117 protein-coding genes, 2 tRNA genes and 1 pseudogene (2 of these 120 cut by a window edge) are annotated in these 109,030 nt (G+C 65.7%); 51 read left to right on the top strand and 69 right to left on the bottom strand.

What is annotated here, in order from left to right:
• Together NJQ98_RS05500 and NJQ98_RS05505 are read right to left on the bottom strand one after the other, a co-directional pair.
• Positions 1-28 carry the 5' end (the start) of a redox-regulated ATPase YchF gene (locus tag NJQ98_RS05500; RefSeq protein WP_262176673.1) on the bottom strand. It extends 1,151 nt beyond the left edge of the window, so the window shows 28 of its 1,179 coding nt (coding positions 1-28); it begins with the start codon at positions 26-28; the stop codon falls past the left edge of the window.
• Positions 29-67: 39 nt separating this feature from the next.
• Positions 68-1,117, bottom strand: a complete 1,050-nt coding sequence (locus NJQ98_RS05505; protein ID WP_262176676.1) for a polymer-forming cytoskeletal protein — start codon at positions 1,115-1,117, stop codon at positions 68-70.
• A 174-nt stretch (positions 1,118-1,291) separates the two neighbouring features.
• Between NJQ98_RS05505 and NJQ98_RS05510 the strand changes: the two genes are divergently transcribed.
• The 3 genes from NJQ98_RS05510 to NJQ98_RS05520 all read left to right on the top strand — a co-directional run bounded on the left by NJQ98_RS05510 (position 1,292) and on the right by NJQ98_RS05520 (position 3,191).
• Positions 1,292-1,489, top strand: a complete 198-nt coding sequence (locus NJQ98_RS05510) for a DUF5800 family protein (RefSeq protein WP_262176680.1) — start codon at positions 1,292-1,294, stop codon at positions 1,487-1,489.
• Positions 1,490-1,641: 152 nt separating this feature from the next.
• Complete coding sequence (locus NJQ98_RS05515) at positions 1,642-2,808, top strand: thiolase domain-containing protein (protein ID WP_262176683.1); 1,167 nt, start codon at positions 1,642-1,644, stop codon at positions 2,806-2,808.
• On the top strand, positions 2,805-3,191 hold the full coding sequence (locus tag NJQ98_RS05520) for a Zn-ribbon domain-containing OB-fold protein (protein WP_262176687.1): 387 nt from the start codon (positions 2,805-2,807) through the stop codon (positions 3,189-3,191). Before NJQ98_RS05515 ends, NJQ98_RS05520 begins: the two co-directional genes overlap by 4 nt.
• A gap of 75 nt (positions 3,192-3,266) precedes the next feature.
• Here NJQ98_RS05520 and NJQ98_RS05525 read toward each other — a convergent pair whose 3' ends face one another.
• From NJQ98_RS05525 to NJQ98_RS05545, 5 genes are all read right to left on the bottom strand, one after another.
• On the bottom strand, positions 3,267-4,208 hold the full coding sequence (locus NJQ98_RS05525) for an alpha/beta fold hydrolase (RefSeq protein ID WP_262176691.1): 942 nt from the start codon (positions 4,206-4,208) through the stop codon (positions 3,267-3,269).
• Between the two features lie 72 nt (positions 4,209-4,280).
• Positions 4,281-4,760, bottom strand: coding sequence for a hypothetical protein (locus NJQ98_RS05530; protein ID WP_262176694.1), 480 nt, complete (start codon positions 4,758-4,760; stop codon positions 4,281-4,283).
• A gap of 33 nt (positions 4,761-4,793) precedes the next feature.
• Entirely contained in the window at positions 4,794-5,816 is a 1,023-nt protein-coding gene (gene meaB, locus NJQ98_RS05535; protein WP_262176698.1) for a methylmalonyl Co-A mutase-associated GTPase MeaB, read from the bottom strand.
• A complete protein-coding gene (locus NJQ98_RS05540) occupies positions 5,813-6,235 on the bottom strand; it encodes a cobalamin B12-binding domain-containing protein (protein WP_262176703.1) in 423 nt (140 codons plus the stop codon). Before NJQ98_RS05540 ends, meaB begins: the two co-directional genes overlap by 4 nt.
• A gap of 67 nt (positions 6,236-6,302) precedes the next feature.
• Positions 6,303-6,575 carry a DUF7111 family protein gene (locus tag NJQ98_RS05545; RefSeq protein WP_262176705.1) on the bottom strand — a complete coding sequence of 91 codons (273 nt, stop codon included), beginning with the start codon at positions 6,573-6,575 and terminating at the stop codon, positions 6,303-6,305.
• 84 nt (positions 6,576-6,659) lie between these two features.
• Between NJQ98_RS05545 and NJQ98_RS05550 the strand changes: the two genes are divergently transcribed.
• The 3 genes from NJQ98_RS05550 to NJQ98_RS05560 all read left to right on the top strand — a co-directional run bounded on the left by NJQ98_RS05550 (position 6,660) and on the right by NJQ98_RS05560 (position 9,480).
• Positions 6,660-8,069, top strand: a complete 1,410-nt coding sequence (locus NJQ98_RS05550) for an HTTM domain-containing protein (protein ID WP_262176708.1) — start codon at positions 6,660-6,662, stop codon at positions 8,067-8,069.
• Positions 8,070-8,107: 38 nt separating this feature from the next.
• Entirely contained in the window at positions 8,108-8,395 is a 288-nt protein-coding gene (locus NJQ98_RS05555; RefSeq protein ID WP_262176712.1) for a PadR family transcriptional regulator, read from the top strand.
• A gap of 206 nt (positions 8,396-8,601) precedes the next feature.
• The gene (locus NJQ98_RS05560; protein ID WP_262176716.1) at positions 8,602-9,480 is read left to right on the top strand and encodes a class 1 fructose-bisphosphatase; all 879 of its coding nucleotides are present in this window, start codon (positions 8,602-8,604) and stop codon (positions 9,478-9,480) included.
• 127 nt (positions 9,481-9,607) lie between these two features.
• Here NJQ98_RS05560 and NJQ98_RS05565 read toward each other — a convergent pair whose 3' ends face one another.
• Positions 9,608-9,760, bottom strand: a complete 153-nt coding sequence (locus NJQ98_RS05565) for a hypothetical protein (RefSeq protein WP_262176721.1) — start codon at positions 9,758-9,760, stop codon at positions 9,608-9,610.
• Between the two features lie 189 nt (positions 9,761-9,949).
• Between NJQ98_RS05565 and NJQ98_RS05570 the strand changes: the two genes are divergently transcribed.
• The 5 genes from NJQ98_RS05570 to NJQ98_RS05590 all read left to right on the top strand — a co-directional run bounded on the left by NJQ98_RS05570 (position 9,950) and on the right by NJQ98_RS05590 (position 13,274).
• Positions 9,950-10,153: a hypothetical protein gene (locus tag NJQ98_RS05570; RefSeq protein WP_262176724.1), complete on the top strand. Its 204-nt coding sequence runs from the start codon at positions 9,950-9,952 to the stop codon at positions 10,151-10,153.
• A gap of 113 nt (positions 10,154-10,266) precedes the next feature.
• Positions 10,267-10,665 (top strand): PPOX class F420-dependent oxidoreductase, encoded by a 399-nt coding sequence (locus NJQ98_RS05575; protein ID WP_262176726.1) that lies wholly within the window; start codon positions 10,267-10,269, stop codon positions 10,663-10,665.
• Positions 10,666-10,739: 74 nt separating this feature from the next.
• Positions 10,740-11,996 carry a Glu/Leu/Phe/Val family dehydrogenase gene (locus NJQ98_RS05580; RefSeq protein WP_262176731.1) on the top strand — a complete coding sequence of 419 codons (1,257 nt, stop codon included), beginning with the start codon at positions 10,740-10,742 and terminating at the stop codon, positions 11,994-11,996.
• Positions 11,997-12,159: 163 nt separating this feature from the next.
• On the top strand, positions 12,160-12,645 hold the full coding sequence (locus tag NJQ98_RS05585; protein ID WP_262176734.1) for an SRPBCC family protein: 486 nt from the start codon (positions 12,160-12,162) through the stop codon (positions 12,643-12,645).
• A 77-nt stretch (positions 12,646-12,722) separates the two neighbouring features.
• Positions 12,723-13,274 carry an FAD-dependent oxidoreductase gene (locus tag NJQ98_RS05590; RefSeq protein WP_262176738.1) on the top strand — a complete coding sequence of 184 codons (552 nt, stop codon included), beginning with the start codon at positions 12,723-12,725 and terminating at the stop codon, positions 13,272-13,274.
• Positions 13,275-13,291: 17 nt separating this feature from the next.
• Here NJQ98_RS05590 and NJQ98_RS05595 read toward each other — a convergent pair whose 3' ends face one another.
• The 3 genes from NJQ98_RS05595 to NJQ98_RS05605 all read right to left on the bottom strand — a co-directional run bounded on the left by NJQ98_RS05595 (position 13,292) and on the right by NJQ98_RS05605 (position 16,196).
• The gene (locus NJQ98_RS05595; RefSeq protein WP_262176742.1) at positions 13,292-14,089 is read right to left on the bottom strand and encodes an RIO1 family regulatory kinase/ATPase domain-containing protein; all 798 of its coding nucleotides are present in this window, start codon (positions 14,087-14,089) and stop codon (positions 13,292-13,294) included.
• Positions 14,090-14,134: 45 nt separating this feature from the next.
• Positions 14,135-14,545: a universal stress protein gene (locus NJQ98_RS05600; protein WP_262176745.1), complete on the bottom strand. Its 411-nt coding sequence runs from the start codon at positions 14,543-14,545 to the stop codon at positions 14,135-14,137.
• A gap of 184 nt (positions 14,546-14,729) precedes the next feature.
• Positions 14,730-16,196: an RtcB family protein gene (locus NJQ98_RS05605; protein ID WP_262176749.1), complete on the bottom strand. Its 1,467-nt coding sequence runs from the start codon at positions 16,194-16,196 to the stop codon at positions 14,730-14,732.
• A 243-nt stretch (positions 16,197-16,439) separates the two neighbouring features.
• Here NJQ98_RS05605 and NJQ98_RS05610 point away from each other — a divergent pair, with 243 nt between their 5' ends.
• The 5 genes from NJQ98_RS05610 to NJQ98_RS05630 all read left to right on the top strand — a co-directional run bounded on the left by NJQ98_RS05610 (position 16,440) and on the right by NJQ98_RS05630 (position 18,731).
• Entirely contained in the window at positions 16,440-16,964 is a 525-nt protein-coding gene (locus NJQ98_RS05610) for a DoxX family protein (RefSeq protein WP_262176752.1), read from the top strand.
• 41 nt (positions 16,965-17,005) lie between these two features.
• Positions 17,006-17,266 carry a hypothetical protein gene (locus NJQ98_RS05615; protein ID WP_262176756.1) on the top strand — a complete coding sequence of 87 codons (261 nt, stop codon included), beginning with the start codon at positions 17,006-17,008 and terminating at the stop codon, positions 17,264-17,266.
• A 41-nt stretch (positions 17,267-17,307) separates the two neighbouring features.
• Positions 17,308-17,772 carry a redoxin domain-containing protein gene (locus tag NJQ98_RS05620; protein WP_262176759.1) on the top strand — a complete coding sequence of 155 codons (465 nt, stop codon included), beginning with the start codon at positions 17,308-17,310 and terminating at the stop codon, positions 17,770-17,772.
• Between the two features lie 41 nt (positions 17,773-17,813).
• Positions 17,814-18,467, top strand: coding sequence for a class I SAM-dependent methyltransferase (locus tag NJQ98_RS05625; RefSeq protein ID WP_262176761.1), 654 nt, complete (start codon positions 17,814-17,816; stop codon positions 18,465-18,467).
• A gap of 193 nt (positions 18,468-18,660) precedes the next feature.
• Positions 18,661-18,731: transfer RNA gene (locus NJQ98_RS05630), tRNA-Gly, on the top strand.
• Positions 18,732-18,934: 203 nt separating this feature from the next.
• Here the strand turns inward: NJQ98_RS05630 and NJQ98_RS05635 are convergent.
• From NJQ98_RS05635 to NJQ98_RS05645, 3 genes are read right to left on the bottom strand one after another with little or no spacing between them, the layout of a single operon-like run.
• Positions 18,935-19,291 carry a hypothetical protein gene (locus NJQ98_RS05635; protein WP_262176763.1) on the bottom strand — a complete coding sequence of 119 codons (357 nt, stop codon included), beginning with the start codon at positions 19,289-19,291 and terminating at the stop codon, positions 18,935-18,937.
• 57 nt (positions 19,292-19,348) lie between these two features.
• Positions 19,349-20,161, bottom strand: a complete 813-nt coding sequence (locus tag NJQ98_RS05640; protein ID WP_262176765.1) for an HD domain-containing protein — start codon at positions 20,159-20,161, stop codon at positions 19,349-19,351.
• A 39-nt stretch (positions 20,162-20,200) separates the two neighbouring features.
• Positions 20,201-20,674 (bottom strand): redoxin domain-containing protein, encoded by a 474-nt coding sequence (locus NJQ98_RS05645; RefSeq protein WP_262176768.1) that lies wholly within the window; start codon positions 20,672-20,674, stop codon positions 20,201-20,203.
• Positions 20,675-20,766: 92 nt separating this feature from the next.
• On the opposite strand from NJQ98_RS05645, the gene NJQ98_RS05650 reads away from it, so the two are divergent.
• The 3 genes from NJQ98_RS05650 to NJQ98_RS05660 all read left to right on the top strand — a co-directional run bounded on the left by NJQ98_RS05650 (position 20,767) and on the right by NJQ98_RS05660 (position 21,595).
• Complete coding sequence (locus NJQ98_RS05650; RefSeq protein ID WP_262176772.1) at positions 20,767-21,003, top strand: hypothetical protein; 237 nt, start codon at positions 20,767-20,769, stop codon at positions 21,001-21,003.
• A gap of 175 nt (positions 21,004-21,178) precedes the next feature.
• Positions 21,179-21,493, top strand: coding sequence for a twin-arginine translocase TatA/TatE family subunit (gene tatA / locus NJQ98_RS05655; protein ID WP_262176775.1), 315 nt, complete (start codon positions 21,179-21,181; stop codon positions 21,491-21,493).
• 28 nt (positions 21,494-21,521) lie between these two features.
• Positions 21,522-21,595: transfer RNA gene (locus NJQ98_RS05660), tRNA-Arg, on the top strand.
• Between the two features lie 240 nt (positions 21,596-21,835).
• Here NJQ98_RS05660 and NJQ98_RS05665 read toward each other — a convergent pair.
• The gene (locus tag NJQ98_RS05665) at positions 21,836-22,678 is read right to left on the bottom strand and encodes a halocyanin domain-containing protein (protein WP_262176779.1); all 843 of its coding nucleotides are present in this window, start codon (positions 22,676-22,678) and stop codon (positions 21,836-21,838) included.
• Positions 22,679-22,874: 196 nt separating this feature from the next.
• Between NJQ98_RS05665 and NJQ98_RS05670 the strand changes: the two genes are divergently transcribed.
• From NJQ98_RS05670 to NJQ98_RS05680, 3 genes are all read left to right on the top strand, one after another.
• Positions 22,875-23,234, top strand: a complete 360-nt coding sequence (locus tag NJQ98_RS05670) for an ArsR/SmtB family transcription factor (RefSeq protein ID WP_262176784.1) — start codon at positions 22,875-22,877, stop codon at positions 23,232-23,234.
• Entirely contained in the window at positions 23,231-23,533 is a 303-nt protein-coding gene (locus tag NJQ98_RS05675) for a DUF7521 family protein (protein WP_262176787.1), read from the top strand. Before NJQ98_RS05670 ends, NJQ98_RS05675 begins: the two co-directional genes overlap by 4 nt.
• A 217-nt stretch (positions 23,534-23,750) precedes the next feature.
• Complete coding sequence (locus NJQ98_RS05680; RefSeq protein WP_262176792.1) at positions 23,751-25,277, top strand: cryptochrome/photolyase family protein; 1,527 nt, start codon at positions 23,751-23,753, stop codon at positions 25,275-25,277.
• Between the two features lie 82 nt (positions 25,278-25,359).
• Here NJQ98_RS05680 and NJQ98_RS05685 read toward each other — a convergent pair whose 3' ends face one another.
• The 5 genes from NJQ98_RS05685 to NJQ98_RS05705 are packed head-to-tail and all read right to left on the bottom strand — an operon-like array spanning position 25,360 to position 28,646.
• Positions 25,360-26,088, bottom strand: a complete 729-nt coding sequence (locus NJQ98_RS05685; RefSeq protein WP_262176795.1) for a DUF2270 domain-containing protein — start codon at positions 26,086-26,088, stop codon at positions 25,360-25,362.
• On the bottom strand, positions 26,085-26,468 hold the full coding sequence (locus NJQ98_RS05690) for a helix-turn-helix domain-containing protein (RefSeq protein ID WP_262176798.1): 384 nt from the start codon (positions 26,466-26,468) through the stop codon (positions 26,085-26,087). The genes NJQ98_RS05685 and NJQ98_RS05690 overlap by 4 nt, the downstream gene beginning before the upstream one ends.
• A gap of 40 nt (positions 26,469-26,508) precedes the next feature.
• Entirely contained in the window at positions 26,509-26,982 is a 474-nt protein-coding gene (locus tag NJQ98_RS05695; RefSeq protein ID WP_262176800.1) for a DUF6691 family protein, read from the bottom strand.
• On the bottom strand, positions 26,982-27,455 hold the full coding sequence (locus NJQ98_RS05700; RefSeq protein WP_262176801.1) for a YeeE/YedE family protein: 474 nt from the start codon (positions 27,453-27,455) through the stop codon (positions 26,982-26,984). Before NJQ98_RS05700 ends, NJQ98_RS05695 begins: the two co-directional genes overlap by 1 nt.
• Positions 27,456-28,646, bottom strand: a complete 1,191-nt coding sequence (locus tag NJQ98_RS05705) for an MBL fold metallo-hydrolase (protein WP_262176805.1) — start codon at positions 28,644-28,646, stop codon at positions 27,456-27,458.
• 193 nt (positions 28,647-28,839) lie between these two features.
• On the opposite strand from NJQ98_RS05705, the gene NJQ98_RS05710 reads away from it, so the two are divergent.
• Positions 28,840-29,109, top strand: a complete 270-nt coding sequence (locus tag NJQ98_RS05710) for a sulfurtransferase TusA family protein (protein WP_262176810.1) — start codon at positions 28,840-28,842, stop codon at positions 29,107-29,109.
• Positions 29,106-29,684 carry a DsrE/DsrF/DrsH-like family protein gene (locus NJQ98_RS05715; protein WP_262176812.1) on the top strand — a complete coding sequence of 193 codons (579 nt, stop codon included), beginning with the start codon at positions 29,106-29,108 and terminating at the stop codon, positions 29,682-29,684. Before NJQ98_RS05710 ends, NJQ98_RS05715 begins: the two co-directional genes overlap by 4 nt.
• Here NJQ98_RS05715 and NJQ98_RS05720 read toward each other — a convergent pair whose 3' ends face one another.
• The 6 genes from NJQ98_RS05720 to NJQ98_RS05745 all read right to left on the bottom strand — a co-directional run bounded on the left by NJQ98_RS05720 (position 29,685) and on the right by NJQ98_RS05745 (position 37,184).
• On the bottom strand, positions 29,685-31,397 hold the full coding sequence (locus NJQ98_RS05720) for an ABC1 kinase family protein (RefSeq protein ID WP_262176814.1): 1,713 nt from the start codon (positions 31,395-31,397) through the stop codon (positions 29,685-29,687).
• 166 nt (positions 31,398-31,563) lie between these two features.
• Positions 31,564-32,505 carry a sensor histidine kinase gene (locus tag NJQ98_RS05725; protein WP_348533552.1) on the bottom strand — a complete coding sequence of 314 codons (942 nt, stop codon included), beginning with the start codon at positions 32,503-32,505 and terminating at the stop codon, positions 31,564-31,566.
• A gap of 343 nt (positions 32,506-32,848) precedes the next feature.
• Entirely contained in the window at positions 32,849-35,443 is a 2,595-nt protein-coding gene (locus NJQ98_RS05730; RefSeq protein ID WP_262176818.1) for a heavy metal translocating P-type ATPase, read from the bottom strand.
• Between the two features lie 117 nt (positions 35,444-35,560).
• A complete protein-coding gene (locus NJQ98_RS05735) occupies positions 35,561-36,268 on the bottom strand; it encodes a TMEM165/GDT1 family protein (RefSeq protein WP_262176821.1) in 708 nt (235 codons plus the stop codon).
• Positions 36,265-36,954 (bottom strand): metal-dependent transcriptional regulator, encoded by a 690-nt coding sequence (locus NJQ98_RS05740; protein ID WP_262176824.1) that lies wholly within the window; start codon positions 36,952-36,954, stop codon positions 36,265-36,267. The genes NJQ98_RS05735 and NJQ98_RS05740 overlap by 4 nt, the downstream gene beginning before the upstream one ends.
• Before the next feature lie 77 nt (positions 36,955-37,031).
• Positions 37,032-37,184: a hypothetical protein gene (locus tag NJQ98_RS05745; protein ID WP_262176827.1), complete on the bottom strand. Its 153-nt coding sequence runs from the start codon at positions 37,182-37,184 to the stop codon at positions 37,032-37,034.
• Between the two features lie 80 nt (positions 37,185-37,264).
• Here NJQ98_RS05745 and NJQ98_RS05750 point away from each other — a divergent pair, with 80 nt between their 5' ends.
• The gene (locus NJQ98_RS05750; RefSeq protein ID WP_262176830.1) at positions 37,265-37,747 is read left to right on the top strand and encodes a metal-dependent hydrolase; all 483 of its coding nucleotides are present in this window, start codon (positions 37,265-37,267) and stop codon (positions 37,745-37,747) included.
• Here the strand turns inward: NJQ98_RS05750 and NJQ98_RS05755 are convergent.
• Positions 37,740-37,988: an MTH865 family protein gene (locus NJQ98_RS05755; RefSeq protein ID WP_262176834.1), complete on the bottom strand. Its 249-nt coding sequence runs from the start codon at positions 37,986-37,988 to the stop codon at positions 37,740-37,742. The genes NJQ98_RS05750 and NJQ98_RS05755 overlap by 8 nt on opposite strands.
• A gap of 130 nt (positions 37,989-38,118) precedes the next feature.
• Here NJQ98_RS05755 and NJQ98_RS05760 point away from each other — a divergent pair, with 130 nt between their 5' ends.
• On the top strand, positions 38,119-39,399 hold the full coding sequence (locus NJQ98_RS05760) for a PQQ-dependent sugar dehydrogenase (RefSeq protein WP_262176838.1): 1,281 nt from the start codon (positions 38,119-38,121) through the stop codon (positions 39,397-39,399).
• On the opposite strand, the gene NJQ98_RS05765 is transcribed toward NJQ98_RS05760, so the two are convergent.
• From NJQ98_RS05765 to NJQ98_RS05795, 7 genes are all read right to left on the bottom strand, one after another.
• Entirely contained in the window at positions 39,386-40,168 is a 783-nt protein-coding gene (locus NJQ98_RS05765) for an HAD-IIA family hydrolase (protein ID WP_262176841.1), read from the bottom strand. The genes NJQ98_RS05760 and NJQ98_RS05765 overlap by 14 nt on opposite strands.
• A 29-nt stretch (positions 40,169-40,197) precedes the next feature.
• On the bottom strand, positions 40,198-41,559 hold the full coding sequence (locus NJQ98_RS05770; protein ID WP_262176845.1) for a response regulator: 1,362 nt from the start codon (positions 41,557-41,559) through the stop codon (positions 40,198-40,200).
• Between the two features lie 69 nt (positions 41,560-41,628).
• The gene (locus tag NJQ98_RS05775) at positions 41,629-43,026 is read right to left on the bottom strand and encodes a hypothetical protein (protein ID WP_262176848.1); all 1,398 of its coding nucleotides are present in this window, start codon (positions 43,024-43,026) and stop codon (positions 41,629-41,631) included.
• Entirely contained in the window at positions 43,023-43,766 is a 744-nt protein-coding gene (locus NJQ98_RS05780) for an ABC transporter ATP-binding protein (protein ID WP_262176852.1), read from the bottom strand. Before NJQ98_RS05780 ends, NJQ98_RS05775 begins: the two co-directional genes overlap by 4 nt.
• Positions 43,767-43,831: 65 nt before the next feature.
• Entirely contained in the window at positions 43,832-44,428 is a 597-nt protein-coding gene (locus tag NJQ98_RS05785; protein ID WP_262176856.1) for a DUF998 domain-containing protein, read from the bottom strand.
• A 42-nt stretch (positions 44,429-44,470) separates the two neighbouring features.
• Positions 44,471-45,160: a DUF2071 domain-containing protein gene (locus tag NJQ98_RS05790; RefSeq protein ID WP_262176860.1), complete on the bottom strand. Its 690-nt coding sequence runs from the start codon at positions 45,158-45,160 to the stop codon at positions 44,471-44,473.
• A 40-nt stretch (positions 45,161-45,200) separates the two neighbouring features.
• Positions 45,201-45,887: a YqjF family protein gene (locus NJQ98_RS05795; protein WP_262176862.1), complete on the bottom strand. Its 687-nt coding sequence runs from the start codon at positions 45,885-45,887 to the stop codon at positions 45,201-45,203.
• A gap of 94 nt (positions 45,888-45,981) precedes the next feature.
• Between NJQ98_RS05795 and NJQ98_RS05800 the strand changes: the two genes are divergently transcribed.
• Genes NJQ98_RS05800 through NJQ98_RS05810 form a run of 3 tightly spaced genes read left to right on the top strand, consistent with a single transcriptional unit; the run spans position 45,982 to position 47,056 of the window.
• The gene (locus NJQ98_RS05800; RefSeq protein WP_262176865.1) at positions 45,982-46,482 is read left to right on the top strand and encodes a macro domain-containing protein; all 501 of its coding nucleotides are present in this window, start codon (positions 45,982-45,984) and stop codon (positions 46,480-46,482) included.
• Positions 46,479-46,736, top strand: a complete 258-nt coding sequence (locus tag NJQ98_RS05805) for a DUF8145 family protein (RefSeq protein WP_262176868.1) — start codon at positions 46,479-46,481, stop codon at positions 46,734-46,736. Before NJQ98_RS05800 ends, NJQ98_RS05805 begins: the two co-directional genes overlap by 4 nt.
• A complete protein-coding gene (locus NJQ98_RS05810; RefSeq protein ID WP_262176871.1) occupies positions 46,733-47,056 on the top strand; it encodes a hypothetical protein in 324 nt (107 codons plus the stop codon). The genes NJQ98_RS05805 and NJQ98_RS05810 overlap by 4 nt, the downstream gene beginning before the upstream one ends.
• 204 nt (positions 47,057-47,260) lie before the next feature.
• On the opposite strand, the gene NJQ98_RS05815 is transcribed toward NJQ98_RS05810, so the two are convergent.
• The 4 genes from NJQ98_RS05815 to NJQ98_RS05830 form a co-directional block, all read right to left on the bottom strand.
• A complete protein-coding gene (locus tag NJQ98_RS05815; protein ID WP_262176874.1) occupies positions 47,261-48,238 on the bottom strand; it encodes an aldo/keto reductase in 978 nt (325 codons plus the stop codon).
• Between the two features lie 61 nt (positions 48,239-48,299).
• Positions 48,300-49,388 carry an ABC transporter permease gene (locus NJQ98_RS05820; protein ID WP_262176876.1) on the bottom strand — a complete coding sequence of 363 codons (1,089 nt, stop codon included), beginning with the start codon at positions 49,386-49,388 and terminating at the stop codon, positions 48,300-48,302.
• A complete protein-coding gene (locus NJQ98_RS05825) occupies positions 49,381-51,285 on the bottom strand; it encodes an ABC transporter permease (RefSeq protein ID WP_262176878.1) in 1,905 nt (634 codons plus the stop codon). Before NJQ98_RS05825 ends, NJQ98_RS05820 begins: the two co-directional genes overlap by 8 nt.
• Entirely contained in the window at positions 51,286-52,188 is a 903-nt protein-coding gene (locus tag NJQ98_RS05830) for an ABC transporter ATP-binding protein (RefSeq protein WP_262176879.1), read from the bottom strand.
• A gap of 60 nt (positions 52,189-52,248) precedes the next feature.
• Between NJQ98_RS05830 and NJQ98_RS05835 the strand changes: the two genes are divergently transcribed.
• Positions 52,249-52,674 (top strand): SRPBCC family protein, encoded by a 426-nt coding sequence (locus NJQ98_RS05835; RefSeq protein WP_262176881.1) that lies wholly within the window; start codon positions 52,249-52,251, stop codon positions 52,672-52,674.
• Between the two features lie 11 nt (positions 52,675-52,685).
• On the opposite strand, the gene NJQ98_RS05840 is transcribed toward NJQ98_RS05835, so the two are convergent.
• The 4 genes from NJQ98_RS05840 to sucC all read right to left on the bottom strand — a co-directional run bounded on the left by NJQ98_RS05840 (position 52,686) and on the right by sucC (position 56,305).
• The gene (locus NJQ98_RS05840; RefSeq protein ID WP_262176884.1) at positions 52,686-52,922 is read right to left on the bottom strand and encodes a transcriptional regulator; all 237 of its coding nucleotides are present in this window, start codon (positions 52,920-52,922) and stop codon (positions 52,686-52,688) included.
• Positions 52,923-53,063: 141 nt separating this feature from the next.
• Positions 53,064-54,059 (bottom strand): sensor histidine kinase, encoded by a 996-nt coding sequence (locus tag NJQ98_RS05845; RefSeq protein ID WP_262176887.1) that lies wholly within the window; start codon positions 54,057-54,059, stop codon positions 53,064-53,066.
• A gap of 222 nt (positions 54,060-54,281) precedes the next feature.
• A complete protein-coding gene (gene sucD / locus NJQ98_RS05850) occupies positions 54,282-55,154 on the bottom strand; it encodes a succinate--CoA ligase subunit alpha (RefSeq protein WP_262176889.1) in 873 nt (290 codons plus the stop codon).
• Complete coding sequence (gene sucC / locus NJQ98_RS05855; protein ID WP_262176890.1) at positions 55,154-56,305, bottom strand: ADP-forming succinate--CoA ligase subunit beta; 1,152 nt, start codon at positions 56,303-56,305, stop codon at positions 55,154-55,156. Before sucC ends, sucD begins: the two co-directional genes overlap by 1 nt.
• 196 nt (positions 56,306-56,501) lie before the next feature.
• On the opposite strand from sucC, the gene NJQ98_RS05860 reads away from it, so the two are divergent.
• Positions 56,502-57,275 (top strand): Sir2 family NAD-dependent protein deacetylase, encoded by a 774-nt coding sequence (locus NJQ98_RS05860; RefSeq protein WP_262176892.1) that lies wholly within the window; start codon positions 56,502-56,504, stop codon positions 57,273-57,275.
• Here the strand turns inward: NJQ98_RS05860 and NJQ98_RS05865 are convergent.
• Positions 57,272-57,703: a DUF5793 family protein gene (locus NJQ98_RS05865; RefSeq protein ID WP_262176894.1), complete on the bottom strand. Its 432-nt coding sequence runs from the start codon at positions 57,701-57,703 to the stop codon at positions 57,272-57,274. The genes NJQ98_RS05860 and NJQ98_RS05865 overlap by 4 nt on opposite strands.
• A 108-nt stretch (positions 57,704-57,811) precedes the next feature.
• On the opposite strand from NJQ98_RS05865, the gene NJQ98_RS05870 reads away from it, so the two are divergent.
• From NJQ98_RS05870 to NJQ98_RS05885, 4 genes are all read left to right on the top strand, one after another.
• Positions 57,812-58,363, top strand: coding sequence for a DUF7549 family protein (locus tag NJQ98_RS05870; protein WP_262176896.1), 552 nt, complete (start codon positions 57,812-57,814; stop codon positions 58,361-58,363).
• A 111-nt stretch (positions 58,364-58,474) separates the two neighbouring features.
• Entirely contained in the window at positions 58,475-60,091 is a 1,617-nt protein-coding gene (locus NJQ98_RS05875; protein ID WP_262176898.1) for a type II/IV secretion system ATPase subunit, read from the top strand.
• Between the two features lies 1 nt (position 60,092).
• Positions 60,093-62,543 carry a type II secretion system F family protein gene (locus NJQ98_RS05880; RefSeq protein ID WP_262176900.1) on the top strand — a complete coding sequence of 817 codons (2,451 nt, stop codon included), beginning with the start codon at positions 60,093-60,095 and terminating at the stop codon, positions 62,541-62,543.
• Between the two features lie 75 nt (positions 62,544-62,618).
• Positions 62,619-63,365 (top strand): MBL fold metallo-hydrolase, encoded by a 747-nt coding sequence (locus NJQ98_RS05885; RefSeq protein ID WP_262176902.1) that lies wholly within the window; start codon positions 62,619-62,621, stop codon positions 63,363-63,365.
• Here NJQ98_RS05885 and NJQ98_RS05890 read toward each other — a convergent pair.
• The 3 genes from NJQ98_RS05890 to NJQ98_RS05900 form a co-directional block, all read right to left on the bottom strand.
• Complete coding sequence (locus tag NJQ98_RS05890; protein ID WP_262176904.1) at positions 63,362-63,523, bottom strand: hypothetical protein; 162 nt, start codon at positions 63,521-63,523, stop codon at positions 63,362-63,364. The two genes, NJQ98_RS05885 and NJQ98_RS05890, sit on opposite strands and share 4 nt — an antisense overlap.
• 79 nt (positions 63,524-63,602) lie before the next feature.
• A complete protein-coding gene (locus NJQ98_RS05895; RefSeq protein ID WP_262176906.1) occupies positions 63,603-64,706 on the bottom strand; it encodes a DNA topoisomerase IV subunit A in 1,104 nt (367 codons plus the stop codon).
• A gap of 1 nt (position 64,707) precedes the next feature.
• Complete coding sequence (locus NJQ98_RS05900) at positions 64,708-67,119, bottom strand: DNA topoisomerase VI subunit B (protein ID WP_262176909.1); 2,412 nt, start codon at positions 67,117-67,119, stop codon at positions 64,708-64,710.
• 237 nt (positions 67,120-67,356) lie between these two features.
• Between NJQ98_RS05900 and gyrB the strand changes: the two genes are divergently transcribed.
• Together gyrB and gyrA are read left to right on the top strand one after the other, a co-directional pair.
• On the top strand, positions 67,357-69,285 hold the full coding sequence (gene gyrB / locus NJQ98_RS05905; protein WP_262176910.1) for a DNA topoisomerase (ATP-hydrolyzing) subunit B: 1,929 nt from the start codon (positions 67,357-67,359) through the stop codon (positions 69,283-69,285).
• Positions 69,282-71,729: a DNA gyrase subunit A gene (gene gyrA / locus NJQ98_RS05910; protein ID WP_262176911.1), complete on the top strand. Its 2,448-nt coding sequence runs from the start codon at positions 69,282-69,284 to the stop codon at positions 71,727-71,729. The genes gyrB and gyrA overlap by 4 nt, the downstream gene beginning before the upstream one ends.
• A gap of 106 nt (positions 71,730-71,835) precedes the next feature.
• Here gyrA and rocF read toward each other — a convergent pair whose 3' ends face one another.
• On the bottom strand, positions 71,836-72,744 hold the full coding sequence (gene rocF, locus NJQ98_RS05915) for an arginase (protein WP_262176914.1): 909 nt from the start codon (positions 72,742-72,744) through the stop codon (positions 71,836-71,838).
• A 39-nt stretch (positions 72,745-72,783) separates the two neighbouring features.
• Positions 72,784-73,704 carry an NAD-dependent epimerase/dehydratase family protein gene (locus NJQ98_RS05920; RefSeq protein WP_262176916.1) on the bottom strand — a complete coding sequence of 307 codons (921 nt, stop codon included), beginning with the start codon at positions 73,702-73,704 and terminating at the stop codon, positions 72,784-72,786.
• 125 nt (positions 73,705-73,829) lie between these two features.
• Here NJQ98_RS05920 and NJQ98_RS05925 point away from each other — a divergent pair, with 125 nt between their 5' ends.
• The gene (locus tag NJQ98_RS05925; protein ID WP_262176917.1) at positions 73,830-74,363 is read left to right on the top strand and encodes an HTH domain-containing protein; all 534 of its coding nucleotides are present in this window, start codon (positions 73,830-73,832) and stop codon (positions 74,361-74,363) included.
• Positions 74,364-74,463: 100 nt separating this feature from the next.
• A complete protein-coding gene (locus NJQ98_RS05930) occupies positions 74,464-75,627 on the top strand; it encodes an NAD(P)/FAD-dependent oxidoreductase (protein WP_262176919.1) in 1,164 nt (387 codons plus the stop codon).
• Between the two features lie 321 nt (positions 75,628-75,948).
• On the opposite strand, the gene NJQ98_RS05935 is transcribed toward NJQ98_RS05930, so the two are convergent.
• From NJQ98_RS05935 to NJQ98_RS05960, 6 genes are all read right to left on the bottom strand, one after another.
• A complete protein-coding gene (locus NJQ98_RS05935; RefSeq protein WP_262176921.1) occupies positions 75,949-76,137 on the bottom strand; it encodes a hypothetical protein in 189 nt (62 codons plus the stop codon).
• Between the two features lie 48 nt (positions 76,138-76,185).
• Positions 76,186-77,010, bottom strand: coding sequence for a nucleoside phosphorylase (locus NJQ98_RS05940; RefSeq protein WP_262176923.1), 825 nt, complete (start codon positions 77,008-77,010; stop codon positions 76,186-76,188).
• Complete coding sequence (gene cdd / locus NJQ98_RS05945) at positions 77,007-77,390, bottom strand: cytidine deaminase (RefSeq protein WP_262176926.1); 384 nt, start codon at positions 77,388-77,390, stop codon at positions 77,007-77,009. Before cdd ends, NJQ98_RS05940 begins: the two co-directional genes overlap by 4 nt.
• Before the next feature lie 72 nt (positions 77,391-77,462).
• Positions 77,463-78,821, bottom strand: coding sequence for a phosphohexomutase domain-containing protein (locus tag NJQ98_RS05950; protein WP_262176928.1), 1,359 nt, complete (start codon positions 78,819-78,821; stop codon positions 77,463-77,465).
• A gap of 291 nt (positions 78,822-79,112) precedes the next feature.
• On the bottom strand, positions 79,113-79,829 hold the full coding sequence (psmB, locus tag NJQ98_RS05955) for an archaeal proteasome endopeptidase complex subunit beta (RefSeq protein WP_262176930.1): 717 nt from the start codon (positions 79,827-79,829) through the stop codon (positions 79,113-79,115).
• Positions 79,830-79,879: 50 nt separating this feature from the next.
• Complete coding sequence (locus NJQ98_RS05960) at positions 79,880-80,050, bottom strand: hypothetical protein (protein ID WP_262176932.1); 171 nt, start codon at positions 80,048-80,050, stop codon at positions 79,880-79,882.
• Positions 80,051-80,315: 265 nt separating this feature from the next.
• Here NJQ98_RS05960 and NJQ98_RS05965 point away from each other — a divergent pair, with 265 nt between their 5' ends.
• The 3 genes from NJQ98_RS05965 (at position 80,316) to NJQ98_RS05975 (ending at position 81,589) form a co-directional block, all read left to right on the top strand.
• Positions 80,316-80,684, top strand: coding sequence for a DUF555 domain-containing protein (locus tag NJQ98_RS05965; protein ID WP_262176933.1), 369 nt, complete (start codon positions 80,316-80,318; stop codon positions 80,682-80,684).
• 77 nt (positions 80,685-80,761) lie between these two features.
• Entirely contained in the window at positions 80,762-81,304 is a 543-nt protein-coding gene (locus tag NJQ98_RS05970) for a CBS domain-containing protein (protein ID WP_262176934.1), read from the top strand.
• A 147-nt stretch (positions 81,305-81,451) separates the two neighbouring features.
• Positions 81,452-81,589 (top strand): hypothetical protein, encoded by a 138-nt coding sequence (locus NJQ98_RS05975; protein WP_262176935.1) that lies wholly within the window; start codon positions 81,452-81,454, stop codon positions 81,587-81,589.
• Between the two features lie 67 nt (positions 81,590-81,656).
• Here the strand turns inward: NJQ98_RS05975 and purM are convergent, their stop codons facing one another.
• From purM to NJQ98_RS05990, 3 genes are read right to left on the bottom strand one after another with little or no spacing between them, the layout of a single operon-like run.
• A complete protein-coding gene (gene purM, locus NJQ98_RS05980; RefSeq protein WP_262176937.1) occupies positions 81,657-82,664 on the bottom strand; it encodes a phosphoribosylformylglycinamidine cyclo-ligase in 1,008 nt (335 codons plus the stop codon).
• Between the two features lie 59 nt (positions 82,665-82,723).
• The gene (locus NJQ98_RS05985) at positions 82,724-83,362 is read right to left on the bottom strand and encodes a zinc metalloprotease (RefSeq protein ID WP_262176938.1); all 639 of its coding nucleotides are present in this window, start codon (positions 83,360-83,362) and stop codon (positions 82,724-82,726) included.
• Positions 83,362-84,885, bottom strand: coding sequence for a TraB/GumN family protein (locus NJQ98_RS05990; RefSeq protein ID WP_262176941.1), 1,524 nt, complete (start codon positions 84,883-84,885; stop codon positions 83,362-83,364). The genes NJQ98_RS05985 and NJQ98_RS05990 overlap by 1 nt, the downstream gene beginning before the upstream one ends.
• Positions 84,886-85,130: 245 nt before the next feature.
• On the opposite strand from NJQ98_RS05990, the gene NJQ98_RS05995 reads away from it, so the two are divergent.
• On the top strand, positions 85,131-85,406 hold the full coding sequence (locus tag NJQ98_RS05995) for a PadR family transcriptional regulator (protein ID WP_262176942.1): 276 nt from the start codon (positions 85,131-85,133) through the stop codon (positions 85,404-85,406).
• 75 nt (positions 85,407-85,481) lie between these two features.
• Positions 85,482-85,937 carry a DUF7992 family protein gene (locus tag NJQ98_RS06000; protein WP_262176945.1) on the top strand — a complete coding sequence of 152 codons (456 nt, stop codon included), beginning with the start codon at positions 85,482-85,484 and terminating at the stop codon, positions 85,935-85,937.
• Here the strand turns inward: NJQ98_RS06000 and NJQ98_RS06005 are convergent.
• Positions 85,934-86,482, bottom strand: a complete 549-nt coding sequence (locus tag NJQ98_RS06005; protein WP_262176948.1) for a class I SAM-dependent methyltransferase — start codon at positions 86,480-86,482, stop codon at positions 85,934-85,936. The genes NJQ98_RS06000 and NJQ98_RS06005 overlap by 4 nt on opposite strands.
• A gap of 78 nt (positions 86,483-86,560) precedes the next feature.
• Here NJQ98_RS06005 and NJQ98_RS06010 point away from each other — a divergent pair, with 78 nt between their 5' ends.
• Positions 86,561-86,740: an HEWD family protein gene (locus tag NJQ98_RS06010; RefSeq protein WP_262176951.1), complete on the top strand. Its 180-nt coding sequence runs from the start codon at positions 86,561-86,563 to the stop codon at positions 86,738-86,740.
• 65 nt (positions 86,741-86,805) lie between these two features.
• Here NJQ98_RS06010 and NJQ98_RS06015 read toward each other — a convergent pair whose 3' ends face one another.
• Positions 86,806-89,859 carry an oligosaccharyl transferase, archaeosortase A system-associated gene (locus NJQ98_RS06015; protein ID WP_262176955.1) on the bottom strand — a complete coding sequence of 1,018 codons (3,054 nt, stop codon included), beginning with the start codon at positions 89,857-89,859 and terminating at the stop codon, positions 86,806-86,808.
• A gap of 108 nt (positions 89,860-89,967) precedes the next feature.
• On the opposite strand from NJQ98_RS06015, the gene aglG reads away from it, so the two are divergent.
• Both aglG and NJQ98_RS06025 read left to right on the top strand, forming a co-directional pair.
• Positions 89,968-90,912 (top strand): glucosyl-dolichyl phosphate glucuronosyltransferase, encoded by a 945-nt coding sequence (gene aglG, locus NJQ98_RS06020; RefSeq protein WP_262176959.1) that lies wholly within the window; start codon positions 89,968-89,970, stop codon positions 90,910-90,912.
• The gene (locus NJQ98_RS06025) at positions 90,909-92,075 is read left to right on the top strand and encodes a glycosyltransferase family 4 protein (RefSeq protein ID WP_262176963.1); all 1,167 of its coding nucleotides are present in this window, start codon (positions 90,909-90,911) and stop codon (positions 92,073-92,075) included. The genes aglG and NJQ98_RS06025 overlap by 4 nt, the downstream gene beginning before the upstream one ends.
• Here NJQ98_RS06025 and NJQ98_RS06030 read toward each other — a convergent pair.
• The 3 genes from NJQ98_RS06030 to NJQ98_RS06040 all read right to left on the bottom strand — a co-directional run bounded on the left by NJQ98_RS06030 (position 92,061) and on the right by NJQ98_RS06040 (position 95,918).
• Positions 92,061-93,479: an oligosaccharide flippase family protein gene (locus NJQ98_RS06030; protein WP_262176965.1), complete on the bottom strand. Its 1,419-nt coding sequence runs from the start codon at positions 93,477-93,479 to the stop codon at positions 92,061-92,063. The genes NJQ98_RS06025 and NJQ98_RS06030 overlap by 15 nt on opposite strands.
• 120 nt (positions 93,480-93,599) lie before the next feature.
• Complete coding sequence (locus tag NJQ98_RS06035) at positions 93,600-94,625, bottom strand: glycosyltransferase family 4 protein (protein WP_262176966.1); 1,026 nt, start codon at positions 94,623-94,625, stop codon at positions 93,600-93,602.
• Positions 94,626-94,802: 177 nt separating this feature from the next.
• The gene (locus NJQ98_RS06040; RefSeq protein WP_262176967.1) at positions 94,803-95,918 is read right to left on the bottom strand and encodes a glycosyltransferase; all 1,116 of its coding nucleotides are present in this window, start codon (positions 95,916-95,918) and stop codon (positions 94,803-94,805) included.
• Positions 95,919-96,144: 226 nt separating this feature from the next.
• On the opposite strand from NJQ98_RS06040, the gene NJQ98_RS06045 reads away from it, so the two are divergent.
• A complete protein-coding gene (locus NJQ98_RS06045) occupies positions 96,145-97,596 on the top strand; it encodes a sulfatase family protein (protein WP_262176971.1) in 1,452 nt (483 codons plus the stop codon).
• A gap of 18 nt (positions 97,597-97,614) precedes the next feature.
• On the opposite strand, the gene NJQ98_RS06050 is transcribed toward NJQ98_RS06045, so the two are convergent.
• The 3 genes from NJQ98_RS06050 to NJQ98_RS06060 form a co-directional block, all read right to left on the bottom strand.
• A complete protein-coding gene (locus tag NJQ98_RS06050; RefSeq protein ID WP_262178765.1) occupies positions 97,615-98,889 on the bottom strand; it encodes an IS4 family transposase in 1,275 nt (424 codons plus the stop codon).
• A 179-nt stretch (positions 98,890-99,068) separates the two neighbouring features.
• Positions 99,069-99,830 carry a hypothetical protein gene (locus NJQ98_RS06055; protein ID WP_262176973.1) on the bottom strand — a complete coding sequence of 254 codons (762 nt, stop codon included), beginning with the start codon at positions 99,828-99,830 and terminating at the stop codon, positions 99,069-99,071.
• Between the two features lie 13 nt (positions 99,831-99,843).
• Positions 99,844-100,143, bottom strand: a complete 300-nt coding sequence (locus tag NJQ98_RS06060; RefSeq protein ID WP_489146072.1) for a transcriptional regulator — start codon at positions 100,141-100,143, stop codon at positions 99,844-99,846.
• Between the two features lie 405 nt (positions 100,144-100,548).
• On the opposite strand from NJQ98_RS06060, the gene NJQ98_RS06065 reads away from it, so the two are divergent.
• Both NJQ98_RS06065 and NJQ98_RS06070 read left to right on the top strand, forming a co-directional pair.
• Positions 100,549-100,809, top strand: coding sequence for a hypothetical protein (locus NJQ98_RS06065; protein WP_262176975.1), 261 nt, complete (start codon positions 100,549-100,551; stop codon positions 100,807-100,809).
• Positions 100,810-100,847: 38 nt separating this feature from the next.
• Positions 100,848-101,839 (top strand): annotated as a pseudogene (locus tag NJQ98_RS06070) (tyrosine-type recombinase/integrase).
• 132 nt (positions 101,840-101,971) lie between these two features.
• On the opposite strand, the gene NJQ98_RS06075 reads toward NJQ98_RS06070, so the two are convergent.
• Together NJQ98_RS06075 and NJQ98_RS06080 are read right to left on the bottom strand one after the other, a co-directional pair.
• Positions 101,972-102,325, bottom strand: coding sequence for a hypothetical protein (locus NJQ98_RS06075; RefSeq protein ID WP_262176980.1), 354 nt, complete (start codon positions 102,323-102,325; stop codon positions 101,972-101,974).
• 76 nt (positions 102,326-102,401) lie between these two features.
• Positions 102,402-103,565 carry a hypothetical protein gene (locus tag NJQ98_RS06080; protein WP_262176983.1) on the bottom strand — a complete coding sequence of 388 codons (1,164 nt, stop codon included), beginning with the start codon at positions 103,563-103,565 and terminating at the stop codon, positions 102,402-102,404.
• Between the two features lie 496 nt (positions 103,566-104,061).
• Between NJQ98_RS06080 and NJQ98_RS06085 the strand changes: the two genes are divergently transcribed.
• On the top strand, positions 104,062-104,421 hold the full coding sequence (locus NJQ98_RS06085; RefSeq protein WP_262176987.1) for a hypothetical protein: 360 nt from the start codon (positions 104,062-104,064) through the stop codon (positions 104,419-104,421).
• Positions 104,422-104,821: 400 nt separating this feature from the next.
• Here NJQ98_RS06085 and NJQ98_RS06090 read toward each other — a convergent pair whose 3' ends face one another.
• Together NJQ98_RS06090 and NJQ98_RS06095 are read right to left on the bottom strand one after the other, a co-directional pair.
• On the bottom strand, positions 104,822-107,743 hold the full coding sequence (locus tag NJQ98_RS06090) for a phospholipase D-like domain-containing protein (protein ID WP_262176991.1): 2,922 nt from the start codon (positions 107,741-107,743) through the stop codon (positions 104,822-104,824).
• Positions 107,736-109,030: the 3' portion of a hypothetical protein gene (locus NJQ98_RS06095; protein WP_262176993.1), read on the bottom strand. 154 nt of this gene lie beyond the right edge of the window; 1,295 of the gene's 1,449 nt are visible here — the last part of the coding sequence; the start codon falls outside the window, past its right edge — the gene reads right to left on this strand; the stop codon is at positions 107,736-107,738. Before NJQ98_RS06095 ends, NJQ98_RS06090 begins: the two co-directional genes overlap by 8 nt.

Consider the following 109,030-nt stretch of genomic DNA (forward strand, 5'->3'; position numbering starts at 1 on the left):
GCTTGCCGGCGAGCGCGATAGAGAGCATGCTACCTGCTACCGCACTCCGGGAAAAGGGGGTTTCGGTCTACTCCGCCGGGGCCTCTTCCTCGTCGTCGGTACCGTCCGTGACCGCCGCGTCGTCGCCGGCCCCACCGTCGTCGCGGTCTCCAGCCGCGTCGTCTGCGTGGTCCGCCTCCGTAGTGTCAGTGTCAGCTTGTTCCGTCGCGGTCCCGTCCCCGTCGTCCCCGAGCGCTTCGGCCATCTCGGCCATCGCCTCGGCGTCCTCGTCGGGGCGGGTGAGCACCTCGTCGGTGTGCATCCGCATCTCCTCGCTCGCGCGAATCTTCCCGTCGATGGTCGCGTTCTCGTGGAGGGAAACGGTGGCAGCAGAGATGTCGCCCCATACCTTCACGCCGGGGCCGATGCGGACGTCGCCGTCGCGGGTCGTCACGTCGCCCTTTATCTCGCTGCCCTTGCCCAGCACGATGTCCTCGCGGGCCCGCAGGCTGCCGAAGACGACGTTGTCGCGGCCGACCTCCAGGGACTGTGCGCGGATGTTGCCGTGCAGGCGGCAGTCGTCGCCGATGACGGCCGGCGTCGACACCCGCCAGGCGTCGTCGGAGACGCTGGCACCCCGGGGAATCAACAGCGGGTCGTGCTCGTCGTCGCCGAGCATCTCCGAGAGTACCTCTTCTGCGGCCTCGTCCTCGCCGATGCGGAGCAACTGCGAGAGGTAGACAAAGAGGAAGACGATGGTCGGCATCGGGTTGCGGATGACGATCCAGCCGTTCGCCTCGAACCCCTCCTCTATGTCCACGTCGTCGCCGATGTCGAGGTCGCCCGCGACGCGCAACTCGCCGCCGATGTGGACCCGCTCGCCGATGTAGGCGTCCTCGGCGACGAGGACGTTCTCCGCGACGTCACACCACATGTCGAGTCGGCAGTCGCCGTCGGCCTCGATGTGGCCGCCAAAGCGGACCCGCTCGTCCGCGATGACCGACCGGCCGCGGACGCCGAACTCGACCGTGCTCTGGCCGCCGACCACCACGTCTCCGTCCGTCACGAGGTCGTGTTCCTCGACAGTAGTGCCGTCGGGAATCGAGAGTTCGGAGAGCGGGTCGGTGCCGAATTGCACACGTCCTATAGGCGTTTCGACGGTCTTAAAGCCTGAGGGCGCGCACGACGGGCGTCTGACGAGCGTCTGACGCGCGCATGTGAGTCAGCATCAAACGGGGCCAGTATGTGTGGCCACGTAGCAAGTCCCCCCACAAGCGAGTACGTTTTTACCCGGACACCATCTAGTACGGCTATGACCGTTCTCTCGTTCGACGATCAGGGCGTCGATGTCGTCTACGACGGTACGGAGTTCAGACTGGAGAAGGCCCTCATCGAGGACGCCGTACAGAAGTCCTATCCCGACGTGACCGACCACGAGGTGCTCCAGATAGTCGAACCAGACCCGTCGCTGTCGGGCGAACCGCGCCGAATCGCGGAAATCGTCGAATAATTCGACTGTCCACAGCGGAAGCAAACCCGTCCTGAGAAACTGTAGAACAGCGAACTAGTCGCTCCCCGTCGTGCGATTTTTCCCACGAGGGCTCGTGGCAAAAACCCACCGCGGCGGCAGGCATTTAACTACTCGGGACGCACGCCGAGGTAATGACAGACCCACGCATCGCGGGGGCCGGTGTCACGAAGTTCGGGAAACATCCCGAGCGTACCGGTCGTGACCTGTTCGCCGAGGCCGGACTCGAAGCGCTCGACCAGTCGGGCGTCGACCCCGACGACGTCGACGCGCTGTACTACGGGAACTTCATGGGCGAACTCGCCGAACATCAGGGCCACCAGGGGCCGCTGATGGCCGAGGCCATCGGGGTCGACGCGCCCGCCACCCGGCTGGAGGCCGCCTGTGCCTCCGCTGGGGCCGCAGTGCGTGAAGCGGTCAAGACGCTGCGGAACGGCGAAGCGGAGGTCGTCGTCGTCGGCGGCGCCGAACGGATGACCAACATCGGTACCGCCGCGGCGACCGACGCCCTGGCCATCGCCGCCGACGACCTCTACGAGATACGCGCCGGGATGACCTTCCCCGGGGCGTACGCGTTGATGGCGCGGGTCTACTTCGAGGAGTTCGGCGGCTCCCACGAGGACCTGGCCCACGTCGCGGTGAAGAACCACGAGCACGCCGTGGTCAACGACCACGCCCAGATTCAAAAGGAGATAACCCTCGAAGACGCCCTGGAGGCCCCGACTATCGCCTCGCCGCTCGGGCTGTACGACTCCTGTCCCATCACCGACGGCGCCGCGGCGGCGGTGTTGACGACCGAGGAGTACGCCGACGAACACGACCTCGACGCCCCGGTCGCGATTTCGGGAACCGGCCAGGGCAGCGACAACCTCGCCCTGCAGGACCGGCCCCACCTCGCGCGGACCCCGGCGGCGGACAAGGCCACCGACGAGGCCTACAGCGACGCCGGCATCGGGCCCGACGACGTGGACGTCGCGGAGGTCCACGACTGCTTTACCATCGCGGAAGTGCTCGCCATCGAGTCGCTCGGGCTGTACGAGCCCGGCGAAGGCATCCACGCGGCGGCAGACGGCGAGACGACGCGCCACGGCGAGATGCCGGTCAACCTCTCGGGCGGCCTCAAGGCGAAGGGCCACCCCGTCGGCGCGACCGGCGTCGCCCAGCTCGCCACTATCGCGTGGGTGCTCGACGGAACCCACCCGCGGGCCGACGCCGTCCCCGACGGCACCGTGGGCGTGGCCCACAACGCCGGCGGCACGGTGGCCTCTACGACGGTCCACGTCCTGGAGGTGCAGGAATGACCGACCCAACGCGAAACGGCGAGTTCGACGACTGGCTCGACAGCCTGTCCGACGGCGACGGGTACTACGTCGAGTGCGACGAGGGCCACGGCTGGCTCCCGCCTCGCCGGGTCTGTCCCGACTGTGGCTCCCGCGAGCTCGCCGACGTGTCGCTGCCCGACACCGGCGAAATCGCGACCCACACCACCATCACCGTCCCGACGCCGCAGTTCGAGAACGACGCGCCCTACGTCACCGCCATCGCTGACTTCGGGCCCGTCTCGATAACCGGGCTGGTCCGCGGCGCCGACCCGGAGGACGTGGCAATCGGCGACGTGGTCGGCATCGGTGTCGGCGAGCGCGAGACGACCGGCGAGCGCGCCGTCGTCTTCCGACCGCGCTAGCCGGTTGTCGCCGCGCCGACGGCCGGTCACCGCTCCGATAGGCCGGAACTCGGTTCCGACACGGTAGCCGGTTCTTCAGTCCGTGACGTCGACCGTGGCCGCTTCCCCTCTGACAACTTCGACGAACTCCTCTGGGTGTTCGACGTGGGGCAACAGCAGGGAGTCGCCGAAGACCACGAGCGTCGCGTCGGCCTCGTCGGCCAGCACGCGGCCGTCGGCGAGCGGCGTGATGTCGGCGTCCTCGCCCCAGACCAGCGTAATCGGTACGTCGAGCCCGGCCAGCACGTCCCCCAGGTCCTCATCGGGGTCGAGAAAGCCCGAGATGAACGACGCCGGCGCGAACCGGGCGCCGGACTGGTGGGCGCTCTGCCACTCGTAGTCGACGACCTCGTCGGTGAGGTTGTCCATGTCGTAGTAGCCGTGGTCGGCGTGGAAGTGCCGAATCGAGGCCTTCGAACCGATGAGGTTGTAGATGGCCTGCCCGACGACGGGCGCCCGGACGAGCGACCGCCGCTGGACCGACCGGTCGCCCATCGAGGAGTCCGTCGGACAGACGAGAACCAGTTCCTCGACGTCGACCTCGCGGGCCGCCATCGCCGCGTAGGAGCCGGTCAGCGACGACGCGACGACCGTCGCGTTCTCGCTCTCGTCGTCGAGGAAGTCGCGGACGAACGTCGTCATGAGCGACGCCGAGTACAGCAGCGGCGGCCGGTCGCTGTGGCCGAAGCCGGGGAGGTCCGGCGCGATGACGTGGTACTCCTCGGCCAGCGTCTCGAAGACGGTGTGGAACTCGTGGCTGGAGGCGGCGGCGTTGATGCCGTGGAGCAACACGAGGTCCGGGTCGTCGGGGTCGCCGGCCTCGGTGTAGGCCACGTCGAACCCGCGCCAGCGGTAGGTCCGCTGGTCGCCGCGGAGGAACGGGGCGAAGTCATCGGCGCGCGACTGGAGGAGGCGGTTCGTCAGCGCCGTCGCACCGGCCGCGCCGACGGCGATACCGAGGGCCTTACGCAGTCTCATACCCGACTCTAGGGGTCGGCGCCTGTTTATACATGGGGGCACCGTCGGGACCGTGGCCGTCCCGCTCCCGGCTCAGGCTCGGAACGACGGGTCCCGCGTGCTCGCGGCGGCGTCGGTCCCGGCGGCGTGTGTCCGCCACCCGATGACGCCGGCGGCCACGAGCAGGAGGCCCCCGGCGGCCAACAGGAACGGCTCCGCACCGAGGACGTACTCGACGGTGTCGCCGCTGTAGGTCGTGACTTCGGTGTACAGCCCCGGGTCGAGAGCGTAGCGGAGGACGGCACGGACCGGATAGAAGAGCACGACCGCCCCGGTCGCGACCGACGCGAGCGCGGCGTACCGCCACCGGGACGCAACCACGGCACCGAGGAGGCCGAGCACACCGACCCGTGTCAGCAGCCGCTCCTGGTGGTTGCGGGGTCCGCCCCACCCGGTCTCGATAGTCCCCTCGTACGCGGGGGCGACGTGGAGCAGTTCTTGGTAGCTGCCGGCGACGATAGCACCGAGTCCGACGGAGGCGAGGGCGACGGCGAGGAGGGACCGACGGTTCATACCCGGCCGTTTCGTGACACTGCATCAAAAACCTTAGCGGTCGAGACACTCCCGCAACGGCTCCAGCACCTCGTCGACGACGGTGTAGGGGTCCGTCTCGCGGGCCATGACGGCGTCGACGTGCGCGTCGAGACCGCCTCGCCGGTCGAGTTCGTCGGCTATCAGGCCGTTGGCGTCCTCGCGAAGCAGCGTCCGTATCTCGGCCGCAAAGCGGTCCCGGGCCTGCCGCTCGCGCCCGCCGGTCCGGTCCAGGTAGTCGCCGTGGTCGTCGAGCACCGCGAGGAACTCGTCGACGCCCTCGCTCCTGTTCGCGACCGTCTCGACGATGGGCGGCTCCCAGTCGTCCGCCGTCTCCCCGCCGTCCCCGGTCCCGGCGGCTTCGACCATCTCGGTACCCGAGGCCCCGTGGTGGCCCGCGCTGGACCGGCCCTGTAGCATCTCGCGGAGCTGCTGGACGGTGCGGTCGGCCCCGTCCAGGTCGGCCTTGTTGACGACGAACACGTCGCCGATTTCGAGGATGCCCGCTTTCAGCATCTGCACGTCGTCGCCGCTGCCCGGCGGGACCAGGACGGCGACCGTGTCCGCGGTTCGGACGATGTCGACCTCGTTCTGTCCCGCCCCGACCGTCTCGACGATGACGTAGTCCTTGCCGAACGCGTCGAGCGCGGTGACGGCGTCCGTGGTGGCCGTCGACAGCCCGCCCAGCGAGCCCCGCGCGGACATCGAGCGGAAGAACACGTCCATGTCGCCCGCGTTCGAGGCCATCCGGATGCGGTCACCGAGCACCGCGCCGCCGGAATACGGCGAGGAGGGGTCGATTGCGATGACGCCGACGGTGTGGCCCTGCTCGCGCAGGCGGGCGGCCACCTTGTCCACGAGCGTCGATTTCCCCGCGCCGGGGCTGCCGGTGACGCCGATGACCTCGGCGTCACCGGTGTGGTCGTGGAGGCGGGAGACGACCTCGCGGTAGCCCGGCGCGCGGTTCTCTATCTTCGTGATGACGCGGGCCAGCGCACTGTGCCTGCCGGCGAGCAGGTCCTCGACCAGGTCGCTCATCGCTCGGGGGCCTGCTCGCGGATGTACCGTATCATCTCCTCCATCGACGCGCCCGGGCCGAATATCTCGTCGACGCCCAGCTCGCGCAACTCCCCCTGGTCGTCGTCGGGGACGATACCGCCCACCAGCACCAGCCGGTCGTCGAAGGCGTCGTACTCCCGGAGCCCGTCGAGAATCCGCGGTACCAGCGTCTTGTGGGCCCCCGAGAGGATGGAGATGCCGACCACGTCGACGTCCTCCTGGACGGCGGCCTGTACCACCTCGTCGGGCGACCGGTGGAGCCCGGAGTAGATTACCTCGAACCCCGCGTCCCGAAGTGCCCGGGCGATGACGTGAGCCCCCCGGTCGTGACCGTCCAGCCCCACTTTGGCGACCAGACAGCGGATGGTGCGTCCGTCCTGCTCCTGCTCGACGCTCATGGGGCACGCTACCACGGCATCCGATTTGATTCTTGTCCTGTCTCGGCCGTCGCGGCGCCCGGTCGGCCTACATCCCCATGTCGCTCGCGGCCTCGGGGACCGGAAGCGAGTTCGGCGACACACCGAGCAGTTCGGCGGCGTGGTCCAGCGCCATGTCGAAGCCGTAGTAGCGTTCGAGTTCGTCCCCGCCCGCGTCCCGGACCTTCAGCATCGCGTATCCCTCGACGTTCTGGGCGATTGCGGCGGTACCCGTCTCGCCCTCGAAGGTGAGTAGTCGCTCCGCCTCGGTCTCGGTGTAGCGGGCCGTGATGCCCTCGGCCGTCGCTTCGGTCGCTGTCATTGCCGGGTGTTGGGACTGAACCGGTTGAAAACTGTCGGTCGGCGGTGGAAGACTTATGTCCGCGACCGCTGTGGCTCCGACATCGTGACCGAGCGCGTCAATGCAGTGCGTGCAGCCCTCGCCCGCCGGCTGGCTATCGACCGCCGGGCGCTCGCGGCGTTCCGGGTCGCGCTGGCGCTCGTCGTGCTCGTCGACCTCGCGGGGCGCGTCTCGGACGCACGGGCCTTCTACACAGACGCCGGCGTGCTCCCGCGGTCGCTGCTCGCCGCCCTCTATCCGGGCTACGCGACCGTCTCGCTACACGCCGTCTCCGGTTCGCTCACCGTACAGCTCGGCCTGTTCGCGCTGGCCGCGGTCGCCGCGCTGGCGCTGCTGGTCGGCTACCGGACACGCCTGGCCGCGGTCGTCTCGCTGGTGCTGTTGGTCTCGCTCCAGCTCCGCAATCCGCTGGTGCTCAACAGCGGCGACGTGCTCCTCCGCCGCCTGCTGTTCTGGGGCTGCCTGCTCCCGCTGGGGAGCCGCTGGGCGGTCGATAGCGGGGGCGGCGAGACCGACAGCGTCGTCGGCCTCGCCACCGCCGGCCTGCTCGCACAGGTCGTCGCCGTCTACGCGACGAACGCCGTCGTGAAACTCCGCGCCGACGCCTGGCTCCGTGGCGACGCGGTCCGCTACGCCCTCCAGCTCGACCACTTCACCGTCGGCCTCGGGAATGTCGTCGCCGGCTGGACACCAGCTCTCCGGCTCGCGGCCTGGGGCTGGCTCGCCCTGCTGGTCCTGTCGCCGCTGCTGGTCTGTCTCACCGGGCGGGCGAGGGCGGCGCTCGTGGGCGCCTTCGCCGCGATGCACGCCGGTATGCTGGCGACGATGCAACTGGGCGTCTTCCCGCTGGTCTCGCTGGCGGCGCTGGTCCCGTTGCTCCCGGGGTGGACCTGGGACTGCGCCGAGGCGCGGGCGGCCGTCCCCTGGCGGCTGCCACGGCGCCCCCGGACCCCGCTCGCCGCTCGCGTCCCGCCGCTGTCGAGAGCGGCCCGCGGCCTCGCCGCCTGCTGTCTCGCGGCCCTGCTGGTCGTCAACGCCGTCGGGCTCGGGCTGGTCGGCGCGCCGGCCGGCACGCCCGACCAGGTGACAGAGCGGTCCTGGGACATGTTCGCGCCGTCGCCGCCGCTGTCGACGTGGTGGCTCCTCGCGCCGGCGAACCTCACGTCCAGCGAGCGCGTCGACGCCATCACCGGCGAGCCCTTCGACGCCTCGCGGCCATCTGAAGTCGCGTCCGTCCACGGCTCCGCCGACTGGCGCAAGTTCTACGCAGACGCCAAGCGGGAGCCGCGGTTGCGGGCGTCGCTGGCCCGGCACCTCTGTGCCCGCTGGAACCGGAGCCACGACACCGGGATGCGGACGGTCGAGCTGTGGCACGCGAGCGAGCGGACCGACCTCGACGGTCCGGAGTCGGTCGAGCGCGAGCGGCTGGGGACGTATCGCTGTGGGTCGCTCTGAGTCGAAAAGACCGAGACGGGGCCGGACCTGGAACCCGTATGGCGAAGTGGCTCCAGAGCGGCCGACGACGCGACATCTGTGTCCTGCTGGCGGCGGCCGAGGACGGCGAACTGACCGGCCAGCGGCTCAAGACGCGGCTCGAATCCCGCTACGACACGCGCATCGACCCCAAGAGCTTCTACGGCGCCCTGGGGGCGATGGAAGACGCGGGCTTTCTCACCCAGCGGACCGACGGCATCGCCGACAAATACTCCCTGACGGAGGCCGGCGAGGCCCGGCTGCGCGACCAGTTCGAGTGGATGCGCGAGAGCCTCGACGAGGCCTGACGACCGGCCGAGCGGGAAACATACGAAAGCTAACACTCTTGGAGTGCTGTGTCGTGTAAACTGGCCAATCACCGGACGGCGACGGGTTCAAGAAATTTACTCGCTTTGTAGTAATTGTCAGAGTAAAGATACTTATGCCGGGCGCTTGAACGATTGGATGACGAACCCCCACACCCCTGCCCACCAATCGGGGCCCATACTAACCAATGAGCGAATCACTCGACGCCTCGGCTACGCACGCCGACGCCACGGTCGCACAGGTCATCGACACCATCGCGGAAACCACGTCCGACGTCCGGACGGCAATCTTCACGGAGCGGGGCCACAGCGACAAGGTAAACCCGACCGGCGACGAGCAACTCGCCGCTGACCTGCGGGCGGACGAACTGTTCCAGCAGCGGCTGCTCGCCATCGACGGCGTGGCCAGCTACGCCAGCGAGGAGCGCGAGGGCGTCGTCGACTCGACCGGCCGGCTCCACCTCGCCGTCGACCCGCTCGATGGCTCGTCGAACCTCGAACCGAACAGCGGGATGGGGACCATCTTCTCGGTGTACTCGGAGCGGCCGCCCACGAGCGGTCGGAACCTCGTCGCGTCCGGCTTTGTCGTCTACGGCCCGGTTACGTCGATGCTGGTGGCCCGCGACGGACGCGTCCGGGAGTACCTCCTGGAGGACGGCGAGAAACAGCTCGTCGACAACGACGTCACCGTGCCGGAGGACCCGACTGTCTTCGGCTTCGGCGGCGGCGCCGACTCCTGGACCGACTCGTTCGAGCCGGTCGCCGAGGAGATTCGCGAGGAACTCAAACTCCGATACGGCGGCGCGATGGTCGCCGACATCAATCAGGTCCTGACCTACGGCGGCGTCTTCGCCTATCCCGCTCTGGCGTCCCGCCCGGAGGGGAAACTCCGACTCCAGTTCGAGGGCCACCCGATGGCCTACATCGTCGAGTCCGCCGGCGGCCGTTCCTCGAACGGCGATGGTTCCCTGCTGGACGCCGAACCCGAGGGCCTCCACGACCGGACGCCGCTGTATCTGGGTAACGACGCGCTCGTCGACCGCATCGAGGCCTCCGTCGCCCGGTAACGCCGCTTTTCAGGGGTGTGTTTTCAGGGCCGTCGGTGAGGTCCCGACGACCCGCCGAAGCCGTTCGGAACGTCCGTGTCTAGGAGCACCACCCCTCCTGCGGGACGCGGGCGGCAGCGGCCAGTCGTCACCGGTACCAGGGCTTCTCGGCCGGTTCGAACCGGTGGTCGCAGGCCGGACAGACGACGAGGCGGTCGCCCTCGACACGGACCGCTTCGAAGCGGGTCGTCCAGTCCCGGTGTCCACACCGCGGACAGCGACGGCGGAGCGGGGGAATCACGCCGTACCCTACGCGTCCGGCGTGGAAGCCACTGTCGGGCGCCGCCGCGAAGCGCTGACCTAACAGTCGTCGCCAACACGATGGTTCTATTCAGATTCAGGATTGTTTGCGCAGACCAGGGGACGAACATCGAATAATATAAGTGACATATGGTAGAACCCACAGACCAACCACCGGGAGGGCTCATGAATGAGCGAAAATAACGCGGGCTTTTCGATAAACACCGCCAGCGAAGTTTTTCTCATACTTGCGACCGGTGTCGCAGTGTTGTACGGCTTCGTTCTCGTCGTCGGTATCTTCTCTACGGGGCTAGGTAGCGGGGCAGTCGGACTCGGAATCGCGTTGATCCTGCTCGTTCAAGCCGCTCAATCGCTACACACGATTACAGAATAAGCGGAACGTGGCGGCGTCGGGCACTCGACCGTGCTCGGCCGCCGGACGGCGGGCCGACCCGGTGATGCCTGTAACGGGATACAACTAACTCCCTCCCTCACGACAGCTGACACATGGCGACGATACCCGAGCAGTACCACGACCTCTTCGAGAAGGCGACGTTCGCGCACGTGACGACGATGCTCCCCGACGGCCGGCCCCACACGACGCCGGTGTGGGTCGACTACGACCCGGACGGGGACCGGCTGCTCGTCAACACCGAGCGCCACCGTCGGAAGGCGAAAAACGTCGACCGTGACCCGACGGTGTCGGTCAGCATGACCGACCCCGACGACCCCTACCGGTTCCTCGCTGTCACCGGCGAGGTCGACGCGGTGACGACCGAAGGGGCTCGCGAGCACATCGACGAACTCGCGGCCCGGTACATGGGCGAGGACGAGTACCCCCAGCCCATCGAGAGCGAGCGGGTCGTCCTTCGGATTCGCGCCGACGACGTGTTCCACGGCGGGTGAGCGCCAGCCCCCGTGGGGCGGCCCTGTCCATGGCCGGCGGCATCCTTTTGTCCGCGCTCACTCAGGGCTAGGGTATGTCCGACGAGGTGAACCCGTTCGAGAGTCTGCAGGAGCAGATCGACGACGCCGCCGCCTACCTCGAATACCCCACCGACGTCCTGGAGCGACTGAAACACCCCGAGCGGGTGCTGGAGGCGAACCTCTCGGTGGAGCTCGACGACGGCTCCATCGAGGTCGTCCGGGCCTTTCGCTCGCAGTTCAACGGCGACCGCGGCCCCTACAAGGGCGGCATCCGCTACCACCCGGAGGTATCGCGCGACGAGGTCAAGGCCCTCTCGGGGTGGATGGTGTACAAGTGCGCCGCCGTCGGCATCCCCTACGGCGGCGGCAAGGGGGGTGTCCGCATCGACCCGCGTCAGTACTCCGCGAGCGAAATCGAGCGCATCACCCGGTCGTTCGCCAAGGAGTTGCGCCCCTTCATCGGCGAGGACAAGGACATCCCCGCCCCCGACGTCAACACCGGCCAGCGGGAGATGAACTGGATAAAGGACACCTACGAGACCCTGGAGAACACCACGGAGCCGGGCGTCATTACGGGGAAAGCGCCCGAGTCCGGCGGGAGCGCGGGGCGGGTCGAGGCGACGGGGCGTTCGGTGATGCTCACCGCCCGCGAGGCCTTCGACTATCTGGGGAAAGACATCGAGGACGCCACCGTCGCCGTCCAGGGGTACGGCAACGCGGGCTCCGTCGCCGCGACCCTCATCGACGACCTCGGCGCGAACGTCGTCGCCGCCTCGGACTCCTCTGGCGCCGTCTACAACCCAGACGGCTTCGACCCCAGGGCGGCGAAGGACCACAAGCGTGAGAGCGGCTCGCTCAGGGGCTTCGAGGGCGCGACCGACGCAATGTCCAACGAGGAACTGCTGACGATGGACGTGGACCTGCTGGTCCCCGCCGCACTGGAGAACGCTATCAACGCCGACATCGCCCGCGACGTCGAGGCCGACATCATCGTCGAGGCCGCCAACGGGCCGCTGACGCCCCGAGCCGACGACGTGCTGACCGACCGCGACGTGGCCGTGTTCCCCGACATCCTCGCCAACGCCGGCGGCGTCACCGTCTCCTACTTCGAATGGGTCCAGAACCGCCAGCGCTTCTACTGGTCCGAGGAGCGGGTCAACGACGAACTGGAGACCATCATCACGGACGCCTTCGACAACCTCGTCGATACCTACGAGCGCACCGACGCGCCGAACTTCCGGACCGCGATGTACGTCGTCGCCATCGAGCGCGTCGTCGACGCCGCCGAGGAGAGCGGTATCTGGCCATAACAGCTGCTGTCCCGGGTCCCGGTCCGACGGCCCACTGGCCCTCTCTGGCGATACACATCCGTCTCTACAGCTGTACTCCGGCCGCTACCGGTCGGCTGCCCGGTCACGCCACCGACCCTGACTGACCGCCGGAGTTTTGTTCCGCTCGCCCTAATATGATACCATGCCCGTTTTCGAGCGCGAGGTCCGCGTGTCGGCGCCCCTCGACGATGTCTGGGAGTTTCACGCGACGGCCGACGGCCTCGTGGCCCTGACGCCCGACTGGATGAACCTCCGCGTGGAGGAGAGCCGCGGGCCCGACGGCGAGCCCGACCCGGCGGAGCTGACCGCCGGCTCGGTCGTCGTCTCCTCGGTACGGCCCTTCGGCGTCGGGCCGCGCCAGCGGTGGGTCTCGGAAATCGTCGCCCGGGAGGAGCGCGACGGCGAGGCGATGTTCCGGGACGTGATGCGGGACGGGCCGTTCCCGGAGTGGGAGCACACCCACCAGTTCCGCGCGGTCGGGGACCTCGCGACCATCGTCCACGACCGGGTGGTGTACGAACTGCCCGGCGGGCGTCTCGGTGAGGCCGCCGGGCCGCTGGGGTTCATCGGGATGGAGCCGATGTTCCGCTTCCGCCACCGGAAGACCAGAGAGATTCTGGAAGCCTGAATCGCCGCCGGCGAAGCGGCCTCGTGATACTGCCGGCTCGGACAGGCCTTTCCGTGTCCGCCGAGTACACTGCCTGTATGACTGATGTAGTCGTCGTCGGCGGCGGTCCCGCCGGCCTCAGCGCGGCACTGTTCACGGAGAAAAACGGTCTCGACACGGTCGTCTACGACACCGACGAGACGTGGATGCACAAGGCCCACCTGTTCAACTACCTCGGCATCGACTCGATGGACGGGTCGGAGTTCGTCGAGGCCTCCCGCGAGCAGGTCGAGGGCTTCGGCGTCGACCTCGCGGAGAGCGAGGTCACGGGCGTCGAGCAGGGTGCGGACGGCTTCACCGTCACCACCGAGGACGACGAGGTGTCCGCGACGTATCTGGTGCTCGCGACCGGCGCCGACCGCTCGCTGGCCGAGGCGCTGGGCTGTGAGTTCGACGGCGACCTCGTCGACGTGAACCTCTCGATGGAGACCAGCGTCGAGGACGCCTACGCCACGGGCGCGATGGTCCGCGACCAGGAGTGGCAGGCCGTCATCTCCGCCGGCGACGGCGGCGCCGCGGCGCTCGACATCCTCTCGAAGGAAGAGGGCGAGCACTTCCACGACTTCGACGTGCCGGCCGACGCGGAGTAAGCCGCCACCGTCGCCGCTCACCCGGCCGCCTGTTCTATCGCGCCCCGGATCACCGCCGCCTCGAAGTCGTGGTCCGGGCGGATGTTGACGAAGTCCAGGAACTCCTCCGCGGCCAGTAGCTCTTCGGGGGTGTAGTACTTCCCGGCCGCGCCCACGGCGGCGTGGGCCCCGATGAGCGGCTCCAGCGCGCCCAGCGCACACGCCACGTCGTAGGCCCGGGCGTCGGCGATGGCCGCCGCCCGGACGCTGGTGGCGTCGATGAAGTAGAGCCGGTCGTCGGCCACCAGGACGTTCTCACACCGGAAATCGCCGTGAGCCAGCCCCGCCTCGTGCATCCGGTGGAGGAAGTCGAAGACGGTCTCGGCGTGCGGGGCGACCGCCTCCGGCGGGAGTTCGTCCAGGGTGTGGAACTCCTCTAAGTACTCAAGGACGATGACGCCCAGCCCCTCGTACTCGAAGGCCTCAATGGGCTCGGGGGCGTTGACGCCGAGTTCGCGCATCCGCTCTGTCGCCGCCAGTTCGTGCTCGGCCATCTGGTAGGGCGTCCCGAAGTGCTCGAAAAAACCGGCGGTGCCCGAGGAGAAGGCGCCGATGTTGCGCCCCGTCGTCAACAGCGCGTGGACCAGCGAGTTCTGCGGGGTGACGACCTTCACGAACCACCGGTCGTTGACGACCATCGGCGTCGAGAGCCAGTTGTCGGCCGACAGAAAGCGGACGCGGCCGCTTGGCTCGTCGTACCGGGACAGCACCGCCCGGCTGACACCCTCCAGTTGCGACCACGGGACCGTCCCGCGGAGCAGTCGTCTGAACGCCACGGAGAATAGAGGCGTGGCCGACGCATAGCTGTTGTGTCCCTCATTTCAGTCCGCAACGGGCGGGACGACGGTGACCGGGACCGCCGTTTCGTTGACTACGGCGAAGGCGGCGTCGCCGCTGCGCAGCCGCCCGCCCAGCCCCTTCGCCTCGTGGCCCATGACGATGTGGCTGATGTCGACGTCCTCGGCTATCTCGAGCAGTTCGCTGGCGATGCGGGTGCCGGGACGGCGGCCGTGCCGGCCCACGTACTCCAGGCTGACGGTGGCTTCGACCGGCTCGCCGGCCAGTCGCTCCGTGAGCTCGTCGCGCATCCGTTCGGCGGCCCGGTCCGCGTCGGCGTCGTCGACCAGGTGAACCACGTACAGCGGCACGTTTAGTCCCGAACCGAGCGCCACGGCCGTGTCGATGACGCGGGACGAGGCCTCGTCGTCGGCGACGGCGACCAGGATGGTCATATCGGCCCTACGGGGCGGGAACAAATATCGCTTGTCGCGCGCGTGGTCGAACAGCACCTCCCAATCCGAACATCGGCCGACGGTACGCCTGTCGGCCGGCGTGCCAATCCGGGGCCGTGGGGAAGCGTACAGCGCGTTCGTTACCCACCGGCCCACGAAACCGCGGCCGCGCCGCCGGACCCGCTCAGTCCGTCGACTTCAGGTTGTGGACCGGGTCGAGCCACTCGACGACCTCGGCGGTTGGGGCGAGTGCGTCGGCGATGCGCTCGGCGTCCTTGTAGGCCATCGGGGCCTCGTCGCGGACGCCCTCGACGACCGACTCCGAGTAGACGCCGTCCATGGCCGCCGCGAACTCGTCCATGTCGACGATGTCGTGGGCCCGCCGCCGGCTCATCACTCGACCGGCCCCGTGGGGGGCGGTCCGGTGCCACTCGTCGTTGCCCAGCCCGCGGGCGATGACCGACCCCTCCGCCATGTTGAACGGGACGACGAGCTGCTGGCCCTCGCGGGCCGGCGTCGCGCCTTTCCGGACGGTCAAATCCCTGAAGTCGATGTAGTTGTGGATGGACTGGAACCGCTCGACCGGCTCGACGCCCAGCGCGTCACAGATGGCGTCGCTCATCAGCTCGCGGTTCCAGCGGGCGTACTGCTGGGCGAAGAGCATGTCGACGTAGTAGCCGTGTGCCTCACGGCCTTCGAGCCAGTCGAGGTCCTCGTTCCGGTCGTCATCCCCGAGGTCGTCACGGACGGCCTCCTGGAGTCGCCCCAACTTGTCGAAGGCGTCCTCGATGTCACTCCCGTCGAGTTCCCGGCGCAGGCGCTCCTTGTCGATGTAGGACTCGCCCATCCCGCCGGTGACCCAGGTGTAGAGGTCGCGTGACTCGACGGTGTCGGGGTCGAACTTCAGGTACTCGGTGTACTCGTCGGGAATCTCCCCCCGGATATCGCCGACTGCTCGCCGGTCGGTCGCGGTCGACTGCCAGTATTGGGCGACGGACATACCAAGGTACCGGGAGCCGCTGTGGACGACGAGCCAGTAGTCGCCCGACTCCCGGCCCTGCGCGAACTCCACGAAGTGGTTCCCCCCGCCCAGCGTCCCGGCGCTCTTGATAACGTGGTCCATCCCCTGGCGCTGGTCGGCCAGGACGCGGTCACAGAGGGCCTCGAAGTAGTCTGCGTCGTAGCCGTCGAACTCGAACTCGATGGGGTCGATGTGCTCGCCGAAGCGGTCGGCGAAGGCCGCGTCGAACTGCTCGAACACCTCGTTGGCTCGCTCGAAGGGGAACTCGGAGACGAGGTGGGGCGCGTCGTCGTAGTCGTGGACCGACCGGCCCATGGGAACGGCCTCGCGTACGCGACGCTCGCGTTCGGCGTCGTCGAGCGGGAGCGTCTGCCCCAGGTTCGTCGCCGCCATCCCACAGCCCACGTCCACGCCGACGATGTTGGGGACGACGCGGTCGGCCAGCGGCATCGTGAAGCCGATTGGCGCGCCCGCCCCCCAGTGCGTGTCGGGCATGATGCGCACCGGCTCAGTGAAGGCGGGGTGGTCGATGAGGGTCTGTATCTGCTCCATACACCCCTCCTCGACCAGCGACTCGTCCTCGACCAACACGCGCGCCGTGGTGTGGGTACCCTCAAGCTCGATTGCCATTACCCGTGGTAGTTCCGAGGGGCGTTTGAACCTCACGGTGGTCCGGCCCCCGGAGACGTACGCTGATGGCTACCGCCCTCCCGATCGTAACTGCCTCCCGTAACGCCGCTCGAAGGTAGATGTCGGTCGTCGACGAACCCGGCGGTATGAGCGTTCTTACCTCCTCAAAATCGTTCTCACTCTCTGGGAACCTGCGGCCGCATATATACTGATGGGACGCACATGTTCATATGTGAGGCACCGATGTCCTACCAAGCAACCAACCCCCTGACTGAGGATTTCGAGCTCGCACTGGACGGTCCGTGGACGGCCTACTGGCTGGGCTTCCTTCGGCTTGTGACCGGGTGGTGGTTCTTCCACTCCGGCGTCACCAAGCTCCTCGAGGACGGGCTGGCCTACACCTACGGGCCGGCCTACCTCAAACAGATGACCGGAACGGCGCTGGGCCCGATCCCGGTGTGGATGGGGAACAACCTGGCGTGGCTCATCGAGCCCGGCGTCCCGCTGTTCGAGACGCTCATCGGGCTCGCGGTGATGGCCGGCGTGCTCACCCGACTGGCCGCGGCCGGCGGGGTCTTCTTCATGGCCCTGTTCTGGATCGGGAACGCCGAGTTCGGCCACGGACTGGTCAACGGGGACCTGATGGGGCTACTGCTGTTCGTGACGATCATCGTGGTCGGCGCGGGCCGGTACTACGGTCTCGACGCTATCATCGAGCGGTTCCAGTTCGTCAAGCAGCAACCGCGGCTCCGGTACCTACTGGGCTAACGAGGTGACAAAAAATGACTAACACTATCGACAAGGCGGCTATGGCATTGAGCAGCGGACTGATGTTGCTTGGCATCGCAGGGCTGGGCATCGTCGAGATACTCGCCGGACCGGCGTACGGCGCGGCACCGGTGACCAACGACGCCGGCGAAGTCGTTGCGACGCCGATGATCGACCCGGCGCTCCGGACCGGGCTGGTGCTGGCCGGGCTACTCGTGCTGGCGCTCTACGGCGGGTACAAGCTCGTGACGCCGGTCGAGCCCCACAAAGGGACGGCCGACCACGAGACGATGGCTGACTGAGACGGCGAACGGCTTTTTCCCCGGCGGCACCTTTCGACGGTATGCTCGAGACGGGTGAGCCGGCGCCGGATTTCGACCTCGACGGAACGGACGGAGCGACGACCGGCGCCTACCGGCTCTCGGCGGCCGCTCGGCAGGCGCCGGTGGTAGTCGCGTTCTACACCGCCGACTTCGAGCCGCGCTGTACCGCCTATTTGGAAGCGCTGCGGGACACGGAGTGGGGCGACCTGACCGACGCTATCGCCGTCCTCGGCGTCGCTCCCGGCACCGTCACGGACCACCGGCAGTTCGCCGCCGACCTCGACCTTCCGTTCCCGCTGTTGGTCGACCACCCCGGCGTCGACGACCAGTTCGGTGTCCAGCGACCCGACGGTTCGACGCGGCGGGCGGCCTTTCTCGTCGACACCCGGTGTCGCGTCGAGTTCGCGTGGGCGGACCCCGAGCCCGACCGCGACGCGGGGACGCCCGATATCGGGCCTATCCGGTCGGCGGTCGCGCGACGCTGACGGTCGAAAGCGGTAAGCGAGGGCCGTTCCCACCACTCCACATGGACCGCTCCCGGGCCGCCGTCCGCGAGACCTACGAGCGAATCGGCGCCCACTTCTCGAAGACCCGCGAGTACGCCTGGCCGGAGGTCGAGTCCTTCGTCGCGGACGCTCCGACCTGCGGGACGGCCCTCGATATCGGCTGCGGCAACGGCCGCCATTCCGCCCTGCTCGCCGACGTGGCCGACCGGGTCGTCGGGCTCGACGCGTCCCGGGCGCTGCTTTCGGCGGCCGCCGAGCGCGTCGGTGACCGTACCGCGCTCGCCCTCGGGGACGCCGCTCGCCTGCCCCTGGCCGACGACACCGTTGACTTGGCCGTCTACGTCGCGACCCTCCACCACCTCCCCTCGGCCGCCGACCGGGGCGCGAGCCTGGACGAACTCGCCCGGGTGCTCTCCCCCGGCGGTCGGGCGCTGGTCAGCGTCTGGAGCACGGCCCACGACCGCTTCGACACCTCCGAAGACGCCGAGACCGGCTTCGACACCACCGTCGACTGGACGCTTCCCGGCGGCGAGACGGTGCCCCGGTTCTACCACATCTACGCCCCGGCGGAGTTCCGGCGGGCACTGGACCGTAGCGGCCTGGCGACGGTGTCGTTCGAGATTTCCAGCGGCAACTGCTACGCCGTCGTCCGGTCCGAAGGGAAAGGTCCTTAATCACCTTGGGTCTATTCCGTAACACGCTCGCCTCACGGCCCGCTTTCCAGTAGCGACCGGCCGTGAGCAGACTACGCGGCGGTGGTGAGCGAGTCCGATGGATTCGCGAACCTCGGCGCATGCGAGCGACGCGAGCATGCGGCGGTGGTGAGCAGTCCCGCAGGAACTGCGAACGACGCCGCGAACGAAGTGAGCGGCGGTGGTCTAGTGGTAGGACCTGAGCCTTCCAAGCTCATGGCCCGGGTTCAAATCCCGGCCGCCGCATTTTGCTGCGAGCAAACCGCGAGCAGCAAATGCTGAACTGAGGGATTTGAATCGCACGAGACGAGCGAAGCGAGTTTCGGGTTTCAAATTCCGACCGGCTGCGCCAGTCGGTGTTCACGGGCGCTTCGTGTTTGCTCCCACCCGGCCGCCGCGTTCTACTGGGCGGAACTCGCGAAGAGGACACGTGCCGTGTGCAACGCCGGCTACCGCTCGATTGGTTCCCAGGTGTCCGAGCTGATGGTGGCGTCGGGGTTGTCGACAGCTTCGACGGTGAGCGTGTCGTCGGCCTCGGTACTGACTACTTCGACTTCGCTCCCGGCTCTCCCGGGGAGCGCGGCCGGCGCGTTCCGGTCGGGTGACGTGTCGCGGTCGGCGGCGTCGACCGCCGGGTCGGGCTGGTCACTGGCCGGCTCGCTCGCCAGCGTCGAGGCGCCGGGAAGCGCCAGTACCACGGCCCGCAGCCCGGACAGCAGCCGGGTGACGAGCGGCTCGTCGTCCGGACCGTCTCGCCCGTTCTCCGGCCCGTCACCCCGCGGCTCACCGAGGGGGATGAGACTCATGCACACGGGTAGGGTTCGCCGGTACTAAACAGTTATGTCGCTCACACGTTCCCGGGGTCAGAGTTCGATTCGCTCGACGATTCGGTCCCCGTTCTCGTGGCTGTTGAGCGCCACGATGCGGATGGTCTCCTCCAGCCCGGAACCGTGGAGTTTCGCCTTCAGGAGGTTGTCGACCTGGTAGACCCCGGCGGCGTTGTTCATCTCGATTTCGACCAGCACCGGGTAGTCGTCGCCGGGTTCGAGCGTCACCTTCTCGATGGCCTGGCTGGAGACGGTGTTGATACCCCGGCCGCCCTGCTCGTAGGGGATGCGCGAGCGCCCCCGCTCCATGTCCAGGGCGTCGGCGACGCGGACGACACCGGCCTCCAGCGTCAGCGGCTCCTCCTCGGTGTGGTGACAGAGGATGGCGTGGAGGACCTCGCCTTTCACCCGGACGCGCTCGTCGACGTCGTAGTACCCTTCGAGCAGTCGGTCGAGCAGGTCGGCGGCCAGCGGAATCGAGTAGTAGGGGTGGTCGTCGCGGTGGACGACGTGGCCGATGTCGTGCAGCGTCGCCGCCAGCGCGACGATGACGGCTTCGTCGGCCTCCGCAAGACCCTGCTGGGCCGCGCCGTTGAAGTCAACGCCGCCCCGCTTGAGCAGGTCGTAGAGACACAGCGCCCTGTTGCGGACGATGCTGATGTGTTTGGTCCCGTGGTCGTTGTAGCGCTTGCGGGCCACGGGGTTGACGTTCTGGGCTTCGAGATACGCCTGCACTTCCTCGTCGGCGGCCAGCATATCGAGCACGTCGTTGACGCGCTCGTCGGGGAACGCGTGGTCGGCCTCGGGGTCGTAGATACGGCCGCCCGCCTCCTCGTCAGTCTCGCTCATACGCACACCCAATACGGCCAGCGAGAAAAATCCGGGCTTTCAGGCGCCTTGTGCGGCTTCGATGACCTCGTCGTAGTCGGGTTCGACGCCGGGGTCGTCGGTGACCCAGGCGTAGGTGACGGTCGGGTCCTCGTCGACGACGAACACCGCCCGCTTGGCGAGGTTGTGGACGCCAAGTGCCGTGAAGTCCATCGCGATGTCGTAGGCGTCGACGATGTCGCGCTCGGTGTCACTGATGAGGTCGAACTCCAGTTCGAGCTCCTCGCGGAAGGCGTTCTGGGCGAACGGCGTGTCGATGCTCACCCCGTAGACGGTGACCCCCGCGTCCGCGAACTCGCCGAGCCGGTCGTCGAAGGACTCCATCTCGTGGCTGCAGACGCTCGTGAACGCGCCCGGGAAGAACGCCAGGACGACCGGCCCGTCCGCGACCGCCTCGGAGAGGGATACCTCGTCTACGTCGCCGTTCGCGAGCGGTGCTGTGAACTCCGGAGCTGTGTCGCCGACTGCAATCATACCGCGGGCTCCGGGCCCGAGACGGATGAGTCCGGTGGTCCGGGCAGCCCTCCCGGTGTCCTTTAAATAGTCGCCGGCGCATAGGACCAGCCATGCCCGATACGATGGAGGTCTACACCGGCATCGAGGTGACGGTCGAACACGTCTCCACGCTGGCGAACGGCGGCGCCCGGTTCAACATCACGGCCGAGGACGGCCGCAAGTGGCAGATAGATCTCACGCGCGACGGCGAGACGGAGGTGGTGACGACCTGGCGCGACGGCACGCTCGCCGACCTCGACGTGCCCGACTGGCTCGACGACGTCACCGCCAGGCTCGTCCAGCAGTAGTGGCTGGCCGTCCCTCGCGCCGGCAAACCAGAGGCGACAAAAGGTTGATATCGCGGGGTGTGGCTGCCTGCTCGAAACGCCGATATTGGCGATTTCATCCCCTGTAAAACACCGTTCCGAAATCGGGGTACCAGACAAAAAGACTATAATAGCGACCACGTAAGTACCCATCACAATGTCAGGGACCATCGTACCACTGTTCCCCGGAGTTCCCGGTGGGGTGGAGCTGCTAGTCATCCTCCTCATCGCCGTGCTCCTGTTTGGCGCCAACAAGATTCCGAAGCTCGCTCGCTCGACCGGCGAGGCGATGGGCGAGTTCCAGAAGGGGCGCGAGGAAGTAGAGCAGGAACTCGAGGAGATGCGCGAGGGCGCGAGTCCGAGCGAGTCGTCGAGCGCCGACGAGGCCGGAGCCACCTCGGAGACCGGGGCCGCCTCCGAGACCGACTCCGTCACGACCGACGAGACGACGACCGAATCCAGCAGCAACTAACCGGCTTTCTCAGTTTTCGTATCCAGGCGGGCGTGTGGCCTAGTGGACGAGGGTGAGGGGTTCCTAACCCCTAGAGCGCGGGTTCGAATCCCGCCACGCCCGTGCAGAGTGTCGACGAGCGCAGCGAGTCGGCCTCGAACCGGCATGGCGGGATTCTAATCAGCGGGGTCGCACGCAGCGTGGCGAGCACGTCCGACCGTGGTTCAAGTCCCGAGCGACGACTCCGTCGTCGTTCGACGTTCGCGAAACCGCCGGTTTCGCTCACTCCCGCCACGCTCGTTCTGTGAGGAGCGGACGCGAGGAACGAACGAGACGTGGTATGAACCGATACGAGGTGGCCGTCTACTCGACGATGACAGCGCCCTTCATCCCGACGCCCCGGTGGGGGAGACAGGAGTAGCGGTACTGGCCCGTCTCCTCGAAGGTGTGCTCGAAGGTGGTACCCGGTTCCGAGGTGACCTCGCCGGAGTCGATGTCGGCGTCTTCGAAGGTGACGTTGTGGCTGCTGCCCTCGCCGGTCCACTCCCACTGGACGGTCGTCCCGGTGGTGATGCGGAGCGCGGGCGGGTCGAAGGCGAACAGGCCGCCGTTGCCCTCGGTGCCGACGCGGACGGTGGCGGCGGCGCCGTCCGTTCGGTCGGCGACTGTCCCGTCGAAGTTGCTCGTCCCGGCCAGCCATTCGTCGACGGCATCGTACCCCGTCGACGGGGGTTCCGCGACGATGACGGCCCCGCGCATCCCGTCGTCGGGTTCGCTCACGAAGGCGTACTCGCCGGGTTCCTCGAAGAAGAACTCGTAGCTCGTGCCGGCCTGTGCGTTCGTGTTCCCGCTGTCGAAGGTCCCGTCGAGCGCGACGACGTTGTGCTGGCCGCCGTGGCCGGTCCAGTCCCACTGGACGGCGGTCATCGGTGGGACCTCGATGGCGACCGGCGAGAAGGCGTTCCCGTCCTCCCCGACGGCGACGGTCGCCCGCCCGTCCGGGCCGAACCGGCGCGTCTCACCGTCGTAGCCGTTGGCCTCTTCGAGCCACGCGTCGAGGTCGTCGGGCGGCGTTTGCTCCGGCGTTTCGGTCGATGTCGACTCGGAGCTGTCCGAGGAACCGCTAACCAGGCAGCCGGCGGTAGCGCCGACGCCGGCCACCGCTGTACTCAGGAGGAACTCGCGGCGACTGGAGGGTCGTTGCATCACGCCGACAGATAGGACTGAATACGGCCTAAAATATCCCCCCGCTTTCCACATTCTGGAAATCGGGACACGGTGCTTACTATCTCATCCAAGTATCACGAGCCGGGTAGTCGCTAGCCGTGACCGGTAGATTCACAGCCGTGCCGTCCGATACCACGCCGAGCGGACTGTCCCCCGCCGCCCGCAGGAGGCCCCCGTGAGTGGAGACGACATCGACGACCAAGCCCTGTTCGAGGCGTTAGCCGACCCCGACTGCCGCGACATCCTCGCGGCCGTCGAGGAGCCACTGCCCGCCAGCGCCGTCGCGGAGGCGTGTGACCTCCCCCAGACCAGCACGTACCGCAAACTCCAGCAACTGAGCGAGGCGGGCCTGGTGGCCGAGGAGACGGATCTGCGTCCGGACGGCCACCACACCACCACCTACGTCCGCGATACGACGGGCGTCTTCGTTCCGCTCGTCGGCGAGGACGCCTTCGACGTCGAGTGTGTCCGCCCGCGGAAATCCGCCGACGAGCGGTTGGCGCTCCTGTGGTCGCGTATCAGTGAGGAACTATGAACGGTCAAATCTCGCCCATCGTCGTCGGACTCAAGACTGTGACGCTACTGCTTGGCGGCCTCATCACGTACTTCGCCGCCAAGGCCGCATCGAAGACCGGGTCCCGGTCGCTGACGTACCTCGCCGTCGGCTTTGGTACGGTCACGTTCGGGTCACTACTGGCCGGCGTCGCGGACCAACTGTTCGGCTTCTCGGTGGGGACGGCGCTGCTCTTCGAGACCGCTGTCACCGCCGCAGGGTTCGCCGTCATCGCGTACTCGTTGTACGCCAGCGACCGCGCCGCCTCGCTCGACCGGTGACGACCGACCCGACGACGGCATCCGTCGGACGAAAGCACGGGCTGCCCGTTCGCGAAAGAAGCGTGGACGACGTAGTGACCGCTGTCGTTCTCCGTCCGGGTCCACGTGACAGGTCGTGCGGCGAACGGTGTGAAAACCTACTCCGGACAGTCCCTACCTAGTTCGGGTGTGTGTTCATGGTGTTCGCGCCGGAAGCCGACCCCATGCGAGGGCTGCGATGACGGTGTGGCTCCGGGGCGACCACCTCCTCAGACACCGCGGGCCGCTCTCCCGCCGACCCGACGAGCCGTTGCTCCTCGTCGAGGCCGAGTCGTTCGCCCGCAAGCTACCCTACCACCCGCACAAGCTGACGCTCGTGTTCGCGGCGATGCGGGAATTCAGGGACGCGGTCCGGGAGTCCGGCCGGACCGTCCACTACCGCCGGGCCGAGACGTTCGCGGACGGGCTCGCCGCCCACCTCGACGAGCATCCCGACGACGACCTGGTGACGACCGAGCCACAGACCGACGCTGCCCGCGAGCGTCTCCGCTCGCTCGTCGCCGACGCCGGCGGAACTGTCCAGTTCGTCCCCGACGAGCGGTTCCTCTGTTCGCCCGACCGGTTCGACGCGTGGGCGAGCGGGGGCCGCTATCGCCACGAGGACTTCTATCGGTTCATGCGGCGCGAGACGGGCTACCTGATGGACGGCGGCGACCCCGTCGGCGGGGAGTGGAACTACGACGACCGGAACCGGGAGACGCCGCCCGGGGAGTGGACGCCCGCCGACCCGCCCACGTTCGACCACGGCGAAACGGTCACCGAGACTGCCGAGTGGGTCGCGGAGACGTTCGCCGGCGGCTACGACGGGCCGCCATACGGCGGCGACTGGGCCGACCCCGAACCGTTCCGCTGGCCGGTGACCCGCCGGCAGGCGGTGCGGGCGCTCGACCACTTCGTCACCTATCGGCTGGCCGACTTCGGCCCGTATCAGGACGCCATGCGGGGCGAGGCGTGGGCGATGAGCCACAGCCTGCTGTCGACGTCGCTGAACCTCGGCCTGCTCGGCCCCGAGGAGGTCATCGAGCGCGCTATCGGGGCCTACGAGACCGGCGACGCGCCGCTCAACAGCGTCGAGGGGTTCGTCCGGCAGGTGCTCGGCTGGCGGGAGTTCCTGCGCCACGTCTACCGCCGCGAGATGCCCGAGCTGGCGGGGGCCAATCAGCTGGACGCCCAGGAGGCGCTGCCGGAGTTCTACTGGACCGGCGACACCGACATGGCCTGTCTCTCGGACGTGGTCGACGGCGTCCGCAAGCGGGGCTACTCCCACCACATCGAGCGCCTGATGCTACTGGCGAACTTCGGGCTCGTCTACGGCGTCGAGCCCGAGCGACTGAACCGGTGGTTCCACGCGGCCTACGTCGACGCCTTCCACTGGGTGACGACGCCGAACGTCGTCGAGATGGGGCTGTACGGCGCCGGCGTCTTCGCGACGAAACCGTACGCCGCCTCGGCCAACTACGTCGACAAGATGAGCGACTACTGCTCGGGCTGTCCCTACTACAAGACCAAGACCACCGGCGAGGGGGCCTGTCCGTTCAACGCGCTGTACTGGGAGTTCCTGGACCGCAACGAGGACGAACTCCGATCGAACCACCGGATGGGACTGATGTACAGCCACGTCGACAACAAGGGCGAGGAAGAGTGGGCCGGGATTCGCGAGCGGGCCGACGAGATTCGGACGATGGCTCGCGAGGGCGAGTTATAGCGAGGGACCGACTGAAAGGAGGTCCCTCGACGGAGCACAGCGGTGACCGGAGGGAGCCACGAGCCCTTCTAGAACAGGGCAACTACGGCTGCTGCCAGTCGTCTATCTGCTCCGTCCGCAGTTCCGACCGGGAGTGCCACTCCCGGGGTCGGACCGCGATGACGACACCGGCGAGGTAGACGAGCGCGACGGCGGCCGTGACGACGGCCCCCGGCACCATTCCGATGGCCGCGCTCGCCGGCCAGTCGGCCCCGCCGGCGAACGCGGTCACGCGGATGATCCACGCGGCGTTCACGACGGAAAAGAGCGCCAGATACACCCGCCGAAGCCGGTGGGCCAGGGCTTCCTCGAAGGGTATCTTCACCGTCGGCTGGCGGTAGTCGTCACTCAGCTTCCGTCGCCACTCCCGGTCGCTTACGTCGCGGCTCGGGTCCAGTCCGGGCGCCCAGACGTTCTCCTGGACGAGCCTGACCCGGGAGCGCCACACGTCGAACCCGCGGTACCGGTGGGCCTCGATGCCGAGGAAGACGCCGAGCGTGACCAGTCCCACGAGTACCAGGTAGTGTGGGTTAGCCGGGTCCGAGAAGGCCCACGTGAGGATAGCCGCGATGACCGTCACCGCCCAGTTGGTCGTCCGGTCGAGCCGTTCGCGCCAGCGGGTCATCCGGTGGACCTCGCCGCGGTAGAGATGAGCCAACGAGGAGCTTGGCCCCATCTCCCGCTCGAACAACCCCGCGCCGAGGCGCCGTTCGCGCTCGCCACTGGGGTCGAACTGCTCGGGCTGGTCTCGCTGGTCGTCGTAGTCGCTCATCCCGATTCCTCACCGAACTTATCCCTGAATTCGTGGATGAGCTGTCCCATCTTCGCGTAGTAGTCGTTGAGCTCCCGCTGCATCTGGTCGGCGATAGCGTCGGGGTCGCGGGGCTCGTAGACGTGGTGGTAGCTGCTGCCGTCGCCGCTGACCTGGCGTTGTTCGACGAGGTCAGCCTCCAACAGGCGCTGTACTGAACGGTAGGCCGTGGTCCGGTCGCGGTCGACACGCTCGGCGAGATCGTCGACCGTCAGCGCCTCGCTACTCGCGACCAGACGCTCGAAACAGGTGCGGTCGAGCTCCGTCAGACCGTGGAAACAGTCGAGCAGGTAGTCACACTGGACGTCCGCTTCGAGCTGGGTGCGGATGGCTTCGGGCATTAGCTCGTCCTCCGGCCGCTGCGGGGAAAAGTGGTGTCGCTCACGACGGCACCTCCGCGGCTCCGGTGTCGTCGGTCGACCGGACGTACCCCTGCAGGTAGGCCCCGGCGAACATCCCGACCAGCGCGTAGACGATGGTGACGTTACCGACCCCGAGGCTGGCGTAGGCCGCGCCGGGACAGATGCCCGAGACGCCCCAGCCGACCCCGAAGATGCCGCCGCCGAGCACGACGTTCCGGTCCAGCGACTTCACGCGCTTGCCGAACTGGGCGCCGGTGAGCGGTGCCGACCGCCCTGTCCTGGACAGCACGGCGAAGGCAATGCCCGCAACGGCACTGGCCCCGCCCATCACGAGCAGGAGTCCCATGTCCGAGAGCTGGAGAAATCGTAAGACGACCTCAGGGCGGTACATCCGACTCAGTCCGAGGCCGAACCCGAAGACGACCCCGCCCAGCAGGATGGCCGGCATGAACAGCGGGTGACGCTCGCCGTCCGATCGTGTCTCTTCCGCCATTACGGTGTCACCCCAAGCGCCATGACGACCTGTGCGGTCCCGATGGCAATGCCGACGAACGTGGCGACGTTCACCAGCGAGGTCTCCGAGAGCGAGCCCACGCCACAGACTCCGTGACCGGAGGTACAGCCCTTGCCGAGCCGCGTGCCGACGCCGACGAGGACGCCGCCGAACAGCAAGCGCCACCACTGGACCTCCGTGGTCCAGCCGAACTCGCCGACGGTGAGCCCGTAGATGGCGCCGCCGAGCACGATACCCAGCGTGAACACCACCCGCCAGTCACGGGTCGAAGTGAAGCGGAACTGCTGGAATCGCGACCGCTTCGAGACGTACGACAGCGTGGACTCCAGGAACGTGCTCGCGCCCGCAGTGATGCCGGTCGTCGCGTAGATGACGACGGTGCCGGCGCCGATGAACAGGCCGCCAAGCAGGTAGTGGAGCCAGCCGTTTGGCAGGAGCGTCTCGGCGAGCATCTACCGCCCCGTCATCGCGTCGGTGGTGGCAGCGCAGTTGTTCGGGCCCCGTTCCAGTTCGGCCGCGGTGTCGTCGTCCAGCGCCCGCTGGCCGAGGTTGGTCGCGATGATGTCCCTGTAGTTCTCGGGGCGGGGCGGCATATCGGCGAGGACGAACTCGACGAACGACTCCCTGTCGCGGTCGAGCGCGGGCATCGCCGCGGCGATACCACCGAGCGTGTCGGTGAAACTCCCGTCGTCGGCCTGCTCGGCCCCGTCGCTGACGTGGCCCGGCGCAACCAGCGTCTCGTCGGGGAGCGTGAGAATCCGTTCCTGGAGCGTGTCGTAGAGCTGTCCGGCGGCCGCTGGCGCACCCTCGGCGCCGTCTTCGAGGTCCGGCCGGGCGACGCTCTCGATGAACAGGCCGTCGCCGGTCAGTACGACGGCGTCGTCCACGAGATAGGCGGTCATTCCGCTCGTGTGGCCGGGAGCGTGGACGGCCTCGACCGAGATGTCGCCGAGAGCGACCGTCTCGCCGTCTGCGAGCGTGTCGTATGCGATGTCGTACTCGATACCGCGCGCGTCGGCCGCGTTCGGAACGACCGCCCGAACACCGTACTCGGTCGCCAGCGTTCGCACTCCGCTGACGTGGTCGGCGTGGACGTGCGTGTCGAGGGCAGCGACCAGTTCGGCGCCGTGGGCCTCGGCCGCGGCGACGTACTCGTCGGCGAAGGCGTGCAGCGGGTCCACGACGAGAGCCTCGCCGTCGTTGACTACGAGGTAGGAGAGACAGCCCGAGGACGGACGGTAGAACTGCACCACCGTCGCGTCCGTGTCGGCCGACAGCTCGTTACTCGCGAGAACCTGCTCCCAGCCCTCCATGCCGTCCTCGACCGCGACCACGTCGTCGACGTACGCTTCGTCGAGGACATCGGCGACGAATTTGCTCGATAGGCCCTTCGCACAGACGGTGTAGAGGGGTCGCGCCGCCGGTAGTTCTTCGAGTGCGCTCTCGGGGACGCCGTCGAGGAATTCGTAGTACGGCACGTTCGCGAAGGCGACGCCCTCGCCGTCGATGCGCCAGTCGTCGACATCGTCCGGGGTGCGCGTATCGAGCACGCCGACGGTCCCCCCGTCGTCCAGGCGGTCATAGAGGTCAGTCGGCTCGATGCTCGCGACGTCGTCGGGTATCGGGAACGGTTTATCGCTCATTCTGTATCGCACCTAGCTCGGTGGCACTGAAAAGTGTTGTGGGTGTATTGCACAACCTACGAAATAACGATTTATTGAGCATGCCCCGTTTTCTGATTGATGCACGAGATATGATTATCGACGCTTGGAACGGGTTCTTGGGTCCGGCAGGTTTATCGTGGCTGATAATGTATTGTAGACAGAGTACAATACAATGGCGGCCGATACGACACCAGACGACGTAGCCGAGACAATAGACGTGACCGGCGAGTCCTGCCCGATGCCGGTCGTGCGAACGAAACAGGCGGTCGATGACATCGATGTCGGGGACGTCCTGGAGGTGCTCGCGACCGACTCGGGGTCCGTCAGCGACATCGATGGCTGGGCGGACTCACTCGATACCGTCGAACTACTGGCCCAGTCCGAATCGACCGCGGACGGGCGGACCGTCTACCACCACTACGTCGAGCGGGTGGGCGAATGAGTAGCGAATCGGCGACCGCCGACGGCGTCGCGTCCGACCCGTCGGGCGAGGTCGCCGCGCTCGAAGCACGCATCGAGGACCTCGAAGCAGAGGTCGACACGCTCCGAGACGATGGCCCCAAATCGATGACCATCGTCGCGACCCAGGGTTCGCTCGATATGGCTTACCCGCCGCTCATACTCGCCAGCACCGCCGCGGCCTTCGGCTGGGACGTGACCGTCTTCCACACGTTCTGGGGGCTCGACATCCTCCACGAGGACCGCTCCCGGGACCTGCAGGTCAGCGCCGTCGGCAACCCGAACATGCCGATGCCGAACTTGCTAGGTGCGCTTCCGGGCGGCGACGCGCTGGCGACGTGGTACCTAAACCGCGAGATAGCCGACAACGGTACCGCGACTATCGAGGAGCTCGTCGAGACGAGTCTGGCGATGGGCGTGGACCTCCAGGCCTGCGAGATGACGACGGAACTGTTCGACTACGACCACGAGGCGTTCTACGACGGCGTGACGACCGACGTGGGCGCGGCGACGGCGCTCCGGCACATGGCCGACGCCGACGTGCAACTGCTGGTCTGATTACTCCCCGCCCTCCCGCCGCCCCATCTCGTGGCGCGTGAACTGCGGGGTGGCGAGACTGCTGCCGCGCGAGCGGCGGAACGACCAGGCCAGCACCGCCAGCGAGAGCCCGCTCACGCCAAGCGCCAGCGCCATCGGCGGGAGCGACGCGTCGACGTAGAAAAGCGCCGCCACGGGGATGCCGGCGGCCGCGACGAAACCCAACAGCAGCCGCCGGGCCATCTGCCGGGCGAGGCCCTCGCCGTCCCTGAGCACGGTCTCCAGCGTCAACTCCCCGCGCTGGGCGATGTCCAGGGCCCGCTCGGCACGGGGGGCCGTCGTCACGAGCGACCGGGCACCCCGGGTGACGGTCTCCTGAATCTCCTCGCGAATCGCATTGCCCGCGTCGGCCCCGCCCTGTTCCATCACGTAGTCGGTGATTATCTCGATGAAGTCGAAGTCGGGGTCGAGCGTGCGACAGACCCCCTCCAGTACCGTCGTCACCCGAACCACGAGCGCCAGGTCCTGCGGCAGGCGCATCGGGAACTCGTAGAGCTGGCTCTCGAACTGGCCGACGAGCTGTTCGACGCGGTACTCGCTGATGTCCTCGCCGCGGAACTGCTCGATGACTATCTCGAAGGCCTCGGCCATCACCTCGCGGTTCGCCGCCGGGTCCAGCGCTCCCATCGCGACGAATGCGTCCATCACCCGGTCCACGTCGTCGGTCGCCAGCCCGACGTAGAACTCCATCAGCTGCTCGCGGGTCCGCGGCCCCAGCCGACCGGTCATCCCGAAGTCGTAGAACACCAGGGTCCCGTCGTCCTGCACGGCGAGGTTTCCGGGGTGGGGGTCCGCGTGGAACCGGCCGTCCTCGACTATCATCTGGATGTACACCTCCTCCAGCCGCTGGACCAGCTCGCCGCGGTCGACGCCCCGCTCGTCGATGCGGGCCACGTCGTCTATCTTCACCCCGTCGAGATACGTCATCGTCACCACGCGGTCCGTCGAGTGGCTCGCGACGACCTCCGGGATGGCCACGTCGTCGCGGTCCGCAAAGCTCGCCCCTATCTCGCCGAGCATCCGGGCCTCGTGGGCGTAGTCCATCTCCTCGCGGATGGTGACTGCGAACTCCTCGCTCAGGTTCTCCAGCGTGTAGGCCTGTGCCGGCTCCGCCCCGCGGGCCAGGACCGGCGTCAGCGTCTCCAGCACCCTGAGGTCGGACTCGACGCGCTCGCGGATGCCGGGCCGGAGGACTTTCACCGCGACGCGCTCCGCGTCGACGGTCGCCTCGTACACCTGGCCAAGCGACGCGCCGCTGATGGGGTCGGTGTCGAAGCCCTCGAAGCGCTCGCCGACCGGCCCGCCCAGTTCCGCTTCGAGCACCGGCTCGATTTCCGCCCACGGCTCGGGCGGGACCTTGTCCTGTAGCTCCGAGAGGACCTCGATGTACTCGCCGGGGAGGGCGTCGGGTCGCGTCGACAGCATCTGCCCGAGCTTGATGAAGGCCGGTCCCAGGTCCAGAAACGTCGTCTTGAGCCGCCGCGCCCGCTTGACGCGCTGGTCGCTCGTCACCTCACGGGAGCGGCCGAAAAGCAGGAACCGCTTGCGGTCCCTGGCCCAGCCCCAGACGAACGGAACGAACTGCCAGGCGACGACGACGGCCCGCCACAGCGCCCGCAGGCGAACGCTGAGGCCGGACGGCTGGCGCCCCCGGGACGGCTGCGACTCGCTCACTGGCCGTGTCTGAGGGCTCTGTTCGTATGAACGTACTGGATGGGGCTGTACTGCGGTGTCCGACCAAATCAGAGCTAGCGGGAGAGGCGAACTACTGGCCTCAGCAGCGCCGGCCGCTCACAGCGGCAGCGAATCGGGTGATTGGCACAGGCCGGTCCTCGTCACCTCAGGCCGCCAAGGGCAACTTCATGGTCACTGTACTGCCCTGGCCGTCCGCGTCGTTTTGCAGTCTGAGTGCGCCGTCGTACGTCTCCAGGACCCACTTCGAGAGCCAGAGCCCGAGCCCGTTGCTGTGTTCCAGCTGTGTCTCGACGGCATCGTCGTTTATCAGGGACAGCTCTTCCTCGGGGAACCCGTCCCCGCTGTCGTCGATGGTCACTTCGAGCGTGCTCCCCGCCCGGTCGCTCGCAATCGTGATTTCGGGGGACTCGCCGCTGTAGACGAACGCGTTCTCCAACAGCTCCCGAACCGCTACCTCGACGTGAGAGCCGGCCAGCACAGTAGCCCCGGCCCCGACGTCGTTCTCGACAGTCGCGGCGGGATGGCTCTCCTGTAACGCGGCGACCCGCTCCTGAATCAGCGGCGCCAGGTCCACCGGCCGCAGTGTGCTCTCCGAGTCGAGTAGCTCGTCCACGACAGCTATCTGGGACTGGGTACTGCTCAGGCTGTCGGCCAACTCGATTATGCGGGTGCCGATATCCGTCTCGCCGGCCGTGTGTGTCGTCCCGGTGTCCGAGAGGTGTTCGCCGTAGCCGATCAACAGCTGTGCGGCGTGTTTGAGGTCGTGTCGCACGAACCGATTGATAACGGCCGCTTTCTGTCGCTGTCTGGCGACGGTCTGGGCACGAATCCGGCGGACGTCGTTGAAGCCGATGAGCACGTGGGCGAACGCGCTGACACCGACGATTATCGCACCGGACAGAAGGGGTGCCGACACCCGTCCGCCGGCGGCCGCCTGAAACGTAAACACCAGCGCGAGTACGGCTGTCGTGGCGACCACGCCGAGCGTGTTCCACCCCGCAATCCGGAGGAGGTGCTGTGACTGGACCTCGGCTCGATAGGCGATGGGCCCGGTCACGATGAACGCGAGCCCCAGCAGCAACGTCATACCGGCGACCACCAGACCAGCGACTCCGGGGAGGCCGTCAAGGAGCTCCCGTCCGGCGATAGCACTGAGCCCAACGCCGGTGGCGCTGATGAGAGATGTCGCGAAAAGGCGAGTCGGATTCACGGGCTATTTTGGTGTATTCGGCTGATAACCCTGCTGATTCATGCCGACTCAGCTATTCCGTCGCACGGACACGCCGTTCGACGGACCGGGCTGACGGCGTCGAACTGTCGCCAATCGGGGGACTGCAGGGGGTTATCACCGGCTACGCCGTTCAACGAACCGCGCCGCTACGGCGAGCCACCGGTATCCGTCAGGCTGGACGCCCGGGCGACGGCCGCTCTCACGGGCGTAGCGAGCCGAGCAACTCGTAGTCGGTGTCGGGCGTGTACCGGCGGAACACGAGGCTGTTTGCCAGCACGGACACCGACGACAGCGCCATCGCCCCGGCCGCGAGCGCCGGCTGGAGCAGGCCCAGGGAAGCCAGCGGAATCATCACCGTGTTGTACCCCAGCGCCCAGAAGAGGTTCTGCTTTATCTTCCGGAGGCTGGCCTCGGAGATGCGGATGGCCTTCAACACGTCGGCGGGGTCGTCACGCAGCAGCGTCACGTCGGCGGCCTCGATGGCCACGTCGGTACCCGAGCCGATGGCACACCCCACGGTGGCCGTCGCCAGCGCGGGCGCGTCGTTGACGCCGTCGCCCACCATCATCGCCCGGCTGCCGTCGTCCTGAATCCCCTCGACGGCCGCGGCCTTCTCCTCGGGGAGCACCTCGGCCTGGACGTTGTCGGGGTCGATGCCGACCTGCTCGGCGACCGCCCGGGCGGTCCGCCCGTTGTCGCCGGTTATCATCCACACGTCCAGGCCGCGCTCGCGGAGGTCGCCGACGGCGCGCTTGGCGCTGTCCTTGACGGTGTCCGCGTCGGCGACGACGCCGACCAGCTCGAAGCTACCCGCGCTCGGCGCGGACAGTGCGACGAGCATCGCCGTCTTCCCCTCCCGTTCCAGGGCGTCCATGCGCTCCTCGGCGGGCTCGGTGTCGACGCCGTTGTCCTCGAGCAGTTTGCGGTTCCCGACCAGCACGTCGCCGTGTTCGGTGGTCGCCCGGACGCCCTGGCCCGGGACGTTCTCGAAGGACTCGGCGTCCTCGAATTCGACGCCGCGCTCGCGTGCGCCCTCGACGATGGCCTCCGCGAGCGGGTGCTCACTGCCGCTCTCGGCGCTGGCGGCGAGTTCGAGGACGAACGCCTCGGTGAGCTCGGGGCGCTCTGCCAGGGCCCCGCCGTCGGCGGCCGGACCGACGACTTCGACGTCGGTCAGCTCCATCGCGCCCTCGGTCAGCGTCCCGGTCTTGTCGAAGACGACGGTGTCGATGTCCCGCACCGTTTCGAGCACGTCGCCGCCCTTGAACAGGACGCCGTTGCGCGCGCCGATGGCGGTCCCGACCATCGTCGCGGCGGGCGTCGCCAGCCCCAGCGCGCAGGGGCAGGCGATGAGGACGGCGGAGGCGAAGACGACGACGGCGAACTCGGAGACGCCCACGGCGGCCGGCCCGCCGGCCGCGAGGCCCCAGACGGGGAGCGAAGCCACGAAGCCGGCCAGCGCCTCGGGGAACAGCGCCCAGACGACCGCCCACAGCAGGGCGTTGCCGATGACCGCCGGGACGAAATAGGCCGAGATGCGGTCGGCGACGTTCTGGATGTCGGGCTGGCGCGACTGGGCCTGCTTGACGCGCTCGACGATCTGCTGGAGCGCCGTCTCCGAGCCGACCTTCGTCGCCTCGATTTCGAGGACGCCGTTCTGGTTGACCGTGGCGCCGATGACCTCGTCGCCCTCGCCCTTCTCGACGGGGACCGACTCGCCGGTGACCATCGATTCGTCGACCGCACTGCCGCCGTCCCGGACCACGCCGTCGGTGGGTATCTTCTCGCCGGGACGGACCTTCAGGCGGTCGCCCACCGCCACGTCCGAGAGTGGAATCTCCACCTCGGTGCCGTCCTCGCGGACGACGGTAGCGGTGTCGGCCTCCATCTCCAGGAGCTCACGGATGGCGGCGCCGGCCTGGGACTTCGAGCGGGCCTCCAGGTAGTTGCCGAGCGTGATGAACACGAGGATGAAGGCGGCCGTATCGAAGTACAGCCCCGTGCTGGCGATGATATCGAGCAGGGCGACGACGGAGTAGCCGTACGCCGTCGAGGAGCCCAGCGCGATGAGCACGTCCATGTTGGCCCGTCGGTTCTTCACGAGCGCGTTGTAGGCGTTCTCGTAGAACGGCTTGCCCAGCGCTATCTGGACCGGCGTCGCGAGCGCGAACTGGACCCAGCCCAGCGGGACCCCGAGCAGGGTCGCCTCGAACAGCCCCAGCGAGAGCAGGTGGTCGGCCATGAAGAGGAGCAGCGGGAGCGAGAGCGCGGCGCCGAAGAGGGTGAGCCGGAGCTGTTTCCGTACCTCCGCGTCCCGGGCGGCGTCGCGCCGGTCGGCCGAGGACTGGCCGCTGTCCTCGCCGTCTGCCCCGTCCTCCCGGACCGGCGAGTAGCCGGCGTCCTCGATGGCGTCGTAGAGGTCCGACAGCGAGGTGACCGACGGGAGATACGTCACCTGTGCCTCGTCGGTCGCGTAGTTCACGTCCGCCGAGACGACGCCCTCGACGCCCTCCAGCGCCGCCGCGTTCGTCTCGGCGCAGTTCGCACACGACATGTCCGTGATGCCGACAGTCGTCGTCTCGGTGTCGACGCCGTAGCCGGCGTCCTGTACCGCGTCGACGATGTCGCCGAGCGACACCCGTTCGGGGTCGTAGGTGACGCTGCCCTCGTCCGTGGCGTAGTTCGCGTCGACCGACGAGACGCCGTCGAGGTCGCCGACGCGGTCCTCGATGGTCCCCGAGCAGTTCGCACAGCTCATGCCCGTTAGTTCCAGGCGGATAGTGTGGTCACTCATCTTGTATGCTAGTAGGGGCTACCCGTTGATGCGGTTTGTCACTTTCTTCGGTAAGTCTCTGGATCCGAAAACCTTCGAGTCGAAAGTTAAGATACGCTTCGTTCTCCGTTCCGAAACTCAGAGCGGCAGCGCGTTCGCTATCGCGGTGACGACGGTCTCCCACAGCGAGACCCCCGCGACCACCTTCAGCGCGAAGTCGGCGGCGAAAAAGCAGAACAGGCCGGCGCCGACGAGGTGGGCATTCCGCAGGTCGAAGCGGTGGGAGAACGCGTGGAAAAACAGCGCGTTGGCGATGCTGACGGGGATGATGGCGAGCATCTCGCCGGTCCAGATGGCCGTCCCGAAAGCGGGGTACTGGGCGGCCAGCGAGATGGTGATGAGCTGGGTCTTGTCGCCGAACTCGCCGAAGGCCATCATCGCGAAGATTGGGAGAAACCCACCGAGCCTGTTCGGCACCTGCCAGTCGACGTAGGGGACGCGCACGTCGAGTTCGCCGCCGTCGGTCAGGGCGCCCGTGGCGGCCTCCTTGTCGGGGGCGTCCTTTTCCGGTGCGGTCCTGACCAGCAGGTACGCGAAGAGGACGAAGAGCGCTGCCGTCAGCGCGTCGAGGTAGATGCCCGGCAGCAGTCCGGTGACGGCGCTGCCGAGCCAGACCTCGAGCGCCGTCCAGCCGGCGAACGCGGTGCCGGCGGCGGCGACGACCATCGCCGGGTGGTAGCGCGTGGAGAGGCCCGCGATGATGAACTGGACCTTCTCGCCCGGCAGGACGGCCAGCTGTGCGCCGGCGGCGATGGCGACGACGCCGAGCCACGTGGCCTCACTCACGCCCCGCTCACCTCTTCTGCGGCGTCCTTGGGGTTGCGGACCTGGATGGCGTCGGCGATGTGGTCGGGCAGCGCCACCGTCTCGCCGCTGTTCAGTCGGACCGTCACCAGCCCTATCGGGGCCACTTCCTCGACGACGAGTTCGATGCCCGGGCGGATGCCGGCCCCGTCCAGATAGGTCAGCTCCTCGGGGTCGCGGTCGCGGACGCGGGCGACGCGCAGGCGGCTCCCCTCGCCGTGGTCGGCCAGGGCCGACGCCGAGCTGTCGTCGATGGGGTCCAACGTGTCGCTGGGAATCGGGTCGCCGTGGGGGTCGACCTCGGGGTCGTCAAGCGCGGCGGCCACGCGGCGCTCGAACTCCTCGCTGATGTGGTGTTCCAGAATCTCGGCTTCCTCGTGGACGGTCGACCAGTCGTATCCCAGCTTCTCGGTGAGAAACGTCTCCAGCAGTCGGTGGTGGCGGATGACCTCGAGGGCGACCGTCTCGCCCTCGGCCGTCAGCGTGACGCCCTTGTACTTCTCGCGCTCGAGGAGGTCGCGGTCGGCGAGCGTCTCGACCATGCTCGTCGCCGTCGGGGGCGTCACGTCGAGGGTTTCGGCGATGGTCGAGGTGGCCACGGGCGGGTCGCCCTCCCGTTCGAGCCGGTAGATCGCCTTCAGATAGTCCTCCATCTTCGCGCTCAACATACGAAGGATTAGACTAGTCTAATGCAAAAGTATGCTGGTTCGAAACAATTATTCGGACGGCCCGTCGCCTACGTGGGTCAGGGCCCGTCGTCGGTGTAGGTCTCGTGACGGGCGCGGGTGACCAGATAGAGACACAGGTAGCCGATCGCTCCGAGCACGAACAGGGTCGCCGGAATCAGGAACGGTCCGAAAGTCGCAATGAGCGTCTCGACGACCGCCGGCAGTAACATGCCCTCACTTGCCGCGCCGGCCACATAAGCCTCGCCACCGAACCGACAGTTTAGGGGACGTCGGGAGCCAATCGTTCGGTATGTATCGGCTGGGACACCAGGGGGCCGCGCTCGTCGTCTACGCGCCGCTGGGGCTCGCGCTGTCACTGCTGGGGCGGCCGGCGCTCGCGGTCGGCGGCGGCGCGGTCTCGCTGGCGCTTGCCACGCTGCCCGACGTCGACCAGCGGCTCCCCGGGGTCGCCCATCGGGGGGTCACGCACACGCTCGGCTTCGCACTCGCCGTGGGCGCGGCCGTGGCCGCTGTCGGCGTCTCCCTCGGACCGACCGCGGGCTTCGGGACAGCCGTCGAGGTCGGTGCCGTCGGGTTCGTCGTCGGCACCGCCGCTATCGTCTCGCATCTGCTCGCCGACGCCATCACGCCGATGGGAATCACGCCCTTCTGGCCGGTCTCGGACCGGCACTACACTGCCGGCGTCTGCCGGGCCGACAACACGCTGGCGAACTACGCGCTGTTGGGTCTCGGCATCGCCGTCACGGTCGCGGTACTGGCCGTCCCTAGATGAGGTCCTTGGATTCGAGCGACGACATCACGTCGTCGACGAAGTCGTCGACGCTCTCGTAGGGGAACTCCCCCTCGAGTTTGGTGTTTAGCTCCATCGCAGTCATCGAGAACTCGCCAGACTCGAACTTCGTCGACGGACCGGCCGGCAGCGCCGGGACGAGCTCCATCGGGCTGGAGACCGGGTAGTCTGCGTCCTGGAACGCCTCGGTGAACTGCTCGCGGAGTTCGGCTTTGTCGACCATACTGTCGGTTGCACAACCCGGCCAATAAAGAATTCGACAGGGAGACACTCTCCCGTTGTTTAGCGTTTATTTCTGGACCCGCGGCGCCACGAGTCGGGTGGTTCAAGTCCACGCCGCCGTACGTCCCGGTATGCACACGCCGACCCGCAGGCAGTTTCTCGCCGGTGCGACCCTCTCCGTAGCGGCGCTGGCGGGCTGTTCGTCGTCCGAATCTACCAGCACACCGGCGGGGCCCCTCGAGGGACTTGAACTGGCCGGCGATACGGTCGCAAGCGGGTTTCGGGCCCCGGTCGACGTGGCCGCCCCGAGCGCCGGGGGGTACTTCGTCGCCGACCAGTTCGGGACACTGACGTACGTCAAATCGGCCGGCGCGTCCCCGTCGGCGACCGCCGACCTGACCGACCGGATGGCCGAGCCGGGCGGCGAGAAGGGGCTGCTCGGTATCGCGTTCCACCCCGAGTACGACGGCTCGGGTCGGCTGTACGTCCGCTACAGCGCGCCCCTGCGCGAGCGGATGCCGTCGAACTACTCGCACACGTTCGTCCTCTCGGAGTTCCGGATTTCCGACGGACGGCTCGACAAGGGGAGCGAGCGTATCCTGCTCGAAATCCCGGAACCACAGGGCAACCACAACGCCGGCGCCATCGGCTTCGGGCCGGACGGCTACCTCTACGTCGCCGTCGGCGACGGCGGCGCGGCCAACGACCAGGGTCGGGGTCACGTCGACGACTGGTACGACGCGGTCGAGGGCGGCAACGGGCAAGATATCACCGAGAACCTGCTGGGAAGCCTCCTCCGGATCGACGTGGACAGAGGCGGCGACAGCGACCGTCCTTACGGCATCCCGGAGGACAACCCGTTGGTCGGCGAATCCGGCCTGGACGAACAGTACGCCTGGGGCTTTCGCAACCCGTGGCGGTTCTCCTTCGGCCCGGACGGCCGCCTGTTCGTCGCCGACGTGGGACAGAACAAGTACGAGGAGATAAACGTCGTCGAGCGGGGCGGCAACTACGGGTGGAACGTCCGCGAGGGGGCACACTGCTTCCGGACCGACGAGTGCCCGACGACCGGCCCCAGCGGCGACCCGCTCGTCGACCCCATCATCGAGTACCCCCACGACGGCGACGGCGTCACCGGCATCTCCGTCATCGGCGGTCAGATGTACGATGGGCAAGATATCCCGCGCCTGCAGGGGCGGTACGTCTTCGCCGACTACGTCGCGGACGGACAACTGTTCGTCGCGACCGAGGGCGACGACGGCTGGTCGCTGACGACGGTGCCCGTCTCCGGCCTCGGCTCTCGTGTCCTCTCCTTCGGCCGGACGCCGGCGGGCGAGCTGCTGGTCTGTTCGACCGGGGACGCCGGCGGGGCGGTCCACCGGCTTCGGGCCGCCGGCGCTACTCCAGAATAGCGTCCACGTCGGCCAGCGAATCCAACACGTGGTCCGGCTTCACCTCGCTGGCCGCGAGCTTCGCGTCGTCGGTGACGCCGGTCATCACCAGCGCCGTCTCCATCCCCGCCCGCTCGCCGAGCATGATGTCGGTCTCCAGTCGGTCGCCGACCACGAGGATGTCCTCGGGCTCGTGACCGATGCGGTCGAGCGCCGCCTCGATGGCGACCTCTGACGGCTTGCCGAGCACGCGGTCGGGGTCGCGCTCCGTGACGCCCGTGATGGCCCGGAGGACGGCGCCGGTCCCGGGGACCGGGTGGCCGTCCGGTCCCGGGAAGGTGGGGTCCGGGTCCGTCCCCAGGTAGACGGTGCCGGTGTCGAGCGCGCGCAGGGCGTCGACCATGTCGTCGTAGTGGAACTCGTCGGTCCAGGAGGCGAGCAAGACGTCCGCGGCGCTGGGGTCCTCGATAACGGCCGCCCGGCCGCGGTCGATGCGGTCCCGTATCGAGTCCGAACCGATGACGAACACGTCGTCGCCGGCGTGGTGGTCGTCGACGTACGCCCGCGTGACCACGGCCGAGGAGCAGGCCTCGCCGGGGCGGGCGTCGACGCCCATGGACTGCAGGCGCTCGACGTACTCCTCGCCGTCGTGGAGCGGGTTGTTCGAGAAAAACAGGATAGAGAGGCCCCGTTCGCGCAGGCGGTCGACCGCCGCCGACGCCCCGGGCAGCGGGTTGTCGTCGTGATACACCGTTCCGTCGAGGTCCAGCAGGACGCCCCGGACTGTCATGGCCCCGCTATGGGGTCAGCTGTGAAAAGTCACTCGCGCCGCGCCACGCCGGTGACCTCGAACCGGGCGCCGCCCACCTCGCTCTCGGCGAGGTCGAGCCCCCAGCCGTGTGCGTCGGCTATCTGTGCGACGATGGCGAGCCCGATGCCCGTGCCCTCGTCGGCCGTCGAGTACCCCATCTCGAACACGCCGCTCCCGCCGTCGACCCCGCACCCGTCGTCGGCGACGTAGAACCCGCCCTCGACGGCACCGACAGTCACCGATACCGGGCCGTCGTTGTGTTCGACGGCGTTGCGAAAGAGGTTGGTAAAGAGGTCCCGCGCCCGGGTGGGGTCTGCCTCCAGCTGGCCGGACGCCGTCACCGACAGCGTCGCGTCCTCTGTCTCGACGTCCGCCCAGGCCTCCTCGGCCAGCGTCCCGATGTCGACCCACTCGGGGTCGTCGACGGCCCGCCCCTCGCGAGCCAGGGTCAGCACGTCCTCGATGATGTCGCTCATCCGGTCGAGCGAGCGGTCTATCTTCCCGACCAGCTCGTCGTCGTCCGCGTCGAGCAGTTCGAGCGCGCTGTCGGCGACGTTCAGCGGGTTCCGCAGGTCGTGGCTGACGACGCTGGCGAACTCCTCCAGCCGCTCGTTCTGGCGCTCCAGTTCCCGCTGGCGCTCGACCCGCTCGGTCACGTCCCGGGAGATGAGCTGGACGGTGCTCCGCTCGCGGTGGCTCTCGACGGGGACGAACTGGTTCTGGTAGTGGCGCCCGTCCACCGAGTCCGTCGTCTCGACGGTCTCGCCCGTCTCGATGGCCTCGCGGACCGCGGCGACCCGTCGGCGGGCGGTCTCCGTCTCCATCACGTCGGTCAGGCGCTCGCCGGACAGCGCCTCGACGGTCGTCCCCAGGCGGTCGGCCAGCGACGGGTTGGTCGACAGCAGGACGCCTTTCGCGGTGACGTGGGCGATGCCGTCCGGCGAGTTCGCCACCAGGGACTCGAACTTCTTTCGCGTCCGGTCCTGTTCGACGACGCTCTCGATGCGGTTCGCCAGCCGGCCGTACTGCTTGTCCTCGACGACTTCGAGTTTCAGCAGGTAGTCGGCCACACCGGCGTTTATGGCCTCGCTCGCGGTCTCCTCGTCGCCCCGGCCGGTCAGCAGAATAAAGGGCAGCGACGGCTCCTCCTCCCGCACGGTCGAAAGCAGCTCCAGCCCGTCCATCCCCGGCATCTCGTAGTCGCTGACGACGCAGTCGAACTCGTCCTCGGTCAACCGCTCGGCGGCGGCGACGCCGCTGTGGACCGAGACCGCGTCCATGTCGTGTTCCTGGGACAACGTCTGGGCCGTCATGTCGGCGAAGAACTCGCTGTCATCGACCACCAGCGTCCTGATATCTCCCTCGGACATATACTCTACTCGTACTATATCCGAACACACTACGGTACTTGTAGCTACGGGGAACTGTCCGGTTGCCCGCTACGAGCGTCGGAGCCGCCCTTCCCAGCGCGGGCCGGCCCGCCCGGTCAGCCACCAGCCGACGGCGCCGGCCGCCGTCGCGAGCCCCACGGCCCCGACGACGGCGGCCGTCGGAGCGACCGAGACGACCAGCGCCGCGACCAGCAGCGGGACCGCCAGCGCGGCCAGCGCGGCGCCGAAGACGGCGAACAGCGCCGTATCGAACAGGAGCTCGTTGGGCGACAGGCCCGTGAGATACGCCGCGACGCCGAAGACGTAGACGGCGACCCCGGGCACCACGAGCGCGCCGACGGCCAGGGCCGGCGCCGGATACCACAGCGCCGCCACGGCCAGGTAGCTCGCCGCGGCCGACAGCGAGAGGACCAGATACGCCCGCAGCGTCCCGGCGAACACGTCGGCGTAGGCCACCGGGTACCGGAGATACGCCCGCGGCGAGTCGAACTGGGTGACCCAGCTGTAGGTGGTGAAGGCGCCCAGGCCCAGCAGGGTCCCGAAGGCGACCCCCGGCTGCGGCCGGATGCCGGTCGCGGCGGTGATGCGGCCCAGCAGCAGGGCCGTGACGGCAAACAGCACGCCCATCGAGAAGACGACCTTGCCGACCGACCCCGACGAGCGGGCGACCGACAGCAGCGACTGCCTGGTCAGCGGGTCCGAAACCCCGGTAAAGAGGCGCTCGGTCGCCCGGTGGCGGGCCGAGCCGCCGTCGTCGACCGGCTCGAAGAGCGCGACCCCGACCGCCGCGAGCGCGAGCGTCGGGGCGAGCCCGCGGACGGCTGCAGCGACCGACGGGTCGGCATAGAGCGCGTAGGGCGTGTACGCGACCGGGTCGAGCCCCAGCCCGACGACAGTCGCCGCCCCGACGGCGAGCGCGCCCACGAACGCGAGCCGGCTCCGGGTCGCCACCGCGACGAGCGCGAGCGACAGCGACGCACCGAAGGCGAAGGCCGCGACGACGGCCACCAACAGCAGGGCCACGCTCGCCGGCGTCGCGCCCGAGGCCACCGCCACGGTGCCGTAGCCGACGACGGCGGGGGTCAGCACGAACGCGGCATAGTAACAGACGTCTTTCAGCAGGAACGTCGCGAGCAGTCGGCGGAAGGACAGCGGGAGGGTCCGCGCCGAGAACACGAGCAGCGTCATCTCGCCCAGCACGTCCCGCAGGGCGTCCCGTCCGACCAGCCCGATGGTGCCGACCTGCAGCCCGAAGAAGCCGACGAGCGCGACCAGCCCGCCGGCAACCGTCGCAAGGGGCGTCCCCGTCAGCGGGAGCAGCCACGCCCCGACCGCCGTGAGGAGAGCGACAACGAGCGGGAACGCCGCGAAGCGGGCCCCGCCGAAGAGGTGGCTGTGGAGGCGCCACTCCTCGCGGACCATCCACCGGAACAGCGTCCCCGTCACGGCCGCCCCTCGGCCGGCGTCACGCCCGCCGCGGCATCGCCCCCGACCTCGGCGATGAAGTAGTCCAGCAACTCGTCCTCGCTCATCTCCCGGGGGTCACACTCCGCGACCAGCTCGCCGCCCTCCACGATGCCGACGTGGGTACAGAGTTCGGCGGCCACGTCGACGTAGTGCGTCGAGAGAAAGAGCGTGTTGCCCCGCTCGCAGTAGTCGGCCAGGACGGACTTGACCTGTTCCTGCATGATGGGGTCGAGGTTGACGAGGGGCTCGTCGATGAACACGAGGTCCGGGTCGTGGAGGAAGGCGGCGGCGAGCATCACCCGCTGGCGCTCACCCTCCGACAGCCCCGTCGAGAGGGCGTCGAGCACGCCCGAAAACTCCAGGCGCTCGGCCCAGGTCTCGATTCGCTCGTCCACATCGTCGATGGCGCGTACCTCGCCGACGAAGGTGAGATACTCGCGCGGGGTCAGGAAGCTCGGCGGGTCCTCCCGCTCGGGGAGGATGCCGATGGCCTGCTTGACCGCCATCGGCTCCGCGACGGGGTCGTGGCCGACGACGGTCGCCGACCCGCTCGTGGGCTCGCGCTGGCCGGTCAACAGTTCGATTGTCGTCGTCTTCCCGGAGCCGTTGGGGCCGAGGAGTCCGAACAGGGCGCCGTCCTCGACGGAGAGGCTCAGCCCGGACAGCGCCGTCACTTCGCCGAAGCGCCGGGTCAGCTCCGTCGTCTCGATAGCTGCCATATCTCAACTGTAGCGCCCAGTCGGCCCTTATTCGTTCGGCCCCGTTGCCGCGATTGATACTGGTGTCATCCGCCGGAGCGGCCCGACCGTTCCCCAACTGCGGTCAGGACCACCCAGGCGGCGAACACGGCCGCGCCGAGGAGCTCCGGGACGGCGAGCCCGGGCCGGGGTACCGGGCCGCCGGCGGCCCACCACCACCAGCCGGCGACGTGGACGGCGACGAACGAGAGCGTCACCGCGGCTCGCCGTCGCTTCCCGGCCAGCCCGCTATCGACGCCAGCGAGCGTCATCGCGACCATCGAACCGAGATACAGCGTCAGCGCGGCCGGGACGTGGAGCGGGCGCCCGGCCGGGAACAGGCCGACGCCGGCCATCCCGAGCAGCGCCACCGCGAAGGGGACGACAGCGACCCGCCCGATGGATGTCTCGCTCCGGCGCCAGAGCACGACTGAGAAGGGGAGCCCGACCACACCGGCAAGTATCAACCCGCCATCGAACAGCAGCGTCGTCACCGGCGTTGCGGCCGGGTTGCCGGGCTGACCCAGGTCCGACAGCGCGTTCCCGGTGACCGCGAAGGCCGGCGAGGCCAGCGCCGCGCCGGCGATACCGACCGCCGCAATGCAGACGGCGACCACGCCCGACACCCGCGCCAGGTCGTCCATGGACGCTGCCAACGGCCGGCCCCCTGTTGTCAGTTCCGCCCCTCAGTCGAGCCACAGCGGCTTGAACGGGGCGACCCCGAGTTCGTTCCCGGGGCTGTAGTGGAGTAGCGGGTCGCCGACCGGCTCGGGAAGGCCCAGCGTCGACAGCAGGTCGCCCTCGACGGTCCCCTCGACCGGCCCGAGCTTCCAGGGGTCGTGGCCGACGTGCCCGACGAACCGGGCGCCCAGCGGCCCGCCGCCGAAGACGCGGAACCGCTCGACGAAAAACGACGCCAGCGAGTCCGGCGGCGCGGCCGTCGCGGGCCCGTCTCCGGGCGTGTACCGGACGGTGAGGGCCCGCCGGCCGTCCACGTCCAGCGTCCGCTCGGTCCGGGCGTCGCCGTCACCGTCGCGGCGAGCCACCCGGCCGTCGCGGTAGTTCAGCCGCAACAGCGGGCCGGCGGCGCTGGCTATCGGGTCCGTGGTGAAGGCCGCGAAGAAGTACAGCCCGCGCTGGTCCTCGGGCCCCCGGACGTAGGTCCGGACCGTGACCGACTGGGCCGGGTTCCCCAGGTCCACGCCGACGGCCGAGACGCCGGCGACGGTGTGATGGATGGCCGTTATCCAGGCGTCTCCGGCCGCCCGCTCGACGGTGAGCCAGTCGGGGAGGGTCCGCTCTAGGGCCTCGGGGTCGACCGGCCAGTGACAGAAACAGACGTCCGCGACGCGGACGGTGAGCGGCTTTCTCGACACGGTGGCTCTCGGGACCGCGCTCCCTTGAGTGTCACGTCGGTCACAGCCGGTGGAGCCGACCGGCCGTCACGTCGATACCGGGGCTGTAGTAGACGAGCGGGTCCCCCGACGGGTGGTCGAACCCGTTGGCGGCGAAGAGCTCGTTCGCCCGGATGTCGGCCGTCCCCGCCTGCAGCGGCCACGGTTCGTGGTCGATGTCGGCGTAGTAGATGGCGCCGGCGTCGTCGGCGACGTAGAACCGGTAGCGTGAGACGAGAAAGTACTCCAGGGACCGCGGGGCCGGCTCGTGGGTCTCCGCGCCGTCGGCGGGGCCGTAGGTGGCGTCGAAGTCGGCCCGGGGCGCGCGGTCGTCGGTCCGACGGCTGCGAAAGCGAACGCCGTCGCCGGTCCGCCGAACGGTCATCGACGCGCGGTAGTACGGCAGCTCGAACAGCCGCCGGGCGACGGCGACGCTCAGCCGGTCGTCGGCGTCCAGGTTGTAGAAGTAGACGCCCCGGGTCTCCCCGTCGGTGACGTACGTCCGGAGGTTCAACTCGCCGAACGCGCGGCCGATGGGACTCCCCCGCGGGCGGATGTCCCGCATCTCGAAGGGGACGACACCGAGCCACGCCTGCCCGTTCTTGATATCGACGGTCAGCCCGTCCGGGAGCGTCGCCGCGACGACGCTCGGCTCGACCGGCCAGTGACAGAAGCCAACGTCCCGCCACTCCATCCGTAACAGGTCCATAGCGGGCGTTTGGGACTCGACGATCATCGGAGTGGCGTGGGGTGAGTCACCGTGTCCCACTAAAACTTTCACCCTGACGCTCACACTGTCGCGTATGGAGTTCGACGTCATCCAGGGTGACATCGCCGCCCAGTCCGCCGACGCGCTGGTCAACGCGGCAAACACCAGCCTCCGGATGGGGTCGGGCGTCGCCGGGGCGCTCAAGCGGGCGGCCGGGTCCGGCATCGACGACGAGGCCGTCGCCAAGGGGCCGGTCGAACTCGGCGGTGTGGCGACGACGGAGGCCTACCGGCTGGACGCCGACTACGTCGTCCACGCCGCGGCGATGCCCGCCGGCGGCCAGGCGACGGCGGCGAGCATCCGCGACGCGACCCGGAACGCGCTGGCGGAGGCCGACGCGTTGAACTGCCAGTCGCTGGTCATGCCGGCGATTGGCTGTGGCATCGCCGGCTTCGATTTCGACGAGGGCGTCCGCATCATCTCGGAGGAGCTCGCCGCCTTCGAGCCCGACTCGCTGTCGGACGTGTCCCTCATCGCCTACGACGCCGACGAGTTCGAGCGGATGCGACAGGTAGCGACGGAGGTCCGGGCGTGAGCGGCGACGGCTCCGCCACCGACGCTGACGGCCCCGCGGAGCCGGTCGTCTGTCCGGTCTGTGGCGCCGGCTTCGAGTCCGTCTCGGTCCACGACGAGGGGCTGATGGTGAACATGCGCGACAACGACCGCTACCAGCGGGTCTGCCTGGAACCGGTCAGCGACGACGGGACGGCGCTCATCCGGTTTTTCCACCACACCCACGAGCAGGCCGGGAGCGACGGGCCCGGGAGCCCGGGGGGACGGATACCGTGACCGAACAGGCGTCCCGGCCGCCGTCGCGCTGGTGGCTCCCCATCGCGGGTATCGTCGCGGTGATGGTCGCTCAGGCGGCTACGACCGTACTCCTGCCGCCGGACCCGGTCACGACGCTGCCGCTCCTGCCGCTCGCCGCTGCCGGGTTCGTCCTCACTATCTGCTCGCCGGTCTGTGTCCACCTCGACCGGCGGTACGTCACCGCCGTCTCCGACTGGGTGCCCTCGGGCTGGTACTACTGGATGGCGCTGCCACCGCTGACGCTCGTGCTGGCGCCGCTGTATCTCCTCCGGCGCCATCAGCACGTCGGCGTACCCTGACGGGGTCGGTAGTCTCGTTCCGTCGAGGCGCGATTCGAGGGCGGCTGTCGCTGTGTTCTACAACCTGCTGCTCCGCGGGTCGCTTCGCTCCCCGCTCCGCTTCGAGGTCCTTTCCCTCGGTCAGCACCTCGCTCCTGCTCCGCGGGTCGCTTCGCTCCCCGCTCCGCTTCGAGGTTTGCGGTCGCTGTGCTCCCGCAAACCTCGCTACTCGTGGCCCGACACCGGCACCGGCTCGTAGGGCTCCTCCAGATACGTGACGTCGCTGTCGGCGAGGTCGATGTCCAGCGCGGCGACGGCGTCTTCGAGGTGTTCGACGCTCGTCGTGCCGACGATGGGGGCGTCGACCCACTCCTTGTCCAGCAGCCAGGCCAGCGCTATCTGGGCCATCGTCGCGTCGTACTCCCCCGCCAGCTCCTCGACGCGCTCGTTTATCTCCCGGCCGCCGCCGGCGAAGTAGGGGTGCTCGCGGGCGTAGTCGTCCGTCTGTCCCCGCGTCGTCGCTTCGAACTCCTCGTGGGGGCGGGCGAGATACCCCCGGGCCAGCGGGCTCCAGGGAACGACGCCGACGTTCTCGCGGTCACAGAGGGGCAGCATCTCGCGCTCCTCCTCCCGATACAGCAGGTTGTAGTGGTTCTGCATCGTCTGGAACCGCTCCAGCCCTTCGAGGTCGCTCGTCCGCAGCGCCTCGGCGAACTGGTAGGTCCACATCGAGGACGCCCCCACGTATCGGCTCTGACCCCGCCGGACGATGTCGTCAAGCGTGCGCAGCGTCTGCTCGATGGGCGTGTCGTAGTCCCAGCGGTGAATCTGGTAGAGGTCGACGGTGTCCATCCCGAGCCGCTCCAGGGAGTTCGACAGCTCCTGTTCGAGGGTCTTCCGCGAGAGCCCGCCCGAGTTGGGGTTGTCCTCGTCCATCTCGAAGTAGCCCTTCGTGGCGACGACCTGACTGTCGCGGTCGTAGTCCGCCAGCACGTTCCCGAGGACGCGCTCGGACTCGCCGACTGAGTACATGTTCGCGGTGTCGAAGAAGTTGATGCCGAGGTCGATGGCCCGCTCGATTATCTCCCTGCTCTCGTCCTCGTCCAGCACCCAGTCGCGCCACTCCGAGCTACCGAAGCTCATGCAGCCGAGACAGATGCGGCTGACCTCCATCCCCGTCGAACCGAGTGTGGTGTACTCCATATCGGAACGGCGGGCGCCGACGGCAAAAAACAACCGTCGGTCTCGCCGACAGCGGCCCCGGTCAGAACGCGCTGGCGTCGACGCTGCCGACGTATTTCCTGGCGACTGCGTACCCCAGGACAGCCACCACGACCGTCCCGACGACGGTCGCGTAGGTCGACAGCGTCGGGCTGTCGACGGCGAGTTTCGCGACCGTCGTCGCTGGGTGTTCGGGCAACACCACCGCGGCGCCGAACACGACGAGCGATAGCACGGAGTACAGCAGCTGTGCGGGCCGGCGCTTGCCCGTTGCCACCCCCAGCACGACGCCGATGGTGACGACCAGCGCCGCGACCGCCGCGACGAACAGGAGGATGATGGCGACGTTCGCCACGGGGATGCCGTTGACCGACAGCAACAGTATCCACAGCAGCGACTGGACGGGCGCCAGTAGCGCCATCCCCAGGGCCTTCCCGTCGACGATGTCGAGCAGGCTGACCGGCGCGACGCGCAGCAGCTCCAGCGTCCCGCGCTCCATCTCCTCGGTGATGGTGTCGACCGCCACCGACCCGCTGATAAACGCGGGGAGGAAGAGCAAGAGGGGAATCAACACCGTGTAGGTGAACCCGAAGTAGGGGCTGGCGCTGATTTCCGGCGGCAGCGGGACCGGGTTCTCGTCGAGCGAGCCCGACCGCTCGAACCGCTCCTGGCGCTCCAGCGTCTCCAGCACCCGCCGGACGTTGACGACGATGAGCGTCGAGCGTATCGACCCCTCCGGGATGCGGGCCGTGACCGATATCTTCTGCCCCGGCCCCTCGGCCGACTCGACGTAACTGGCGTTCAGCAGGGCGTCGGCCCGGCGCTGCTCGAAGGCCAGGCGGGCCTCGTCGGCGTCCTCGAACTCGGTCATCTGTGCGCCCTCGTGTTCGGCGCCGGCTTCGAGCAGCTTCTCGCGCGCGTCGCCGGTGACGGCCATCTCGACCTCGCCGGTCGAGACGGAGCCGGGGTCGTACAGGGAGGTCAGGCCCACGACGAGGAACGAGGAGAAACCGGCCACGAACAGCTGGATGAGCAGGGCCAGCACGATGGTCTTCTCGCGGGAGAGCGAGCGAACGTCCCGGCGGGCGACCACGATGCGCGGGTCCCGATACCAGGGGCGGTCGTCACGCAAGGCTGGTCACCACCGTGAGGTTGTAGGCGAAGTGAACCACGACCGCCACCCCGACGGCGGCGACGTACGCCCAGCGACCGCGCCGGGCCCCGACCGACGAGATGGCCGCCGTCACCGCGTGGAGGGCAAGCGGCGCAAAGAGGAACAGCAGGGCCACGACCCACAGCGGGACGCCGGCCGGCGGCGTCGCCCCCATGGTCGCGGCGTCACCGATAGGCAGGCTCTCCAGGTCCGAGAGGCGAACGATGAGCAGCCCCTTCTCGGCGAGGAAGAAGCCCAGCCCGGAGAGCGCGCCGAGCCCGATAGCCGACCGGAGCGTCCGCTCGTAGCGAGCGTGTGCGTAGCCGGCGTAGATGTGGAGGCTCTTGCCCAACTCCTCGACGACGGCCACGACGCCCAGCACGAGGACGATACCCAGCGACTGGTTGGTTCCGAAGACGTTCAGCGACACCGAATCGAGGACGAACAGGAACGCGATGGCGCCCAGTTCGGCGACGATGACGAACGGGATGAGGATGGCGCTCATCTTCAGCGCGCTCCGGCGGGACTTGATCTGTCCCGCCAGCGCGTCGAGCACCTTCAGCGGAATCGAGCGCTGGGTGAACATGTCCTCCTCGCGGTAGAGTCCGGCGCCGAGGCCGAAAAGGACGAGCGCGGTGAGCAGCGGCGGAATCGTCGAGAACGCGAACTCGCCCAGCGAGATGGACCGGCCGGTGAGGTCCATCACCACGAGCGTCAGCGGCGAGATGAGCGCGATCGGCGTCACGTCGGTGAAGATGGCCGGAACGAACGCGTAGGAGGTCAGCGACACCGTGATGGTGACGGTGACGAAGGTCAGTTCCTTGAACGACCGCGCGAACATCGCGCCACAGAACGTCGCCGAGAGGAAGAGCAGGGCAATCGGGAGGACCGCGGCCACCGCGATGAGGCTCCCGCTGGGCGCGATACCCGAGAAGCGCAACAGCGCGGTAATCGCCGTCGCGACGCCCATCGCCCCGAGGAAGTACGGCAGCGTCTTGCCGCCGATGATGTCCCCGCGGGAGGCCGGCGTCACGAGCAGCAGTTCGCCCCGGCGGTTCAGCCGCTCCGAGAGCATCGAGGAGCCGTAGGCCTGGATGACGAAGTTCATCGGGACGATGTAGAGGAACGCGAGCACGAGCGACTCGAACGGGAACGGCGGCGAGATGTCGCCGGGCGTGCCGCCCGCGACGTCGCCGGTGAGACGGGCGCCGATACCGCCGAGGTCCGCACCGCCGCCACCGGCCGCCGTCTGCTCGCCGCCACCCGCGCTACCGTCGCCTCCGCTTCCACCGGTGCCGCCACCACCGGTCGCCGTCGCGGCGCCGCCGGAGCCCCCACTGCCCTGCTCGTCGGTCCCGTTCCCGCCGTCGTCGGTCGACTGGCCGTCGCTACCGCCGTCGGTCCGGGTGTCGAGCGCGCTGCTCCCGTTTTGCTCCTGGTAGACCAGGGTTACCGACACCGGGAAGGCCGCGGTCTGGTTGTCGTCGCGGGCCATCGTCCGGTCGTTGTACGACTCGGTGCTGCTCCGGAACGCCTCCAGCGCGGCCGCCTGTTTCTCGGTCCGGGGCCGGCTGACCCGGGTCGTCTCGTAGACCGTGAGTTCCTGCTCACCCCGTTCGAGCGCGCTGGGATTTGGCTCCTGGATTCGGAAACTCGGGTCGTCGTCGGCGACGTCGTAGTACGGGCTCGACTCCTCGACGCCGATGCGGTAGATGTCCGCGTTCAGCCCGGGCCCGCCCCCGCTGACGGCGACGGCCGCGACAGAGCCCATCGCGAGGATGGCAAGCGCCATCACGACGACCGTCTTCCTGTCGACGCCGCCGGCGTTTTTCGTCACCTCCCACTTCGCGACCCGCAGCAGCTTCCCGGGGCGCATCTACTCGCCGTCCTCCCCGACGTAGCGCGTCCCCCGCGTGCCGGCCTCGGCGACGTTGAGGAACACCTCTTCGAGACTGGACTCCTCGGTGCGGATGTCGACCACCTGTCCGCCGGCGTCCTCCGCGGCGGTCCGGGTCGCCTCGACGGCGTCCATGCTGTCTACCTGCGTCCGGAAGTTGCCGTTTTCGCGGACGGCGTCAGGCACCTCGACGGTGGTGTAGACGTGATACCGCGTCTCGCCGTACTCGGCCTGCAGTTCCGCTAGGTCACCCCGGGCGACTATCTGGCCCTCGTTCATGATAGCGACCCTATCGCAGATAGACTCGACGTGAAAGAGGTTGTGCGCCGAGAAGACGATGGTCTTGCCCTCCTCGGCGAGCTGCTCGGTGAACTCGATGACGTAGTTCGTCGTCAGCGGGTCCAGCCCCGACGCGGGCTCGTCGTAGATGAGCACGTCGGGGTCGTTGATGAGCGACCGCGCGATGGCTACTTTCCGTTTCATCCCCTTGGACATGTCCCCCAGCTTTCGCTCCTTGTGTTCCAGCTGGAGTTCGTCTAGGGTCTCGTGCATCCGTTCCTCGGCCACGTCCGCGGGCACGTCGTAGAGGTCCGCGAAGAACTTCAGATAGGAGACGGGCGTCATCTCCTCGTACAGCGGCGACTCCTCCGGGAGAAAGCCCAACTGCTGGCGCATCTCCGTCGTCTCGGTGTCCAGGCCGGCTATCTCGGCGGTGCCGCCCGTCGGTTCGAGCAGGCCGGCGAGCATCTTCAGGGTGGTCGTCTTCCCGGCCCCGTTGGGGCCGATGACCCCGAACACTTCCCCCTGGTCCACGGAGAAGGTACTCCCCTCGACGGCGACGAAATCGCCGTATTCCTTGCGGAGGTCGCGGGCGTCTATCATCTGGCCGGCGGTTATGCCCGGACTAACCTATACTTTGGTACCGCCCTATCCGTTCTGATAATGCCACCCGCTCTCGGTGAGACCGCCACCAGCGTCGAACGGACGCCCGACGGTCGACGACTCCTCGTCCGTCGGACCGTCGACGCCCCTATCGACGCCGTCTGGACCGTACTGACGGATACCCGGCGCTGGCCCGACTGGGGACCGTCTATCACCGCCGTCGAGTCGGCCGACCGGTACATCACGTCGGGGAGCCGCGGTCGGGTCCAGGTGCTGGGCGCCGTCCGGCTCCCCTTCGAGATAACGACCTGCCAGAACTACCGGTGGACGTGGACGGTCGCCCGCGTGCCGGCCACCGGCCACTTCGTCGAGACCCACCCCGCCGGGAGCGTCGTCGGGTTCGAACTCCCGCTCGCCGCCTTCGGCTACGTGCCCGTCTGCCGGCGGGCCTGTGCTCGCATCGGCGCCCTCGCTCGGACCGCGTGAGCGGCGGACGACTACCGTTTCGCGACTCGCGCGTCGGATACCTGGTGGATGTCGTCGTCGATGCCGCTTCCCGAGCAGTCCTCGTTCGGGCAGCGATAGTGCCATCCGTCCTCCGTGGCCGCTCGCTCGGTGAACCGACCGCCACACTCGTCACAGTACAGCTGCCCGGCGGAGCAGGTGTCGAGGTGGAGTTCGAGTTCGAGTTCGGTCCCGAATGTCCGCTTGCAGTTCCGGCAAGTGTGGGGCATATCCGAATATTCAGATTCCGTCCTTATAGCTACACCGGAACGTTCACAACGCGAGCGCGGAGGCGACGATTCGACACGTTCTGGGCGCTGTAACGCGATTTCTTCTCAGTTTGCCGGAGTCGGTTGTGCGGTTCGGAGACCCTACCGGTAGCCGATGTCGAACCTGGCGCCGCCGGCCTCGCTCTCGCCCGCGACGATGTCCCAGCCGTGGGCCGTCGCGACGCGTTCGGCCACGAACAGCCCGTACCCCTCCCCCTCCCGGGCCGTGCCGTACCCCTGCTCGAAGACGCGCTGTCGGTCCTCGGCGGGGATGCCCGGCCCGTCGTCGGCGACGTAGAAGCCGGTCCCGGTGTCGCCGACGGTGACGGTCGCATCCTCGCCGGCGTGGACTACGGCGTTCTCGAACAGCCGTTCGAGGACGAGCCGGAGGGAGTCAGGGTCCGCCTGGACCGTCGGAGCGGTCTCGACGCGGAGGTTGTCGGCCGACCCGCCGATATCGTCCCACGCCCGTCTGGCCGACTCGGCCAGGTCGACGGGGTCCGTGTTCCGGACTGGAGCGGTGAGACTTGCGATAGTCGACAGCTCCGACAGCAGCGACTCCACCCGCCCCACGGACCGCTCGATGGCCTCGCCGTGCGTGTCCTCGACGTCGAGGAGTTCCAGCCGGCCGGTGACGACGTTCAGGGGGTTTTTCGCGTCGTGGGCGAGCGAACCGGCGATGGCGTCCCAGCGCTCCGCCTGGGCGATACCGTCCAGCGCGGGAATCCTGACGTGGGCCTCGATGCGAGCGGCCAGTTCCTCGGTCCTCGCTTCGGTCCACGCCGAGAGGTACTCCGTGACCCCGGCCGAGAGGGCCGCCTCGACCCGCTCGGGGTCGACGGCCTCGCTGACCAGGACGACCGGAAGCGTCCAGTCGCCCCCGCGGACGCGACGGAACATCTCCACGCCGTCGGTCGCCGGCGGGTCGTCCACGACGACAAGCGCGTCGGCGTCGGCCAGTTCGTCGAAGGGACCGCCGGCGTCGACGGTCACGACGGTGACGGACGACCTGTCGGCCAGTGCCGCCGGCAGCCCGGAGCTACCGCCGGCCTCAGTCCCAGCGACTGCGACTCGCCGCTCGGGAGCCTGTTCGTTCATTCAGTTATAGTTCGAAAACCTAGGTAAAGAAGGCGTCGGCCGGATAGTTCAGGTTCCGGCCGCCGATTGTCAACGCGAATGTTGGTGTCGGTTTACATGAATACGTCCGCGCCTCTGCTTGTCAGCTGGCTAGAACCGGCCGACGGTCGCCGCAGCGTCATAGGAATACGTCCGCGCCTCTGCTTGCCGGCCGGATAGAACCGGCCGGCGGTCGCCGCGGACCTATAGGAGGTCTTCGACGTGTTCGGCGACCTCGTTCGGCGTGTCGCCGACGGCGACGCCGTTGTCCTCCAGCGCGGATATCTTGGATTCGGCGGTGCCGGTCCCGGAGCCGGAGACGATGGCACCGGCGTGGCCCATCCGCTTGCCCGGCGGTGCGGTGCGGCCGGCGATGAAGCCGACGACGGGCGTGTCCATGTGCTCGCCGATGTAGCGGGCCGCTTCCTCCTCGTCCTCGCCGCCGATTTCCCCGCACATCGCGACGACGTGCGTGTCGGGGTCGGCCTCGAACAGCTCCAGGGCGTCGATGAAGTCGGTCCCGATAATCGGGTCCCCGCCGATGCCGACGGCGGTCGACTGGCCCAGACCGCGCTCGGTCAGGTTGTCGACGACCTGGTAGGTCAGCGTCCCGGAGCGGGAGACGAGGCCGACGTTGCCCGACGAGAAGATGTTACCCGGCAGGATGCCGAGCTTGGCGACGCCGGGGGTGATGACGCCCGGACAGTTCGGCCCGACGAGGTGCGTGTCGGTCTCCTGCAGCTTGCGGTAGACCCGAGCCATGTCCTGGGTCGGGATGCCCTCGGTGATGGCGACGACGAGGTCGAGCCCCGGGGCGTCGAGCGCCTCGAAGCAGGCGTCCCCGGCGAACGCGGGCGGGACGAACACGACCGAGGCGTTGGCGTCCTCCTCGCGAGCGGCCTGGTGGACCGTGTCGTACACCGGGACGCCGGCGACCTCCTGGCCGCCACGGCCCGGCACCGCGCCGGCGACGACGTTGGTGCCGTACTCCAGCATCTGCTCGGTGTGGAACTTCCCTTCGCCACCTGTGACTCCCTGTACGACGACGCGCGTGTCTTCGTCGACTAGAACGGACATTATTCTTCCTCCTCCTCTTCCGCGTGCTGGACCGCTCGCTGGACGGCGTCTTCGAGCGTGTGCTCGACCGTCACGAGGTCCTCGTTCAGAATCTCCATCCCCTCCTCGGCGTTGGTGCCGGCCAGGCGCACCGTCACCGGCTTGGGGATTACGTCGAACTGTTCCAGGGCCTGGTTGATGCCGTTTGCCACCTCGTCACCGCGGGTGATGCCCCCGAAGATGTTGAAGACGACCGAGTCGACGTTGTCGTCGGAGAACACCATGTCGAGGGCGTTGGCGATGCGGTCGGCCTTCGCGCCGCCGCCGACGTCCAGGAAGTTCGCGGGCTCGCCGCCGTAGTAGTCCACGAGGTCGAGCGTGGTCATCACGAGGCCCGCGCCGTTGCCGATGATACCGACGTTGCCCGACAGCCGGACGTAGTCGAAGCCGTACTCGTCGGCCTTCTGTTCGAGCTCGTCGCCCTCCTCGGCCTCCTCGCCCATCGCCTGCAGTTCGGGCTGGCGGAACAGGGCGTCGCCGTCGATGTTCATCACGGCATCAGCGGCGACAACGTCGCCGTCGCCCGTTATCATCAGCGGGTTGACCTCGACGTCGCTGCCGTCGCGGTCGTCCCACAGCTCGTACAGCGTCGTCAGGACGCGGGCGACGTCGTTGGCGACCTCGCGGTCGACGCCGGCCTCGTAGACGACCTTGCGCGCCTGGAACGGGTGCATCCCGAACGCGGGGTCGATGTGCTCGCGCGCGATGGCCTCCGGGGTCTCCTCGGCGACCGACTCGATGTCGACGCCGCCTTTCGTCGAGACCATGGCGACGGGGCGGCCCTCGCCGCGGTCCATCGTCACACCGACGTACAGCTCGTTGACGAAGTCGACGGCCTCCTCGACGAGGACCTTCGAGACGTGAAAGCCCTTGAGGTCCATCCCGAGGATGGAATCCGCGGCCTCGCGGGCCTCCTCCTTGTCCTCGACGAGCTTGATGCCGCCGGCTTTCCCGCGGCCACCGACGTGTACCTGTGCCTTGATAGCGACCGGATATCCGATGTCCTCGGCCGCATCGACGGCCTCGTCGACTGTCTCGGCCAACGTGGACGCGGGTGTGGGAACGCCCGCGTCGGCGAAGACCTGTTTCGCCTGGTATTCATGCAATCGCATGTCATGCGAAAGGGCGGGGCGGGGCGGTTTAAATCCGTCTTTCGCGGCCGGCCCCGCCGGCTGTAGTCGCCCCATGATTGTGCAGAAAAATGGTTTAGAACCGAACGTTCCGACAGTCCGCCGGCGCCGCCGTCTCTCGGGCCGGTGACGCTTCGCAGGCGACGGCGTTTTGACCCGCCCGCTCGCTCGTGGACCTATGCACGAGGACGCGCTCGACGCCGTCGCCGACGCGATGCGGACTGCCGACGCCGCCGTGGCGCTCACGGGGGCGGGCGTCTCGACGGCCTCGGGCATCCCCTCGTTCAGGGGAGAGGACGGCATCTGGAACGAGTGGGACCCGAACGCCTTCCACCGCCGGCGGCTGGAGGCCGACCCGGCCGGCTTCTGGCGGGACCGGGTCGACCTCCGGGCCGAACTGACCGGCGGCGACCCCGAACCGAACGCCGCCCACGACGCGCTGGCGGCCCTGGAAACCGACGGCCACCTCGACGCGGTGCTCACGCAGAACGTCGACGGCCTCCACGCCGACGCCGGCAGCGACCGCGTCGTCGAACTCCACGGGACGAACAGGCGAGTGCGCTGTGACGACTGCGGAGCGACCGAGCCGGCCGAGCCGGTGTTCGAGCGGGCCGCGGCGGCGAGGGGTGACGACGGGGCTCCGTCGACCGAACTCCCGCCCCGGTGTGACTGCGGCGGCGTCTACCGACCCGACGTGGTCCTGTTCGGGGAGTCCCTCTCCGACGCCGTGGTGTCGGAGGCACAGCGACTGGCCCGCGAGAGCGACGTGTTCCTCGCCGTCGGCTCGTCGCTGTCCGTCCGACCCGCCGCGCTCCTCCCGCGTCTCGCGGTCGACTCGGACGCGACGCTCGTCGTCGTGAACTTCGATGCGACGCCGCGGGACGACGCGGCTGACTACGTCGTCCGGGACGACGTGACGGCGGTGCTTCCGGCCCTGGCCGAGCGGCTCTAGAGCTCGACGCTCCCCGGAATGAGGCTGCGCTGTCGGAGGAGGTTCCCGTCCTCGTCGTACACCAGCAGCGTCTCCTTCTCGTACACCAGCGACTTCCCGTCGCTGTCGGTCAGTCGGACCTCGTACTCCCCGTCGCCCTCGTGTCGCTGGGCCGCCGAGACAAGCGTGTCCACCGCCTCGACCGGGGCGGGCACCTCGAAGATGAACTCCCCGGTCAGTCGGTCGGTCAGCGAGAGGACGCCGCCGTCCGTCTCGGCCTGGTGGCGAAAGGCCACGTCAAGCTCGCTCGAATCCAGTGTCGCCTCCGCTGTCTCGGTGAGGCGGTTCCGGAGTCCCCCCTCCGGGCCCGTGTATTCGATGGCTAGTGCGGGGATACCGCCGTCGCCCGGTTCCGGCCGGATATCGATGGTGAAGTAGTCGCGCCTCATTCAGTACCCACGCTTGGATGGCCGTACCAAAGAACGTATCGCCGCTGTCGCTCCCCCGACCGGCTGACCGGTAGCTTTTACCGGGTCGACGGCGGCCACCCTAACAGCATGGCGTGGGTCAAATCCGAGTACGCCGGTGAACTGGCGGTGCTGTCGACGTGGCTGGTGGCGATAGCCCCCTGGTCCGTCTCGGTGTTCGGGAACGACCAGATTACCGGCGTCGTCTTTCGGTTTCTCCCCTTCCGAGTGCAGTATCTGTACGGCATCACTATCTCCAACGAACTGAACTTCGTCTGGGCCTGGGAGGTCGTGCAACTGCAGGCCGGGACACGGGACCTCCTGGCCGCCTTCGAGACCGTCACGCTTCGGGGCGGCTATATCGGCCGTACGGCCGTCCTCTGGACCGCCGCGTTGGCCGTGATGGCCGTCGCGTTCGCCGCCAGCGCGTACTACTACCACCGCGAGGACGAGTTCACCGAGAGAGTGCCCCTTCACCCGGTCCGCGTTTTCGGCGGGCTCCTCGGCGCCGTCGGCCTGCTACTGCTGGGCGGGACGGCCCTGCTCAACCTCCCGGGGGGATTCGCCGGTTGGACGATACCCGTCGGCGCGCTGGTCGCCCCAGTGCTCGCCGGCGTTCTGCTCACCGCCGATCTGACCTAGCGTCTCGCCGTGGTCACGATCGCCGGCCGACACGGCGACTGAGTCGGCGAGCGAATTTAAGTAGCTGGCCACCAAACCCGACGTACATCCACCGTAGCTATCTCCTGACCGATGTCTAACCCCGAAACACCCGACCCTGGTGACCGCGTCCAGAACCCTCTGGGCCAGATACAGGCGTGGCTCTCCCGGACCGCCACTATCCTCTCGGGGACGGCCGTGCCCGAATCCAACTACGACCCGGCCCGCCACGGGACGGTGACGCACTTCTCGGGGCTGGACGGGTGGGAGGAGCTCGAACGGTACTGGCTCAACGCGCCCTTTGCGTTCGTCTCCATCAACCGCGACCCCGAAACCGACGAGAAGCGCTATCACGTGGTCGAGCCCTCGCTCACCGATTTCGAGTCGGAGCTGCTGGACCGGCTCTACGAGGACATCCGCGGCCCGCTCATCTACCGCGACGGGGTCGACGACGACCCCGAACGCGCGCTCCGGGAGGAGCTGTACGACCGACTGGAGGAGTACGGCGTCGTCATCGAGGCCGAGACGTTCTACCGCCTCTTTTACTACCTCTACCGCTCGTTCCAGGGCTACGGCCTCATCGACCCGCTGATGCACGACCCGGCCATCGAGGACATCTCCTGTGACGGCTCGGACCTCCCCATCTTCGTCTACCACGACGAGTACACCGACGTCGAGACCAACATCGCCTTCGCGGAACAGGAGCTGAACAACTTCGTCATCCAGCTCGCCCAGCGGTCGGGCCGGCACGTCTCCGTCTCCGACCCCGTCGTCTCGACGACGCTGCCCGACGGCTCGCGCATCGAGTTGGCGCTGGGCGAGGAGGTCACGCCACGCGGGTCCGCCTTTACTATCCGGAAGTACGCCGACGAACCGTTCACGCCCATCGACCTCCTGAACTTCGGCACCTTCTCCCTGGAGATGCTCGCGTACCTCTGGCTGGCCATCGAGTCAAACAAGTCGCTCATCTTCGCCGGCGGGACGGCGGCCGGGAAGACGACCTCGATGAACGCCCTGGCGATGTTCATCCCGCCCCGCTCGAAGGTGCTGACCATCGAGGACACCCGCGAGCTGTCGCTGTACCACGACAACTGGCTCTCCTCCGTGACTCGCGAGCGGCTGGACGATTCCGATATCACGATGTACGACCTCCTGCGCTCGGCGCTCCGGCACCGCCCCGAGTACATCATCGTCGGCGAGGTCCGTGGCGAGGAGGCCATCACGCTGTTCCAGGCGATGAACACCGGCCACACGACGTTCTCGACGATGCACGCCGACTCCGTCCAGACGGTCATCAACCGCCTGGAGAACGAGCCCATCAACGTCCCGCGGCCGATGGTCCAGAGCCTCGACATCCTCTGTGTGCAGGTGCTGGCCCGGTCGGGCGACGAGCGGGTCCGCCGCGCCAAGACCCTCGCCGAAATCGAGGGCATCGACCAGCGGACCGGCGAGCTCGACTACTCGACGACCTACTCCTGGGAGGCCACGAGCGACCGGTTCCAGGAGCGAAACAGCGAACTGACCGAGGAGATACGCGAGGAGCGCGGCTGGAGCCAGTCGGAGCTGCTCACCGAGATAAACGACCGGAAGCGCTTTCTCACCTTCCTTCAGGAGCAGGGCGTCACCGACTACCGACGCTTCACCGCGATGGTCAACAAGTACTACGCGGACAAGGAGCAAGTGATGGAGCGCATCGGCTCCGCGGAGTAAGATGGCGCTGAACCCGCTGGGACTGGCTCCGCTGGCCGTCGTCGCCGGAATCCTCGGCCTCGTCGTGCTCTCCTCGGCCAGCGAGGCCGTCGACCGACGGCTGACGAGTGTCGCCCGCCGGCTCTTTGGGCGGTACGTCAAGCCGTCGGCCGAGCGCGAGCGCCAGCTCGAAGCCGCCTACATCGGGCAGTCCTACCGGACCTACGCCACCAGGACGTACTTCTACACCGGACTGGCGGCCGTCGGGGGCGCCGTCGCCGGTGCCTACGCCGTCGGCGGGTTCCTCCTGCTCGTTCCCGTCATCGTCGACCTCATGATGGGGCTGCCGCGGACGATGGTCAACGCCTTCGGTATCCGCGGGTTCGAACTCGTGCTTACGAGCGGCCAGACGCTGGCGATACTCGTCGGCAGCGGCGTCGTCTCCGGCGCGCTCGCGGCCGTGTTGACGTACGTGCTGCGCTGGGAGATGCCGAAGAACCGGGCGGAGGTCCGCCAGCGCAACATCGACGCGGGGATGGCCCGCACCATCGCCTTCATGTACGCTCTCTCGCGGGGCGGGATGTCGTTCCCGGACGTGATGGCCGTCCTGGCGAGAAACGAGGAGATATACGGCGAGAACGCCCGGGAGTTCGCCGTCGCCGTCCGCGAGATGGACCTGTTCGGCCAGGACATGATTTCGAGCATCAAGCGGATGAACAGGCGGACCCCGAGCGAGCGGTTCAAGACGTTCTCGGAGAACCTCTCGTCGGTCCTCCAGAGCGGCCAGTCGCTCTCGTCGTTCCTGCACAACCAGTACGAGCGCCACCAGGAGGAGGCCGCCGAGCGCCAGGCCGACTTACTGGAGTCGCTGGCGACAATCGCCGAGGCTTACGTCACCATCTTCGTCGCCGGGGTGCTCTTCCTCATCACCATTCTGATGGTGTTCGGGCTGACGACGACGGACACGCTGCCTTTCCTCCAGCTGCTCGGCTATCTCGCGATTCCGCTGGCCAACCTCGGCTTCATGGTGTATCTCAACCAGAAGCTCTCGGCGCTCGGCATCGGCGACACCGGGACGACGCGGGCGCTCGAACGGGTGGCGACGGCCACGATGGGCCGTCCCTCGGACGCCAGTAGCGCGACCGGACTGACCGACGGGGGCACCGTCGGCGAGAGCGACCCCAACTGGGCGCGGCTCCGATTCCACGACCGGCTGGGCTCGCTGAAGGCGACCCTGCGTTCGCCCGCCCGTACCCTCATCTGGAACCCGACTCACGTCCTGTATCTCTCGGTCCCCGTCGCGCTGGTGCTGTTTGCCGTCCGCCTCCCGTCGGCGTTCCAGACGGCGTCGGTCAACCTCCGGATACTCGACGACCTCGTCGTCCAGTCGCTGCTCGTGGTGCTTGGCTCCTTTGCCGTCGTCCGGACCATCTACAGCCGTCGTATCAGCCGTATCGAGGCCGCGACGCCGGAGCTCCTGGAACGGCTCGCCAGCCTCAACGAGGCCGGGATGACGCTCGTCGAGAGCATCCGACGGGTCCGGGGCAGCGACGTGGGGGTGCTCTCCCCCGAGGTCGAGCGCATCTGGGCCGACATCAGCATGGGCGCGAACGTCGACGACGCGCTCGTCCGATTCGGCCGGCGTATCCGGACGACCTCTATCTCCCGGGTCGTCACGCTGCTGACGAAGGCGATGCACGCCTCCGGACAGCTGGGGTCGGTGCTACGCATCGCGGCCAACCAGGCGCGGGCCGACCACCGGCTCCGCAACCGACGGCGCCAGCAGATGTTGACCTACCTCGTGGTCATCTACATCTCCTTTTTCGTCTTCCTGGTCATCATCGTCGCCGTCCAGGAGGTGCTCGTCCCGGCGCTGCCCTCCTCGGTCCCGACGCCGTCGAACGCGAACCGGCTCGGGGTCAACACCGACCAGTTCGCCCGGCTGGGCCAGGTGGACAAGGCCGCGTACACCCTCGTCTTCTTCCACATCGCCCTCGTCCAGGCCCTCCTGACGGGATTCATCGGCGGCCAGCTCGGCGAGGGGAGCCTGAAAGACGGCGCGAAACACGCCGCCATCCTGCTCGGTATCGCCTACGTCGCCTTCGTTCTGCTTTCCTCCCCGGTGGCCTCGATGACCGTCGAGAACCCGAGCGTCGAGGGGGGCCAGCTCACCGTCGATTCGGCGTCGATGTCCACCGGCGGGTTCGTCGTGGTCCACGCACAGGACCAGAACGGGACGGTCCTGGGCACGTCGGGCTACCTCGCCCCGGGCTCGCACAGCGACGTACGCATCACGCTCGACGAACAGCCCCCCGCCCGCCAGCCGCTGGTACTCGTCGCCCATCGGGACACCAACGACAACCAGCGGCTGGACTACGACTTCGAGAGCCCGGGCGAGACCGACGAGCCCTACGCGGCCTCGGGCCAGAGCCGATACGTCTCCATCGAGGTCGACCTCGATGACGGGGAGTAGTTCCGAATCCGCGGCGAGTCCCCACGGCTCACCGGGACCGACAGTCGTATTCCGTCGCTTGCGCAACTGTCGGGTATGACTGTCAGACACGACGGCATCACCGCCGAGTGGCTGGGCTACGCGACGCTCCGCCTGGAAGGCGACGACACGGTCGTCTATCTCGACCCCGGGCGGTACGGCGTCCTCACCGGCGAGTGGGAGCCGGACGCGCCGGACGCTGACCACCCGCCCGCACGCGACTACGCGCCCCAAGACGGGGACATCGTCCTCGTGACACACGTTCACCACTACGACCCCGACGGCATCCGACGCGTCGCGAGCGAGGACGCCACGGTCGTCGCGTTCGAGGGCCTCGACGTCCACGCCACCGACCGCGACGTCGACCGGCTCGCCGACCTCGACTACGAGGTCCGTCAGGTGTCGATGGAGGACGAACTGCTCGTGGGCGACGTGCCCGTCTGGACGATGCCGGCGTACAACCGCGAGGACGGCCCGAACGTCCGGGCCGACGGCAGCCCCATCCATCCGAAGGGTATCGGCTGTGGGTTCCTCCTCGCCGTCGACGACACCAGGGTGTTCTGGCCCGGCGACAGCGACGTACTCGACGGTCACGCCGAACTGGACGTCTCGCTGTTCTGTCCGTCCATCGCCAGCAGCTACACGATGGACCGACACGACGCCGCCGACCTGGCCGAGGCGATGGAGCCGGACCTCGTCCTTCCGATACACTACAACACGTTCGAGTCCCTTTCGGCCGACTCGGGCGCCTTCGCCGAGGACGTCGCGAAACGCGGCGTCCCGGTCGTGCTGGACGAGCGCTAGCTGGCCTCTGCGAGCGAGTCGAACTCGCTCCAGCACTCACAGTCGAGGTCCTCGATAGAGCTCACTTCGTCGGGAAAGGAAGAGACGGGCATCCCGTCGTCGAACTCACCACAGCCCTCACGGTGCAACGAGAAGTCGTCGCTCGACATCACTGGCATGGCGACCGCTATGGCGCGGTGAAGTAAAATACGTCTGGAACCACCGAATTTGGCCGTTGGTGGCGAGGGCCCACCGGCGTCAGTCGATGACGCCCATCTCGGTCAGCCGCTCGGGCAGGTACGTCTCGGTCACGAAGTCGAGGCCGCGCGACGCGAGCGCCTGCTGTTCGGCCTTCTTCCCGATGTCGAGTTGCAGCTCTATCTGCTCCTTCCAGAACTCCGTCTGGAAGCGCGGGTCCTCCAGTTCCGATTCGAGGGCGTTGATGTCCGAGTCCGACAGCGGGTCCGTCGGGAGGTCGTACTCCACGATGTCCTCGGGCCGGATGCCGATGAACTGCGCCTCCGGGGTCGCCAGATACTCCGAGAGGTGCGCGGACTTGATAGAGCCGTAGGCGACGGAGCCGTAGATGCGGTACGACCACGGGTCACCGTCAGTGAAGACCGTGACCGGGAGGTCGAGCTCGTCGTGGAGCCGCTTGGTGATGCGGCGTGTCGCCCGCGCCGGCTGGCCCTTGAGGTGGACGACGATGACGTTGTACTCGTCGTCGAACCCGTTCTCGACGAGCCGGTCGCGCATGCCACCGGTCTCCACACAGAGGACGAAGTCGGCGTCGTTCTCCAGGAACTCGATGGTGTCGGGGTTGTTCGGAATCTGGTAGCCGCCCTCGCCCACGTCCTTCTGGCAGTGAATCTCGCGCTCGCCGCGGCGGGTCTGCTCGCGCAGTTTCAGCGGCCCCATGATGGTCGCGCCCGACTCCTCGGGGCGCATGTGGAAGTCCTCGCGGGTCACGTCCGAGACGATTTCCAGGTCCTCGATGAGGTCGTTGGACTCGTCCTGGCTGTTGAACTGGGCCTCCTCCAGGTCCCACGACTCCGAGAGGTAGTACAGCTCACGCAGGGTGGAGGAGCGGTCCTCCTCCAGCTGCTGGGCGAGGAAATCGATGGCATAGGTCGCCTTCAGGAGCTTCTCGGCGCCCGAGACGGTCTTCGCGGACCGTGTCGACTGTCGGTCGCCGTACACCCACACCGACTTGTCCTCGTCGTACTCGATGTTCGACTTGGTCCGCGTCGGGATGGACATCGTGGGGACGTCCCCCTCGGCGAACTGGTCGTAGAACTCTTCGGCGAGGTCGATGAGCTTCTCGCGGGCCTCCTCCTCCTGTGTCTTGGTCTCTGAACTCATGTTAGGCGTCCACCGTCAGTTTCTCGTCCTCGACGCCGTCGACCGAGACGGTGAACTCGGCCTCGTCGTCCACGCTGTACTCCAGGACCGCCTGCTCGCCGGCCGCCACCGTCGGCGACCACTTCACGAACCACTCGCCGTCCATCTCGACGACCTGTGCGCCGTTGGTGTCCCCCGGTTCGGCGCTGACGATGTCGGTCACGTCGAGCTCGGCGTTGGTGTCGTCGTTGTTCTCGACGACGAGCCGGACGGTGCCGTCCTCGACCTCCCGCTCGACGAGGACGTTGTTCATGATGCGGGCGAGCGAGTCGTCGATGTGTAGCTCGTCGCTCTCGGTGACCTCGGTGAGCTTCTCGGCCATCTCCGGGAGGATGGTCGCCAGCTTGTCCTGTTTCTCCCGGCGCTGTTGCATCGACCGGCGCTTGTTCAGGTAGCTCTTGAGCTCGCGGGCGGCCTCCCTGATGGCGAGCTCTATCTCGTCTTCCATTTCGGGGACGTTCGCGATGGCGTCCTTGGACTCGCTCGTGAAGGGGACGTTCGTCGAGGCGACGTGGACCATGATGACGGCGGGGCCGTTCGGGATGCCCGAGCCGCCGGGCTGGTCTAGGTTGTAGTTGCGCCAGTTAATGGACTTGACCACGTCCGTCGTCGCACACGCCCCGCGCTGGTAGACCAGCGGGACACGGTTGGCGAACCGACGCACTTCGACGCTCCCCTCGGCCGGGAGGTCGCCGCCGTAGGCGATGCCGGCCTCGACGATGAACGGGTCGCCGCCGTGGACCGACGCGTCACGGGTCGAAGCGGCGTAGAAGTCGGCGTCGTACTCCTTGCGGAGGCCCGACTCGACCAGTTCGTCGGTGATGGGCGCCAGGCAGTCCGTCGGCGGCGCGATGATGTCGGTCTCCCGCATCGCGGTCAGCAGCTCGCTGGCCGTGTCGCGGTCACTCGCCACCTCGGAGACGTTCGGCGGCTCGTCGGGGACCCGGCCGGCCACGTCCCACAGCTCCTCGACGATGTTCTCCCTGGCCGTGTCGCCGAAGGTCGCGTCGTCCTGCTCCTCGGTCATGTCCGCGGCACGGTCGACGTAGGCGCGGAACTCGTCGCGTGTCAGCCGGTGGCGGCGGTCGTCGTCCCCGGCGCTTTCGGGGTCGGCGAACTTCTCGGCCAGGCGCGAGGCCACCCCCTCGACGGCCGCGTCGTCCTTCCGTACGGTGGTCGCGGCGTCGACGAGTTCGTAGAGGTCGCTCGTCCGCTCGGCGGTGACGGCGGCCCAGGCGGCCTCGACGGCGTTCTCCCTGACCGTACTGCCGAAGGTAGTTCCGTGGTCGGCCTCGGCGTCGTCGGCGGCTGCGTCGACGATTTCGACGATGTCGTGGTAGGCGACTTGCCCCCGGGACTCGATATCGTCGGTGACGGCGGCGGCGAACTCGCTGGTGGCGGTCGCGCCCTTGTTGGCGACCGCGTTCTCGACGGCGGCCTCGATGTCGGCGTCCTCGTGGCTCGCGGGCGGCGACCACGCCATCCCGCGACCGAAGTGGCGGTCGTTGAAGTTCGCGATGACGCTGTCGGCGGTCTTCTGGCCGACGCGGGTGAACTCGCCCTGCATGAACCCCGAGATGGAGTACGAATCCGTGGCCTCCAGCATCTTCAGCAGCGTCCCGAGTTCGACCCCGTGGGGGTGCGGGCGAATCTCCTCGGTCTCGGCGGGCAAGGACGCGCCCTCGACGCGCTCGAACTTCAGCGACTCGTCGAGCCCCGGCTCCATGAACTCGATGCGGGCGTGGGGGTTGACGACGGCGGTGTCCTGGATGTAGTCCTGCAGGCTCGACCGGGCCCGCATGTTCGCCTCCATCTCCAGTTCGATGCGCGTGCCGTGAGGGCGCTCCCAGGAGGTCGTCTCGTCGACGCTTATCTCGGGTTCGTTCGTGTCGGTGTCGATGATGAGCTCGAAGTACTGGGCGTCGGCCTGACCCTTGGGCCGGGAGGTAATCTTCGCGGGCTTGCCGGAGGTGAGCTGCGAGTAGAGGACGGCGGCTGAGATGCCGATACCCTGCTGGCCGCGGTTCTGCTCGCGGGCGTGGAACCGGGAGCCATAGAGGAGCTTCCCGAAGATTTTCGGGAGCTGCTCTTTGGTGATGCCGGGCCCGTTGTCCTCGACGATGAGGCGGTAGTAGTCGCCCGCTTCCTGTATCTCGACGTAGATGTCGGGCAGGATGCCGGCCTCCTCGCAGGCGTCCAGGGCGTTGTCGACCGCCTCCTTGACGGCTGTGACGAGCGCCCGCGCCCCCGAGTCGAAGCCGAGCATGTGCTTGTTCTTCTCGAAGAACTCGGCGATGGAGATGGCCCGCTGGGACTGGGCCAGCTCCTCGGCGATGCCCTCCCCGTCGCCGAGTTGCGACTGAAACGAGGTCATTTCGTAGGGTAGGTACCGCCGTCGGGGTTAAAAGGTAATCGCCACCACGGTGAAACTGAACGGCGACCAATCGCGGGCCCGCCCCGAACTGTGCGGGCGCCGGCCCTGTCCCACCGCGACGTGGATATATCAACGCGGTAAGGCCGGGTTATCCGACCGAAGCGACCCCGTCCACGACTCACGCACGCGCGTGCGGGACCTTTATCACTCCGCACCTACAACAGGGAATCAGTTCCTATGTCAGGAGAGTCTGAAGAGTACGGCGCTAAGTCGATCCAGACCCTGGAAGGGTTAGAGGCCGTCCGGAAACGGCCGGCGATGTACATCGGGTCGACCGACGCTCGGGGTCTCCACCATCTCGTCTACGAAGTCGTCGACAACGCTATCGACGAGGCCCTCGCCGGGTACTGTGACACTATCGACGTGACTATCCACGAAGACGGCTCGGTCTCCGTCAGCGACGACGGCCGCGGTATCCCCGTGGACGAACACGAAGAGCACGGCCGCCCCGCGGTCGAGGTCGTGATGACTATCCTCCACGCCGGGGGGAAGTTCGACAACAAGTCCTACCAGGTGTCGGGCGGGCTCCACGGCGTCGGGGTCAGCGTCGTCAACGCCCTCTCGAAGTGGCTCGAAGTCGAGGTCAAGCGCGACGGCGCGCTGTGGAAGATGCGATTCGACCACGGCGAGCCCGAGTACGACCTGAAGAAGGTCCGGGACCTCGAACCGGACGAGGGGACGGGCACCACGGTGCGGTTCTGGCCCGACGACGAGATATTCGAGACCGGCGATTTCACCTTCTCGACGCTCTCGTCCCGCCTTCGCGAACTCGCCTTCCTCAACTCCGGCGTGGCTATCGGCATCCACGACGAGCGCGACGGGACCAGCGAGGCGTTCGAGTACGAGGGCGGCATCAGGGAGTTCGTCGAGTATCTCAACGAGACCAAAGAGCCGCTCCACCGCGACGTCATCTACTTCGAGGACGAGGAGGAGATTCCCGAGGGGGTCGTCCAGGTCGAAATCGCGATGCAGGGGACCGACGACCTCCAGGGCTCAATCCACGCCTTCGCGAACAACATCAACACCCGCGAGGGCGGGGACCACCTCACCGGCTTCAAGACCTCGCTGACGCGGGTCATCAACGACTACGCGACCGACAACGGGCTGTTGAAGGACCTCGACGACACCCTCAAGGGCGACGACATCCGGGAGGGGCTGACAGCGGTCATCTCGGTCAAACACCCCGACCCGCAGTTCGAGGGCCAGACCAAGACCAAGCTGGGCAACTCCGAGGTCCGCGGCATCGTCGAGTCGGCGATGCACGACGGGCTCTCGACGTTCTTCGAGGAGCACCCCGACACCGCCGAAGCCATCGTCGGCAAGGCCGTCGAGGCCGCCAAGGCCCGCAAGGCCGCCAAGAAGGCCGAGGAGCTCACCCGACGGAAGTCCGCGCTGGACTCGACGGCGCTGCCCGGGAAGCTGGCCGACTGCCAGACCCGGGAGCCGGAGGACGCCGAGCTGTTCGTCGTGGAGGGCGACTCCGCGGGCGGCAGCGCAAAGCAGGGCCGCAACCCCGAGTTCCAGGCCATCCTCCCCATCAAGGGGAAGATTCTGAACGTCGAGAAACACCGCCTGGACCGGATTCTGGAGAACAACGAGATTCGGAACCTCATCACGGCGCTGGGAACCGGTATCGGCGACGAGTTCGACATCGACGACCTGCGCTACGAGAAGATAATCATGATGACCGACGCCGACGTGGACGGGGCCCACATCCGCACCCTCCTGCTCACCCTGCTCTACCGGCACATGAAGCCGCTCATCGAGGCGGGCTACGTCTACGCCTCCCAGCCCCCCCTCTACCGCGTGCGCTACCGGGGCAACACCTACGACGCGATGACCGAGGAGGAACGCGATAGGATTGTCGAGGAGAAGTGCGACGGCAACCCGACGCAGGTCCAGCGGTTCAAGGGGCTGGGCGAGATGAACCCCCAGCAGCTCTGGGACACGACGATGGACCCGGACAACCGCATCCTGAAACAGATAACCATCGAGGACGCCGCCGCCGCGGACAAGATGTTCAACGTCCTGATGGGCGACGCAGTCGAACCGCGCAAGGAGTTCATCAAGGAACACTCGCCGGAAGCGGAGTGGGTTGACATATGAGTTCCGACGTACCTGACGACGCCCCCGCCGACCGAATCAAGCACGTCCGCATCGAGGACGAGATGGAGCAGTCCTACATCGACTACGCGATGTCGGTCATCGCGGGCCGGGCGCTCCCGGACGTTCGGGACGGGCTGAAGCCGGTCCATCGACGCATCCTCTACGCGATGCACGAGATGGGCGTCTCCTCGAACACTGCCCACCGGAAATCGTCCTCCATCGTCGGCGAGACGATGGGTGACTACCACCCCCACGGCGACAGCGCCATCTACGACACGCTCGTCCGGATGGCCCAGGACTTCTCGATGCGCTATCCGCTGGTCGACGGCCAGGGGAACTTCGGCTCGATGGACGGCGACCCCGCCGCGGCGATGCGCTACACGGAGGCTCGGATGGCCCCCATCGCCGAGGAGCTGCTCGCGGACATCGAGAAGGACACGGTCGACTTCTCCAGTAACTACGACGACCGGCTGCAGGAACCAGACGTCCTCCCGTCGAAAGTCCCGAGTCTCCTGTTGAACGGCTCCTCGGGCATCGCGGTCGGGATGTCGACGAACATCCCGCCCCACAACCTCGGCGAGCTGGTCGACGCGACGACCCACCTCATCGAGAACCCCGACGCCACCGTCGAGGACCTGATGGAGCACGTCAAGGGGCCGGACTTCCCGACCGGCGGGAACATCGTCGGCCGGGACGCCATCTACTCGGCCTACGCGACCGGCCGGGGCCGGCTCCGCGTGCGGGCCGAGTACGAGGTCGACCGCGAGGACGGTCGCATCGTCATCTCCGAGCTTCCCTACCAGGAGAACAAGGCCCGCGTCGTCGAACGCATCGCCGAGGACGTGAACGAGGGGAAGATCGAGGGTATCTCGGACCTGCGCGACGAGTCCGACCGCAACGGCGTCCGCGTCGTCGTCGAACTCAAGCGGGGCGCGAACGTCGACGTGGTCGAGAACCAGCTGCTCGACCACCACCTCGAATCCACCTTCGGCGTCATCAACCTCGCCCTGGTCGACGGCCAGCCGAGGGTCCTCTCACTGAAGGAAACTCTCCAGCACTACGTCGACCACCGCCGCGAGGTCGTCCGCCGGCGCTCCGAGCATGACCTCGAAGAGGCCGAGGACCGCGCCCACATCCTCGAAGGCCGGCTGAAGGCCCTGCAGAACGTCGAGGACGTGGTGGAACTCATCCGGAACAGCGAGGACCGCGACGCCGCCCGCACGGGACTGCACGAGCAGTTCGACTTCTCCGAGGAGCAGGCGGCCCACATCGTCCGGATGCAGCTGGGCTCGCTCACCTCGATGGAGGCGGCCGAGATAGAGGCCGAGTACGAGGACGTCCAGGACACCATCGACTACCTCGAATCCGTCCTGGCGAGTTCCGCGAAGCTCGACTCGGTCATCGTCGACGAGCTCCAGGAGATGAAAGCCGAGTACGACGACGACCGCCGCACGTCCATCATCGAGGACGAGGGCCAGGTCACCCACGAGGACCTCATCCCCGAGGAGGACTGCGTCGTCGTCATCACCGAAGACGACTACATCAAACGGATGCCCGTGGCGAACTTCGACCCGCAGAACCGGGGCGGGAAGGGCATCATCGGCGCCGACCCCAAGGAGGGCGACCGCGTCTCGAAGGTCTTCCGGGCCAACAGCCACGACTACCTGCTCTGTTTCACCAACCGAGGGCAGGTCTACCGGCTGAAGACCTACGAAGTGCCGGAGATGTCCCGCACCGCCCGCGGGAAGTCGGCCATCAATCTGCTCGACCTCGACGACGGCGAGGAGCTGACAGCCGTCGTCTCGACGGACGAATTCGACGACGACGAGTGCATCACGATGGTCACCCGCCAGGGCTACGTCAAGCGGACCTGCTGTGACCAGTTCGAGAACATCCTCTCGACGGGGATTCGGGCCGCCAAGCTGGCGGACGGCGACGAACTCGTCGACGTGGACGTCACGGACGGCACCGGCGACCTCGTCATCGCCACGGAGCAGGGGATGACCATCCGCTTCGACGAGAGCGAGGTCAGCCAGATGGGTCGGTCCGCCCGCGGTGTCCACGGCATCGAGCTACAGGGCGACGACCGGGTCGCCGCGATGGTCGCGACCACCGACGCGGACGACCGCTCGCTGCTTACGGTCACGGCGAACGGCTACGGCAAGCGCACCCGTCTCTCGGAGTACCGCCCGCAGTCCCGCTACGGCCAGGGGCTCATCGACATCAAGACCGACGAGCGAAACGGCCCCGTCTCGACGGCCAAGGCCGTCACCGACGACGACCACCTGGTCATCATGTCCGCACAGGGGCAGATAATGCGTATCCGCGCCGGCGACATCTCGGAGGTCGGCCGCAACACGAAGGGCGTCACCATCATGGAACTGGAGGAGGGCGATGGAGTGGCCAGCGTGACGGTGGTGCCGGCGGTCGTCACCGACGAGTAGTCGCCCGAACGGTTTTTCTCGCCGACGCTGTCGCTGTGTCCCAATTCAGTGCAAACCCTGTCGTTGTGTGCCAGAGACCGCGTACGCCCCGAGCGAGTGAGCGGCCCTAGAACACTCGCTTCCCGAACGCGCTCGCGGCGAGTTCACAGGCCAGCTCGGCGGTCCGATTGTGGTCGTCCAGAATCGGGTTCACCTCGACGAGTTCGAACGAGCGCAACTGGTCGCGGTAGTCGGCGACGGCCTCCATCGCGCTGTGGGCCTCCCGGTAGGAGACGCCGCCCCGGACCGGCGTGCCCACGCCCGGGGCCTCAGTCGGGTCGAGCCAGTCCAGGTCCAAGGAGACGTGGAGGCCGTCGGTCCCATCCGTGGCGACTGACAGGGCCTCCCGGGAAATCTCTGGGACACCTCGGTCGTCGATGTCCGACATCGTGTACACCGAGACGTCGCTCTCGCGGAGCAGGGCCCGCTCGCCCTCGTCGACGTCCCGAAGCCCCACCAGCGCGACGTTCTCCTCGCGGACGGCCGGCACGTGGCCCCACGCCTCCCCGCCGAAGGAGGCGTGGCCGAGGATGGCCGCGAGCCCCATCCCGTGGATGTTGCCGCTGGGCGTCGTCGCCGGCGTGTTGAAGTCCCCGTGGGCGTCGAACCACACCACCCCGAGCGATTCGTCCGGCCCCGCCGCCCCCGCCACCGTCCCCATGGCGATGGAGTGGTCGCCACCCAGGACGAGCGGCGTCACGCCGTCACCGACGGCCCGACTGACGCTATCGCTGAGTTCCGTACAGACCGCCTTCGTCTCCCGATGGAACTTCGCTCGGCCGCCGTCGAACCCGCCGGCGTCCGGGTCCCGCTCCTCGGGGCGGGGGACCGATACGTCGCCGCCGTCGGTACAGTCGACCCCGAGTGCCTCGAGTTCCGACGCCAGGCCCGCATATCTGATGGCCGACGGGCCCATGTCGACACCGCGACGGTCAGACCCCAGGTCCATCGGTACGCCGAGTACGCGGATGTCCATAGGTCCCAGAACGCGCCGAACGGAAAAAGTTCTCCCCCGCTATTCGTACTGCGAGCAGACCAGTCTGACGCCCTCGTCGAAGGTAATCTCGGGCTCCCAGCCGGTGGCCTCGCGCATCTTCGAGGCGTCGGCCATCGTATCGTGCACGTAGACATCGTCCGGAATCGGGTTCTCCTCGTAGACCGGTTCCACGTCGGTCCCCAGTGCGTCGTTGAGTTCCCTGACGAGCGTGTTGAGGCTGTACTGCTCTCCCGTCCCGAGGTTGTACACGCCGGTCAACTCGTGGTCGGCGGCCAGTTCGAGGCCGCGAACGATGTCGTCGACGTGGGTGAAGTCCCGGGTCTGTCTCCCGTCGCCCCAGATTTCGGGCCGGCGGCCGTTGGCGATGTCGTCGGCGAACTGCGCGATGAGGTTCGCGTAGTCGCCCTTGTGTGACTCGGCACCCTCCTCCATGCCCTGATAGACCGAGAAAAAGCGCATCCCGGCCATCGAGAGGCCGTAGTGGTTCTGGAAGTACTCGGCGTACCGCTCGCGGGCGAGCTTCGAGGCCTCGTAGCCGGTGTTTACCGTCACCGGCATGTCCTCGGGCGAGGGCTCGGTCCGGTCGCCGTAGATAGAGGAGGTAGAGGCGTAGATGACGGTGTCACAGCCGTCCTCTCTCGCCTGCTCGACCACGTTGACGAATCCCTCGACGTTGACGCGGGCGCCCTTCGTGGGGTTCTCCTCGTGCATCGCGTAGGACGACAGCGCGGCCAGGTGGAAGACGACGTCTACGTCAGTCGGCAGGTCGTCGTCGAGTACGCTCCCTTCGACGTACTCGACGCTCGGGTCCACGTTCTCCGGCGTGCCGAGATAGCCGTCGTCCAGGGCGACCACGTCGTTGTCCGCAGCGAGATGGTTTGCCAGATTGGAGCCGATAAATCCGCCGCCGCCGGTGACCAACACGCGTTCTCCGTTCATACTGACTCACTCTCGGGCGGCCGGTGAAAATTATGTCGCTATTTCCTGCGATAGTCCAAACTGTCACCAGTTTGCCGGTCGGTACCACCGTCGCTTTTAAGGCCGGCTGTGCCGAACGGAATATCATGTCTTCAATCGAGCTGACACCCAGCCAAAAGAACATCCTACAGGAGCTGGTAAATCTATACCGGGAGAGCGAGAGCGCCGTCAAAGGCGAAGATATCGCCGAAAAGGTCGACCGCAACCCCGGCACGATACGGAACCAGATGCAGAGCCTGAAAGCCCTCCAGTTGGTCGAGGGCGTCCCCGGACCGAAGGGCGGGTACAAGCCCACGGCGACCGCCTACGACACGCTCCAGATTCAGGAGATGGACCAGGCCGCCGAGGTCCCCCTGCGACACAACGGCGAGCTGGTCGAGCACGCAAACGTCGAGGAGATAGACCTCACGAGCGTCCACCACCCCGAGCAGTGTCGGGCCGAGATTCAGCTGCAGGGCTCCATCACGGGCTTTCACGAGGGCGACGACATCACCGTCGGGCCGACACCGCTCTCGAAGCTCCAGATAATCGGGACGCTACAGGGGAAAGACGACACGAGCAACAAGCTCATTCTCAAGATAGACGACATGCGAGCCCCGGCCGGCGAACCCGAACACTAGTCTCTCTCCAGGGCGGAACCCCATTCTCGCCGCCACGATTTATCACTTTGGAAACAGCGATTCCGTAGCCTTTGTATCATCCCCGTTCGGAGTCGATAGTATGACCGACAAGGTCGTCGTACTCGGCGCTGGGTATGCCGGTGCAGGCGCCATCAAGAGTCTCGAAGACGAACTGAACGGTGACGCCGACATCACCTGGATCTCCGATACGGACTATCACCTCGTCCTCCACGAGTCCCACCGCTGTATCCGGGACCCGTCCGTCCAGGACAAGATCACGATCCCCGTCCACGAAATCAAACAGCCGACGACGGAGTTCATCCAGGACACCGTCACCGGTATCGACACCGACGACCGCGTCGTCGAACTCTCCGACCGGGACGGCGTCGACTACGATTACCTGCTCGTCGGCCTGGGCTCTCAGACCGCGTTCTTCGGCATCGACGGCCTGAACGAGCACGCCCACACGCTCAAGAGCCTCGACGACGCCTTGGGCATCCACGACGCCGTCCAGGAGGCCGCCCGCGAGGCCTCCCAGAGCGACCCCGCACAGGTCGTCGTCGGCGGCGCCGGCCTCTCCGGTATCCAGGCCTGCGGCGAAATCGCCGAGTTCCGCGACGACCACCGCGCGCCCATCGACATCCATCTCGTCGAGGGGCTCGACGAAATCTTCCCGGGCAACGACTCCGAACTCCAGGGCGCCCTGCGCAAGCGACTGGAGGAGCGGGACGTGAACATCAAGTGCGGCGAGTTCATCGGCGAGGTCGACGAGGAGACCGTCTACATCGGCGACGAGGAGGAACTCGACTACGACGTGCTCATCTGGACCGGCGGCATCACCGGCCGTGACTGCGTGCGCGACGTCGACCTGGAGAAAGACGAGCGCAACCACCGCATCCACTCGGAAGGTAACTTCCAGACCACGAACGAGCGCGTCTTCGCCATCGGCGACTGCGCGCTCATCGAGCAGCCCGGCGAGAACCCGGCGCCGCCGACCGCCGAGGCCGCCTGGACGGCCGCCGAGGTCGCCGGGGAGAACATCGCCCGCGCCGTGCGCGGTCAGCCCCTGAAGACCTGGACGCACAAGGACAAGGGCACAGCCATCTCCATCGGCGATAAGGCCGTCGCCCACGACGTGATGGGCGTCCCCATCGACACGTTCGGCGGGCTCCCGGCGAAGCTACTCAAGAAAGCCATCGCCGCCCGCTGGATAAACGACGTCACCGGCCCCGGTCGCGCCCTGAAGGCGTGGCCGGATATGTAAGACCACTTTTTGCACGCTCCGGCGGTCGAGCGCGGCGGCGCTCGACACGCCTCCGCGGCAAAAACGTGGGGAAAAATCGCGGCTTCGCCTCCCGTCGCGCACCTTCGGTGCGCGGTAGTCGGCTTGCCGCGTTAGAACCGTCGCCTTCGGCGCCGGATGCGTTCTGCGAACGACTCCGTTTTGCGTTCCTACCGGACAGCCTGCCCTTCCCCGGGTCGTCGTCCGAAGGCCCCTCCCGGCCGTTTTTCTTCGCTCAGACGACCGGACACCGCTTGTCTGAGAACCGCACTAGCAGCCGAGGGAGTCGAACCGAGTGAACGGTCAGCCGTCCGACGCGCTGCCCTCGGCCGCATCGTAGGCCTCTCGTTTCGCTTCGTTCTTCCCGCGATAGTAGAGCCAGAACACAACCAGTAGCGTCAGGGGGAAGAAGACGATAGCGACGACGGCGAGCGGCGGGAAGAGCACAAAGAGCGCCAGTGTCTGCCAGGAGACGAACGTGTCGCGGGGCATAGTATCTGTCCCGATTGAGCGGAAATAAGTTTTCTGTGGAGCGAACCGCTACCGCTCGATAGAGAGTCCGGCGTGCCAGTGGTCGGAATCGGACTCCGCGACGGCCTCGTCCATCCGCTCCAGATACGTCACGGCGAGGCTGGCACATTTCGAAGCCTTGGCCTCCCCTTCGGTCCGAAATTCGCCGGTCTCGCGGTTGGCGTAGACGGTACACACGGCGCCCGCTCGCAGGCCGTAGATGCCCGCGAGCGTGAGGATGCTCGCCGCTTCCATCTCGAAGTTCTTGACGCCGGCCTGCCGGAGTTCCTCGATGTTGTCCTCGCTGTCTCTGGCTTCGAACCCCTCGAAGCCGGGGCGGGACTGGCCGGCGTAGAAGCTGTCGGTCGAGCAGGTGACGCCCAGATGGTAGTCATAGCCCAGCTCCTCGGCGGCGGCGACCAGCGCCGAGACGACCCGCGGGTCCGCCGCCGCAGGGTAGTCCTCGCGCACGTACTCCTTGCTGGTGCCCTCCTGGCGCACCGCTCCCGTCGTGATGACGAGGTCGCCGACGGCGGCCTCGGGGACGATGCTCCCACAGGAGCCGACTCTGAGGAGCGTGTCGACGCCGACGCGGGCCAGCTCCTCGACGGCGATGGCCGCCGACGGCGAACCGATGCCCGTCGAAGTGACCGAGATGGGCGTCCCCTGGTGGGTGCCCGTCGCGGTGCGGTACTCGCGGTGTTCACCCCGGACCTCGTGGTCGTCCCAGTCGTCGACGACCGTCTCGACGCGGCCGGGGTCACCGGGGAGCAGGACGCTCAGGGCCACGTCGTCGGGCCCGACTTCGAGGTGGTACTGCACCTCGTCGTTCGGGTCCTCGCTGTCGCCGCTCATTCGAGATGCTCCCGCGTAATCGTCTCCGGGAGCAGTTCGCCCAGCGTGTACTCGGTGCCGTCCTCGCCGTCGGTCCGGACGGGGAAGTCGTCGTCGCAGAACTCCGCGAGCGTCTGGCGACACATCCCGCAGGGCGTGACGCCGTCGCGCTCCGTCGAGGTCACCGCGAGCCGCGAGAAGGACTGGTGGCCCTCGCTCACCGCGCTCCCGATGGCGACCTCCTCGGCGTGGAGGCTGTTGGAGTAGTTCGCGTTCTCGACGTTACAGCCGGTGTAGACGGTCCCGTCCGCCGTTTCGATGGCGGCGCCGACCGCGTAGTCGGAGTAGGGAACGTAGGCCGCCTCGGCCGCGTCGCGGGCCGCGGAAAGCAGGTCGTCCATATCCCCGCCCTCGCCGCGCGAGGGCAAATAGCCACCGCCGACGAGCGGGGGGACTGTCGCCCCGCGCCGACCTCAGCCCCCGGCCGACTCGACCGCCGACTCGACGACCTCGCGCACCTGCCCGACCAGCGCGTCCACGTCGTCGCTCTCGGCGTAGAGGCGGACGTACGGTTCGGTGCCGCTGGGCCGGACGAGGACCCAGGAGTCGTCCGGGAACGAGAGGCGGACGCCGTGTTCGGTGGCGACCTCGCTCTCGGGGAACGCGTCGGGCAGCTCGCTCTCCAGCGCTGCCATCGCGGCCGGTTTGCGGCTGTCGGGGCACTCGATGCTCACCTTCCGGTAGGGCCGTTCCGTGATTGCGGCACGTCGCTGGTCGAGCCCCCTGGCCGCGACCAGCCGCGCGAGGACCGCCGCGCTCGCCACGCCGTCTATCCACCCGCCGAAGGCCGTGTGGACGTGCTTCCACGGCTCGGCGGCGAAGACCACGTCCGTACCGCTCATCGCGTCCCGTCGCACGCGAGCGATGCCCTCGTGGAGCGCGCCCAGCCGGACCCGCTCGACGCGGCCGCCGGCGGCTTCGACCCGCTCGTCGATGCGCCCGGAGGCGTTGGGCGTCGTCACCACGACGGGGTCTTCGACGGTGGCGGCGCCGGTGTAGTGTTCGGCCAGCATCGCCACGACCGTGTCCTCGTGGACGATTTCGCCGTCTTCGCCGACGACGACGATGCGGTCGGCGTCGCCGTCGTGTGCGATGCCCAGGTCGACGGCCGCGTCGGCCACGAACCGGCTGAACGACTCCAGCGTCTCGGGCGTGGGTTTGCTCTCGCGGGCCGGGAAGTGGCCGTCGACGTTCGCCTCGGTCGAGACCACGTCGGCGCCGAGCGCGCGGAGGACCTGCGGCGTCGCCGCGCCGGCCATCCCGTTGCCGCAGTCGACGGCGACCGTGAGCCGGTCGGGGTCCGCCCCGAACCCGCGGGCGTAGTCGGCGACGGCGCTGCGGTAGGCCGACAGGATGTCCTCGGTAATCGTCTCGCCCCACTCCGTCCAGGGCGACGGCGTGACCCCGTTCTCGACCCGCCGCTCGATTGTGGCCTCCGCCTCGTCGCCGTACTCCTGCCCGTCGACGAACAGCTTCAGCCCGTTGTCCGTCGGCGGGTTGTGGCTCGCGGTCACCATGACGCCACGCCGGCCCTGCGAGGCGTAGGCCAGCGTCGGGGTCGGGACCCGCCCGATGCGACTCACCTGCACACCGGCGCTCTCAAGCCCCGAGGCCACGGCGTCGGCGAGCGCCGGCGACGTGACTCGGCCGTCGTGACCGAGGGCGAACTCACCGCCGTCCTGCCCGGCCGCACGCCCGACCGACAGCGCCAGCTCGGGCGTGACCCGCTCCTCGACCCCACCGCGGATTCCCGCCGTCCCGAACAGTTCCATACCGGTACTGCGATTTCTCGGTGTTTAGTTCCCCCGGCTCCGGTAGCTCGGCGCGCGCTGTCGCGCCCCCGTGGCGCGACGACACTGTGCGAGGGATGAGCGAGGCGTAGCCGAGTGAATCGGCTGGGGAGGGCGTGGTTGTAGCCAGGGAGCACACGGCGCCAGTGACAGCGAGCGCCGTTTCATCGAACTCGAACGCGGTGAGAGTCCGGCCGTTTTCCCAAGTTTTTGCAAGTAGGGGTTCCCGAAGCGCCGGCGGCGCGAGGAAACCCGACGTAGTAAAAAGCGGGTCTACAGCAGTTCGTCGAAGTCGTAGCCGTTGATGTCCACGCCGTCGCTCGTCACGTCGGCCAGATAGATGCCGTTCCCGGAGCCGGTGTCGCGCTCGGCGGCGGCCTTGATGGAGGCGGCGGCGACTTCCTTCGCCTTCTCGTTGCTCATGTCGTCCTCGTAACGGTCCTCCAGGGTCCCGTAGGCGACGGTCAGCCCCGAGCCCGTGACGGTGTAGTCGTCCTGCATGACGCCGCCGGCGGGGTCGATGGAGTAGACGTGGTGGCCGTCGTCGTCAACGCCCCCGAGGATGGGATTGATGGCGAAGAAGGGGCCGCCGCGGGCGAAGTTCCCGGCCAGCGTCGAGAGGGCCTGCATGCTCATGTCCTCGCCGCGGCGGGCCTCGTAGAGGTTGACCTCGGCCCGGAGCGAGCGGATGAAGGACTGGGCGCCGCCGACGCTGCCGACCAGCGTCAGCGCCGCCGTCGGGTGTATCTGCTCGACCTTCTGGACGTTCTTGTTCGAGACGAAGCGGCCGCCCAGCGAGGCCCGCATGTCGGTCGCGATGACGACGCCCTCGCTGGTGGTGATGCCGATAGTCGTCGTCCCGGTCTTGTTGACTTTCTCCGTGTCCCCGCCGGACCGCTCCGGCAGCGAGCCGACCTCCGGCTCGTAGGGGTCCGTCTGGAACCGGTCGGCTGCGGGTGACTGGGAGAGCGGTGAGTTCGGGTCGGTCATTACCGCCCGATAGCAGACGGGCGCTGATAAAACTGTGGTGACGTGGCTGCTTACTCCTGTGCCTGTTCGTAGGCGCGGTTGAGCCCGTCGACGGCGCGGTCGACGGGGAGCCGGAGACCGAACCGCTCGGTGACCATCGCCACGGGGAGCAGGACGATGCCGGCGAGCAGGGTCAGTTGGTACAGTGCGAATATCGTCGCGGTTTGCAGTCGGGCAGCCATGTTCGCTTCACTCCCTCGTGGGCCAATCCGATATATATACCTTGGGGCCGGTGTTGGAACGTTCGTGACGAATCGGGGCGCCGCCGTGTTGCGGTTCAGTCTGAGTTGTCGCTAGGGCAACTCGACCGGGTCTTCTCCGGGGGCGTCGCGTAACTCGGCGGCAAGGTTGGTCCCTATTTCTCATAAGTTATAGCGATAGTAACGGTGACGTGCGCGACGGCCGCGAACCGCAACTAACGAGTAGCCAGCCCCATTCGTTGAGAGTATGAACTATCTCGTGGCGATGGAAGCCGCCTGGTTGGTCCGTGACGTAGAAGACATCGACGACGCCATCGGCGTGGCCGTCAGCGAGGCCGGCAAGCGCCTCAACGAGGCCGACATGGACTACGTCGAGGTGGAGGTCGGCGCGACGGGCTGTCCGGCCTGTGGCGAGCCGTTCGACTCGTCCTTTATCGCCGCAGACACCGCTCTCGTCGGCCTCGTCCTGGAGATGGACGTGTTCAACGCCGAGTCCGTCGAACACGCCCAGCGCATCGCCAAGAGCGAAATCGGCGGCGCGCTGCGGGACGTTCCCCTGAAAGTCATCGAAGTGTTCGAGACCGAAGAGGACGACGACGCCGAAGCCGAGGCCTGAGGCGGGCTATCGCGGGGTCTCCGGTCGGCAGCCGCCCCGACCGTGGGTTTTTTAATTACCCCGAGTTATGGCACGCTATGGACTTGCCGACGCCCGAGGACCTGCGGGAGCGGCGAAACGAGCTGGAGCTGACACAGAGCGAACTGGCCGAACACGCCGACGTCTCCCAGCCGCTCATCGCACGCATCGAAGGCGGTGACGTGGACCCGCGGCTCTCGACGCTGCGGCGCATCGTCAACGCTCTTGACGAGGCCGAGGGCGGTATCATCCGCGCTCGGGACGTGATGAACTCGCCGGTCGTGAGCGTCGAACCCGACGATTCGGTCCACCAGAGCAAGGAGCTGATGGACGAGAAGGGGTACTCGCAGGTCCCGGTCATCCGCGACGGCTCCCCGCAGGGGCTCATCGGCAACTCCGCCATCCGCCAGCGCTCGGAGGAGAACGTCGGCGAACTCCCCGTGGCCGAGGTGATGCACGAGTCCATCGCCACCGTCGAACCCGACGCGACCATCGACGAGGTGGACGCGTATCTCAACCACAACGCCGCGGTGATGGTCGTCGAGGGCGGCCGGACCGTCGGCGTCATCACCGAAGCCGACATCGCTCGGACGGTGAGCTGAGTCCGGTAGCGACCGATACTTGTCCCGTCCGAACCGAACTCCCGACGCCCGCCGTAGGCGCTGTATGTCGGCCTTCAGGCAGTTCCTACGGGGATTAACGATGTATCCGGTATATATAACCGGGGCGGAACTGTGCGAGTGAAGACCATGGCAGAGACAATCGACACCCACCTAGAAGCCGCACTGCAGGAGGCAACCGACGAGACCGCGCGATACCACATCCGACAGGCGCTCCAGCTTCGCGTCGTAGAGCAGGAATCACAGAACGACGGTCTCTCAGTCTAAGATACGCCAGGACGAGAATCCGCTCCGTCCGGGCACACTCTATCGAACTTGTCCCGCTTTCGGGCTTTCAGTCCCGCAGTTCCAGGCCGCGAACTGACACTGTTTCTTCGCCCTCCTCGACATGGCCGATAACCCGCGCGTCCTCGCTCGCCTCGACCACGGTTTCGGCGTCGTCCTCGGGCAGCGCTGCGACGAACCCGGTTCCCATGTTGAACGTCCGGTACATCTCCTCGTCGTCGACGTTCCCCTCCTCCTGGACGAACTCGAAGACCGACTGGGGCTCGAACGCGTCCGTGATCTCGTAGCGGAACGCGCCCATCCGGGTGAGGTTCGTCCACCCGCCGCCGGTGACGTGGGCCGCGGCGTGGGTCTCGGCCCCACGGAGCGGCTCCAGCGCTTCGCTGTAGATGCGCGTCGGCGTCAGGAGCTCCTCGGCGATTGACCGGTCGGGATTCGGGGGGAACGGGTCGGTGTACGCGTGGTTCCGGGTCACGGCCTCGCGGGCCAGCGTCAGCCCGTTAGAGTGGATGCCGGAGGAGGGCCAGCCGACGATGGCGTCGCCGGCCTCGGCCTCGCCGGGGAAGACGGCGTCCTTGGGCGCGAGTCCGGCGCAGGTCCCGGCGATGTCGAGCCCCTTGATGACGTCGGGCATCACCGCCGTCTCGCCACCGACCAGCGCGACGCCGGCCCGCTTGGCCCCCTCGCGCAGTCCGGCGCCGATGTCCTCGCTCGTCGCCTCGTCCGGGGTTTCGACGGCCAGGTAGTCGACGAACGCGACGGGCTCGACGCCGGTGGCGAGCAGGTCGTTGACGTTCATCGCCATGCAGTCGATGCCGATGGTGGAGTAGTCGTCGATGGCCTCCGCCACCAGGAGTTTGGTGCCGACGCCGTCGGTGGCCAGCGCCAGATACTGGTCGCCGATGTCGACGAGGCCGGCGTAGTCGCCCTCGAACTCGCCGGCCGCCCCGATGAGCGCCTTCGTCGCCGCCTCGCTGGCGTCGATGTCGACGCCGGTCTCGGCGTAGGTCAGTCCCTCCGCCTCGTCTTCGTCGGGAGTCGCGTCGTCCTCGGTCATATCGAATCCGGCGCGTGGGGCGGGCAAAAGAGCATCGTTCCCCGCCGTCACCGCGACAGTCAGAGCACGAACAGCGCACCGACCGCCAGCACGAGCGACGGGACCGCGACGACGGCCCAGACGAGGGTGCTCCAGGCGCGAATCTTCCGGCCGTCAAGCGGGCCGAAGGGGAGCATGTTGAACCCCGCCAGCAGGAGGTTTATCTGCAGGCCGCGGGTGGCCAGGTCGGCGAGGAACCCGCTCGTTCCGACGGTCAGGACGACGGCATACGGCACCAGGAAGACGACGGCGAGCAGGAGATTCGTCACCGGCCCGGCGAGCGCGATGAGGCCGTTCTGTTTTGCCGTGATGCGGCCCTGGTGGACGACTGCGCCGGGAGCGGCAAAGAGGAAGCCGACGAGCGCCCCGACGACGGCGAAGCCGAGCATCCGGTAGTCTGCCCGGAAGGCCGCGACCTGGCCGAACCGCACCGCGACCACCTTGTGAGCGACCTCGTGCAACAGAAAGCCTACGCCGACGGTCAGCAGGCTAACGAGGAGCGTCCCGGCGACGGCGGCGGGGCTCAGCGCGGTCAGCTGTCCGCCGAGGTCGAGCGCGGCGACTAGCTCCCGCTCCAGCAGGAGAGTGAAGGCGACGCCCAGGGCGAGCCACGCGACGGCGAGGTCACGTATCTCGCGTTGGCTGAACTCCAGGTGCATCACAGCACCCCGACGAGTATGTGGGCGCCCTGTTCGATACCGGCCCATAGTAGGCGCGTGACACCTTCGATACCGCCGATGTCAGCCGCGAGGTAGGGCAACAGGAGCGGGAAGAAGACGTAGGAGGCGACGGCGCTCCCGACGTTTGCCAGCGCGACGATGAGGATGAGCCGGAAAAGCGGGACGGCCCGCATCCGCGCCACCAGGTCGGCGATGGGGGCTTCCTCGTCGCTCAGTATCTCGTTGAGGTCGGCGATGTCACCGACGTTGACGGAGATGTAGCGCAACTCGACGTAGCCGGCGAACCAGCCGGCCGCGAGAAGCGGGAAGAGAGAGGTCAACCAGCCAAAGAGGCCCGCCGCGGCGGCGGACGACCAGTGGGCGCCCGCCAGCTTCGCCAGCCCGCCCGCGCAGACGGCGTTGACGACGACGAGCGCGGCGAACAGCTCCAGCAGGACGGCCTGACTCGCTCCGCCCAGGATGAGCAGGCCAAAGAAGACGAGAAACGCGAGGCCGACGGCGTAGCCGACGAGCTTGTACAAGGAGAACCGACTGCCGCTCTCGGTACCGACAAGCGACGACATCGGCGGCAGCTCCTCGGGGTGGTCGAGATAGCGCTCGATTCCCTCTCGGTGGCCCGCTCCGACGATGGCGACGACGTGATAGCCCGCCTCGCGGAGCTCGACCAGCCGGTGGGCGATGAAGGCGTCGCGCTCGTCGATGAGCGCCTCGGCCCCGCCCGGGGAGAACTGCCGGAACTCCTCCATCATCGCGCTCACCACGTCGGTGTCGGTCATCTGCTCGATGTCGAACGCCTCGACGTCCTCGGCGTCGCCGCCGAGGCGGCCGAGGGCCACCGCGAGCGGGAGCCCGACGACGAGACTCGCCACGACCACGACGAGGAGCGTGTCCAGCAGGCCGACCAGGCCGCCCGGTATCGCGCCGCCGAGCGCGCCGGCGCCGAGTAACAGGCTGTCCGTGAACGCGCCGGCGACGATGGCGATGGCGCTGCCGAAGACGGCACCGACCGTGAGGCCAACGGTGAGGGGCGGCCCCATCTCGGCCAGCAGGCTCCCCAGCAACGACAGCTTCTCCCGACCGGTCAGCCGGGCCCAAAACCGCTGGACGGTGGTCTGGATGTCCCGGTCGACCAGCGCCAGGCCCAGGCCGAGTTCCTCGGCGGTGTCGATGGCGGCTTTCATGTCGGCGCCGGGTTCGACGTCGAACCGGTCGCCCAGCCGGGCCTGGATGTACGACAGCATCCAGTAGGCCAGGAACTGAAAGACCGTGTTCCCCCGGAGGAGGTCGCTCGCATCGAGGTCCTCGGGCGCCTCCCCCTGCATCTGTCGGTATCTGCCCTCGTCGAGCTCGACGGCCACGATGTCGGGCCGGCGGTCCTCGAGTGTCGATTCCACTTCCTCGACGCTCTGCTCGGAGACGTGGGCGGTCCCCACGACTTCGACGGACCCCTCGCCTCTCGGTTCGGGAAACTCGTCGTCCGCCGATGCCGCGTGTTCGGTCATCACGCCGGGTTACACGGCGGCTTCCTTTACCGTTGTCGGGTCGGCCGACGCCGCTCGGCCCCGGGAGAGTGACAATATGAGAAGAAGTCCTGTCGAATCCCCGCTCCTTCCTCGATAATACTTACTAAATTACAGTTCGGTGTCGAGGTAACCGCAGGATGGCGGTGACTAACTAGACGGTAGGTGCATTACCAATGGTTTAGCAACTATGATATGTGTGGACACCAACTGAAAAAACGAGACATATGCACGACCTAACTGGATTCCAGCGAGACCTGTTGTACGTGATCGCCGGACTGGACGAGCCACACGGCCTCGCCATCAAGGATGAACTGGAGGGGTACTACGAGAGCGAGGTCAACCACGGTCGGCTCTACCCCAACCTCGATACGCTGGTCGAGAAGGGACTCGTCGAGAAGGGTCAGCGCGACCGACGGACCAATTTCTACACCCTGACACGTCGCGGTCAGCGGGAACTCGACGCGCGACAGGACTGGGAATCGCAGTACGTCGCGGCCTGAGCGTCCAGACGGGTCGCTCACCGTCCCGCGAACGGGGTCGATGACGTTTATCCTTCTCGCCGCCGAAGAGTGCGTATGACACTGGACGTGGCTGTCCCCGACCGACCGACGCTCTCGGCCGCGGTCGAGGCGGCGGAGTACGACGACGTGGACGTACAGGGCGACGAGTACCGACGCGGCGAGCTCTCGGAGGCCCTCGCTGACGGCGCCTGGGACGACGCCTTCCGCGAGTGGGCCGCCGACACCAGCCTCGACGAGGACACGTGGGACATCGTCACCGACCTCGACCTCATCGGCGAGTTCGACTTCTTCTGGGACTCCTTCGCCGGACGGGTCGGCTACCACGCACCCGGCTTGCCGGAGGACTGGCGCGAGCGGGAGATTCACGCCGATGTCGAGTCCTGGGAGACGGTCTCCTCGATAAACGCCGGGCTGACTGAACTCGGGCAGGTCGTCTGTGACGTGCTGGCCGACGACTATCTGGACTGGGAGGCCCAGGAAGTCGACGCCGGCGACCTCCCCGACTTCTAGAGCGTCCCCGAGAGCACGAACGTCTCCCGTCGGTCCTCGGCCCGGTGGACGGTGATTCCGGCGTCTTCACACAGCTCGACGGCGTCCGCGGCCGCGTAGCGTTCCTCCAGCGGCGGACCGGCGTCCCCGGCCCCCGTCCGCGTCCAGTCGCCCAGCGCCACCCGACCGCCGGGGGCGAGCGCGTCCGCGACGGCGTCCATCGCATCCGGCGTCGCGAACTCGTGGAACGTCATCGTCGAGACGACCGCATCCAGGGCTCCGACCGGCAGTGACTCGACGGTCGCCGTCACCGGCGTCACGTTGTCCGGCAGCCCCTTCTCGCGATACCGCTCGTGCATCTCCGGCTGGACGTCGACGGCGTAGACGGTGCCCGCGGCCGCCGCCACGTCGTCGGTGTAGAAGCCGGTCCCGCTGCCGAGGTCTGCGACCACGTCGTCGGCCGCCGGGTCGAACAGCGCCAGCAGTTCGTCGACCGAGAGGTAGGCATAGCGGGTCGGGTCGTCTAGCTGGTCGGCGCGGGCGGGGTCGAACGTGTGAAAGCCCATCACCGGCGCTACGGTATCGAGCGGTAAAACCCCGCGTGGACCGGCACGCTGATAATCGTCGGCGGGCTTCCCTCGAACATGGCAGTAATTACCTCTCCACGAGAACGCGAATGCGAGCGGTGCGGGCGACGCGACCTGTGGGACGACGACCACTGCACCTGGCGTATCGAGGTCGTCGACGGCGAGAAACAGTCCGGCAACCCCCACTGCCTCCACGAGTGGGACATCAACGGGACGTTCAACCCGATCGATTCCTGACAAGGCGTTTCCGGGTCGCAGTCTCGTAACTGGCTGCAGTCACGGCGAAAACCGACTCTCAGTGCCTACGGTAGCGGTTCGGTCGACGGTCGCACGACGGTGTTCGGCGTCGCCGTCTCGCCACCGTCAGTCGTCGACGTGTCACCGCTTGTGGACCCGTCGGTGGTCCCTCCCGACGTTTCGTTCGTACTGGTGTCGGTTGTCGTCTCGGTCGTTTGGTCGTTGTTGGGGACGGTCAGGTTTACCGTCGTAGCGGAGTCGTCCTCGCCAACCACCTGTCCTTCGGTGACCTCGGCCGTCCCGTTGAGTTGTACCGAAGCTCGCGGGTTAATCGGGATGTTGAACTCGTAGGGACCTTGCGCTCGAACGCTCACGTTCGTGTACCCTTTGTCGGTGCCCCAGTTGTCGTACCCGGTCGTCGAGTACGGGACGGTCATCTCGAACTGGCCGTCGGAGCCAACGTCGACGCGCTGGGTGTAGGTGAACGTCTCGCCGGTGACGTTGTTTCGCATCGGGACGCTCGCCTCGATGGTGGTGTTTGCCGGGGCGGTCCCCTCGATGGTCCCGCCGGGCACTCGCTCGAACAGCTTCGTCCAGGCCGGGTTGGTGTGGTCCATCGTCTTGGTGGCCGCGTCGTCCATGCAGTAGGTCTGATTGCCGATCGGCATCGCCGTCTGGTTGGACGCGCAGTCACCGGTCGAAGACTGCTGACTCGGGAGCTGACCGAACGCGGACTCGATGAGTTGGAACTGGTTGTGCGCGCCGGAGCTGTACGCGCTGGTCTCGCTGGAGCCGACGAAGCGGTAGTGTTCAAGCGCCGGGACCCGTTCGCCTGGCTGGGCGCCGAAGCCGCCTATCTGTGAGGTCCCGTCAGACTCGGTGAAGTTCCGAGCCTCCTCCATCGTGCTGAACCGTTTCACCGCGGGCGAGCCGTCCGCCGGCGAGGCCCGGATGGTCTGGCCGTTACGCGTGGTCGCCGTGTCCCAGTCGACGACGTAGACGAACGGCTGGGACGCCGACTGCGGCTCCTTGGCGCTACCGTGGTACTCGTAGAGCCGGACGACCATGCTCTCGTAGTAGTCCTGGGTCCGGTAGTTCATGTACTGCTGTGAGTTCTGTCGGCTCCGAATCGACCCGTAGTAGTCGCTCGCGGAGACGTTCGAGACGTCGTAGAACCGGGGCGGGGCGAAGAACTTCCCGCCGCCCTGGCCGTAGGTGTTTGCCATCTTCCAGTCGACGGCGACGTACCTGGTCTGGGCCGGCGTGTCGTCGTCCTCGTCGACTGTCTCGAGGACGTTGTTCGCCTGTGTCTCGTTGGGTGCAAGCAGGAAGTTCGCCGCCGTAGTCGATCCTTGTTGGAACGGGTTCGCGTTCGGTATCCGCTCGCCCTGGACCGTGATGATGTGGCCGTAGTCCCACCACGACATCACGCCGTACGCCCCTTCCGAGTAGTCGAAGTCCTCCTGATCGGGGTAAGTACCGTAGTACTCCAGGTTCCCGTTACCGCCCGTGCCGTAGGCGCCTTCCTCCGGCGAGTGCTGGTCCAGCCACTCCATGCTCTCGCTCCAGGCGGCCGGCTCCTCGCCGGGGCCCGCACTCCCACCGATGGCCAGTGCCGTCGGTGAGACCAGCAGTAGGGTTCCGAACAGGACTAACACGACCGAGGCGATGGTGATGACCTCGTAGGCCTCGACGCCGTCCTCGATAGAGAAGTCAGTCCACCGGACCACGTAGTCGACGGCGACCGCCGAGAGTGCAGCCACCGGGAAGACGAGATAGACGCCGAACCGAATCTGGGTGAGCGAGGCGGCCAGAATGAATGCGAACCAGATGACCATCAGGAACCGCTCCGCACTCTCTTCCCTGTCAGTGAGCTGGTTGAATAGGACGAGGACCGCACCGATGACGGCGGCGAACAGCGCGAGTCCGTGGTACTGGTACAGACGGCGGGGCTCCGTGAGCGGCGTCGCCTCGCCGACGGAGGTCTGTGTCGCGGACGGACTCGCAGTGAAGCCTAGCACTCGTAGCACTTGGTCGACAAAGTAGCTAAAGATATCCGGAGTCAGTATTGCGGTCAGTATCGCAAGTGTCGATAGAACACCTCCGACAATGACTGGATAAAGGTTCCGGCCGTAGCCGTTAGCTTCCACGTGGCGGGCCAACCAGGCCATGAAGACACAGCCACCGGCGATAGCGGCCGCAAGAATCACTTGTAACAGCGTGTGATCCGTCGCAGAGATAGTCAACCGCTGGATGACGGCCAACTGTAGCACAGCCACTGTGGTCATCATCACGGCCCCGGAGATAGCCACGTGTTCCGGGCTTTTCCCCCGGACGAACTCGAGGGTCAGCCAGAGCAGGAAGAAAACCCCGAGGATACCGAGCAGGAGGACCGCCGGCGGCCACGTCCAGAGATACATCGAGATGGCCAGGCCCGCGAGGGCGGCGTAGCCGACGCTGGCTCTGAGCGCCGGGATATCGCGGTCGAGGAACTGCTCGTAGATCGGTTTATCGCGTTCGGCGACAGAGATGGCGACCATCACGCCCAGGACCGAAGTCACCTGCAACAGCCCTTCGGCGACTTGGTGGTCGTAGACCCCGACGACGCTCCGTTGGAGGAACAGACCCGCCGAGAGCGCGAGTATTATCGCCGCCGTCACGCCGCCGATTCGTCCCGCCAGCCGTCGCCCCATGTAATACGTGGGAATCGCTGCGAGGGCCCCCATCACGGTCGGCGCGAAGAGCGCGACCATGCCGACGGTGTGGGCGCTGGGGTCCCCGAGGCCGACGATAATCGCTATCGTCCCGAACACCTGGTCCATCAGCGTCCCGAACTGACCCGAGCGGTTCCCATAGGGGAAGTAGGTCCAGGGATCAAAGGGCATCGTTGCCGGCCAGTTCTGTACGACGTACATCGTCGAGCGGTAGTGATACCACGGGTCGGTCCCGGTAAACAGGACCTCCCCGTCGACGATGTACGACGCGTAGTTCCGGGCCCGGTTCCACAGCATGAACCCGAACACGAGGAGGAGGGCTGGTACGTGATACCATGATTTGACCCTGTCCAGCGTGGACTCAGGTTCGGGGTTTTCGGCCGATGTCCCCCGTGAGTGACTCATTGGTCTGAGACACTGCCAAGGCGCGCATAAGCCTTTTGACCTCGCCTCGCTGAGCAGTCCCGAGCGGGATGGAAACGCCTAACCGCGGCGGTGGTGCATTCCCCACCAATGCGTGTTTCCGTCGTCCTCTGTACGCACACGCTGGAGCGGTACGACGACTGTATGGAGGCGGCCGAGAGTGTGCTGGGCCAGACTCACGACGACGTCGAACTGGTGCTGGTCTCGGACGGGAACGACGACGTCTACGGGCAGTTCCGGGCCGACTTCGGCGACCGCGACGACGTGGTGATTCACTGTAACGACGAGAACGTCGGCCTGCTGGAGAGCCGGAACAACGGGGCCGAGCGAGCCACCGGGGACGTGGTCGCCTTTCTCGACGACGACGCCGTCGCGGCCGACGACTGGACCGAACGGCTCGTCGCCGCCTACGAGGCAGACGAGAGCCGCCAGGCGGTCGGCGGTCGAATGGTTCCGGCGTGGGTCGCCGGCAAGCCCCGCTTTCTCCCCGAGGAGTTCTACTGGCTCGTGGGCGTGACGAATCGCGGATTCGGACCGAACGGCGACCCCGACGAGGCCGGCGAGGTCCGCAACACGTTCGGGTCGAACATCTCCTTTCGACGGGACGTGTTCCTCGACCTGGGCGGGTTCGAGGACGACATCGGGGGGCGACAGGGCGAGAAGAACCTGCAGGGCGGCGAGACGGAGCTGTGTGCCCGGCTCCGGAGCGAGTACGACGCGGGCGTCTACTACGTCCCCGAAGCGCTGGTCGCTCACAAGGTGTTCGACTACCGGACCGACCCCGGGTGGCTCGTCGACCGGGCCTTCTGGCAGGGGTACTCCAAACGCGGGATGGAAGTGTTCGTCCCCGAATCCACGGGCGAGGAGTCCGACTTCCTGGGCCGACTGCTGTTTTCCTTCGTCCCCCGACGCGTCGGCTCGCTGGTTCGGTCGCCGTCCCTGGCCGGCCTCCTCCAGTTCCTGTTTCTGTTCGTGCTGACCGGCGCCGTCGGCGCCGGCTATCTCTACGGGGTGTACGTGTGGGAGGGCGCATGACGCCGACAGAGCCCGGGGACCTCCCGGACGTCTGTGTCGTCACCCATCCGCTGGCCGCGGCCGGCGAGAACGCCACCCGGAGCCTGCTTGACATACTGAGTGCGATAACCGGCGTCGCGCTCGTGACGGCGGACCTCCCGGCCGACTCGGAGATTCGCGGGAAACACGAACTCGTAGAGCTGACCCGGAAGGGGGCCGGTGACTCCGTCCTCGTGGCCGCCGTCCGGTTCCTCCTGAACCAGTTTCGGATGTGTCGCGTGCTGGCCGACCGGAACGAGGACGTGGTGCTGTTCTACGGCGCGACGTCGTATCTACTGCCAATCGTCGTGGCGCGGTTGCTCGGCAAGACCGTCCTCGTCGAGCCCCGCGGTGACGTGCCGCTGACTCTGCGACTGAACTGGGAACGGCGGTTGCCGGACCGGGTGGCGCGTGGCCTCGCCGGGCTGGTCCGGCTACTCGAACGTGCCGGCTTCGCCGTCGCCGACGGCGTGGTCACCTACACGCCGTCGATGGCCCGCCAACTCGGCTTGCATCCGGAGGCCCCAGACGTGTATCCGACCGGTGCGCGGTACGTTCGGACCGACGAGTTTCGCGTGACACGACCATACAACGAGCGTAATCGGGTGGTTGGATTTCTTGGTCGAATCGACGAAGAGAAGGGTATCCGGGAGCTAGCCCGAGTGGCAGCCGAACTCCCCAATGATATCACGTTTCGGTTTATCGGTGACGGCGAACTCCGGGAGTGGCTGGAGACTGAACTGGCCGGGGAAATCGACGCTGGTCGGGTGGAACTCACCGGGTGGGTCGACCACGACGAGGTGCCGGCCCAGCTCAATGACCTCTCCCTGCTCGTATTGCCCTCACAGCCGACTGAGGGGCTCCCGACGACGATACTGGAAGCGTTGGCCTGTGGGACGCCGGTACTCGCGTCGCCGGTCTCAGGTGTTCCGGATGTGGTTCGGGACGGAGAGACCGGATTTCTCATTGAATCGAGAGAGGTCGAGTGGCTCCGGAACTACATCGTCGATATCCTCGCTCGCGAGGAGCTGGCAGACGTCAGCCACTGGGGCCGGTCTCTAGTCACCGACGAGTTCAGTTTCGAGGCTGCCTGTGAACGCTACCGCCAGATATTGTCAAGTTATAGGCCCTCAGAACGTGACTAATCGGCACAGCTTCAAGCGAACCTCAGCGGAGATGACAACGAGGACGGCCCCGTAAATAGCTGCGCCAAGGGCGACAAGCGTGAGCGTGTATGGCAGCGACGCAGGTACGAAAGGCGTCAGCGAGTAAACGGCAGCTCCCATGACGACGCTTGCGAGGCCCTGTTTGGCGATATCGCCAGCGGGTACCGGAATCGACCCGGCTCTATCTGTGAGCATCTGCCACCCGTACCACAGGTACCCGCAACTCGACAACAGGGTCGCGACCGCAGCACCGTACCAGCCCAGGCCGTACAGACTGAACAACGACACCAGTCCGACATTGAGCACCAGATTAAGCAGAATAAATGCCGTGTTGACCCGGAACGTTGCTCTGGGATAGTCCAGCCCGTTCAGCGTGTTGATGGCCTGTCGGCCGAATGTGTGGACGGTCCGAGCGGCGAGGAGGATGACAAGGATATATGCGCCTTGTGCGAACTCCGGCCCGTATATACGGAGTATCCGGTCGCCAATAGCGAGCGCTCCGAACAGTCCTGGAATGAGGAAGATACCGGTAAACAGCAGACTATCAGAGACGAGCTGTCTGGCCTCGGCGAGCCGCTCGTCACTCCCGAGCTCACTCAGTTCGGGAAAGAGAGTCGAGGAAATCGACTTCCCAGCCAGAGAGAGGAAGCCGGTGAGCGTCCAGGCGGCGGTGTATATCCCGACGAACTTGTCGGCGACGAAGAACCCGAGCACCAACAGGTCGAGCCAGTTGATGGCGATTCCCTCAACGTTGCTGAGCCAGGAGTACTGCGTGAACCGCCGTAGGTCGGTGAAATCGGCCCGCGACGGTAGCGTGAGGTGGTCCCAAAGCAGGAACAGTCCAGTGAGTGCGATGACCGCCATCGAGACGATATGACCGTAAACAAGCCCTAGCACCAGCGCCCCGGTCAGGGCAAAGGTAACCTGTCCAACCAACCGTAGGAGGCTCTCTATACTACTCAGCCACCCTGAGAGCGCGACCTGTCGTCTCCCCTCCAGCCCAGCCCGCGTAATGTCAAGTAGCATGTTCGCCAGCACCAGGCCGACAAGGAGGACAGCAACATCAGTGCCAACGTATGATGCCACGAAGCCATCTAAGGCGATGATAAAGAGGCTCACGACAACTCCGTAGACTAGAACCAAAAAGAGTCCGGCGGCAAAATGCCCGGTTACCAATCGGGACTCCGACATCCGCTTCGAGACGGCCGTCCTAATGCTATTTCCGGGGAGTTTGAGCCAGAACAGCAGCGCAATTATCTGTGAGTAGATACCGAGCCCGCCTGCACCGAAGTACTTTGCCGCAAACAGCGTGGAGCCAAAGCCCGCCAGCGACCGGACGAGTTGTGAAACGAAATGTAAGACAGCGCTCCGGTCCCGTCGCATATTTGTCATGGTTTGCCGAGAGGTTTTGGTCTACGGCAGGAATACCTGACTATTGCATGAGCCCTCATTTATATTACGTGGTCCCGGCGCAGCGGTCAGAGCTGAGTGAGTGTCGCCGAATCAGCTGGAGAGTCGCTCGTAGACGTCTAGGTGGGTTTCAACAGCGCTGTTGAGAGTGAGCTCCATCTCGTCGAAGGCCTGGAACCCCTGCTCAACCTGGGCCTGATATCGGTCCGGGTCCGAGACGAGTTCAGTTGCAGTTCGTAACACGGCTGCCGGCGTCCGGTCGGCCCAGACGTATGTCCCGCGATTTTTGAAAAGTCGTTCGATTTTCCCGGTGGCCGTCGTTATCACCGGCGTTCCACAAGCTAGTGACTCCAACCCCACGTTCGAGGTAACATCATACTTCCGTGGGGCGACTGTGATATCAGCGACGTTGTACAGCGCCGGCATCACTTTGTTGTCGACGAACCCCTCGAACGTTAGGTTATCGTGACTTTCGAACCGCTCTTTGAGGGGGCCGGCACCGGCGACGATAAACCGATGACGTTCGTTCTCTGTTTGGCGGGCCATCTGATCGAAGATGTGTGCACCTTGGCCTTCGGTGAGCGCACCCACGTACAGCATGACTGTCTCGTCCGCTTCAATACCGTGTTCTGTCCGAAGTTGTTGGATTCGCTTGTCCTCGTACTGATAGAACTGAGACCGATCGATGGTGGCCAGAACATTCGCCGTCTCGTAGCCGAGTCGCTCCCACTGGGTTTCGTCCGCTTCCTTCTGAATCTTGATGTCGATGCCGAGTAGTCGACCGAACAGACGGTGAAATAGGGAGTTCTGGATGCCCGGGCCCACGCCGGCGACGAGCGGACCCCAGTAGACCAACCGAGTGAAAAGCACCTGATAGATGTTGATGGGGACGTGGACGACATCGGCGTCAGCGAAAGCCCGTCGTGTCCGCAGTAGGGTCTTGAGTGGGTTGTCCAGCGACAATGTCTGGACGGTCGCTTCGGACCGGACCTTCTCGGGCTCGTTCGTCAGTACGATGACTTCGTGGTCGGTGATGTCGGCGACGCCGTTGATGATATCGGCCGCGCGAGTTCGGGGACCTGTCCCGGAGAGTCGATAACAGAAATACCCGATTTTCATACGGAAGAGATTCACAGAACGGCAAAAAGGGTTTGGATATCCGTGGTAGCACCGCTTTTTTCGGAAGCAGTGACTCCCTTATCGCCGTAGCACGTGCGAGCCGCGTTGGCTTCTACTGGGGCTCGTCCGAGCCATTAGAAGTAGATATCGATATCTGATTGAATAAATCACGGGGGACTATCCGTTAGATTCGGCGAGGACTGCCTCGTAGACAGACCGATATGAACGCGCGATGGCTTCAATCGTGTAGTTCTCTGCGACAAGTTGTCGCCCGGTGGCGCCAAGCCGCTCGCGTTCGTCGGGGTCGGAAGCCAGTTCCCCCAGCTCGTCAGCCAGAGTCTCGGCGTCGGTGGGCTCGTGGAACTTCGCTACCTCGTCGTACGTCTGCCTAAACGGCTCGATATCGGCAAAGACACACGCTGTCCCACTCGCGACTGCCTCGACCGCGGCCATGCTGAACCCCTCCCACAGCGACGGCATCGCATATATATCTATCTCGTGAAGCAGTCCGTACACCTGAGCGCGCTCGATGTCGCCGAGAAAATGGACCTTACTCACGACACCGAGATCGCTGGCGAGTGCTTCGAGACGGTCTCGCTGTGGACCGTCGCCGGCGACGACGAGTTCCACCGGAACCCCCTGTTCGCGCGCCAGCGCGACGCCCCGGACAAGCGTCTCGTGGTTTTTCTGCTCGGTAAGTGTGCTCACCGTCCCGACCAGAATCGTGTCAGCTCCAATGTCAGCGACTTGGTGGACACTCCAGTCGTTCTCGGCGGCCGCGTCGATTGCGGCGCGGTCCACACCGTTTGGAATGATGACAACATTGCCCGGGTTGAGTAGCGCGGTCTCCCACCGTTTGAACGACTCCCACACTGCTCGGGAATTACAGACCACTCTCGCCGAAATCGGGTTCGTGAGTCCGTTCGAAACACGTCCGAGCCGCGTGAACCCGTCTCTGGTGTTCCCCTCTCTGGAGACCGACGGGACGCCGTTGTACTTGGAGAGGAGCTTGGCGAACACCCCGGAGTGGTTGTGGGTAGTCTGGACGATATCCGCCTCGGCGATGACCTCGCTGGCTTGCCGGAGAGTCTCCCGATTGACACCGGTGGTCGTGTCCGGTGCGTCGAGGTTGACCACATCGACTAGCTCGTCGCGGTAGAACGGAACCGCATCGAACCACGACAGCACGGTTACTTCGGTATCCGTGTACCGCTGGAGTGCGACAGCAATATCGACTTCCGCTACCGTCTGGTCGACGGCATTAACGACAAAACAGACACGAAGAGATACCATCGATATCTTTGTCTTCGACAGAGTTACTCCTTATCCTTTCGATTGTCAGGCTGTGAATCATACCTCGGACTATATTCATGACTGACATATCTATGGTCATTATTCTCCGAGGGTCTTCCTCTTGTCGGTCTCCCCCGGTCGGGCGCAGTGAAGCCTCTGTCCGATACGTATTCTGCGGAGTATTGAACAAAAACGATTTCAAATACTAGATTGTTATAGGGATATCGTGACTACTACTGTCCTGATTTCGTTTGACGCGCTCCGATATGATCACCTTTTCAGAAATCGAGATAAAAAACAGGTCACTCCGTTTCTTGATAAGATGGCGTCGAAAGGAGTAAAATTCTCAAACCACCTCTCCACTGGGTCAGGTACTTCAACATCGTTTCCCGGGATTCACGCCAGCGCACTCCCACTTGATTACGGGTATGCCGGCGTAAACGAGAACCACACTACTCTCGCGGAGATTCTCAGCGAAAACGGCATCCAGACCATAGGCGTCACGGCCCAGACATCGTGCTCTCGAGTGTACAACTATCACAGGGGGTTTGATACGTTCGAAGACTGGGTCACTCCGGCGAACGACGGCGGTAATTCAGGTGGAACGGGGACATACCTGAAATCGCGTCTCGCCTCGGTTATAGAGTCTCTGCCTGTGATTTCTCCTATCGCATCGGAGCTAAAATTACAGTTCGATGGCCTCAGAGACATCTATGACACACCGCCGTGTCCCTACCCGCAGGCGGATGAGGTGACAGAGACAACACTCTCGCTGATTGATGAACACGCCGACGACGACTCTGACCTGTTCCTCTGGGTTCACTATATGGAACCTCATGCCCCATACTATCCGCCAGAGAAGTACATCGAGGGATTTCATACCGGCGATTTCGATATTGGCCGTATCCGTCGAACGGTTCGAAAGGCGCGCAGGGCACGACCGGAAATCATCGACGGTTCCATGGTCGAGGCGGTGTCCGAAGCCGAGGTTGAGGCCCTTCGAGACTTTTACGCTGCCTCAGCCTGTTACGTCGACGCTGAAGCCGAACGACTGTTCGACGGTCTTTGTGAGAGGGGTATTCTAGATGATAGCCTGTTGTTCTTTACTGCAGATCACGGTGAGGAGTTATTCGACCGAGGTACACTCGGCCACCGGACTAAGATGTACGAAGACCTCGTCCACGTTCCTCTCATAGTCTGTGATTCGTCGGGCCAGTACTGCCAGCAGTCGGTGCACAATACCGTCACAAGTCACGTTGACCTCGCTCCGACGATAGTTGACCACTTCGATATTTCGGCCCCAAATAAGTGGCGTGGTATTTCTTTGGTCGATTTGCTGGATGGCGAGCGAGACACGCTGGAGCGTGACTACGTCTTCTCGGAACTCTGTCATACCAGTGGACTTGGTGGGGAAATCAATCTGGACAATGTCGTCGCATCAGTCCGGTCGGACCGCTGGAAATACATTCAGAACCGCCAGCTGGGCAGGGAAGAACTGTACAACATTCGCACAGACCCAGGAGAACAGAGCAATCAGATCGATGATTGCACATACATCGCCGAAAAAATGCGGGGGAGATTGCAACGGCGGTTATCGGATGTGACTGAGACGTCACAGACTGTCGAAGTGTCGGAGGAAGTTCAAGAACAGCTAAGAGAGCTGGGATACACCGAGTAAACACCCATTCGTCTTTAGCTAAGACTCACACCTCGGTTGCGTAGCGGTAGCGAGCGTATCCTGTAAGATCGGTCGTTGCTGGTGTATTTTCTGTGCGTCTTCGAACAGCCGCTCCAACAGCGGCGGTGGCGAGTAACCGAGATACTCACCGAGTTCGTGGAGGATGAGCTGGGCGTGCGACCGGAAGGTCGCCGCCCAGCGTTCCGGCGGAAACACGATCTCATTGTCGGCTTGCTCAGTGACCAGATCCAACAGGTCACGGCTCACCAACAGCGACAGCAACGCCGCGTACAGCAGAATTTCCACGACAGCCGGGTTGCTCGTGTCGAACTCATCTAGTTCGTACTGCGTCTTCAGCTCACGGAACAACGTCTCTACCTCCCACCGACACCGATACAGCGTTGCTAGATCCGACGGGAGAAACTCTTCTCTCGGCAGATTCGTGATGTACAGATGGTAGTCGTCGGCGTCCGAATCGCGGACGCCGACGACGCGGAATCGCTTCGTGTCCAGCGAGCGTGTTCCCTCGTACTGCCCTCGCTTAAACTCCGCTTCGACCTCCACGTCGATGTACTTCCGCGAGAGGTCATCGACCACATCCTGGATCTGCTCGCCTGCCAAGGGAATGGCGCGCCCGCGCCATTCCCGTAATTCCTCTGTTATCACCGGATTCGCGTTCTGCTTCAGCCGGCTGACGAAGTAGCCGTCGTTCTCGTCGATCAACGCGAAGCGGCGGTACTTGAAGTACGCTAAGTCGAACAGAACGAGCCGTCCGTGTAGCCACGAACCCGTCTTGAACAGCGTGCTGTCGTGTGTTTTCTCGTCAGTCACGTCGAAACGTTCAATCGTCCGGTCGGTGGCGTTGTGGAGCAGGTGGAGCTTCGCTCCAGCCTGCTCCTCGTGGCGTGCTTGGAACTCATCAGAGAGGAACTCGTGCAACCGCAGGACGGTTCCATCAGCGATCATTACGTCCCTGAATCGGCCGATATCAGCGTCAACAGCGTCGGGAACAGCGACCTCGTCGAGACCGTACTCGACGAGGTCGCGGAGATACTCGGCGAGTAACGGCGTTAACCGGTGGTAGAAGCCGCCGGGAGAGATCGGTTCGTCGGCTGTCGAATTATAGCTGCGTCTGAAGCCAGCAAGTGTTCGGCTTTCGCCTGCGGCGAAGCCGAACACGAGCGCCCACACGAGGGCTGGAATCTGCAACTTACCCTCTCGCTCGACCACGCCGAGTTGCTCGGCGTGCTCTTCGAGGAACTCGGAGGGAAACAGTGTAGTGAGACGACGCATAATTCGGGATGAGGAGGCGTCTTGGTGCACACTTGCCGCCTCCTCGTTCCTCTCGAAAAGTAGCCTCGATAAGCCGCCGCTGTCACGTGGTTCTTCTCTTAGCTAAAGACGGATGGTAATCGGCCCTAAAGGGTGGCAAAATTGTGTTTGCTGACTAATTCCTGTGGTGAAAGACGAAGTCAGATATAAAAATAGACACTCATCAATGATGAAATAAATCCGAAATACGGTGCATAGCGGACAAAAACCACCAGTTCATAACCAAAACGTGTTGACTCATCCAATATCATTGAACGGTTTGAAAACACATAGATCATATTCCGTAGCCCGATAATCATACTTCCAGTTGAGACTACCACAAAGAGCAACCCTGTAGTGGTGGCCGTTGTAATAAAATCAGAAAGGAACGCAACATTTTGTATGATTGGAAAATTGGCAAGTGCTGCAAATAACTCGGATAGAAGCGGTATTTCTCCATAGACCGGTCTACCGATCAGCCCTCGCCTTCGTGGTATAACTCCAAAAAATGGCATGATATATCCGAAAAGGTAACCGAATAAAGTGAAATATAAAGCAAATCTCACAGACTTCTTAACCTCTGAAATGGTCTGTGTTTGCTCACTCCTGACTTTGGGAGTTTTGAAAGGTGGCGTGATCCACTTCCATATACTCGGAATCATATCTTTAGCCCATCGGAGGAATATTAGAGAGTAGACAGCTCCAGCACTGAGTATCATAAAATAGTGACCCGTATCAATCATAAAATAAGCATAAAATCCAAAACTTCCAAGTCCCACAGGAAATACGAAATCGGCTAAAATCTCAGTAACAATGTAGAGAGTAGCAACGATTGAGAGTGGTCCTAAAAAACTTGAGATCAAGTCAGAAGTGGTCCGATAGTGATATGGGAATATTTCCTTCAATCGAACCTGAAGTTTCATCGTTAAAACCGTATTACCCGTCTGAATCAGTACGGAGTTCTTCTGGTTCTATATCTCCACTAAGATACCTACGCCCCTTATGGGTCAACTGATAGTATCCTCGCTCCTCCGATACTTTTTCTAATAACTCCCGCTCGGTAAGTTTCCGCATTCGTCGGGCAACGGTATCCCGACTTTTATCGATAACTTCGAGCAGATCATGGAGATTATACCAGACGACAGTCGGGGGAAGAGCTACCCCTTCGTCTTGCGCCTCGAAGAATTCGAGGACAGCATCATCTACTTCGTTCATGCCTTCGACACGCGGGCGCATACCCGCAAATCTGAGCAGAACGTGTTAGTTGCACCGGTCATTCGGCATATTTGGGTAATCATCGGCGTGTCTGAGCAGTTCTGCGCAACAAATAAGTATGGTGGGCGTAAGTGAGCAATATAGTGCGGCAGTCGGGCTCAACGGGTGTAGGTAGGGTGAGAAGGAGTCGGGAGCCGACGACCCTGCGCCGGCCGGAGTGCCGCTCTATCGAGCGAACACATGACCACGACCGATGCACGCCGCCAAAAGACAGGTGGCACGACTGACGGCCAGCGCCCCGGTTTCACTTTCACCGGCGATATCCCGCAATTTGGCGGGACGGGGCGGCGAACCGATTACTTTCACTTTCACTCCCCGCGTGTGGGTTTCCCCCTTTACCTCCCATGCCATCAGTTCCGACCGCACATGTCGGAGACGAAAGAGACGGTGGAGATCGAGAACCGGATGGACCGCTGGCGGTTCGTCTGTCCCCGCGGACACCGCTTGTGGGAGCCGACGAATCACCATTTCTGGTGTGCGAAGTGTGCCCGACGCGATGACGTGGACGGCGTGTTTCATGAGCTGCGCGACCGCCGCGACGGTGGGCTGCTGAAGCGCGAGCAGGTGCGATTGGTGACGCCGGTCGGTCCCTACGACCGCGACCTAGACCGGGAGGGGTCGGTGTGAGCGACCTGGAACCGCTCGCGCCCGACCAAACCATCGAGATGTACCTCGATGCCCGGAAGGACGAACTGACCGAGGCGACGCTGGACGGCCAGACGTACCGGCTGGACGCCTTCGAGCAGTTCTGTGCCGAGGAGGGCATCGAGAACCTGAACGACCTGTCAGGCCGCGACCTGTACGCCTATCGGGTCTGGCGGCGGGAGGGACAGGGCCGGGACCGTGAGCCCATCGAGCCCATCACGCTCCGCGGCCAGCTGGCGACGCTCCGCTCGCTGCTCCGGTTCGCCGCGGAAGTCGATGCGGTGCCCGAAGACCTGCGGACGAAAGTTCCGCTTCCCTCCGTTTCCGGTGCGGCGGGTGTGAGTGATACGACGCTGGAACCGGATCGCGTCAACGCGATTCTCGACCACCTCCGGAAGTACGAGTACGCATCGATGAAAAACGTCATCACCCTCCTACTGTGGCACACCGGCGCGCGGATGGGCGGCATTCGTGCTCTGGATGTCGGCGATGTCAGCCTTGACAACGACAATCCGGGCCTGCAGTTCGTTCACCGGCCGGACACCGATATGTCGATGAATAACAAGGAGAACGGAGAGCGGTGGAACGCTATCAGTGAATACGTCGCCGAGGTTGTCCGGGATTATATCGACGGCCCACGCCCAGCGTTTTATACGAGAACGGCCGCCGGGTACTCATTACGACCCGTGAGGGGCGAGCGTCCCGCTCGACGGTTCGCCAGGCGTTGTATCGGGTCACTCGGCCGTGCTAGTACGGGGAGGAATGCCCCTACGACCGCGACCCGAAGGAGTGTGAGGTGACTTCGAACATGCAATCGTCGTCGTGTCCGTCGTCGCGGTCTCCGCACGACGTTCGTAGCGGTTGGGTGACGGCGTATCGGAGCGGGGATGTACCCCGTTGTATCGTCTCCGACCGACCCAACGCGAGCGACTAGATTCTCGACCGACACTACGACCGACGAGGCGAGCGCGAGAAGGCCGAACAGCGCCGCGATTACCTTCCAGATGCGTAACCATGCACCGGAGTCGTTTTGAAAACGGTAAGGCGAACCGCCCGGACCGGCAGTACCCAAGCTGAAACTAAAAACAATACGACTAGAATTTTCTCAGATGATGAGACACTTGGACATTAATCCAGCGGCAGGCTAATACTGGTCCTGCACCGTATCCATTTTACACTGGACACAGAGGTCGTCAGCGACACAGCCGACACTGTCGTGCGGACAATCATATTCTTCGATATCAACCGCGAGTCGTCGCTTTGCACGTCCCCACTCGTTCTCCCAATCTTCGATTACCATCTCAACAGACGTGAACAAAATTTCACCTTCTTGGTTTTCGATTTTCCCAGTGATTTCAGGACCACTCTTCGCCTTAACTATTCGAATCGCTTCTTTGAAAGACGAGCATGCAATCCGCTCTCGTCGATTCGCCGGCCCCAAGATGATGACTGTAATCTCACCATCCGTCGTTTCGGTCGGCTCTAATCCACCTGTCATGCTATATTCACATCCACACTGGAACAAAAACTGTGTGACTGATTGAACCGTCGTTGCTGCATGCACTGACGGTGATTCAGTCACTTTCACGCAGCACCCACGGCTTCTCCGCGGCGTCGTACTCGCTGATTTTCCCGCTGTGACTGCGTGTCTCCACAGTGAGGATGCCGATGTGTTTGAGCTGCTGGACGAAATTGAACAGCACGTTCGTTCGAATGATGTCCTTCCAGACGGACTCTTCCTCGTAGATTCGAGACACCTCACCTGCTTCGATTAGCTCGCGGGCTCGCGTTCGCCCAGTTCTGGTGCAGAACGTATTCAGAAAGACGTTCGGGTACTCGTGGACCAGTCGGCGAAGTAAGTCCGGAAAGTGAATCGACGGGCCCTCCTTCCGTAAGGCATCCAGCAACAACCGGAACTCCGGATGGCGCTCGTAACAGTTCCGTAGCAAAATCGCAATCGGGCGATGTTCGTCAATCACGGTCGAGCGGCCGACCTCGCTCTTCAACGAGTCGAGTTCCGGGAGCGTCGACACCCCATACCCCCGCAAGACGGTCGCTGCCAGTTCGCCCTGCTCCGTGAGCCGATGCCGGTCCTCACGGCGAAGCAATCCCAACGACAATGCGCTCTGCCGTGCACTCTTGCCGGCCCCGAACCCGTACTCTGCAGCCAGTACGTCTTCGAGTTCATCACCAGCCAGCGGTCCGTGCGCATCGACGGCAACCACCGGCGCGAGGTAATTCAACGGTTGGGCCAGCGAGAGACTGGCAATATCGCCGCTAATATCGCTCCGTCGCAAGCGGACCGACAACTGCCCCTCAATGTCGACCACTTGCTCGTGTGATTCAGACGTTGGGGGACTCGACCACTTGGTCACCCCGCTGTCTGTTGCTCCGATCACGCCGACGCCTTTCGAGCGCAATAGATCAGTGTGCTGAGACACCGCGTTTTCTGACGCCGCGAGATACGAGACGTGTGCGCCCTGCTGATACGTGAGTGCCTGGCCAATCCCACGAAGCAGCCCGCTGGAGCCTTTGACTTCAACCGCAAACACGCGATCCGTACTCGTGAACCCGAGCACGTCAGGATACCGCCCAGCGATCGTGATCTGATGTGACTCACATCGGTCAAGCACATCGGCGTACGTCTCTTCGTGTGCGCCGGGCACGTGCACTAACGGCTGATACCCTCGGGTATCCAGTTCATCAACGACGTGCCCAAACACAGCCGATTCATCCATCTTAGACAACTGTTTTTCGCGGGCTTGGTTTGAATCTATGGCACTCATGCAGTTCTTCACTCAAACTCACAGCGCCCAGTTCCCTCTGACATAGCCCTGTATTCCACTCACATCCACGCCAGTGCAGTATTATATTCAACGAGATATTCCGCCTCGATGCTTTCCTCCGGGAGTATGAACCGCTCGCCAGCTGGCTCAAGAATCGTTTGCTGCAGGAGATTGGTCTGGGTCTCAAAGGACGGATTCACCCGCAGCTGGTAGTCATGGTCGATAGTGAACGGTCTCTGGTCGAATGTCGCATAATGGGTCTTGCTCAGTGGCGGGACGTTCGCTACGTCCGCTCTGTACTCCGGGTACTCACGTGAGTACAGAACGATAACGTGATCTACATTTCGAATTATTTCGAGTGACTACAACATCATATCCAGTATTGGATTCGCCTACAGTCAGAACCTGATAGAATAGTGTTTTCCGAATACGGATACATAAGTCTATAATGAGCTTACTGTCATGGCTTGCTATCTCATTCCTGTTGTGGCTCATAGCGGCCTTTTGGTTTAGCATAAACCGAAAACTCTCAACTGGGAGGCTTATTTTAGCTGCGTTCGTCGTCCTATTCTGGCCGATTCCCTATGATCTCATCGCTGGGATCATTGAGTTTTTATTCGACATTACGATGGGCATCATCAGTCTCTTGATAGGGGGTATTCTCCTTGCCGTTGGGATTCCTCTTGCTATTGTCGGTTGGGTTATTTCGGCAGCAATTGTTCTTGTGGTTGGATACTTTGTATTGTGGATGTTCCTCCTTTTTCTCGCAGCAATGGGATTCCCTGATTATTTTGGATGGGATATATAATAATCTCAGAATAATCGGTGCTGGAGATGTGGTTGAATCTTGCATAGACCCTTGCTAGGAATTGGATAGGCAAGCCGTGCAGAGTGCTCTATTACGGGATAATTGGAGTCCCATTGCTCACGCTAAGATATTGGTTGCAACATATGGCTCTCTGATAAACTACAAGACATTTGCACCGGTACAGAACGTAGCGTGACGTGCCTGTACGTTGTCCCGGTCGGTGATGAGTGGATCCAGCAATTCAACGAGACTGTTGCCTCACCAGTTTCTGTCCCAGCGGAAGCCCCTGAGGTCCTCACGAAACAACACGATGCTCGTGTTTGAGAGACGACCGACCGCAATCAGAAGCGAACGTTCCCCCGAAGCCAATCCACCTTCTCCATCGGTCGCAGATAGCGACCTATCCCGCCTCGACGAAACGCAGCAGTACCTCGCTCATCTGTCGAATGGTCTCAGGACGCCGTTCGCCTGTGTTTTCGAGATAGGGGTGATAGGGTAGCTCTTCGCCAAGACGGACTCGCAGGAGCCGATCAAGATTAATCATCGGCGCTGGAGCCTGGTCGTCGTCACGGATGCCAAATGTTGCATGCCCACCGATTGTGAGTTTGACCTGATTCTCCGTTTGGCGCTCAAGACCGACGCGATACTCGTTTGCCGACCAGGCGTACTTTGTCCCTGCCTCGGCGGGGCGAATGACAATTCGGTATGTCGCAGTCTCCTCGAACAGAGATCGGAAGAGGGGGACAGCGACGTACTCCGGTGGTTCTCGGAGCGCCCGGATTGGCCTCGACTGTTCGAGCTGGTCCCCATTGCGCCAGCACTCAAACTCCAGATCCTCGAATACGTCATCGCCGGCATCCTCAACTACGATGTCACCGAAATCGAATCCCAACCACATGATGGCCTGTTCCGGGTCAAGCGATGCGAACGGGATGGACGCAGGAATATCAGCACTCGGCTCTATCGCCGACACTAGCCGCTTTCGCACATCAGCAGTCGCTGTGTCGGTCGACAACCAGAGCGTTCCGGAATCCGTCTCAACACCCAGTAGGCCCCGAATCTGTAGGCTGGCGTACGGTGCGGGTGGCGTCAGTGGTTCTGTACAGTCCTGTTGCTGCGGTGGGCTGTAAAAATAGCCCGCTCTGCTGTATTCGTATGCGTGTGTCTGTGCGGTGACCGCAACGTTATCCTCAGGCAGGGCAATATCGAGCGGTGAATCCTCGTGAATGAACGGGTCTACAGCGCTCTCGACGCCGGGGACATCCGGGACGGAAATCTCTGCGAGGGTGTATTGTGGGCAGACTTCACTGACTTGTTGGAGCCGCCGTTCGGTCGTCTCGGTGTCGATTTGTGTGTCTCCCCCGCCAGTCGGCAACGTACACTCGTGGTGCTCGGCCGGATGGTGTGCCTCAAACGGCTCGTCCAGAGACACTGTTAGCGACTCTGCTGCCAACTGTGGCTCGAAGGCGTACTGGCGGCCATGTGGCGTGTCGATCCACCCAACTGGCTGGACTACGTCTGTTTCAGTCTCGAATTCGAGGCCGTCTGTCGGTGGCGTAACTCCCGGGGCGAAGGTTAGCTCAAGGCACGGGAGTTGACCAACTTCGTCGACCATCTGTGTCGTTGGCCTCACCGCAGTCAGCACCGTTTCTGGAAGGAACGGGTCTGTGAAACCAGCTGACTCGAGCTGTCCTGCCTCAAGTCGGATAGATCGACTGAGTGATCGGTCATAGCTGCGGTACAGATACCCATCGTCTGCGGCTTCGAGTACGTCCGTTGGAAGTGTTGTAGCAGTCGAATATGCGGTCTCACCAATCAGGAGCCGATCCCACTCTTCGATTGGCTCGTCGAGCTCGTCATTGGCCCACTGTGTGAGTTGGCTTCCGGAGAGTTGGTACACCGGTGTTTCAAGCGGCGTTGTGACCTGCAGCTCTACCGACTCGATATACTGATTCTCTCCGTCTATCTCGGCTGGCGCACTGACACGCCTGCTGTCCGATGACAGTGTAGCATCCTGCGTTGTAACCTCGCCGGTGACGATGTCACGGACATACCAGTGGGCGTGCTCGATTTCGAACGGGACCGTTTCATCGGGCCAGTTGAGCACGATCTCGGTCGATGAAGCGGTGAGTGTGGCCGAGACCAGCTCTCCGATCGATTGCCGTGTATACGGCAGGAACCCACCGCTCCCAGCTTCGATCCGCTCGTCGATATCCGTCAGTGTCTGTGCATCGGCTCGCCCGTAACATTCGGCCAGTGACTCCAGGAAGAAATTCCCGACAGTCTCGATACGGTCCGGATTACGGAGCCAGATGCCGTACTCGACATTTTCGCCGTTTTTCTTCCAGGCATTCGACGTGAGATTGGCCGAGGTCAGTAGCACGTCCGTGAGTACCGTCTCAGCCCCATCTGTCTCAGTCACGAGTAGCACTTTGAGGTGAGCCAACCCACCCCGGATCTGACTCCCTGAGGGCAGTGTTTCACCATCATCACCGGGAAAACGTGTGTGTAGGTTGAACTCGCTGAATTCCCCAGCCAGTTCGTCTACGTCGGCCGTTCCGAGGAACGATCCAAGGCTTGGCTGTGTCGTGTCAATGACTGCCGCTGGGTCGGCGCCGTACACGTCGATACTCAGCTGGTCGTCACCCACATCTGGTGGGGCAAGTGCAGTGAGTTCTCTGATCCCTGTTTTGTTGACGTTCGGCGTAAAATACGACAGTGTCACATCCCCACTCGTCTCGCGCAGACACCGTGTGACAGAACGCCGAAGCGACTCTCCCCGTCCCGAATGCACGACAATTGGTTCACTTGGCCAGCGCCTGAGTCCATCCTCTACACTTGCCGCTGGTGTCCGCCGGACAAGCGATTGCACGGTGTCTAGGAGTTGTGTGATACGGTCGTTGTTCGTGGCGTTGGATGGAATTTTCCCCGCGAGGAGATCCTCCAGTGTGAACGCCGTTTTGACCGTGCCCTCGAACCGGCTGGCCCATTCGACGTTACTAAACAGACCGGCGTAACTCAGATTGAACGACCCAGTCCAGGCGACGATTCGGTCTGGGCCCCAAACTATGACGCACTTGCCATGCACATCGCGTTCTAAGAGTGAGAGTTCGTCGTGTGCCACGTCCTCAGACAGGCGAATCTTGTCTGCTGTGTCACTGGGCGTACAGACGAGCGTCTCGAGGTCGTCGAACCAGTCAAGATAGCCCGGTGTCACCGTGTAGGTTGTAATCAGGGCGTGCTCGAATCCAGTGTCTGATTCGTCGAGTGTCTCTTTGAGTTGGGCCCCGACATCGTCGACGGCGAACGGTTGTTTACCCATCGGCAACTGCCTCTGTTAGCGTTTCCGTCCAATTGATGACCTCATCAACCCCATAGAAGGTTGCGGAGTCGTTCTCCTGAATCGGGGCTGTGACACGGTAGTGGTCGCTTTCGTCGACGAGTACATCGTTCCACTCCAGCAACGCAATGAAGAGCTCACGTGGGCTGTCTCCCGCCCCAAGTTGTGCGCGGAACTGATCCAGGAAGGCTACAACATCATCCTCATGCATCGACGTGAGTATCTCGAGGAGATTCGTGAGTTCTGCTACATAGCGGTCCTGTGTCGAGAGTTCGATGAACCGTTCAAATGACTCTGCAGTCCCGTGGTCCTGAAAGAGTGCCTCGATATCATCGTCGGTGATGATACCCGCTGTGTCGGCGATGAGATACCGAGCCAGATCTTCGCCGTCTGCGAGGAAATAATTCACACTCCAAAAATAACAGAGTGGTTCGAGCACATCGAATACCTCTCCGGAGAGGTTAGCAGCAGGGAATTGTGCGCGGGCTTCATCGACGATGTCTGCTCGAGAGCGGTAGAGTTCGGGGAGATGTCGGAGGTCGTCCAGTATGGCGTCTCTGTCTTGGGCGGGACCGACAACGGCGATGAGGAGAATCGATCCGACGAGATACTCGCCGTGTTCACGGGCTTGGACGGCTTCAAGAAAGGCATTTGCTTCGTCAGGAGTTATAGGGAACTCTGTGTTCGCCAGTCGTGCGAGGGTCGCTGCCGGTGCTTGGTCCAGCAGTGGGCGAACGAAGTTGAGATTTGACCCGATGACGACTTCACTCAGGCGGGTGCGATGGAGGGCCGGCACCGCTGTGAAGCATCGTTCGATTGCTCGGACGAAGGCAGTCACGATGCTGTCGTATTTTTCACGTTCATCTGCCGCTGGGTTGTACGTAACACTGCGGAGTTGGGTTTCGAACTGCGCTGCAAACGACACATCGTTTTCGGCACACCGCGACCGGAACCGTTGGGACATGAATCCCAGCGTCTCAGTGGTGAACTCACTTAGCGAGGGGGCTTCCCCACGAGCTACTTCTAGAAAGTGCTCGACGAGTCCATCGTAGAGGCCACGGCCGGTGCCGGTTGCTGGCTTGAACAGCCACTCGCTGGCGGCGTTTTCGCCGACCGTGATATCAGGTACGCGTCCCTGTCGTGTCTCATAAAGCGAGCGAAGTGCGTAGTAAAGCACCCCCTCGGTGGCGACCCGTTCGTCATCGCGTTCCGCCCACAGGTAGAGGTGGTCCTGCTCGGTCAGTTCATAGCCGTTCTCGTGGAGGTAGA

Source organism: Haloarcula laminariae (assembly GCF_025457605.1).
GTDB lineage: Archaea > Halobacteriota > Halobacteria > Halobacteriales > Haloarculaceae > Haloarcula > Haloarcula laminariae.

Coding starts and splice junctions, on each gene's coding strand:
- NJQ98_RS05560 (WP_262176716.1), top strand. CDS start 8,602: ATGAGCGAATCACTCGACGCCTCGGCTACGCACGCCGACGCCACGGTC.
- NJQ98_RS05710 (WP_262176810.1), top strand. CDS start 28,840: ATGGCGGCCGATACGACACCAGACGACGTAGCCGAGACAATAGACGTG.
- NJQ98_RS05620 (WP_262176759.1), top strand. CDS start 17,308: ATGCTCGAGACGGGTGAGCCGGCGCCGGATTTCGACCTCGACGGAACG.
- NJQ98_RS06085 (WP_262176987.1), top strand. CDS start 104,062: ATGAGCTTACTGTCATGGCTTGCTATCTCATTCCTGTTGTGGCTCATA.
- purM (WP_262176937.1), bottom strand. CDS start 82,664: ATGACCGAGGACGACGCGACTCCCGACGAAGACGAGGCGGAGGGACTG.
- NJQ98_RS05520 (WP_262176687.1), top strand. CDS start 2,805: ATGACCGACCCAACGCGAAACGGCGAGTTCGACGACTGGCTCGACAGC.
- gyrA (WP_262176911.1), top strand. CDS start 69,282: ATGAGTTCCGACGTACCTGACGACGCCCCCGCCGACCGAATCAAGCAC.
- NJQ98_RS05625 (WP_262176761.1), top strand. CDS start 17,814: ATGGACCGCTCCCGGGCCGCCGTCCGCGAGACCTACGAGCGAATCGGC.
- NJQ98_RS06035 (WP_262176966.1), bottom strand. CDS start 94,625: ATGAAAATCGGGTATTTCTGTTATCGACTCTCCGGGACAGGTCCCCGA.
- NJQ98_RS05770 (WP_262176845.1), bottom strand. CDS start 41,559: ATGTCCGAGGGAGATATCAGGACGCTGGTGGTCGATGACAGCGAGTTC.
- NJQ98_RS05690 (WP_262176798.1), bottom strand. CDS start 26,468: ATGCCCGAAGCCATCCGCACCCAGCTCGAAGCGGACGTCCAGTGTGAC.
- NJQ98_RS05935 (WP_262176921.1), bottom strand. CDS start 76,137: ATGCCCCGCGACACGTTCGTCTCCTGGCAGACACTGGCGCTCTTTGTG.
- NJQ98_RS05765 (WP_262176841.1), bottom strand. CDS start 40,168: ATGACAGTCCGGGGCGTCCTGCTGGACCTCGACGGAACGGTGTATCAC.
- NJQ98_RS05880 (WP_262176900.1), top strand. CDS start 60,093: ATGGCGCTGAACCCGCTGGGACTGGCTCCGCTGGCCGTCGTCGCCGGA.
- NJQ98_RS05840 (WP_262176884.1), bottom strand. CDS start 52,922: ATGCCCCACACTTGCCGGAACTGCAAGCGGACATTCGGGACCGAACTC.
- NJQ98_RS05835 (WP_262176881.1), top strand. CDS start 52,249: ATGCCACCCGCTCTCGGTGAGACCGCCACCAGCGTCGAACGGACGCCC.
- NJQ98_RS05585 (WP_262176734.1), top strand. CDS start 12,160: ATGCCCGTTTTCGAGCGCGAGGTCCGCGTGTCGGCGCCCCTCGACGAT.
- NJQ98_RS05900 (WP_262176909.1), bottom strand. CDS start 67,119: ATGACCTCGTTTCAGTCGCAACTCGGCGACGGGGAGGGCATCGCCGAG.
- aglG (WP_262176959.1), top strand. CDS start 89,968: ATGCGTGTTTCCGTCGTCCTCTGTACGCACACGCTGGAGCGGTACGAC.
- psmB (WP_262176930.1), bottom strand. CDS start 79,829: ATGACCGACCCGAACTCACCGCTCTCCCAGTCACCCGCAGCCGACCGG.
- NJQ98_RS06005 (WP_262176948.1), bottom strand. CDS start 86,482: ATGGGCTTTCACACGTTCGACCCCGCCCGCGCCGACCAGCTAGACGAC.
- NJQ98_RS05950 (WP_262176928.1), bottom strand. CDS start 78,821: ATGGAACTGTTCGGGACGGCGGGAATCCGCGGTGGGGTCGAGGAGCGG.
- NJQ98_RS05845 (WP_262176887.1), bottom strand. CDS start 54,059: ATGAACGAACAGGCTCCCGAGCGGCGAGTCGCAGTCGCTGGGACTGAG.
- NJQ98_RS06090 (WP_262176991.1), bottom strand. CDS start 107,743: ATGGGTAAACAACCGTTCGCCGTCGACGATGTCGGGGCCCAACTCAAA.
- NJQ98_RS05650 (WP_262176772.1), top strand. CDS start 20,767: ATGCCCGATACGATGGAGGTCTACACCGGCATCGAGGTGACGGTCGAA.
- sucC (WP_262176890.1), bottom strand. CDS start 56,305: ATGCGATTGCATGAATACCAGGCGAAACAGGTCTTCGCCGACGCGGGC.
- rocF (WP_262176914.1), bottom strand. CDS start 72,744: ATGGACATCCGCGTACTCGGCGTACCGATGGACCTGGGGTCTGACCGT.
- NJQ98_RS05540 (WP_262176703.1), bottom strand. CDS start 6,235: ATGAGCGTCGAGCAGGAGCAGGACGGACGCACCATCCGCTGTCTGGTC.
- NJQ98_RS05975 (WP_262176935.1), top strand. CDS start 81,452: ATGGCAGAGACAATCGACACCCACCTAGAAGCCGCACTGCAGGAGGCA.
- NJQ98_RS05745 (WP_262176827.1), bottom strand. CDS start 37,184: ATGTTACTGCCGGCGGTCGTCGAGACGCTCATTGCGACTTTCGGACCG.
- NJQ98_RS06040 (WP_262176967.1), bottom strand. CDS start 95,918: ATGGTATCTCTTCGTGTCTGTTTTGTCGTTAATGCCGTCGACCAGACG.
- NJQ98_RS05725 (WP_348533552.1), bottom strand. CDS start 32,505: ATGACGTTGCTGCTGGGGCTCGCGTTCATCGTGACCGGGCCCATCGCC.
- NJQ98_RS06050 (WP_262178765.1), bottom strand. CDS start 98,889: ATGCGTCGTCTCACTACACTGTTTCCCTCCGAGTTCCTCGAAGAGCAC.
- NJQ98_RS05830 (WP_262176879.1), bottom strand. CDS start 52,188: ATGATAGACGCCCGCGACCTCCGCAAGGAATACGGCGATTTCGTCGCC.
- NJQ98_RS06055 (WP_262176973.1), bottom strand. CDS start 99,830: ATGAAACTTCAGGTTCGATTGAAGGAAATATTCCCATATCACTATCGG.
- NJQ98_RS05875 (WP_262176898.1), top strand. CDS start 58,475: ATGTCTAACCCCGAAACACCCGACCCTGGTGACCGCGTCCAGAACCCT.
- NJQ98_RS05870 (WP_262176896.1), top strand. CDS start 57,812: ATGGCGTGGGTCAAATCCGAGTACGCCGGTGAACTGGCGGTGCTGTCG.
- NJQ98_RS05570 (WP_262176724.1), top strand. CDS start 9,950: ATGAGCGAAAATAACGCGGGCTTTTCGATAAACACCGCCAGCGAAGTT.
- NJQ98_RS05740 (WP_262176824.1), bottom strand. CDS start 36,954: ATGTTGAGCGCGAAGATGGAGGACTATCTGAAGGCGATCTACCGGCTC.
- NJQ98_RS05610 (WP_262176752.1), top strand. CDS start 16,440: ATGTCCTACCAAGCAACCAACCCCCTGACTGAGGATTTCGAGCTCGCA.
- NJQ98_RS05600 (WP_262176745.1), bottom strand. CDS start 14,545: ATGACCATCCTGGTCGCCGTCGCCGACGACGAGGCCTCGTCCCGCGTC.
- NJQ98_RS05555 (WP_262176712.1), top strand. CDS start 8,108: ATGGCGAAGTGGCTCCAGAGCGGCCGACGACGCGACATCTGTGTCCTG.
- NJQ98_RS05970 (WP_262176934.1), top strand. CDS start 80,762: ATGGACTTGCCGACGCCCGAGGACCTGCGGGAGCGGCGAAACGAGCTG.
- NJQ98_RS06025 (WP_262176963.1), top strand. CDS start 90,909: ATGACGCCGACAGAGCCCGGGGACCTCCCGGACGTCTGTGTCGTCACC.
- NJQ98_RS05925 (WP_262176917.1), top strand. CDS start 73,830: ATGTCTTCAATCGAGCTGACACCCAGCCAAAAGAACATCCTACAGGAG.
- NJQ98_RS05515 (WP_262176683.1), top strand. CDS start 1,642: ATGACAGACCCACGCATCGCGGGGGCCGGTGTCACGAAGTTCGGGAAA.
- NJQ98_RS05860 (WP_262176892.1), top strand. CDS start 56,502: ATGCACGAGGACGCGCTCGACGCCGTCGCCGACGCGATGCGGACTGCC.
- sucD (WP_262176889.1), bottom strand. CDS start 55,154: ATGTCCGTTCTAGTCGACGAAGACACGCGCGTCGTCGTACAGGGAGTC.
- NJQ98_RS06075 (WP_262176980.1), bottom strand. CDS start 102,325: ATGACAGGTGGATTAGAGCCGACCGAAACGACGGATGGTGAGATTACA.
- NJQ98_RS05615 (WP_262176756.1), top strand. CDS start 17,006: ATGGCATTGAGCAGCGGACTGATGTTGCTTGGCATCGCAGGGCTGGGC.
- NJQ98_RS05675 (WP_262176787.1), top strand. CDS start 23,231: ATGAACGGTCAAATCTCGCCCATCGTCGTCGGACTCAAGACTGTGACG.
- NJQ98_RS06065 (WP_262176975.1), top strand. CDS start 100,549: ATGTCGGAGACGAAAGAGACGGTGGAGATCGAGAACCGGATGGACCGC.
- NJQ98_RS05715 (WP_262176812.1), top strand. CDS start 29,106: ATGAGTAGCGAATCGGCGACCGCCGACGGCGTCGCGTCCGACCCGTCG.
- NJQ98_RS05695 (WP_262176800.1), bottom strand. CDS start 26,982: ATGGCGGAAGAGACACGATCGGACGGCGAGCGTCACCCGCTGTTCATG.
- NJQ98_RS05530 (WP_262176694.1), bottom strand. CDS start 4,760: ATGAACCGTCGGTCCCTCCTCGCCGTCGCCCTCGCCTCCGTCGGACTC.
- NJQ98_RS05920 (WP_262176916.1), bottom strand. CDS start 73,704: ATGAACGGAGAACGCGTGTTGGTCACCGGCGGCGGCGGATTTATCGGC.
- NJQ98_RS05885 (WP_262176902.1), top strand. CDS start 62,619: ATGACTGTCAGACACGACGGCATCACCGCCGAGTGGCTGGGCTACGCG.
- cdd (WP_262176926.1), bottom strand. CDS start 77,390: ATGGACGACCTGCTTTCCGCGGCCCGCGACGCGGCCGAGGCGGCCTAC.
- NJQ98_RS05940 (WP_262176923.1), bottom strand. CDS start 77,010: ATGAGCGGCGACAGCGAGGACCCGAACGACGAGGTGCAGTACCACCTC.
- NJQ98_RS05590 (WP_262176738.1), top strand. CDS start 12,723: ATGACTGATGTAGTCGTCGTCGGCGGCGGTCCCGCCGGCCTCAGCGCG.
- NJQ98_RS05815 (WP_262176874.1), bottom strand. CDS start 48,238: ATGGAGTACACCACACTCGGTTCGACGGGGATGGAGGTCAGCCGCATC.
- NJQ98_RS05640 (WP_262176765.1), bottom strand. CDS start 20,161: ATGAGCGAGACTGACGAGGAGGCGGGCGGCCGTATCTACGACCCCGAG.
- NJQ98_RS05730 (WP_262176818.1), bottom strand. CDS start 35,443: ATGAGTGACCACACTATCCGCCTGGAACTAACGGGCATGAGCTGTGCG.
- NJQ98_RS05635 (WP_262176763.1), bottom strand. CDS start 19,291: ATGAGTCTCATCCCCCTCGGTGAGCCGCGGGGTGACGGGCCGGAGAAC.
- NJQ98_RS05960 (WP_262176932.1), bottom strand. CDS start 80,050: ATGGCTGCCCGACTGCAAACCGCGACGATATTCGCACTGTACCAACTG.
- NJQ98_RS05800 (WP_262176865.1), top strand. CDS start 45,982: ATGGAGTTCGACGTCATCCAGGGTGACATCGCCGCCCAGTCCGCCGAC.
- NJQ98_RS06015 (WP_262176955.1), bottom strand. CDS start 89,859: ATGAGTCACTCACGGGGGACATCGGCCGAAAACCCCGAACCTGAGTCC.
- NJQ98_RS05545 (WP_262176705.1), bottom strand. CDS start 6,575: ATGACAGCGACCGAAGCGACGGCCGAGGGCATCACGGCCCGCTACACC.
- NJQ98_RS05665 (WP_262176779.1), bottom strand. CDS start 22,678: ATGCAACGACCCTCCAGTCGCCGCGAGTTCCTCCTGAGTACAGCGGTG.
- NJQ98_RS05685 (WP_262176795.1), bottom strand. CDS start 26,088: ATGAGCGACTACGACGACCAGCGAGACCAGCCCGAGCAGTTCGACCCC.
- NJQ98_RS05510 (WP_262176680.1), top strand. CDS start 1,292: ATGACCGTTCTCTCGTTCGACGATCAGGGCGTCGATGTCGTCTACGAC.
- NJQ98_RS05865 (WP_262176894.1), bottom strand. CDS start 57,703: ATGAGGCGCGACTACTTCACCATCGATATCCGGCCGGAACCGGGCGAC.
- NJQ98_RS05605 (WP_262176749.1), bottom strand. CDS start 16,196: ATGGCAATCGAGCTTGAGGGTACCCACACCACGGCGCGCGTGTTGGTC.
- NJQ98_RS05705 (WP_262176805.1), bottom strand. CDS start 28,646: ATGAGCGATAAACCGTTCCCGATACCCGACGACGTCGCGAGCATCGAG.
- tatA (WP_262176775.1), top strand. CDS start 21,179: ATGTCAGGGACCATCGTACCACTGTTCCCCGGAGTTCCCGGTGGGGTG.
- NJQ98_RS05825 (WP_262176878.1), bottom strand. CDS start 51,285: ATGCGCCCCGGGAAGCTGCTGCGGGTCGCGAAGTGGGAGGTGACGAAA.
- NJQ98_RS05785 (WP_262176856.1), bottom strand. CDS start 44,428: ATGGACGACCTGGCGCGGGTGTCGGGCGTGGTCGCCGTCTGCATTGCG.
- NJQ98_RS05700 (WP_262176801.1), bottom strand. CDS start 27,455: ATGCTCGCCGAGACGCTCCTGCCAAACGGCTGGCTCCACTACCTGCTT.
- meaB (WP_262176698.1), bottom strand. CDS start 5,816: ATGAGCGACCTGGTCGAGGACCTGCTCGCCGGCAGGCACAGTGCGCTG.
- NJQ98_RS05680 (WP_262176792.1), top strand. CDS start 23,751: ATGACGGTGTGGCTCCGGGGCGACCACCTCCTCAGACACCGCGGGCCG.
- NJQ98_RS05755 (WP_262176834.1), bottom strand. CDS start 37,988: ATGGTCGACAAAGCCGAACTCCGCGAGCAGTTCACCGAGGCGTTCCAG.
- NJQ98_RS06030 (WP_262176965.1), bottom strand. CDS start 93,479: ATGCGACGGGACCGGAGCGCTGTCTTACATTTCGTTTCACAACTCGTC.
- NJQ98_RS06010 (WP_262176951.1), top strand. CDS start 86,561: ATGGCAGTAATTACCTCTCCACGAGAACGCGAATGCGAGCGGTGCGGG.
- NJQ98_RS05930 (WP_262176919.1), top strand. CDS start 74,464: ATGACCGACAAGGTCGTCGTACTCGGCGCTGGGTATGCCGGTGCAGGC.
- NJQ98_RS05760 (WP_262176838.1), top strand. CDS start 38,119: ATGCACACGCCGACCCGCAGGCAGTTTCTCGCCGGTGCGACCCTCTCC.
- NJQ98_RS05990 (WP_262176941.1), bottom strand. CDS start 84,885: ATGACCGAACACGCGGCATCGGCGGACGACGAGTTTCCCGAACCGAGA.
- NJQ98_RS05575 (WP_262176726.1), top strand. CDS start 10,267: ATGGCGACGATACCCGAGCAGTACCACGACCTCTTCGAGAAGGCGACG.
- NJQ98_RS05795 (WP_262176862.1), bottom strand. CDS start 45,887: ATGGACCTGTTACGGATGGAGTGGCGGGACGTTGGCTTCTGTCACTGG.
- NJQ98_RS05525 (WP_262176691.1), bottom strand. CDS start 4,208: ATGAGACTGCGTAAGGCCCTCGGTATCGCCGTCGGCGCGGCCGGTGCG.
- NJQ98_RS05895 (WP_262176906.1), bottom strand. CDS start 64,706: ATGAGTTCAGAGACCAAGACACAGGAGGAGGAGGCCCGCGAGAAGCTC.
- NJQ98_RS05780 (WP_262176852.1), bottom strand. CDS start 43,766: ATGGCAGCTATCGAGACGACGGAGCTGACCCGGCGCTTCGGCGAAGTG.
- NJQ98_RS06000 (WP_262176945.1), top strand. CDS start 85,482: ATGACACTGGACGTGGCTGTCCCCGACCGACCGACGCTCTCGGCCGCG.
- NJQ98_RS05890 (WP_262176904.1), bottom strand. CDS start 63,523: ATGCCAGTGATGTCGAGCGACGACTTCTCGTTGCACCGTGAGGGCTGT.
- NJQ98_RS05985 (WP_262176938.1), bottom strand. CDS start 83,362: ATGCACCTGGAGTTCAGCCAACGCGAGATACGTGACCTCGCCGTCGCG.
- NJQ98_RS05965 (WP_262176933.1), top strand. CDS start 80,316: ATGAACTATCTCGTGGCGATGGAAGCCGCCTGGTTGGTCCGTGACGTA.
- NJQ98_RS06080 (WP_262176983.1), bottom strand. CDS start 103,565: ATGGATGAATCGGCTGTGTTTGGGCACGTCGTTGATGAACTGGATACC.
- NJQ98_RS05580 (WP_262176731.1), top strand. CDS start 10,740: ATGTCCGACGAGGTGAACCCGTTCGAGAGTCTGCAGGAGCAGATCGAC.
- gyrB (WP_262176910.1), top strand. CDS start 67,357: ATGTCAGGAGAGTCTGAAGAGTACGGCGCTAAGTCGATCCAGACCCTG.
- NJQ98_RS05645 (WP_262176768.1), bottom strand. CDS start 20,674: ATGATTGCAGTCGGCGACACAGCTCCGGAGTTCACAGCACCGCTCGCG.
- NJQ98_RS06060 (WP_489146072.1), bottom strand. CDS start 100,143: ATGCGCCCGCGTGTCGAAGGCATGAACGAAGTAGATGATGCTGTCCTC.
- NJQ98_RS05750 (WP_262176830.1), top strand. CDS start 37,265: ATGTATCGGCTGGGACACCAGGGGGCCGCGCTCGTCGTCTACGCGCCG.
- NJQ98_RS05995 (WP_262176942.1), top strand. CDS start 85,131: ATGCACGACCTAACTGGATTCCAGCGAGACCTGTTGTACGTGATCGCC.